The organism is Citrobacter sp. CtB7.12 (assembly GCF_001297795.1).
Taxonomy (GTDB): Bacteria; Pseudomonadota; Gammaproteobacteria; order Enterobacterales; family Enterobacteriaceae; genus Citrobacter_A; species Citrobacter_A amalonaticus.
The window spans coordinates 1-115,343 of record NZ_LIFT01000005.1 but is presented as its reverse complement, the minus strand read 5'-3'; the positions used below and the strand labels follow the sequence as shown (position 1 = coordinate 115,343).

The 115,343-nt window shown below is 54.0% G+C and carries 106 protein-coding genes and 1 pseudogene (1 of these 107 running past the window's edge); 66 read left to right on the top strand and 41 right to left on the bottom strand.

Features of this window, described 5'->3' with window-relative positions; all coding sequences use genetic code 11:
- The 3 genes from rpoH to livJ all read left to right on the top strand — a co-directional run.
- On the top strand, positions 1-59 hold the 3' end of the coding sequence (gene rpoH / locus AOY24_RS08680; RefSeq protein WP_042998479.1) for an RNA polymerase sigma factor RpoH. The gene continues 796 nt to the left of window position 1, outside the view; only the last 59 of its 855 coding nucleotides appear in the window; its start codon lies off the left edge, out of view; it ends in the stop codon at positions 57-59.
- 130 nt (positions 60-189) lie between these two features.
- Positions 190-1,455 carry a 4-aminobutyrate--2-oxoglutarate transaminase gene (locus AOY24_RS08675; protein WP_054176487.1) on the top strand — a complete coding sequence of 422 codons (1,266 nt, stop codon included), beginning with the start codon at positions 190-192 and terminating at the stop codon, positions 1,453-1,455.
- A gap of 208 nt (positions 1,456-1,663) precedes the next feature.
- Positions 1,664-2,764 carry a branched chain amino acid ABC transporter substrate-binding protein LivJ gene (livJ, locus tag AOY24_RS08670; protein WP_142764811.1) on the top strand — a complete coding sequence of 367 codons (1,101 nt, stop codon included), beginning with the start codon at positions 1,664-1,666 and terminating at the stop codon, positions 2,762-2,764.
- Between the two features lie 179 nt (positions 2,765-2,943).
- On the opposite strand, the gene panM is transcribed toward livJ, so the two are convergent.
- Positions 2,944-3,327, bottom strand: a complete 384-nt coding sequence (gene panM, locus AOY24_RS08665) for an aspartate 1-decarboxylase autocleavage activator PanM (RefSeq protein WP_044253808.1) — start codon at positions 3,325-3,327, stop codon at positions 2,944-2,946.
- 420 nt (positions 3,328-3,747) lie between these two features.
- On the opposite strand from panM, the gene livK reads away from it, so the two are divergent.
- From livK to ugpQ, 10 genes are all read left to right on the top strand, one after another.
- Positions 3,748-4,857, top strand: a complete 1,110-nt coding sequence (gene livK, locus AOY24_RS08660) for a high-affinity branched-chain amino acid ABC transporter substrate-binding protein LivK (protein ID WP_054176486.1) — start codon at positions 3,748-3,750, stop codon at positions 4,855-4,857.
- 46 nt (positions 4,858-4,903) lie between these two features.
- Entirely contained in the window at positions 4,904-5,830 is a 927-nt protein-coding gene (livH, locus tag AOY24_RS08655) for a high-affinity branched-chain amino acid ABC transporter permease LivH (RefSeq protein ID WP_042323006.1), read from the top strand.
- The gene (gene livM, locus AOY24_RS08650; protein WP_042998473.1) at positions 5,827-7,104 is read left to right on the top strand and encodes a branched chain amino acid ABC transporter permease LivM; all 1,278 of its coding nucleotides are present in this window, start codon (positions 5,827-5,829) and stop codon (positions 7,102-7,104) included. Before livH ends, livM begins: the two co-directional genes overlap by 4 nt.
- On the top strand, positions 7,101-7,868 hold the full coding sequence (livG, locus tag AOY24_RS08645; protein ID WP_042998472.1) for a high-affinity branched-chain amino acid ABC transporter ATP-binding protein LivG: 768 nt from the start codon (positions 7,101-7,103) through the stop codon (positions 7,866-7,868). The genes livM and livG overlap by 4 nt, the downstream gene beginning before the upstream one ends.
- Before the next feature lies 1 nt (position 7,869).
- Positions 7,870-8,583 (top strand): high-affinity branched-chain amino acid ABC transporter ATP-binding protein LivF, encoded by a 714-nt coding sequence (livF, locus tag AOY24_RS08640; protein ID WP_044253570.1) that lies wholly within the window; start codon positions 7,870-7,872, stop codon positions 8,581-8,583.
- A gap of 266 nt (positions 8,584-8,849) precedes the next feature.
- On the top strand, positions 8,850-10,166 hold the full coding sequence (gene ugpB / locus AOY24_RS08635) for a sn-glycerol-3-phosphate ABC transporter substrate-binding protein UgpB (RefSeq protein WP_044327556.1): 1,317 nt from the start codon (positions 8,850-8,852) through the stop codon (positions 10,164-10,166).
- 107 nt (positions 10,167-10,273) lie between these two features.
- Complete coding sequence (gene ugpA / locus AOY24_RS08630; protein ID WP_054176485.1) at positions 10,274-11,161, top strand: sn-glycerol-3-phosphate ABC transporter permease UgpA; 888 nt, start codon at positions 10,274-10,276, stop codon at positions 11,159-11,161.
- A complete protein-coding gene (ugpE, locus tag AOY24_RS08625) occupies positions 11,158-12,003 on the top strand; it encodes a sn-glycerol-3-phosphate ABC transporter permease UgpE (protein ID WP_054176484.1) in 846 nt (281 codons plus the stop codon). Before ugpA ends, ugpE begins: the two co-directional genes overlap by 4 nt.
- Before the next feature lies 1 nt (position 12,004).
- A complete protein-coding gene (locus tag AOY24_RS08620) occupies positions 12,005-13,075 on the top strand; it encodes a sn-glycerol-3-phosphate import ATP-binding protein UgpC (RefSeq protein ID WP_042998467.1) in 1,071 nt (356 codons plus the stop codon).
- Complete coding sequence (gene ugpQ / locus AOY24_RS08615; RefSeq protein WP_044263865.1) at positions 13,072-13,818, top strand: glycerophosphodiester phosphodiesterase; 747 nt, start codon at positions 13,072-13,074, stop codon at positions 13,816-13,818. Before AOY24_RS08620 ends, ugpQ begins: the two co-directional genes overlap by 4 nt.
- Here the strand turns inward: ugpQ and AOY24_RS08610 are convergent.
- Complete coding sequence (locus tag AOY24_RS08610; RefSeq protein ID WP_042998465.1) at positions 13,802-14,179, bottom strand: DUF2756 family protein; 378 nt, start codon at positions 14,177-14,179, stop codon at positions 13,802-13,804. The two genes, ugpQ and AOY24_RS08610, sit on opposite strands and share 17 nt — an antisense overlap.
- 119 nt (positions 14,180-14,298) lie before the next feature.
- On the opposite strand from AOY24_RS08610, the gene ggt reads away from it, so the two are divergent.
- A complete protein-coding gene (gene ggt, locus AOY24_RS08605; protein WP_054176483.1) occupies positions 14,299-16,044 on the top strand; it encodes a gamma-glutamyltransferase in 1,746 nt (581 codons plus the stop codon).
- Positions 16,045-16,131: 87 nt separating this feature from the next.
- Here the strand turns inward: ggt and yhhY are convergent, their stop codons facing one another.
- On the bottom strand, positions 16,132-16,620 hold the full coding sequence (yhhY, locus tag AOY24_RS08600) for an N-acetyltransferase (protein WP_042998463.1): 489 nt from the start codon (positions 16,618-16,620) through the stop codon (positions 16,132-16,134).
- A gap of 461 nt (positions 16,621-17,081) precedes the next feature.
- Between yhhY and AOY24_RS08595 the strand changes: the two genes are divergently transcribed.
- From AOY24_RS08595 to gntU, 5 genes are all read left to right on the top strand, one after another.
- On the top strand, positions 17,082-18,119 hold the full coding sequence (locus AOY24_RS08595) for an oxidoreductase (protein ID WP_054176482.1): 1,038 nt from the start codon (positions 17,082-17,084) through the stop codon (positions 18,117-18,119).
- A 123-nt stretch (positions 18,120-18,242) separates the two neighbouring features.
- The gene (locus AOY24_RS08590) at positions 18,243-18,938 is read left to right on the top strand and encodes a pirin family protein (protein ID WP_044253806.1); all 696 of its coding nucleotides are present in this window, start codon (positions 18,243-18,245) and stop codon (positions 18,936-18,938) included.
- A 90-nt stretch (positions 18,939-19,028) separates the two neighbouring features.
- Complete coding sequence (gene gntR / locus AOY24_RS08585; RefSeq protein ID WP_042998462.1) at positions 19,029-20,024, top strand: gluconate operon transcriptional repressor GntR; 996 nt, start codon at positions 19,029-19,031, stop codon at positions 20,022-20,024.
- Between the two features lie 139 nt (positions 20,025-20,163).
- Positions 20,164-20,691 (top strand): gluconokinase, encoded by a 528-nt coding sequence (gene gntK, locus AOY24_RS08580; protein ID WP_042998461.1) that lies wholly within the window; start codon positions 20,164-20,166, stop codon positions 20,689-20,691.
- A 3-nt stretch (positions 20,692-20,694) separates the two neighbouring features.
- Entirely contained in the window at positions 20,695-22,035 is a 1,341-nt protein-coding gene (gntU, locus tag AOY24_RS08575) for a gluconate transporter (protein WP_044263856.1), read from the top strand.
- Positions 22,036-22,072: 37 nt separating this feature from the next.
- Here gntU and yhgN read toward each other — a convergent pair whose 3' ends face one another.
- Positions 22,073-22,666 carry an NAAT family transporter YhgN gene (yhgN, locus tag AOY24_RS08570; protein ID WP_042998459.1) on the bottom strand — a complete coding sequence of 198 codons (594 nt, stop codon included), beginning with the start codon at positions 22,664-22,666 and terminating at the stop codon, positions 22,073-22,075.
- Positions 22,667-22,856: 190 nt separating this feature from the next.
- On the opposite strand from yhgN, the gene asd reads away from it, so the two are divergent.
- From asd to AOY24_RS08535, 7 genes are all read left to right on the top strand, one after another.
- Positions 22,857-23,963: an aspartate-semialdehyde dehydrogenase gene (gene asd, locus AOY24_RS08565; RefSeq protein ID WP_042998458.1), complete on the top strand. Its 1,107-nt coding sequence runs from the start codon at positions 22,857-22,859 to the stop codon at positions 23,961-23,963.
- Between the two features lie 267 nt (positions 23,964-24,230).
- Entirely contained in the window at positions 24,231-26,417 is a 2,187-nt protein-coding gene (gene glgB / locus AOY24_RS08560; RefSeq protein ID WP_042998457.1) for a 1,4-alpha-glucan branching enzyme, read from the top strand.
- Entirely contained in the window at positions 26,414-28,387 is a 1,974-nt protein-coding gene (gene glgX, locus AOY24_RS08555; protein WP_054176481.1) for a glycogen debranching protein GlgX, read from the top strand. Before glgB ends, glgX begins: the two co-directional genes overlap by 4 nt.
- A 17-nt stretch (positions 28,388-28,404) precedes the next feature.
- Positions 28,405-29,697: a glucose-1-phosphate adenylyltransferase gene (glgC, locus tag AOY24_RS08550; protein WP_042998455.1), complete on the top strand. Its 1,293-nt coding sequence runs from the start codon at positions 28,405-28,407 to the stop codon at positions 29,695-29,697.
- Between the two features lie 2 nt (positions 29,698-29,699).
- Entirely contained in the window at positions 29,700-31,133 is a 1,434-nt protein-coding gene (glgA, locus tag AOY24_RS08545) for a glycogen synthase GlgA (protein WP_042322968.1), read from the top strand.
- A 19-nt stretch (positions 31,134-31,152) separates the two neighbouring features.
- Positions 31,153-33,600, top strand: a complete 2,448-nt coding sequence (gene glgP / locus AOY24_RS08540; RefSeq protein WP_042998454.1) for a glycogen phosphorylase — start codon at positions 31,153-31,155, stop codon at positions 33,598-33,600.
- A 128-nt stretch (positions 33,601-33,728) separates the two neighbouring features.
- The gene (locus AOY24_RS08535; protein ID WP_042998453.1) at positions 33,729-34,484 is read left to right on the top strand and encodes an IclR family transcriptional regulator; all 756 of its coding nucleotides are present in this window, start codon (positions 33,729-33,731) and stop codon (positions 34,482-34,484) included.
- Positions 34,485-34,533: 49 nt separating this feature from the next.
- Here the strand turns inward: AOY24_RS08535 and AOY24_RS08530 are convergent, their stop codons facing one another.
- From AOY24_RS08530 to glpD, 4 genes are all read right to left on the bottom strand, one after another.
- Positions 34,534-35,439 (bottom strand): dihydrodipicolinate synthase family protein, encoded by a 906-nt coding sequence (locus AOY24_RS08530; RefSeq protein WP_054176523.1) that lies wholly within the window; start codon positions 35,437-35,439, stop codon positions 34,534-34,536.
- Between the two features lie 53 nt (positions 35,440-35,492).
- Complete coding sequence (ilvD, locus tag AOY24_RS08525) at positions 35,493-37,208, bottom strand: dihydroxy-acid dehydratase (RefSeq protein ID WP_044263849.1); 1,716 nt, start codon at positions 37,206-37,208, stop codon at positions 35,493-35,495.
- Complete coding sequence (locus AOY24_RS08520; RefSeq protein ID WP_044253536.1) at positions 37,205-38,536, bottom strand: MFS transporter; 1,332 nt, start codon at positions 38,534-38,536, stop codon at positions 37,205-37,207. Before AOY24_RS08520 ends, ilvD begins: the two co-directional genes overlap by 4 nt.
- A 410-nt stretch (positions 38,537-38,946) precedes the next feature.
- Positions 38,947-40,455 (bottom strand): glycerol-3-phosphate dehydrogenase, encoded by a 1,509-nt coding sequence (gene glpD, locus AOY24_RS08515; RefSeq protein ID WP_044253534.1) that lies wholly within the window; start codon positions 40,453-40,455, stop codon positions 38,947-38,949.
- Positions 40,456-40,652: 197 nt separating this feature from the next.
- Here glpD and glpE point away from each other — a divergent pair, with 197 nt between their 5' ends.
- From glpE to AOY24_RS08500, 3 genes are all read left to right on the top strand, one after another.
- Positions 40,653-40,985: a thiosulfate sulfurtransferase GlpE gene (gene glpE, locus AOY24_RS08510; RefSeq protein WP_042998449.1), complete on the top strand. Its 333-nt coding sequence runs from the start codon at positions 40,653-40,655 to the stop codon at positions 40,983-40,985.
- 74 nt (positions 40,986-41,059) lie between these two features.
- Complete coding sequence (gene glpG / locus AOY24_RS08505) at positions 41,060-41,890, top strand: rhomboid family intramembrane serine protease GlpG (protein WP_042998448.1); 831 nt, start codon at positions 41,060-41,062, stop codon at positions 41,888-41,890.
- A 15-nt stretch (positions 41,891-41,905) separates the two neighbouring features.
- On the top strand, positions 41,906-42,664 hold the full coding sequence (locus tag AOY24_RS08500; protein WP_042998447.1) for a DeoR/GlpR family transcriptional regulator: 759 nt from the start codon (positions 41,906-41,908) through the stop codon (positions 42,662-42,664).
- Positions 42,665-42,713: 49 nt separating this feature from the next.
- Here AOY24_RS08500 and malT read toward each other — a convergent pair whose 3' ends face one another.
- The 6 genes from malT to AOY24_RS08470 form a co-directional block, all read right to left on the bottom strand.
- Entirely contained in the window at positions 42,714-45,419 is a 2,706-nt protein-coding gene (gene malT, locus AOY24_RS08495; protein ID WP_044253525.1) for an HTH-type transcriptional regulator MalT, read from the bottom strand.
- A 378-nt stretch (positions 45,420-45,797) separates the two neighbouring features.
- Complete coding sequence (locus AOY24_RS08490) at positions 45,798-46,220, bottom strand: hypothetical protein (protein ID WP_054176480.1); 423 nt, start codon at positions 46,218-46,220, stop codon at positions 45,798-45,800.
- Between the two features lie 27 nt (positions 46,221-46,247).
- Complete coding sequence (locus AOY24_RS08485; protein ID WP_054176479.1) at positions 46,248-46,679, bottom strand: hypothetical protein; 432 nt, start codon at positions 46,677-46,679, stop codon at positions 46,248-46,250.
- A gap of 9 nt (positions 46,680-46,688) precedes the next feature.
- A complete protein-coding gene (locus AOY24_RS08480) occupies positions 46,689-47,132 on the bottom strand; it encodes a hypothetical protein (protein ID WP_054176478.1) in 444 nt (147 codons plus the stop codon).
- Positions 47,133-47,141: 9 nt separating this feature from the next.
- The gene (locus tag AOY24_RS08475) at positions 47,142-48,008 is read right to left on the bottom strand and encodes a hypothetical protein (protein ID WP_054176477.1); all 867 of its coding nucleotides are present in this window, start codon (positions 48,006-48,008) and stop codon (positions 47,142-47,144) included.
- Between the two features lie 28 nt (positions 48,009-48,036).
- Positions 48,037-48,516, bottom strand: coding sequence for an Hcp family type VI secretion system effector (locus AOY24_RS08470; RefSeq protein WP_042998436.1), 480 nt, complete (start codon positions 48,514-48,516; stop codon positions 48,037-48,039).
- A gap of 376 nt (positions 48,517-48,892) precedes the next feature.
- On the opposite strand from AOY24_RS08470, the gene malP reads away from it, so the two are divergent.
- Entirely contained in the window at positions 48,893-51,286 is a 2,394-nt protein-coding gene (malP, locus tag AOY24_RS08465; RefSeq protein WP_044253517.1) for a maltodextrin phosphorylase, read from the top strand.
- A gap of 9 nt (positions 51,287-51,295) precedes the next feature.
- Entirely contained in the window at positions 51,296-53,383 is a 2,088-nt protein-coding gene (gene malQ, locus AOY24_RS08460; protein WP_054176476.1) for a 4-alpha-glucanotransferase, read from the top strand.
- Between the two features lie 38 nt (positions 53,384-53,421).
- On the opposite strand, the gene gntT is transcribed toward malQ, so the two are convergent.
- The 3 genes from gntT to gntX form a co-directional block, all read right to left on the bottom strand.
- Entirely contained in the window at positions 53,422-54,738 is a 1,317-nt protein-coding gene (gntT, locus tag AOY24_RS08455; protein WP_042998433.1) for a gluconate transporter, read from the bottom strand.
- Between the two features lie 322 nt (positions 54,739-55,060).
- Entirely contained in the window at positions 55,061-55,636 is a 576-nt protein-coding gene (gene nfuA, locus AOY24_RS08450; protein WP_042998432.1) for a Fe-S biogenesis protein NfuA, read from the bottom strand.
- A 58-nt stretch (positions 55,637-55,694) separates the two neighbouring features.
- Positions 55,695-56,378 carry a DNA utilization protein GntX gene (gene gntX, locus AOY24_RS08445; protein WP_054176475.1) on the bottom strand — a complete coding sequence of 228 codons (684 nt, stop codon included), beginning with the start codon at positions 56,376-56,378 and terminating at the stop codon, positions 55,695-55,697.
- Between the two features lie 37 nt (positions 56,379-56,415).
- Between gntX and bioH the strand changes: the two genes are divergently transcribed.
- Complete coding sequence (bioH, locus tag AOY24_RS08440; RefSeq protein ID WP_054176474.1) at positions 56,416-57,186, top strand: pimeloyl-ACP methyl ester esterase BioH; 771 nt, start codon at positions 56,416-56,418, stop codon at positions 57,184-57,186.
- 158 nt (positions 57,187-57,344) lie between these two features.
- Here bioH and feoC read toward each other — a convergent pair whose 3' ends face one another.
- The 5 genes from feoC to greB all read right to left on the bottom strand — a co-directional run bounded on the left by feoC (position 57,345) and on the right by greB (position 63,420).
- Positions 57,345-57,581, bottom strand: coding sequence for a [Fe-S]-dependent transcriptional repressor FeoC (gene feoC / locus AOY24_RS08435; RefSeq protein WP_042998429.1), 237 nt, complete (start codon positions 57,579-57,581; stop codon positions 57,345-57,347).
- 9 nt (positions 57,582-57,590) lie between these two features.
- Positions 57,591-59,912, bottom strand: coding sequence for a Fe(2+) transporter permease subunit FeoB (feoB, locus tag AOY24_RS08430; protein ID WP_042998428.1), 2,322 nt, complete (start codon positions 59,910-59,912; stop codon positions 57,591-57,593).
- A gap of 18 nt (positions 59,913-59,930) precedes the next feature.
- The gene (gene feoA / locus AOY24_RS08425; protein ID WP_042998427.1) at positions 59,931-60,158 is read right to left on the bottom strand and encodes a ferrous iron transporter A; all 228 of its coding nucleotides are present in this window, start codon (positions 60,156-60,158) and stop codon (positions 59,931-59,933) included.
- A gap of 374 nt (positions 60,159-60,532) precedes the next feature.
- A complete protein-coding gene (locus AOY24_RS08420; RefSeq protein WP_054176473.1) occupies positions 60,533-62,848 on the bottom strand; it encodes a Tex family protein in 2,316 nt (771 codons plus the stop codon).
- 98 nt (positions 62,849-62,946) lie between these two features.
- Positions 62,947-63,420 carry a transcription elongation factor GreB gene (gene greB / locus AOY24_RS08415; RefSeq protein WP_042998425.1) on the bottom strand — a complete coding sequence of 158 codons (474 nt, stop codon included), beginning with the start codon at positions 63,418-63,420 and terminating at the stop codon, positions 62,947-62,949.
- Positions 63,421-63,646: 226 nt separating this feature from the next.
- Here greB and ompR point away from each other — a divergent pair, with 226 nt between their 5' ends.
- Both ompR and envZ read left to right on the top strand, forming a co-directional pair.
- Positions 63,647-64,366 carry a two-component system response regulator OmpR gene (gene ompR, locus AOY24_RS08410; RefSeq protein WP_001157751.1) on the top strand — a complete coding sequence of 240 codons (720 nt, stop codon included), beginning with the start codon at positions 63,647-63,649 and terminating at the stop codon, positions 64,364-64,366.
- A complete protein-coding gene (gene envZ / locus AOY24_RS08405; RefSeq protein WP_042998424.1) occupies positions 64,363-65,715 on the top strand; it encodes a two-component system sensor histidine kinase EnvZ in 1,353 nt (450 codons plus the stop codon). The genes ompR and envZ overlap by 4 nt, the downstream gene beginning before the upstream one ends.
- A gap of 52 nt (positions 65,716-65,767) precedes the next feature.
- On the opposite strand, the gene pckA is transcribed toward envZ, so the two are convergent.
- From pckA to igaA, 5 genes are all read right to left on the bottom strand, one after another.
- Positions 65,768-67,387: a phosphoenolpyruvate carboxykinase (ATP) gene (pckA, locus tag AOY24_RS08400; RefSeq protein WP_042998423.1), complete on the bottom strand. Its 1,620-nt coding sequence runs from the start codon at positions 67,385-67,387 to the stop codon at positions 65,768-65,770.
- A 373-nt stretch (positions 67,388-67,760) separates the two neighbouring features.
- Positions 67,761-68,639: an Hsp33 family molecular chaperone HslO gene (hslO, locus tag AOY24_RS08395; protein WP_043001765.1), complete on the bottom strand. Its 879-nt coding sequence runs from the start codon at positions 68,637-68,639 to the stop codon at positions 67,761-67,763.
- A 24-nt stretch (positions 68,640-68,663) separates the two neighbouring features.
- Positions 68,664-69,065, bottom strand: a complete 402-nt coding sequence (gene hslR, locus AOY24_RS08390) for a ribosome-associated heat shock protein Hsp15 (protein ID WP_044253504.1) — start codon at positions 69,063-69,065, stop codon at positions 68,664-68,666.
- Positions 69,066-69,075: 10 nt separating this feature from the next.
- Positions 69,076-69,744 (bottom strand): GMP/IMP nucleotidase, encoded by a 669-nt coding sequence (gene yrfG / locus AOY24_RS08385; RefSeq protein ID WP_042998421.1) that lies wholly within the window; start codon positions 69,742-69,744, stop codon positions 69,076-69,078.
- A 65-nt stretch (positions 69,745-69,809) separates the two neighbouring features.
- Positions 69,810-71,942, bottom strand: coding sequence for an intracellular growth attenuator protein IgaA (gene igaA, locus AOY24_RS08380; protein WP_042998420.1), 2,133 nt, complete (start codon positions 71,940-71,942; stop codon positions 69,810-69,812).
- 324 nt (positions 71,943-72,266) lie between these two features.
- On the opposite strand from igaA, the gene nudE reads away from it, so the two are divergent.
- A complete protein-coding gene (nudE, locus tag AOY24_RS08375; RefSeq protein WP_054176472.1) occupies positions 72,267-72,827 on the top strand; it encodes an ADP compounds hydrolase NudE in 561 nt (186 codons plus the stop codon).
- Between the two features lie 48 nt (positions 72,828-72,875).
- Here nudE and mrcA read toward each other — a convergent pair whose 3' ends face one another.
- Positions 72,876-75,428 (bottom strand): peptidoglycan glycosyltransferase/peptidoglycan DD-transpeptidase MrcA, encoded by a 2,553-nt coding sequence (mrcA, locus tag AOY24_RS08370; RefSeq protein WP_054176471.1) that lies wholly within the window; start codon positions 75,426-75,428, stop codon positions 72,876-72,878.
- A 120-nt stretch (positions 75,429-75,548) separates the two neighbouring features.
- Here mrcA and AOY24_RS08365 point away from each other — a divergent pair.
- From AOY24_RS08365 to trpS, 12 genes and pseudogenes are all read left to right on the top strand, one after another.
- Positions 75,549-76,328: pseudogene (locus tag AOY24_RS08365) on the top strand (DNA utilization protein HofM).
- Complete coding sequence (locus AOY24_RS08360; protein ID WP_042998416.1) at positions 76,328-76,867, top strand: PilN domain-containing protein; 540 nt, start codon at positions 76,328-76,330, stop codon at positions 76,865-76,867. The pseudogene AOY24_RS08365 and the gene AOY24_RS08360 overlap by 1 nt, the downstream one beginning before the upstream one ends.
- Positions 76,851-77,309, top strand: coding sequence for a hypothetical protein (locus AOY24_RS08355; RefSeq protein WP_054176470.1), 459 nt, complete (start codon positions 76,851-76,853; stop codon positions 77,307-77,309). The genes AOY24_RS08360 and AOY24_RS08355 overlap by 17 nt, the downstream gene beginning before the upstream one ends.
- Positions 77,299-77,703: a HofP DNA utilization family protein gene (locus AOY24_RS23685; protein WP_044253488.1), complete on the top strand. Its 405-nt coding sequence runs from the start codon at positions 77,299-77,301 to the stop codon at positions 77,701-77,703. Before AOY24_RS08355 ends, AOY24_RS23685 begins: the two co-directional genes overlap by 11 nt.
- Positions 77,615-78,853 (top strand): DNA uptake porin HofQ, encoded by a 1,239-nt coding sequence (hofQ, locus tag AOY24_RS08350; RefSeq protein WP_044263798.1) that lies wholly within the window; start codon positions 77,615-77,617, stop codon positions 78,851-78,853. The genes AOY24_RS23685 and hofQ overlap by 89 nt, the downstream gene beginning before the upstream one ends.
- Before the next feature lie 306 nt (positions 78,854-79,159).
- A complete protein-coding gene (gene aroK / locus AOY24_RS08345) occupies positions 79,160-79,681 on the top strand; it encodes a shikimate kinase AroK (protein WP_042322869.1) in 522 nt (173 codons plus the stop codon).
- A gap of 58 nt (positions 79,682-79,739) precedes the next feature.
- On the top strand, positions 79,740-80,828 hold the full coding sequence (gene aroB / locus AOY24_RS08340; RefSeq protein WP_054176469.1) for a 3-dehydroquinate synthase: 1,089 nt from the start codon (positions 79,740-79,742) through the stop codon (positions 80,826-80,828).
- A 96-nt stretch (positions 80,829-80,924) separates the two neighbouring features.
- Positions 80,925-82,205 carry a cell division protein DamX gene (damX, locus tag AOY24_RS08335; RefSeq protein ID WP_054176468.1) on the top strand — a complete coding sequence of 427 codons (1,281 nt, stop codon included), beginning with the start codon at positions 80,925-80,927 and terminating at the stop codon, positions 82,203-82,205.
- Positions 82,206-82,271: 66 nt separating this feature from the next.
- On the top strand, positions 82,272-83,108 hold the full coding sequence (gene dam / locus AOY24_RS08330; protein ID WP_042998410.1) for an adenine-specific DNA-methyltransferase: 837 nt from the start codon (positions 82,272-82,274) through the stop codon (positions 83,106-83,108).
- A gap of 17 nt (positions 83,109-83,125) precedes the next feature.
- Positions 83,126-83,803, top strand: a complete 678-nt coding sequence (gene rpe / locus AOY24_RS08325) for a ribulose-phosphate 3-epimerase (RefSeq protein WP_042998409.1) — start codon at positions 83,126-83,128, stop codon at positions 83,801-83,803.
- Entirely contained in the window at positions 83,796-84,554 is a 759-nt protein-coding gene (gph, locus tag AOY24_RS08320; RefSeq protein ID WP_054176467.1) for a phosphoglycolate phosphatase, read from the top strand. The genes rpe and gph overlap by 8 nt, the downstream gene beginning before the upstream one ends.
- On the top strand, positions 84,547-85,551 hold the full coding sequence (trpS, locus tag AOY24_RS08315) for a tryptophan--tRNA ligase (RefSeq protein WP_042998407.1): 1,005 nt from the start codon (positions 84,547-84,549) through the stop codon (positions 85,549-85,551). Before gph ends, trpS begins: the two co-directional genes overlap by 8 nt.
- A 67-nt stretch (positions 85,552-85,618) precedes the next feature.
- Here the strand turns inward: trpS and AOY24_RS23680 are convergent, their stop codons facing one another.
- The 6 genes from AOY24_RS23680 to tsgA all read right to left on the bottom strand — a co-directional run bounded on the left by AOY24_RS23680 (position 85,619) and on the right by tsgA (position 92,734).
- Entirely contained in the window at positions 85,619-85,786 is a 168-nt protein-coding gene (locus AOY24_RS23680) for a DUF4223 family protein (RefSeq protein ID WP_042998406.1), read from the bottom strand.
- A 247-nt stretch (positions 85,787-86,033) separates the two neighbouring features.
- Positions 86,034-87,407, bottom strand: coding sequence for a siroheme synthase CysG (cysG, locus tag AOY24_RS08310; protein WP_042998405.1), 1,374 nt, complete (start codon positions 87,405-87,407; stop codon positions 86,034-86,036).
- 11 nt (positions 87,408-87,418) lie between these two features.
- Positions 87,419-88,228 carry a nitrite transporter NirC gene (gene nirC, locus AOY24_RS08305; RefSeq protein WP_042998404.1) on the bottom strand — a complete coding sequence of 270 codons (810 nt, stop codon included), beginning with the start codon at positions 88,226-88,228 and terminating at the stop codon, positions 87,419-87,421.
- A gap of 137 nt (positions 88,229-88,365) precedes the next feature.
- Complete coding sequence (nirD, locus tag AOY24_RS08300; protein WP_042998403.1) at positions 88,366-88,692, bottom strand: nitrite reductase small subunit NirD; 327 nt, start codon at positions 88,690-88,692, stop codon at positions 88,366-88,368.
- Positions 88,689-91,232: an NADPH-nitrite reductase large subunit gene (gene nirB, locus AOY24_RS08295; protein ID WP_054176466.1), complete on the bottom strand. Its 2,544-nt coding sequence runs from the start codon at positions 91,230-91,232 to the stop codon at positions 88,689-88,691. The genes nirD and nirB overlap by 4 nt, the downstream gene beginning before the upstream one ends.
- A 320-nt stretch (positions 91,233-91,552) precedes the next feature.
- Positions 91,553-92,734 carry an MFS transporter TsgA gene (gene tsgA, locus AOY24_RS08290; protein WP_044253471.1) on the bottom strand — a complete coding sequence of 394 codons (1,182 nt, stop codon included), beginning with the start codon at positions 92,732-92,734 and terminating at the stop codon, positions 91,553-91,555.
- A gap of 265 nt (positions 92,735-92,999) precedes the next feature.
- Between tsgA and ppiA the strand changes: the two genes are divergently transcribed.
- The 5 genes from ppiA (at position 93,000) to AOY24_RS08270 (ending at position 96,338) form a co-directional block, all read left to right on the top strand.
- Positions 93,000-93,572, top strand: coding sequence for a peptidylprolyl isomerase A (gene ppiA, locus AOY24_RS08285; protein ID WP_042998400.1), 573 nt, complete (start codon positions 93,000-93,002; stop codon positions 93,570-93,572).
- 108 nt (positions 93,573-93,680) lie between these two features.
- Positions 93,681-93,848, top strand: a complete 168-nt coding sequence (locus AOY24_RS23675) for a YhfG family protein (RefSeq protein WP_042998399.1) — start codon at positions 93,681-93,683, stop codon at positions 93,846-93,848.
- On the top strand, positions 93,838-94,440 hold the full coding sequence (locus AOY24_RS08280) for a putative adenosine monophosphate-protein transferase Fic (protein WP_042998398.1): 603 nt from the start codon (positions 93,838-93,840) through the stop codon (positions 94,438-94,440). Before AOY24_RS23675 ends, AOY24_RS08280 begins: the two co-directional genes overlap by 11 nt.
- Positions 94,441-94,471: 31 nt before the next feature.
- On the top strand, positions 94,472-95,035 hold the full coding sequence (gene pabA / locus AOY24_RS08275; protein WP_044263788.1) for an aminodeoxychorismate synthase component 2: 564 nt from the start codon (positions 94,472-94,474) through the stop codon (positions 95,033-95,035).
- An 85-nt stretch (positions 95,036-95,120) separates the two neighbouring features.
- Entirely contained in the window at positions 95,121-96,338 is a 1,218-nt protein-coding gene (locus AOY24_RS08270; protein WP_044253462.1) for an aspartate aminotransferase family protein, read from the top strand.
- Between the two features lie 67 nt (positions 96,339-96,405).
- Here AOY24_RS08270 and AOY24_RS08265 read toward each other — a convergent pair whose 3' ends face one another.
- Together AOY24_RS08265 and crp are read right to left on the bottom strand one after the other, a co-directional pair.
- Positions 96,406-98,493 carry a YccS/YhfK family putative transporter gene (locus AOY24_RS08265; protein ID WP_044253459.1) on the bottom strand — a complete coding sequence of 696 codons (2,088 nt, stop codon included), beginning with the start codon at positions 98,491-98,493 and terminating at the stop codon, positions 96,406-96,408.
- 51 nt (positions 98,494-98,544) lie between these two features.
- On the bottom strand, positions 98,545-99,177 hold the full coding sequence (gene crp, locus AOY24_RS08260; RefSeq protein WP_000242758.1) for a cAMP-activated global transcriptional regulator CRP: 633 nt from the start codon (positions 99,175-99,177) through the stop codon (positions 98,545-98,547).
- A gap of 307 nt (positions 99,178-99,484) precedes the next feature.
- Here crp and AOY24_RS08255 point away from each other — a divergent pair, with 307 nt between their 5' ends.
- Entirely contained in the window at positions 99,485-99,889 is a 405-nt protein-coding gene (locus tag AOY24_RS08255) for an OsmC family protein (RefSeq protein ID WP_042998393.1), read from the top strand.
- 99 nt (positions 99,890-99,988) lie between these two features.
- On the opposite strand, the gene AOY24_RS08250 is transcribed toward AOY24_RS08255, so the two are convergent.
- From AOY24_RS08250 to AOY24_RS08235, 4 genes are read right to left on the bottom strand one after another with little or no spacing between them, the layout of a single operon-like run.
- A complete protein-coding gene (locus AOY24_RS08250; RefSeq protein ID WP_042998392.1) occupies positions 99,989-100,858 on the bottom strand; it encodes a phosphoribulokinase in 870 nt (289 codons plus the stop codon).
- A 54-nt stretch (positions 100,859-100,912) separates the two neighbouring features.
- Positions 100,913-101,131 carry a YheU family protein gene (locus AOY24_RS08245; protein WP_042998391.1) on the bottom strand — a complete coding sequence of 73 codons (219 nt, stop codon included), beginning with the start codon at positions 101,129-101,131 and terminating at the stop codon, positions 100,913-100,915.
- A gap of 2 nt (positions 101,132-101,133) precedes the next feature.
- Positions 101,134-102,150, bottom strand: coding sequence for a hydrolase (locus AOY24_RS08240; RefSeq protein WP_080721655.1), 1,017 nt, complete (start codon positions 102,148-102,150; stop codon positions 101,134-101,136).
- A 5-nt stretch (positions 102,151-102,155) separates the two neighbouring features.
- Positions 102,156-104,057 (bottom strand): ABC transporter ATP-binding protein, encoded by a 1,902-nt coding sequence (locus AOY24_RS08235; RefSeq protein ID WP_042998390.1) that lies wholly within the window; start codon positions 104,055-104,057, stop codon positions 102,156-102,158.
- A gap of 136 nt (positions 104,058-104,193) precedes the next feature.
- On the opposite strand from AOY24_RS08235, the gene kefG reads away from it, so the two are divergent.
- The 4 genes from kefG (at position 104,194) to slyD (ending at position 107,451) form a co-directional block, all read left to right on the top strand.
- Positions 104,194-104,745, top strand: a complete 552-nt coding sequence (gene kefG, locus AOY24_RS08230) for a glutathione-regulated potassium-efflux system ancillary protein KefG (protein ID WP_042322810.1) — start codon at positions 104,194-104,196, stop codon at positions 104,743-104,745.
- Positions 104,745-106,550: a glutathione-regulated potassium-efflux system protein KefB gene (kefB, locus tag AOY24_RS08225; RefSeq protein ID WP_054176465.1), complete on the top strand. Its 1,806-nt coding sequence runs from the start codon at positions 104,745-104,747 to the stop codon at positions 106,548-106,550. The genes kefG and kefB overlap by 1 nt, the downstream gene beginning before the upstream one ends.
- Positions 106,551-106,559: 9 nt before the next feature.
- Positions 106,560-106,760: a YheV family putative zinc ribbon protein gene (locus tag AOY24_RS08220; protein WP_042998388.1), complete on the top strand. Its 201-nt coding sequence runs from the start codon at positions 106,560-106,562 to the stop codon at positions 106,758-106,760.
- A 94-nt stretch (positions 106,761-106,854) separates the two neighbouring features.
- Positions 106,855-107,451 carry a peptidylprolyl isomerase gene (slyD, locus tag AOY24_RS08215; protein WP_042322804.1) on the top strand — a complete coding sequence of 199 codons (597 nt, stop codon included), beginning with the start codon at positions 106,855-106,857 and terminating at the stop codon, positions 107,449-107,451.
- 197 nt (positions 107,452-107,648) lie between these two features.
- Here slyD and AOY24_RS08210 read toward each other — a convergent pair whose 3' ends face one another.
- Positions 107,649-107,867, bottom strand: coding sequence for a protein SlyX (locus AOY24_RS08210; RefSeq protein WP_042998387.1), 219 nt, complete (start codon positions 107,865-107,867; stop codon positions 107,649-107,651).
- A gap of 223 nt (positions 107,868-108,090) precedes the next feature.
- Between AOY24_RS08210 and fkpA the strand changes: the two genes are divergently transcribed.
- The 9 genes from fkpA to tuf all read left to right on the top strand — a co-directional run.
- A complete protein-coding gene (fkpA, locus tag AOY24_RS08205; RefSeq protein WP_042998386.1) occupies positions 108,091-108,918 on the top strand; it encodes an FKBP-type peptidyl-prolyl cis-trans isomerase in 828 nt (275 codons plus the stop codon).
- A 166-nt stretch (positions 108,919-109,084) separates the two neighbouring features.
- Positions 109,085-109,807 carry a transcriptional regulator gene (locus AOY24_RS08200; RefSeq protein ID WP_042286247.1) on the top strand — a complete coding sequence of 241 codons (723 nt, stop codon included), beginning with the start codon at positions 109,085-109,087 and terminating at the stop codon, positions 109,805-109,807.
- A complete protein-coding gene (gene tusD / locus AOY24_RS08195; RefSeq protein WP_054176464.1) occupies positions 109,807-110,193 on the top strand; it encodes a sulfurtransferase complex subunit TusD in 387 nt (128 codons plus the stop codon). Before AOY24_RS08200 ends, tusD begins: the two co-directional genes overlap by 1 nt.
- Complete coding sequence (gene tusC / locus AOY24_RS08190; protein ID WP_042998384.1) at positions 110,193-110,552, top strand: sulfurtransferase complex subunit TusC; 360 nt, start codon at positions 110,193-110,195, stop codon at positions 110,550-110,552. Before tusD ends, tusC begins: the two co-directional genes overlap by 1 nt.
- Positions 110,553-110,559: 7 nt before the next feature.
- Positions 110,560-110,847 (top strand): sulfurtransferase complex subunit TusB, encoded by a 288-nt coding sequence (gene tusB, locus AOY24_RS08185; RefSeq protein WP_042998383.1) that lies wholly within the window; start codon positions 110,560-110,562, stop codon positions 110,845-110,847.
- Between the two features lie 125 nt (positions 110,848-110,972).
- Positions 110,973-111,347, top strand: coding sequence for a 30S ribosomal protein S12 (rpsL, locus tag AOY24_RS08180; protein WP_000246815.1), 375 nt, complete (start codon positions 110,973-110,975; stop codon positions 111,345-111,347).
- A gap of 96 nt (positions 111,348-111,443) precedes the next feature.
- Positions 111,444-111,914, top strand: coding sequence for a 30S ribosomal protein S7 (gene rpsG, locus AOY24_RS08175; protein ID WP_042998382.1), 471 nt, complete (start codon positions 111,444-111,446; stop codon positions 111,912-111,914).
- Between the two features lie 96 nt (positions 111,915-112,010).
- The gene (gene fusA, locus AOY24_RS08170) at positions 112,011-114,125 is read left to right on the top strand and encodes an elongation factor G (protein ID WP_042322790.1); all 2,115 of its coding nucleotides are present in this window, start codon (positions 112,011-112,013) and stop codon (positions 114,123-114,125) included.
- 70 nt (positions 114,126-114,195) lie between these two features.
- Positions 114,196-115,343: elongation factor Tu (gene tuf / locus AOY24_RS08165; RefSeq protein WP_054176463.1), on the top strand; the 1,148-nt coding region annotated here is incomplete at its 3' end.

Below are 115,343 nucleotides of genomic sequence, written 5' to 3'. Positions count from 1 at the left end.
GTGTGCGTCAGCTTGAAAAGAACGCCATGAAAAAACTTCGCGCCGCTATCGAAGCGTAACTCCCGCGAAGTCCCCGCTAAAACCCTGGATAACTGTCCGGGGTTTTTGTTTTTTTAGCGCCTGATCTGGCGAATTCCTCCCCCCTGGCAAACACTTACCGATGGGTTGTGCGCATCTTAGGGGAAGAAAATGAAGAATAACGAACTGAATGAACGGCGTTTGCAGGCGACGCCGCGCGGGATCGGCGTGATGTGTGGCTTTTACGCTGAGAGGGCGGAAAACGCAACATTGTGGGATGTGGAAGGCCGTGAGGTGATCGATTTTGCCGCTGGTATTGCGGTGCTGAATACCGGGCATCGTCACCCAAAAATCATCGCCGCCATCGAAAAACAGCTCCAGTCTTTTACTCATACCGCTTACCAGATTGTTCCCTACGAAAGCTATGTCCGACTGGCGGAACGTATCAATAAACGTGTGCCGATTGACGGGCCAGTGAAGACGGCATTCTTCTCCACCGGGGCAGAAGCGGTGGAAAACGCGGTGAAGATTGCCCGCGCATATACCAAACGACCCGGGCTCATTACCTTTGGCGGCGCTTTCCACGGGCGGACTTTCATGACGATGGCGCTGACCGGTAAAGTGGCACCTTACAAAATCGGTTTTGGCCCGTTCCCTGGTTCGGTTTATCACGCTCAGTACCCTAATGCGTTACATGGTGTGAGCACCGCCGATGCGCTGCAAAGTCTGGAGCGCATTTTCAAAGCCGATATTGCGCCAGATCAGGTTGCCGCCATCATTCTTGAACCGGTTCAGGGCGAAGGGGGTTTTAATATTGCGCCAACGGAGTTCATGCAGGCGCTGCGGGCGTTGTGCGATACCCACGGTATCTTGTTGATCGCCGATGAGGTGCAAACCGGCTTTGCCCGTACCGGCAAACTGTTTGCGATGGAGCATCATGGCGTACAGCCTGATCTGATGACGATGGCGAAAAGCCTGGCAGGCGGTATGCCGCTCTCTGCGGTCGCTGGCCGTTCCGAAGTGATGGATGCCCCTGCGCCTGGTGGTCTGGGGGGAACGTATGCCGGTAACCCGCTGGCGGTTGCTGCGGCACACGCGGTGCTGGATGTGATTGATGAAGAACAGCTCTGCGCCCGCGCCGCTACATTGGGCACGACGCTGGTCGAGGCGTTGAACCAGGCAAAAGCGGACTGCCCGTTTATTGCCGATATTCGCGCGCAGGGGTCGATGGTGGCGGTAGAATTCAACGATCCGCATAGCGGAAAACCTTCCCCGGAATTCACGCGGCAGGTGCAGGATCGCGCCTTGCAGGAAGGACTTCTGCTACTGAGTTGCGGCGTGTATGGCAACGTCATCCGTTTTCTTTATCCGCTCACCATCCCTGACGCGCAATTTCGTCAGGCGCTCGGCATTATCACCCACTCGCTGACACGATAAACCTGTGCCGTCCATTACCGGGCGGCACGACGCTATGTCGTTCACTTATTATTTGAATATGAAATTAGCTATTCCAAAACTATAAAAATGGGGTATGTTTTAGCAGAGTGTGCTGAAAATGCGCGAGCTGCACACCTATAATCGAAATAAAGCGCTACACAACAACATCACAATAGTCGTAATAACCATAAGAATGGGGAAGGTCAGGATGAATATGAAGGGTAAAGCGTTACTGGCAGGATGTATCGCGTTGGCATTCAGCACAATGGCTCAGGCCGATATTAAAGTCGCTGTTGTCGGTGCGATGTCCGGTCCGGTAGCCCAGTACGGCGACCAGGAGTTTACTGGCGCAGAACAAGCGGTTGCAGACATTAATGCCAAAGGCGGAATCAAAGGCGAAAAACTGCAGATCGTAAAATATGATGATGCCTGTGACCCGAAACAAGCGGTCGCAGTCGCCAACAAAGTGATTAATGACGGCATCAAATACGTTATCGGCCACCTGTGCTCCTCTTCCACTCAGCCCGCGTCTGACATCTACGAAGACGAAGGCATTCTGATGATCACCCCGGCGGCAACGGCACCGGAGCTGACCTCTCGCGGCTACAAGCTGGTGCTGCGCACCACGGGCCTGGACTCAGACCAGGGTCCGACCGCCGCGAAATACATTCTGGAAAAAGTGAAGCCGCAGCGCATCGCGATCGTTCACGACAAACAACAGTACGGTGAAGGTCTGGCGCGTGCCGTGCAGGAAAATCTGAAGAAGGGCAACGCTAACGTGGTGTTCTTTGACGGTATCACCGCCGGTGAGAAAGACTTCTCCACGCTGGTGGCGCGTCTGAAGAAAGAGAATATCGACTTCGTTTACTACGGCGGTTATCACCCGGAAATGGGGCAGATCCTGCGTCAGGCACGTGCTGCGGGTCTGAAAACGCAGTTCATGGGTCCTGAAGGGGTAGCCAACGTTTCCCTGTCTAACATCGCCGGTGAATCGGCCGAAGGTCTGCTGGTGACCAAACCGAAGAACTACGACCAGGTACCTGCGAACAAACCTATCGTTGATGCGATCAAGGCGAAAAAACAAGATCCGAGCGGGGCGTTCGTGTGGACCACCTACGCCGCGCTGCAATCTTTGCAGGCGGGCCTGAACCAGTCAGCCGATCCGGCTGAAATCGCCACCTGGCTGAAAGCGAACTCCGTGGATACCGTCATGGGACCGCTGTCGTGGGATGAGAAGGGTGACTTGAAAGGCTTTGAATTCGGCGTCTTCGACTGGCATGCCAACGGCACGGCGACCGACGCGAAGTAATTTCCACGGCGCCTTTGCGCATTGCAGGTGCATTGGCTGTGTTATTCAACCCCGGTCACTTACGTCGGTAAGCTTCCGGGGATGTCATCCCTTGCCGCCTTCCTGCAACACGAAATTCTTGGGAAAAGGCAGCAGAGAATATAGCCAGCCGGGTAAGGCGAAGCCGCCACCCGGCTTTTTTAACGTTTTTCCCAGCCGTTTTGCTGTGCGGTGAAGCCCAGTACCTGCATAAACGCCGCCATGACGCCCCGGTCTTCCACGCCGACATCCGCCATCCACCAGGAGGAGACGTTCGGATTATCATGGATCACTTCTTCCACCAGATATTTTCCCACCCCCCGACGCCGCGTGACGTCACGGATGCGCAGCGAATCCAGCGCGCCCTGAGTGCCGCTCAGGGTGACCCTTACGGCGCCTAACAACCGCTCATTAAATCGTGCCGCGTAGATCCGGTGCGTTTCATCTACGCTTAAAGAGGCGGCGGAATACTCCGGCCAGATTTTGCCCAGGTCGATCAGATCCTGATCGCTAAAGTGTTCTAAACGAATGATGGTCAGCTTCATCGACAGCATGTCCAAATCACAAAAGAGAGTGCAAGTGTACCGAAATAATTCAACCGGACGCTTTCTCTTTTTTAAATCATTTGGCAGGTGATTAATTTTATGACGGTCAGAACCTCAGTTCGAAACATCAGAGAATGAAAAACAGGCAGGATAATACCCTGGAAGGTAGTGTTTTATTCGGCTCATTGTCCCGTTATTTTATGCTGACAAGTGTGCTTTTTTTTGTTTATCTATGGTGAAAAGCAGAATATTATCTGTTCTTAATAGACTGAAAAATAGAGGTTTTACGCTGTATTTGCGGAAAATACTGCGCTAAACCATTAATCAGACTGGTAAAAATAGTGTAGTGCAAAAAAAGCACAGTCTGCTTTTTAACCATATAAATAGAAAATAAGTACATCACGAATGGGGATTCAGTAAATGAAACGGAATGCGAAAACGGTCATCGCAGGGGTGATTGCACTGGCGATGTCACAGGCGGCAATGGCAGAGGATATTAAAGTTGCTGTTGTCGGCGCGATGTCGGGTCCAGTGGCGCAGTGGGGCGACATGGAATTTAACGGCGCGCGTCAGGCCATCAAAGACATCAACGCCAAAGGCGGCATCAACGGCGACAAGCTGGTCGCTGTGGAATATGACGACGCCTGCGATCCAAAACAGGCCGTGGCGGTGGCGAACAAAATCGTCAACGACGGTATTCAGTATGTGATTGGTCACCTCTGCTCCTCTTCGACTCAGCCTGCGTCGGATATTTACGAAGATGAAGGCATTCTGATGATCTCGCCTGGTGCGACCAACCCGGAACTGACGCAGCGCGGCTACGCGCACATCATGCGTACCGCCGGACTGGACTCTTCTCAGGGACCGACCGCAGCAAAATACATTCTTGAGAGCGTAAAACCGCAGCGCATCGCCATCATTCACGACAAACAGCAGTACGGTGAAGGCCTGGCGCGCTCTGTTCAGGATGCGCTGAAAGCGGCAAACGCCAATATCGTCTTCTTTGATGGCATCACCGCAGGCGAGAAAGATTTCTCCGCGCTGCTTGCGCGCCTGAAAAAAGAGAACATCGACTTTGTGTACTACGGCGGCTACTACCCGGAAATGGGGCAGATGCTGCGCCAGGCGCGCTCCGTCGGGCTGAAAACCACGTTCATGGGGCCGGAAGGCGTGGGCAATGCATCGCTGTCGAATATCGCCGGTGAAGCAGCTGAAGGCATGCTGGTCACCATGCCAAAACGCTATGACCAGGATCCGGCCAACAAAGCGATTGTTGATGCGCTGAAAGCCGATAAAAAAGATCCGACCGGTCCGTATGTGTGGATCACCTACGCTGCTGTGCAGTCACTGGCAACGGCAATGGACCGTTCTGGCAGCAAAGCGCCGCTGGATCTGGTGAAAGATTTAAAAGCAAACGGTGCTGATACCGTCATTGGGCCGCTGAAATGGGATGAAAAAGGCGATCTAAAGGGATTTGAATTTGGTGTCTTCCAGTGGCACGCCGATGGGTCATCCACGGCAGCCAAATAATTATCCCACCGCCCGTTCACGCGGGCGGAAATAGAAAGGTTTTTTTATGTCCGAGCAGTTCCTGTACTTTTTGCAGCAGATGTTTAACGGCGTCACGCTGGGAAGCACCTATGCGCTGATCGCCATCGGTTACACCATGGTGTACGGCATTATCGGCATGATCAACTTCGCCCACGGCGAGGTATACATGATCAGTAGCTATGTCTCTTTTATGATTATCGCGGCACTCATGATGATGGGGATCGATACCAGTTGGTTGCTGGTGGCGGCCGGATTCATTGGGGCGATTATCATTGCCAGCGCCTACGGCTGGAGCATTGAGCGGGTGGCGTATCGGCCCGTCCGGAGTTCCAAACGTCTGATTGCGCTGATCTCCGCGATTGGGATGTCTATATTCCTGCAAAACTACGTCAGCCTGACGGAAGGTTCACGTGACGTGGCGCTGCCCAGCCTGTTTAACGGGCAATGGGTCGTGGGGGCCAGCGAAAACTTCTCCGCCTCGATCACCACCATGCAGCTGGTCATCTGGATTGTGACCTTCCTGGCGATGCTGGCACTGACCATTTTTATCCGTTACTCCCGCATGGGACGTGCCTGCCGTGCTTGTGCGGAAGACCTGAAAATGGCCAGCCTGCTCGGGATTAACACGGACCGCGTGATTGCGTTGACCTTTGTGATTGGCGCAGCGATGGCGGCAGTGGCCGGCGTGCTGCTCGGGCAATTCTACGGGGTGATCAACCCCTATATCGGCTTTATGGCCGGGATGAAAGCCTTTACCGCAGCGGTGCTTGGCGGGATCGGCAGCATTCCAGGCGCGATGATCGGCGGCTTGATTCTGGGCGTCGCGGAAGCGCTTTCTTCTGCTTATCTGAGTACGGAATACAAAGACGTGGTGTCGTTCGCCCTGCTGATTCTGGTACTGCTGGTGATGCCGACCGGGATTCTGGGCCGTCCGGAGGTAGAGAAAGTATGAAACCGATGCATTTTGCGATGGCGCTGCTCTCTGCCGCGATGTTCTTCGTGCTAGCGGGCGTCTTTATGGGCGTTCAACTGGAACTGGATGGCACCAAACTGGTGGTGGACACCGCTGCCGACATCCGCTGGCAGTGGGTGTTTATCGGCACTGCCGTGGTCTTTTTCTTCCAGATGCTGCGTCCGGTATTCCAGAAGAGCCTGAAAAGCGTCTCCGGGCCGAAGTTTATTTTGCCAGCGATTGATGGCTCAACCGTAAAGCAGAAGCTGTTCCTGATTGCGCTGCTGGTGATTGCCGTGGCGTGGCCGTTTATGGTCTCGCGCGGCACGGTGGATATCGCCACGCTGACCATGATTTATATCATTCTCGGCCTGGGGCTGAACGTTGTCGTCGGGCTTTCCGGCCTGTTGGTATTAGGCTACGGCGGCTTCTACGCAATTGGCGCGTACACTTTTGCGCTGCTGAACCACTATTACGGTCTCGGCTTCTGGACCTGCCTGCCGCTGGCGGGACTGGTCGCAGCGGCGGCGGGTTTCCTGCTGGGCTTCCCGGTGCTGCGTCTGCGTGGCGACTACCTGGCAATCGTCACCCTGGGATTTGGTGAGATCGTCCGTATTCTGCTGCTCAACAATACTGAAATCACCGGCGGTCCGAACGGCATCAGCCAGATCCCGAAACCGACGCTGTTCGGTCTCGAGTTCAGCCGCAGCGCACGTGAAGGCGGCTGGGATACCTTCAGCAACTTCTTCAATGTGAAATACGATCCGTCCGATCGCGTGATTTTCCTCTATCTGGTCGCGCTGCTGCTGGTGGTGCTGAGCCTGTTTGTGATTAACCGTCTGCTGCGCATGCCGCTGGGACGAGCGTGGGAAGCGCTGCGTGAAGATGAGATCGCCTGTCGCTCTCTGGGTCTGAGCCCCACGCGCATCAAGCTGACCGCCTTTACCATCAGCGCCGCGTTTGCCGGTTTCGCCGGTACGCTGTTTGCGGCGCGTCAGGGGTTTGTCAGCCCTGAATCGTTCACCTTTGCCGAATCGGCGTTTGTGCTGGCGATTGTGGTGCTCGGCGGGATGGGGTCCCAGTTTGCGGTGATCCTCGCGGCCATTCTGTTGGTGGTGTCGCGTGAACTGATGCGTGATTTCAACGAATACAGCATGTTAATGCTGGGTGGTTTGATGGTACTGATGATGATCTGGCGTCCGCAGGGCTTGCTGCCGATGACCCGTCCACAGTTGAAACTGAAAAACGGGGAAGCGAAAGGAGAGCAGGCATGAGTCAGCCATTATTATCGGTTAACGGTCTGATGATGCGCTTCGGCGGTCTGCTGGCCGTGAACAACGTTGAACTGGAGCTGCATCCGCAAGAAATTGTGTCGCTGATTGGGCCGAACGGCGCCGGTAAAACCACGGTGTTTAACTGCCTGACCGGTTTTTATAAGCCGACGGGTGGCACCATTAAGCTTCGCGATCAGCACCTTGAAGGGCTGCCGGGGCAACAAATTGCCCGGATGGGCGTGGTGCGAACCTTCCAGCACGTGCGTCTGTTTCGCGAAATGACGGTGATTGAAAACCTGCTGGTGGCACAGCATCAGCAACTGAAAACAGGCGTGTTTTCCGGTCTACTGAAAACCCCGGCGTTTCGTCGGGCGCAGAGCGAAGCGCTGGATCGCGCGGCCACCTGGCTTGAGCGTATCGGGCTGCTGGAGCATGCGAACCGTCAGGCCAGTAACCTGGCTTATGGCGACCAGCGCCGTCTGGAGATCGCCCGCTGTATGGTGACGCAGCCAGAAATTTTGATGTTGGATGAACCGGCTGCGGGTCTTAACCCGAAAGAGACCAAAGAGCTGGACGAGCTGATTGCCGAACTGCGCAACCATCACAACACCACCATTCTGCTGATTGAGCACGATATGAAGCTGGTAATGGGGATTTCCGACCGTATTTACGTGGTGAACCAGGGCACGCCGCTGGCGAACGGGACGCCGGAACAGATTCGAAATAACCCGGACGTGATCCGTGCATACCTTGGTGAGGCATAAGATGGAAAAAGTCATGTTGTCCTTTGACAAAGTCAGTGCCCACTACGGCAAAATTCAGGCGCTGCACGAGGTGAGCCTGCACATCAATCAGGGAGAAATAGTGACCTTGATTGGTGCCAACGGCGCGGGAAAAACCACGCTGCTTGGCACGCTGTGCGGCGATCCGCGTGCGACCAGCGGTCGGATTGTGTTTGATGACAAAGACATTACCGACTGGCAAACGGCGAAAATCATGCGTGAAGCGGTGGCGATCGTTCCGGAAGGGCGTCGCGTGTTTTCCCGCATGACGGTGGAAGAGAATCTGGCGATGGGCGGTTTTTTTGCCGAGCGCGATCAGTTTCAGGCACGCATCAAGTGGGTATACGAATTGTTCCCGCGTCTGCATGAGCGTCGTATTCAGCGTGCGGGCACCATGTCCGGCGGTGAACAGCAGATGCTGGCGATTGGTCGTGCGCTGATGAGTGAACCGCGCCTGCTGCTGCTTGATGAGCCATCTCTGGGGCTGGCACCGATTATCATCCAGCAGATCTTCGACACTATCGAACAACTGCGCGAGCAGGGAATGACCATCTTCCTCGTTGAGCAGAACGCTAATCAGGCGTTGAAGCTGGCCGATCGTGGCTACGTGCTGGAGAACGGCCATGTCGTTCTCGAGGACACCGGCGACGCATTGCTGGCAAACGAAGCGGTACGCAGCGCGTATTTAGGCGGTTAAACGGTTTGTGATGCCTGATGGCGGCGCATGGCGTCTTATCCGGCCTACACGACATTCGATATTTACACCTGATGCAGGCCGGGTAAGGCGAAGCCGCCACCCGGCTTTTTTGTTTTCTTGCCACTGAAACGTCATTCACCTGAAGCCTGGCTGTCACCGCTTCGTCATCTGACGGTTATCTTTCTGTCATTCGCGCATGTCATGTTACCTCGCGAGCATAAAACGCGTGATTTCGCGCATCCGGCACAATAAGAGAGATGATGACAATGACATCGTTACGACACACAGCTTTGGGTCTGGCGGTTGGTCTGGCTTTTGCGACAAACGCAATGGCCGTTACCACCATTCCATTCTGGCATTCCATGGAAGGGGAGTTGGGTAAAGAAGTTGACTCCCTGGCGCAACGTTTCAACGACACCCACCCGGATTACAAGATTGTGCCGGTGTACAAAGGTAACTACGAGCAGAGCCTGAGCGCCGGTATCGCCGCGTTCCGTACCGGAAATGCACCGGCGCTGCTGCAGGTTTATGAAGTGGGTACCGCCACCATGATGGCCTCCAAAGCCATCAAACCGGTCTATGAAGTGTTTAAAGAAGCGGGCATCAACTTCGACGAGTCGCAATTCGTGCCGACCGTAGCGGGTTACTACACCGATTCCAAAACCGGCCACCTGCTGTCCCAGCCGTTTAACAGCTCCACGCCGGTGCTGTACTACAACAAAGACGCCTTCAAAAAAGCGGGCTTAGACCCGGAGCAGCCGCCAAAAACCTGGCAGGACCTGGCGGAGTACACCGCGAAGCTGAAAGCGGTGGGGATGAAGTGCGGCTACGCCAGCGGCTGGCAGGGCTGGATCCAGATTGAAAACTTCAGCGCCTGGCACGGCCTGCCGGTGGCGACCAAAAACAACGGCTTCGACGGCACCGATGCGGTACTGGAGTTCAACAAGCCGGAGCAGGTGAAGCATATCGCGCTGCTTGCCGATCTGAACAAGAAGGGCGACTTCAGCTACTTCGGACGTAAAGACGAATCCACCGAGAAGTTTTACAACGGCGATTGCGCTATTACCACCGCCTCGTCCGGTTCGCTTGCGGATATCCGTCATTACGCCAAATTCAACTATGGCGTAGGCATGATGCCTTACGATGCGGACGCCAAAGGCGCACCGCAGAACGCCATCATCGGCGGCGCGAGCCTGTGGGTAATGCAGGGCAAAGACAGCGACACCTACAAAGGCGTGGCCGAGTTCCTCGACTTCCTGGCAAAACCGGAAAATGCGGCCGAATGGCATCAGAAAACCGGTTATCTGCCGATCACCAAAGCGGCTTATGACCTGACTCGTGAGCAGGGCTTCTATGACAAGAATCCCGGGGCAGACATTGCGACCCGTCAGATGCTGAACAAACCGCCGTTGCCGTTCACCAAAGGGCTGCGATTGGGCAATATGCCGCAGATTCGCACCATCGTTGATGAAGAACTGGAAAGCGTGTGGACCGGCAAAAAAACGCCACAGCAGGCGCTGGACTCTGCGGTAGAACGTGGTAATCAGTTGCTGCGCCGCTTTGAGCAGTCGACCAAATCGTAATCTGTGACTTGCCCGGTGGCGCGTAGCGATCCGGGCCTAAAACGAACTACATGCAGGCCGGGTAAGGCGGCAGCCGTCACCCGGCACAGTTCAGGAATCAAATCTCAATGTCATCATCCCGTCCGGTGTTTCGCTCGCGTTGGCTGCCTTATTTGCTGGTTGCGCCACAGTTGGCGATCACCGTTATTTTCTTTATCTGGCCTGCGGGCGAAGCGCTGTGGTACTCGCTACTAAGCGTCGATCCGTTTGGGCTTTCCAGTCAGTTCGTGGGACTGGATAATTTCGTCACGCTGTTTCATGACCGCTACTATCTCGACGCTTTCTGGACGACGATCAAATTCAGCGCGCTGGTGACCTTCAGCGGCCTGCTGGTATCGTTGTTCTTCGCAGCGCTGGTGGATTACGTCGTGCGCGGCAGTCATCTGTATCAGACGCTGATGCTACTGCCCTATGCCGTGGCGCCTGCGGTAGCCGCCGTGCTGTGGATTTTCCTGTTTAACCCAGGACGTGGGCTAATTACCCACTTCCTTGAGCAGTTTGGTTATGACTGGAACCATGCACAGAACAGCGGGCAGGCGATGTTCCTGGTGGTTTTTGCTTCCGTCTGGAAGCAGATTAGTTACAACTTCCTTTTCTTCTTTGCCGCGTTGCAATCGATCCCACGTTCGCTGGTTGAAGCCGCCGCGATCGATGGCGCAGGGCCTGTTCGTCGCTTTTTCAGGCTGGCGTTACCGCTGATCGCGCCGGTGAGTTTCTTCCTGCTGGTGGTCAATCTGGTCTACGCCTTCTTCGATACGTTCCCGGTGATCGATGCCGCGACCGCAGGCGGCCCGGTTCAGGCTACTACGACGCTGATTTATAAGATCTATCGTGAAGGGTTTGCCGGTCTGGATCTCTCTGCGTCCGCCGCGCAGTCGGTGGTACTGATGTTCCTCGTCATCATTCTGACGGTGGTGCAGTTCCGCTATGTGGAAAGTAAGGTGCGTTACCAATGATTGAGAACCGTCGCGGGCTGACAATATTCAGCCACACCATGCTGATTCTGGGGATTGCCGTAATTTTGTTCCCGCTGTACGTCGCGTTTGTCGCGGCGACGCTGGACAACAACGCGGTGTTTGAAACGCCGATGACGCTTATCCCTGGTACGCATCTGTTGGAAAACATGAAAAACATCTGGGCCAACGGCGTTGGTGTGAATAGCGCGCCGTTCTGGCTGATGATGCTCAACAGCTTCATCATGGCGTTTGGCATTACGGTGGGGAAAATCGCGGTCTCGATGCTTTCTGCCTTTGCTATCGTCTGGTTTCGTTTTCCGCTGCGTAACCTGTTCTTCTGGATGATTTTTATCACCCTGATGCTGCCGGTCGAAGTGCGTATTTTCCCGACGGTGGAAGTGATTGCCAATTTGAATATGCTCGACAGTTACGCAGGATTGACGCTACCGCTGATGGCATCGGCGACCGCCACTTTTCTGTTCCGCCAGTTCTTTATGACCCTGCCGGATGAGCTGATCGAAGCGGCGCGCATTGATGGCGCTTCGCCGATGAGATTTTTCCGCGACATCGTGCTGCCGTTGTCGAAAACCAATCTGGCGGCGCTGTTCGTCATCACCTTTATCTACGGCTGGAACCAGTATCTGTGGCCGTTGCTGATTATTACCGACGTCAATCTGGGGACTGCCGTGGCGGGGATCAAAGGCATGATTGCCACCGGCGAAGGCACCACTTTGTGGAATCAGGTGATGGCGGCAATGCTGCTCACCCTTATCCCACCCGTAGTCATTGTTTTAGCCATGCAGCGCGCGTTTGTCCGCGGCCTGGTCGATAGTGAGAAATAAGATGGCAGGTTTAAAATTACAGGCAGTAACCAAAAGCTGGGATGGCAAAACCCAGGTGATTCAACCGCTAACGCTGGACGTGGCGGACGGTGAGTTCATTGTGATGGTCGGCCCGTCCGGCTGCGGGAAATCAACGCTTCTGCGGATGGTTGCCGGGCTGGAACACGTCACCAGCGGCGATATCTGGATTGACCGTCAGCGCGTGACTGAAATGGAGCCGAAAGACAGGGGCATCGCGATGGTCTTCCAGAACTATGCGCTCTACCCGCACATGAGCGTGGAAGAGAACATGGCGTGGGGGCTGAAAATCCGTGGGATGGGCAAGGGACACATCGAACAGCGGGTGAAAGAAGCGGCGCGTATTCTCGAACTGGATGGTCTGCTCAAACGTCGTCCGCGCGAACTCTCCGGCGGTCAGCGCCAGCGTGTGGCGATGGGGCGTGCCATTGTGCGCGACCCTGCGGTTTTCCTGTTTGATGAGCCGCTGTCGAACCTCGATGCCAAACTGCGCGTACAGATGCGTCTGGAGCTTCAGCACCTGCACCGTCGTCTGAAAACTACCTCGCTATACGTGACCCACGATCAGGTCGAAGCCATGACGCTCGCCCAGCGCGTGATGGTGATGAACAAAGGTATTGCCGAGCAGATTGGCACGCCGGTAGAGGTCTATGAAAAACCGGCCAGCCGCTTTGTGGCGAGCTTTATCGGCAGCCCGGCGATGAACCTGCTGGAAGGACGTATCAGCCATGCGGGTACGCACTTCGAACTGGAAAGCGGCATGGCGCTGCCCATCAATTGGTACTATCGTGGCTACGCCGGGCGAAAAATGACGCTGGGTATCCGCCCGGAACATATTACGCTAAGCTCCCAGGCGGAGGGCGGTGTGCCGCTGGTGATGGACACGCTGGAGATGTTGGGCGCCGATAATCTGGCGCACGGTCGCTGGGGCGATCAGAAACTGGTGGTGCGTCTGGCCCATCAGGAACGCCCAAAGGCAGGCAGCACGCTGTGGCTGCATCTGCCGGAAAATCATTTGCACCTTTTTGATGGTGAAACAGGACAACGTGTATGAGTAACTGGCCGTATCCCCGCATCGTCGCCCATCGCGGCGGCGGTAAACTGGCGCCGGAAAATACGCTGGCGGCGATCGACGTCGGCGCGCATTACGGGCACACTATGATCGAGTTCGACGCGAAGCTGTCGAAGGACGGGGAAATTTTCCTGCTGCACGACGATAACCTTGAGCGCACCAGCAACGGCTGGGGCGTGGCGGGAGAGCTCAACTGGCAGGATTTGCTGCGGGTGGATGCCGGTGGCTGGTACAGCGGCGAGTTTAAAGGCGAACCGCTGCCGTTGCTCTCGCAGGTGGCCGCGCGTTGTCGCCAGCATGGCCTGATGGCCAATATCGAAATTAAACCGACTACCGGAACCGGACCGCTGACGGGGAAAGTGATTGCTCTCGCCGCGCGTGAGCTGTGGCAGGGGATGACTGCGCCGCTGCTGTCGTCATTTGAAATTGATGCGCTGGAAGCGGCGCAGGCCGCCGTACCAGAGCTGCCGCGAGGGTTGTTACTTGACGAGTGGCGTGATGACTGGCGCGAACTGACCACTCGCCTGGCGTGCGTGTCGATTCACCTGAATCACAAGCTACTGGATGAAGCGCGGGTCAGACAGCTTAAAGCGGCGGGATTACATATTCTGGTCTACACCGTCAACAAACCCCAGCGTGCGGCTGAACTGCTACGCTGGGGCGTGGACTGCATCTGTACGGATGCGATTGACGTGATTGGCCCGGACTTTACTGCTGCGGATTAAGCATATCGCCATTCTGCCGCGGCGGTAGCATGTGCTGCTGGCCGCTCTCCAGACGCGTACCGCCGCTCAACATGCCGCCGTTGGTATTGGGCAACGGCTGCTCGCGTACCTGACCCTGCTGGATCCGCTGCTGATTGTTGTTCATCTGTGTTTGCAGATTTTGCTGCTGAAGCTGCGTCTGCGTTTTTAACTGCTGATTCAGCATTCCTTTCTGCTGGATCTGCTGCGTCTGCATCTGCGTCTGCATCCGTTGCTGGCTGGGGATCTGATAGCCCGGCTGGTTCGGATTGTTCAGCGTGTTAATCGGCTGTGCGAGACAGGCAAACGGCAGTAGCGCTGTCAAAATTACGTATCGTTTCATCATCATTCCTCCACTGAGGTCTCTCTTAAGTTTACCCCTTTCCCGGCGAAACGAGGATCATTTCAGAGTTATGCACCAGGCTTAGTGGGGGGCTGACCCCACATCTTTGGAGAATAACGATGACGAAACCGACGTTTTTACGCCGGGTAGCCCTTGCTGCTCTGCTCTCAGGAAGCTGTTTCAGTGTGCTCGCCGCCCCCCCTCCACCCCCTCCGGTGTCGTATGGGGTGGAAGAGGATGTGTTCCATCCCGTTCGCGCCAGGCAGGGAATGGTGGCCTCGGTAGATGCCATGGCCACGAAGGTTGGGGTGGATATTCTCAAACAGGGCGGGAACGCCGTGGATGCTGCGGTCGCCGTAGGGTATGCGCTGGCGGTAACGCATCCGCAGGCCGGGAATCTGGGCGGCGGCGGTTTTATGTTGCTGCGTACTAAAGACGGCAAGACCACGGCGATCGATTTTCGCGAAATGGCGCCCGCTAACGCCACGCGCGATATGTTCCTTGACGACCAGGGTAATCCGGACAGTAAAAAATCGCTGACCTCCCATCTGGCGTCCGGCACGCCGGGCACCGTGGCCGGGTTCTCTCTGGCGCTGGAAAAATATGGCACCCTGCCGCTCAACAAGGTGGTGCGTCCGGCGATCAAACTGGCGGAAGAGGGTTTTGTAGTTAACGATGCGCTGGCGGACGATCTAAAAACCTACGGCAGTGAAGTCATTCCGAATCACGAAAACAGCAAAGCCATTTTCTGGAAGGACGGTGAGCCGCTGAAAAAGGGCGACAAACTGGTACAAAAAAACTTGGCGAAAAGCCTGGAGTTGATTGCGGAAAAGGGGCCGGATGCCTTTTATAAAGGGGAGATTGCCGACCAGATTGCGCAGGAGATGCAGAAAAATGGCGGGCTGATGACCAAAGAGGATTTGGCGGGCTATAAAGCGGTAGAGCGCACGCCAATTAGCGGTGACTATCGCGGATATCAGGTCTTCTCGATGCCACCGCCGTCCTCCGGCGGGATCCACATCGTGCAAATCCTGAATATCCTTGAAAACTTCGACATGAAGCAATACGGCTTCGGCAGTGCGGACGCCATGCAGGTGATGGCGGAAGCGGAGAAACAGGCCTACGCCGATCGTTCGGAATACCTGGGCGACCCGGATTTTGTGAAGGTGCCGTGGCAGGCGCTGACCAACAAAGATTACGCCAAATCGATTGCCGAACGGATCGATATCAACAAGGCGAAACCCTCCAGCGAAATTCGTCCTGGCAAACTGGCGCCCTACGAGAGTAACCAGACCACTCACTTCTCGGTGGTGGATAAAGACGGTAACGCCGTGGCGGTCACTTATACCCTCAACACCACCTTCGGGACCGGCATTGTGGCGGGGAATACCGGCATTCTGCTGAATAACGAGATGGATGACTTCTCAGCTAAGCCGGGCGTGCCAAATGTCTATGGTCTGGTGGGAGGCGATGCCAACGCCGTTGGGCCGAAGAAACGTCCGCTGTCGTCAATGTCGCCCACCATCGTGGTGAAAGACGGTAAAACCTGGCTGGTTACGGGCAGTCCGGGTGGGAGCCGGATTATCACGACTGTGCTGCAAATGGTGGTCAACAGCATCGATTTCGGGATGAATGTGGCGGAAGCGACCAACGCGCCGCGTTTCCATCATCAGTGGCTGCCGGATGAGCTGCGTGTGGAGAAAGGCTTTAGTCCGGATACCCTCAAACTACTTGAGCAAAAAGGGCAGAAGGTTGCGCTGAAAGAAGCGATGGGTAGCACACAGAGCATTATGGTAGGTCCGGACGGCGCGCTGTATGGCGCATCAGACCCACGCACTGTGGACGATTTAACGGCGGGGTATTGATTTTGTTGCCGGGTGGCGGCTTCGCCTTACCCGGCCTACGTTTGTGCAGCTGTAGGCCCGGTAAGCGTAGCGCCACCGGGCAATTTGTCACTTCATCCGCGCCATAAAATAGGCATCGACGTACTCGCCGTTACGCAGGCCGTACTTCTTGCCGGTGCCTTCAATTTCAAAACCATATTTTTTATACACGGCTATGGCGGGGGCGTTATCGACAAACACCGTTAATTCGATGCGTTCAACGCGCAGCCAGTTGTCGCACATGTCGATCATGGTCCGCATTAATGCGCTGGCGACACCGCGGTTTTGCCATTGCGCATCAACACAAATACCGAAATCGGCGACGTGACTCCTGCGTGGACGCTGAACGACGGCAATGCACAAATGTCCAACCACGCGATCGTCAATGCAGGCCACAAGTTGTTTGATGCCGGGCTGTTCGGCGAGTCGCGCCTGCCACATCTCACTGGATGGATGAGGAACCTGTAGCGTGTTGTGATACACCTCCGGCTGGGCATGGATCTGACGAATCGCGTCGTAATCTTTGGTTTCAGCGTGGCGTATCACTATCTCACTCATTCCCGATCTCCTTCAGGGTTCATTGAGTCTTTACAGTCGCTGAGATTAAAAATGTCGTCAACTGCATTTTTTTGAAGAAATCGCTGGACAACTGCGAATGAGAATGATTATTATTGCTCTGCGTTCAGGAAGACCCTTGCGGAGAACCTGAAAGCACGACATTGCTCACATTGCTTCCAGTATTATTTTAGCCAGCCGGGTGCTGGCTTTTTTTTGGTTTTTTTTCAGCCAGGCTGACTTGTTATTTTGTCCCGGGGAAGTGCCCGAGCTCCTCACGTACATTAAGTACGCTCCGGCTGCTGTGCGCAGGCCGTGAATAATCTGCCTGCGCCACTCACGCCCGAGGCGCGAGCAATCCGTTTCCAGGTGCGCCAGCGCGTCCTCAGGAGAGGTTCCGCATTTAGTCTCTCTGTGCTTTGCGCTATGGTGTATGCATCATTTTTTCCAAAAAGGACGCCACCATGACGTTACATTGCGCATTTATCGGGTTCGGCAAGAGTGCGACTCGCTACCATCTCCCGTATGTCCTTCACCGTAAAGATACCTGGCATGTGGCCCATATCTTTCGCCGTCGTGCGAAGCCGGAAGAGCAGGCGCCGATTTACTCACACATCCACTTCACCAGCGATCTCAATGAAATTTTCGATGATCCGCAGGTCAAGCTGGTTATCATCTGTACCCACGCCGACAGCCACTTTGACTACGCGAAACGGGCGCTGGAGGCCGGGAAGAACGTGCTGGTTGAGAAACCCTTCACCCCGACAATGATTGAAGCGAAGGTGCTGTTTGAACTGGCGCAGAGCAAAGGGTTGACGGTGACGCCGTATCAAAACCGTCGCTTTGACTCCTGTTTCCTGACCGCCAAAAAGGCGATTGAAAGCGGTAAGCTGGGTAAGATTGTGGAACTGGAAAGCCACTTTGATTACTACCGCCCGGTCGCGGAGACCCAACCAGGTTTACCGCAGGATGGCGCGTTTTATGGCCTGGGCGTACACACGATGGATCAGGTTATCTCGCTGTTCGGTCGTCCGGACCACGTGGCGTACGATATCCGCAGCCTGCGCAATAAGGCCAATCCGGACGACACCTTTGAAGCGCAACTGTTTTACGGCGATTTAAAGGCCATCGTCAAAACCAGCCATCTGGTGAAAATCGACTATCCGAAGTTTATCGTGCATGGCACCAAGGGGTCGTTTATCAAATACGGTATTGACCAGCAGGAAACCAGCCTGAAGGCCAACATCATGCCGGGTGAGCCAGGCTTTGCGGCAGACGATTCCGTTGGCGTGCTGGAGTACGTTAACGACGAAGGGGTGACGGTGAAAGAAGAGATCAAACCGGAAACGGGCGACTACGGGCGTGTCTATGATGTGCTGTATGACACTCTCACCACAGGCGCGCCAAATTACGTCAAGGAATCTGACGTTCTGACCAACCTTGAACTCCTCGAACGGGCATTCGAACAGGCTTCACCGGCCACGATTACCCTTGCCCGATAAGCCAGACTGACTCCTCTGTACTTGTTCATAATTTTTGAACAGAGGAGTCAATTTTCACCCTCTATGATTGATGATGGATTCGGTCCACACTTACTCCATCGAAAACATCTGGGGGTGAACACAATGATCTACTTACGCAAAGCAAACGACCGTGGCCACGCGAATCATGGCTGGCTGGATTCCTGGCATACCTTCTCTTTTGCTGACTACTACGATCCCAACTTTATGGGCTTCTCGGCACTGCGCGTGATTAACGACGACGTGATTGACGCCGGTCAGGGTTTCGGTACCCACCCGCATAAAGACATGGAAATTCTGACCTACGTGCTGGAAGGCGCAGTAGAACACCAGGACAGCATGGGCAATAAAGAGCAGGTGCCGGCAGGTGAATTCCAGATTATGAGCGCGGGGACCGGGATCCGGCACTCTGAGTACAACCCGAGCAAAACGGATCGTCTGCGTCTGTATCAGATCTGGATCATTCCGGAAAAAACCGGCATCACGCCGCGTTACGAGCAGCGCCGCTTCGACGCCGCACAGGGTAAACAACTGGTGTTGTCACCGGACGCTCGCGACGGCTCGTTGAAAGTGTACCAGGATATGGAACTGTATCGCTGGGCGCTGGTGAAAGGTGAGCAGTCAGTACACCAGATTGCTGCTGAACGTCGCGTCTGGATCCAGGTGGTAAAAGGCGAGGTGAGCATTAACGGCACGAAAGCCACCACCAGCGACGGTCTGGCGATTTGGGATGAGCAGGCGCTGTCAATTCATGCTGACAGCGATAGTGAAATCCTGCTGTTTGATCTGCCGCCTGTATAAATAATTACGCAACCTTCCCTTTAAACGGGGAAGGTTGTGCTTTGTCCGTGATAAACTGAGCAAATCTCTCACTTACGATTTCTCAGGACGATGAAGAAGAAAAGACCCGTACTTCAGGATGTAGCTGACCGTGTTGGTGTGACCAAAATGACGGTCAGCCGTTTTTTGCGTAATCCGGAGCAAGTCTCCGTTGCATTGCGGGGCAAGATCGCTGCTGCACTTGATGAACTGGGTTATATTCCCAATCGCGCACCTGATATCCTCTCCAACGCCACTAGTCGGGCCATTGGCGTACTGCTGCCGTCGTTAACCAACCAGGTTTTTGCCGAAGTTTTACGCGGTATTGAGACCGTGACGGATGCGCATGGTTATCAAACCATGCTGGCGCACTACGGTTATAAGCCGGAGATGGAACAGGAGCGTCTGGAGTCGATGCTCTCCTGGAACATCGATGGTCTGATCCTGACTGAACGTACCCACACGCCGCGCACGTTGAAAATGATCGAAGTGGCGGGGATTCCGGTGGTTGAACTGATGGACAGTCAGTCGCCCTGCCTCGATATCGCCGTCGGTTTTGACAACTTTGAAGCCGCGCGTCAAATGACCGCCGCGATTATTGCACGCGGGCATCGTCATATCGCCTATCTGGGGGCACGTCTTGACGAACGTACTATCATCAAACAGAAGGGTTACGAACAGGCAATGCTGGATGCCGGTCTGTTGCCCTACAGTGTGATGGTGGAGCAGTCTTCTTCTTACTCTTCGGGGATTGAGCTTATCCGTCAGGCGCGTCGTGAATACCCGCAACTGGACGGTATTTTCTGCACTAACGATGACCTGGCGGTGGGCGCGGCCTTTGAATGCCAGCGTTTAGGGTTGAGGATCCCGGATGACATGGCGATCGCTGGTTTTCACGGCCATGATATCGGTCAGGTGATGGAACCGCGTCTGGCCAGCGTGCTGACGCCGCGTGAGCGTATGGGCAGCATTGGCGCAGAGCGTCTGCTGGCGCGTATTCGTGGGGAGAGCGTCACGCCAAAAATGTTAGATTTAGGTTTCACCTTGTCACCGGGTGGATCTATTTAACCCGACAAATTTGAAGTAGCTCACACTTATTCACTTCTCGCACGTTTGGATATTGCTTCTGTTTTAGTCAGGTTGGACAATGTTACCGATAACAGTTACCCGTAACAATTCCTGATCCTTGTACTGTGGGGGCACCACTTTGAGCACGACTAATCATGATCACCACATTTACGTTCTGATGGGCGTATCGGGCAGCGGTAAATCCGCTGTCGCCAGCGAAGTGGCGCATCAACTGCATGCCGCGTTTCTTGATGGCGATTTTCTCCATCCGCGTCGCAACATTGAGAAAATGGCCTCCGGTGAGCCGCTCAACGATGACGACCGTAAGCCGTGGTTGCAGGCGCTGAATGACGCCGCGTTTGCGATGCAGCGTACCAATAAGGTTTCGCTGATCGTCTGTTCCGCACTGAAAAAACATTACCGTGATCTGCTGCGTGACGGTAACCCGAACCTTTCTTTCATCTACCTGAAAGGCGATTTCGACGTGATCGAAAGCCGTCTGAAGGCGCGTAAAGGCCATTTCTTCAAAACCCAGATGCTGGTGACGCAGTTTGAAACCCTGCAAGAACCGGGTGCAGACGAAAGCGACGTACTGGTGGTGGATATCGATCAGCCACTGGAAGGTGTTGTTGCCAGCACCATCGAGGTCATTAATAAAAGGCAGTAAGTTTTGAGTACATTAACGCTTGTTTTAACAGCAGTAGGCTCCGTTCTGCTGCTGTTGTTTTTAGTGATGAAGGCGCGTATGCACGCCTTCGTTGCTTTGATGGTGGTGTCTATTGGTGCAGGTCTCTTTTCCGGTATGCCGCTCGATAAAATCGCGGCGACAATGGAAAAAGGGATGGGAGGTACGCTGGGCTTCCTGGCGATTGTGGTCGCTCTGGGGGCTATGTTTGGCAAGATTTTGCATGAAACGGGCGCAGTCGATCAGATTGCGGTCAAAATGCTGAAATCCTTCGGCCACAGTCGCGCGCATTATGCGATTGGGCTGGCGGGACTGATTTGCGCGCTGCCGCTGTTCTTTGAAGTGGCCATTGTTCTGCTGATAAGCGTCGCGTTCTCGATGGCGCGTCATACCGGTACAAACCTGGTGAAGCTGGTGATCCCGCTGTTTGCGGGCGTGGCGGCGGCCGCCGCATTTCTGCTGCCGGGACCTGCGCCGATGCTGCTCGCTTCTCAGATGCACGCCGACTTTGGCTGGATGATTCTGATTGGTCTGTGTGCCGCCATTCCAGGGATGATTATCGCAGGGCCGCTGTGGGGCAACTTTATCAGCCGCTACGTTGAGCTGAATATTCCAGACGATATTACCGAACCGCATCTGGGCGAGGGCAAAATGCCGTCCTTTGGCTTCAGTCTGTCGCTGATCCTGTTGCCGCTGGTGCTGGTGGGACTGAAAACCATCGCCGCACGTTTTGTGCCGGTCGGTTCTACGGCTTACCAGTGGTTTGAATTTGTCGGTCACCCGTTCACCGCGATTCTGGTGGCTTGTCTGGTGGCGATTTACGGCCTGGCGATGCGTCAGGGGATGCCGAAAGATAAGGTCATGGAGATTTGCGGTCACGCGCTGCAACCGGCGGGTATCATCCTGTTGGTGATTGGTGCTGGCGGTGTCTTCAAGCAGGTGCTGGTGGATTCTGGCGTGGGGCCGGCGCTGGGTGAAGCGCTGACCGGGATGGGCTTGCCGATTGCCATTACCTGCTTCGTGCTGGCGGCAGCGGTGCGTATCATTCAGGGCTCCGCGACCGTAGCCTGCTTAACGGCTGTGGGACTGGTGATGCCAGTAATTGAACAACTGAATTTCTCCGGGGCGCAGATGGCGGCACTGTCTATCTGTATCGCGGGGGGGTCGATCGTCGTCAGCCACGTGAACGATGCCGGTTTCTGGCTGTTCGGGAAATTCACCGGTGCGACAGAAGCACAAACGCTGAAGACCTGGACAATGATGGAAACCATCCTCGGCACCGTGGGTGCGATGGTGGGTATGGTGGCGTTTTCACTGCTCAGTTGAAAAAAGGTAGGCCGGGCAATCGCCCGGCCCTATTGTTTTATCCCTTCATCCACATCCGGATGCCGTCCAGGAACATCTGGGTCGCCATCATCACCAGAATCAATCCCATCAGGCGTTCCAGCGCATTTACCCCTTTCTCACCCAGCAGACGCAGAAACAGCGACGACTGCAGTAGAATCACAAACGTACCGCCCCAGGCCAGCAGCAAGGCAATCACCAGATGCCCCATTTGATTAGGATACTGATGCGATAACAACATCAACGTGGCCAGAATCGTTGGGCCGGCAACTAACGGGATCGCCAGCGGGACAATAAAGGGCTCTTCGCCTGCCGGAAGGCCTGCGCTGTTTCCGGTGGCACTGGGGAAGATCATCTTGATGGCAATCAGGAACAGAATAATGCCCCCGGATATTGAAACCGTTTCGGCTCGCAAATTCAGGAATGCGAGAATTTTCTCGCCCGCGAAAAGGAAAATCAGCATCAGTAACAGCGCAATGAACAGCTCGCGCACCATGATTGCCCGACGCCGCTTCGGTTCGGTATGTTTCAGTACGGACATGAAAATGGGCAAATTACCGAGCGGATCCATAATCAGGATCAATAAAACGGCTGCAGAAATGATTTCATTCATAACTCAAATTCCCTGATAATTGCCTCGGACTTTCTGCTCGCTTAAGCAGCGGGATAAGTCGCATTTCTGATGGCATCGCTATCATTGATTAAATTCACTTGCGACTTTGGCTGCTTTTTGTATGGTGAAGGATGAGCCAGTAGGACACTGGTCAGCATACACAGCACACATCTTTGCAGGAAAAAACGCTATGAAAAATGTTGGTTTTATCGGCTGGCGCGGTATGGTCGGCTCTGTTCTCATGCAACGCATGGTTGAAGAGCGCGACTTCGACGCCATTCGCCCTGTTTTCTTTTCAACTTCCCAGCTTGGGCAGGCCGCGCCGACGTTCGGCGGTACCTCGACCGGCACACTTCAGGACGCTTTCGATCTGGACGCGCTGAAAGCGCTCGATATCATTGTGACCTGTCAGGGCGGCGATTATACCAACGAAATCTATCCAAAGCTTCGTGAAAGCGGATGGCAGGGTTACTGGATTGACGCGGCCTCTTCGCTGCGCATGAAAGATGACGCTATCATTATCCTTGACCCGGTTAACCAGGATGTCATCACCCGGGGCCTGAACAACGGGATTAAAACCTTCGTCGGCGGTAACTGTACCGTTAGCCTGATGCTGATGTCGCTCGGCGGTCTGTTTGCCCATGACCTGGTGGACTGGGTGTCGGTCGCGACCTACCAGGCGGCCTCCGGCGGCGGCGCGCGTCATATGCGCGAATTGCTCAACCAGATGGGCCAGTTGCATAACTACGTCGCTGATGAACTGGCAACGCCTTCCTCCGCTATTCTCGATATCGAACGCAAAGTTACCCAACTGACTCGTAGCGGCGAACTGCCGGTAGATAACTTTGGCGTCCCGCTGGCAGGTAGCCTGATTCCGTGGATCGACAAACAGCTTGATAACGGCCAGAGTCGCGAAGAGTGGAAAGGCCAGGCGGAAACTAACAAAATCCTTGATACCTCATCCGTCATTCCGGTCGATGGCCTGTGCGTGCGCGTTGGCGCGCTGCGTTGCCACAGCCAGGCGTTCACTATCAAACTGAAAAAAGACGTTTCCATTCCGACCGTGGAAGAACTGCTGGCGGCTCACAATCCGTGGGCGAAAGTGGTGCCAAACGATCGGGATATCACCATGCGTGAGTTAACCCCAGCGGCCGTTACCGGCACGTTGACCACGCCAGTTGGCCGTCTGCGTAAGCTGAACATGGGACCGGAGTTCCTGTCAGCCTTTACGGTAGGCGACCAGTTGCTCTGGGGGGCTGCAGAGCCGTTGCGACGTATGTTGCGCCATCTGGCGTAATCGCGTTGGTTTACAAGGGGTGCTGAGTCACCCCTTTTTATGCGTAAAAAAGGAGTAAACGCAAATGTATAGTCTTTATGCAGGAGTTAATGAAAGTGTTGGCTATTCTTTAAGGGTGTCCTGATCTCAGTATCAGGGCTTTACCTGAAGGTAGGACGGGGCAGAGAGGATGCACAATTGTGCTGCACCGTTCAGGTCAAAAAAAGTGTCGCTGACTGATGCCGAAAATCAGTTGGAGGAGTGACACCAAAAAACAGGATGAAAACCATGTCCGATCGTATCGATAGAGACGTGATTAATGCGCTAATCGCAGGCCATTTTGCGGATCCTTTTTCCGTACTCGGTATGCACCAGACCTCAGCCGGACTCGAAGTCCGCGCGCTTTTACCTGACGCCACTGAAGTGTGGGTGATCGAACCTAAAACCGGGCGCAAAGTCGGCAAACTGGACTGCCTCGACTCACGCGGTTTTTTCAGCGGTGTATTACCTCGCCGTAAAAATCCTTTTCGCTACCAGCTCGCTGTTGTCTGGCACGGCCAGCAAAATCTGATTGATGATCCCTACCGTTTTGGTCCTCTTATTCAGGATATGGATGCCTGGCTGCTGTCGGAAGGCACCCATTTGCGTCCGTATGAAACGCTGGGGGCGCACGCGGACACCATGGATGGCGTCACGGGGACGCGTTTCTCCGTCTGGGCGCCGAACGCGCGCCGCGTTTCCGTAGTCGGACAATTTAACTTCTGGGATGGTCGCCGTCACCCGATGCGTCTGCGCAAAGAAAGCGGCATCTGGGAACTGTTTATCCCCGGCGCACAGCATGGTCAGCTCTACAAATATGAGATGATCGACGCCAACGGTAATCTGCGGGTGAAAGCCGACCCTTACGCCTTTGAAGCACAGATGCGTCCGGAAACGGCCTCGCTCATTTGCGGTCTGCCCGAAAAAGTGGAACAGACCGAGGCGCGCAAAAAAGCGAACCAGTTTGACGCGCCAATCTCCATTTATGAAGTCCATCTGGGTTCATGGCGTCGCCATACCGACAACAACTTCTGGCTGAGCTATCGCGAGCTGGCTGACCAGCTCATCCCGTACGTGAAATGGATGGGCTTTACCCATCTCGAACTGCTGCCGGTGAATGAGCATCCGTTTGACGGCAGTTGGGGTTATCAGCCAACGGGACTTTATGCGCCAACGCGTCGTTTTGGCACGCGCGATGATTTCCGTTATTTCGTGAACGCCGCGCATCAGGCGGGCTTGAACGTCATCCTTGACTGGGTGCCGGGCCACTTTCCGTCGGATGATTTTGCTCTCGCGGAGTTCGATGGCACCAAACTGTACGAGCATAGCGACCCGCGCGAAGGGTATCACCAGGACTGGAACACGCTGATCTACAACTACGGTCGTCGTGAAGTCAGTAACTATCTGGTAGGCAACGCCCTGTACTGGATTGAACGCTTTGGTATTGACGCCCTGCGCGTGGATGCCGTGGCGTCGATGATTTATCGCGATTACAGTCGCAAAGAGGGCGAGTGGATCCCGAATGAATTCGGCGGCCGCGAAAACCTGGAAGCGATTGAGTTTTTACGCAATACCAACCGCATTCTCGGTGAGCAGGTGCCGGGGGCGGTGAGCATGGCGGAAGAGTCGACGGATTTCGCGGGCGTCTCCCGACCGCAGGATATGGGCGGTCTGGGTTTCTGGTACAAGTGGAACCTTGGCTGGATGCACGACACCCTTGATTACATGAAGCTGGATCCGGTTTATCGTCAATATCATCACGATAAGCTGACCTTCGGCATGCTCTACAACTATACCGAAAACTTCGTTCTGCCGTTGTCGCATGACGAAGTGGTCCACGGTAAGAAATCGATTCTCGACCGCATGCCGGGCGACGCGTGGCAGAAATTTGCCAACCTGCGCGCTTACTATGGCTGGATGTGGGCCTTCCCGGGTAAAAAACTGCTGTTTATGGGCAACGAATTCGCTCAGGGGCGCGAGTGGAACCATGACGCCAGCCTTGACTGGCATTTGCTGGAAGGCGGCGACAACTGGCACCACGGTGTGCAGCGTCTGGTGCGCGACCTCAACCTGACCTATCGTCACCACAAAGCGTTACATGAGCTCGACTTTGACCCTTACGGCTTCGAATGGCTGGTTGTCGATGATAAAGAACGTTCAGTACTGATTTTTGTCCGTCGCGATAAGGTCGGGAACGAAATTATCGTCGCCAGCAACTTCACGCCGGTGCCGCGTCACGATTACCGCTTTGGCGTCAATCAGCCGGGTAAATGGCGCGAAATTCTCAATACTGACTCGATGCACTACCACGGCAGCAATGCCGGGAACGGCGGGGCGGTCCATACCGATGAGATTTCCAGCCACGGACGCCCGCAATCCCTGAGTCTGACGCTGCCGCCGCTGTCGACAATCTGGCTGGTTCGGGAGGCGGAATGACGCAACTGGTTGCCGGTAACGCCACACCGCATGGCGCAACGTATGACGGACATGGCGTGAATTTCACGCTCTTTTCCGCCCATGCCGAGCGCGTTGAGCTGTGTGTGTTTGACGCGTCGGGCAATGAGCAGCGCTACGACCTGCCAGCGCGCACCGGAGATGTCTGGCACGGCTATCTGGCCGACGCCCGTCCCGGTCTGCGTTATGGCTACCGCGTGCATGGGACGTGGCAGCCAGCGCAGGGTCACTGGTTTAATCCGGCTAAGCTGTTGATTGATCCTTGCGCGCGTCGCGTAGAGGGCGACCTGAAAGATGACCCGCTGATGCATGCGGGTTATGACCAGCCGGATCATCGCGATAACGTCGCCATTGCGCCGAAGTGCGTGGTGACCGTCGATCGCTATGACTGGGAAGACGATGCCCCGCCGCGCACGCCGTGGGGCAATACCGTCATCTATGAGGCACATGTCAAAGGTTTAACCTACCTGCATCCGCAAATCCCGGCAGAGATTCGCGGCACGTACCACGCGCTTGGTCATCCGGTGATGATCGATTATCTGAAGCATTTGGGGATTACCGCGCTGGAATTGTTGCCCGTGGCGCATTTCGCCAGTGAACCGCGTTTACAACGGCTGGGGTTGTCGAACTATTGGGGCTACAACCCCGTCGCGCTGTTTGCGCTGCATCCAGCCTATGCCTGCTCGCCAGAGACGGCACTGGATGAATTTCGCGATGCTGTTAAGGCGCTGCACAAAGCCGGCATTGAGGTCATTCTCGACATTGTACTCAACCACAGCGCTGAGCTGGATCGGGACGGGCCGCTCATCTCCCTGCGCGGAATCGACAACCGTAGCTATTATTGGATCAGAGAAGATGGCGATTATCACAACTGGACCGGTTGCGGTAACACGCTCAATCTCAGCCATCCTTGCGTGGTGGAGTATGCCCTTGAATGCCTGCGTTACTGGGTTGAAACCTGCCATGTCGATGGTTTTCGTTTTGATCTGGCATCGGTGATGGGGCGTACGCCGGCGTTTAGCCAGGATGCACCATTGTTTACCGCCATCAAACAGTGCCCGGTGCTGTCCGGCGTTAAGCTTATCGCTGAACCCTGGGATATCGGGGCCGGTGGGTATCAGGTGGGGAATTTCCCTGCGCCGTTCGCGGAGTGGAACGATCATTTTCGCGATGCGTCACGCCGCTTCTGGCTACAGCGCAATGTGTCGCTCGGCGAGTTTGCCGGGCGTTTTGCGGCCTCCAGCGACGTGTTTAAGCGCGATGGACGCAAACCTTCCGCTTCCGTCAATCTGGTCACCGCGCATGACGGTTTTACGCTCAGAGACTGCGTTTGTTTCAATCAGAAACACAATGAGGCAAACGGAGAGGAAAATCGGGACGGAACCGACAATAACCATAGCAATAATCATGGTAAAGAAGGATTAGGCGGCACTCTGGAGGTCGTCGAACGTCGCCGCGACAGCATTCATGCGTTGCTGACGACGCTTTTACTTTCTCAGGGAACGCCCATGTTGCTGGCCGGTGATGAACACGGACACAGTCAGCATGGCAACAACAACGCCTATTGCCAGGACAATGCGTTGACCTGGCTGGACTGGTCGCAGGCGAGCGGGGGATTAATCGATTTTACCGCCGCATTAATCAAACTGCGCCAGCAAATCCCGGCGCTGGTGGGAGACTACTGGTGGGAAGAGGGAGATGGCAACGTGCGCTGGCTTAATCGCTACGCGCAACCACTGAGTGCGGATGAATGGCAAAACGGGCCAATGCAGATGCAAATCCTGCTGTCGGATCGTTTTCTTATTGCCATCAATGCTGCGCTTGATACTGCTGAAATTGTTTTACCTGAAGGGGAATGGCGCGCTGTTCCCCCGTTTGCCGGAGAGGATAATCCGGTAATTACGGCTGTCTGGCCGGGACCTGCGCACGGACTGTGTGTGTTCCAGAGATGATCAAAAAGGAGTTAGTCATGGTGAGTTTAGAGAAGAATGATCGTTTAATGTTGGCGCGCCAGTTGCCGTTGAAATCGGTTGCCCTGATTCTGGCGGGCGGACGTGGCACTCGTCTGAAAGATTTAACCAACAAACGTGCAAAACCGGCCGTTCACTTTGGTGGTAAGTTTCGCATTATTGATTTTGCGTTATCCAACTGTCTTAACTCCGGGATCCGCCGTATTGGCGTCATCACGCAATATCAATCTCACACTCTGGTACAGCATATTCAGCGTGGTTGGTCGTTCTTCAGCGAGGAGATGAATGAGTTTGTCGATTTGCTGCCTGCTCAACAAAGAATGCAGGGCGAAAACTGGTATCGCGGCACGGCGGATGCGGTGACGCAGAACCTGGATATCATCCGTCGCTATAAGGCGGAATATGTGGTGATCCTGGCGGGTGACCATATCTATAAGCAAGATTACTCCCGCATGCTGATCGACCACGTCGAGAAAGGCGCGCGCTGCACCGTCGCCTGTATGCCGGTGCCGATCGAAGAGGCCAGCGCGTTCGGCGTAATGGCGGTCGATGAAAACGATAAGATTATTGAGTTCGTGGAAAAACCGGCGAACCCACCCGCCATGCCAGGCGATGCCACGAAATCGCTCGCCAGCATGGGGATCTACATTTTTGATGCTGATTACCTTTATGAGTTGCTGGAAAAGGATGACAGCGACGAAGGTTCAAGCCATGACTTCGGCAAAGATATTATTCCGACAGTCACCAAAGCTGGCATGGCTTATGCACATCCTTTCCCGTTGTCCTGCGTTCAGTCGGATCCTGAGTCCGAGCCGTACTGGCGTGACGTCGGAACGCTGGAAGCCTACTGGAAAGCAAACCTCGATCTGGCATCCGTGACCCCGGAACTGGATATGTACGATCAGAACTGGCCGATTCGCACCCACATGGAATCGCTACCGCCGGCGAAATTTGTGCAGGACCGCTCGGGAAGCCACGGCATGACGCTGAACTCACTGGTTTCGGGCGGCTGTATTATTTCCGGTTCCGTCGTAGTGCAGTCCGTTCTGTTCCCGCGCGTGCGGGTGAATTCATTCTGTAATATTGATTCGGCAGTGTTGTTACCTGAAGTCTGGGTTGGCCGCTCATGTCGCTTGCGCCGCTGCATTATCGATCGCGCCTGCGTTATCCCTGAAGGCATGGTGATTGGCGAAAATGCGGAAGAAGATGCCCGTCGCTTCTACCGCTCCGAGGAAGGCATTGTGCTGGTGACGCGCGAAATGCTGCGCAAACTGCAGGTCAAACAGGAGTGAGAATGCAGGTTTTACATGTATGTTCGGAGATGTTTCCCCTGTTGAAAACAGGTGGTCTGGCAGATGTGATTGGCGCGTTGCCGGCGGCGCAAATCGCGGATGGTGTTGATGCCCGCGTTTTGCTGCCCGCGTTTCCCGACATTCGTCGGGGCATCACGGATGCGCAAGTAGTCAGCCGTCGCGACACATTCGCGGGCAGGATTAGTCTGCTGTTTGGTCATTACAACGGTGTGGGGATTTACCTGATTGATGCCCCGCATCTTTACGATCGTCCGGGGAGTCCGTATCACGATACGAACCTGTTTGCCTACACCGATAACGTACTGCGTTTTGCGCTGCTGGGATGGGTAGGATGTGAAATGGCCTGTGGGCTTGATCCATTCTGGCGCCCGGACGTGGTGCATGCGCACGACTGGCATGCTGGCCTGGCGCCTGCGTATCTGGCCGCGCGCGGACGTCCGGCGAAATCGGTGTTTACCGTGCACAACCTGGCGTATCAGGGCATGTTTTATGCACAGCATATGAATGACATCCAACTGCCATGGTCGTTCTTTAACATGCATGGGCTGGAGTTTAACGGTCAGATTTCATTCCTGAAGGCCGGTCTGTACTACGCCGACCACATCACGGCGGTCAGCCCGACCTATGCGCGGGAGATCACCGAGCCGCAGTTTGCCTACGGTATGGAAGGGTTGCTGCAACAGCGCCATCGTGAAGGGCGGCTTTCTGGCGTTCTGAACGGGGTGGATGAGAAAATCTGGAGTCCAGAGACGGATCTCTTGCTGGCGTCGCGCTATACGCGGGATTCGCTGGAAGAGAAGGCGGAAAACAAACGCCAGTTGCAGATAGCAATGGGACTCAAGGTCAATGACAAGGTTCCGCTGTTTGCCGTCGTCAGTCGCCTGACCAGCCAGAAGGGGCTGGACCTGGTGCTGGAGGCGTTGCCGGGCCTGCTGGAGCAGGGCGGACAACTCGCACTGCTGGGGGCGGGCGATCCGGTGTTGCAGGAAGGTTTCCTTGCCGCCGCTGCCGAATATCCCGGTCAGGTCGGTGTGCAGATTGGCTATCACGAAGCGTTTTCGCACCGCATCATGGGCGGCGCGGACGTCATTCTGGTACCGAGCCGCTTTGAACCGTGCGGCTTAACGCAACTCTACGGGCTGAAGTACGGTACGTTGCCGCTGGTACGGCGTACCGGTGGACTGGCAGATACGGTGTCCGACAGCTCGCTGGAAAATCTTGCCGATGGCATCGCCAGCGGGTTTGTGTTTGAGGACAGCAACGCCTGGTCCCTGCTACGGGCTATCCGGCGCGCTTTCGTGCTGTGGTCTCGACCTTCGCTCTGGCGGTTTGTGCAACGGCAAGCGATGGCGATGGATTTTAGCTGGCAAGTCGCGGCGAAGTCATACCGCGAGCTTTACTATCGCTTGAAATAGATATTCAGGAATCATCATTATGAATGCTCCATTTACCTATGCATCGCCGACGCTGAGCGTAGAAGCGCTTAAGCACTCTATCGCTTACAAGCTGATGTTCACGATTGGTAAAGACCCGGTTATTGCCAATAAGCATGAATGGCTGAACGCGACGCTGTTTGCGGTGCGCGATCGTCTTGTGGAGCGCTGGCTGCGTTCTAACCGAGCCCAACTGTCCCAGGAAACCCGCCAGGTTTATTACCTGTCGATGGAGTTCCTGATTGGACGTACCCTTTCCAATGCGCTGTTATCGTTGGGGATTTATGACGATGTCCAGGGCGCGCTGGAAGCGATGGGATTAGATCTTGAAGAACTCATCGATGAAGAAAACGACCCGGGTCTCGGTAACGGCGGTCTCGGGCGGCTGGCTGCCTGTTTCCTGGATTCGCTGGCAACCTTAGGGCTGCCGGGGCGTGGCTATGGTATCCGCTACGACTACGGGATGTTCAAGCAGAACATCGTCGATGGGCGACAGAAAGAGTCTCCTGATTACTGGCTGGAATATGGTAACCCGTGGGAATTCAAACGCCATAACACGCGGTACAAAGTTCGCTTTGGCGGACGTATTCAGCAGGAAGGCAAGAAAACACGCTGGCTTGAAACCGAAGAGATCCTCGCGGTCGCCTACGACCAGATTATCCCCGGTTATGACACTGACGCCACCAACACGCTGCGTCTGTGGAATGCGCAGGCCAGTAGCGAAATTAACCTCGGTAAATTCAACCAGGGCGATTACTTCGCCGCCGTGGAAGATAAAAACCACTCCGAGAACGTGTCGCGCGTGCTGTATCCGGATGACTCCACCTATTCCGGACGCGAACTGCGTCTGCGTCAGGAGTATTTCCTGGTCTCGGCAACGGTGCAGGATATCCTGAGCCGTCACTATCAGTTGCACAAAACCTACGACAACCTCGCGGATAAGATTGCCATTCACCTGAATGACACGCACCCGGTGCTGTCGATCCCGGAGCTGATGCGTCTGCTGATTGACGAACATCAGTTCACCTGGGACGACGCGTTTGAAGTGTGCTGCCAGGTTTTTTCCTACACCAACCACACGCTGATGAGCGAAGCACTGGAAACCTGGCCGGTGGATATGCTGGGCAAAATCCTGCCGCGCCATCTGCAGATCATCTTTGAAATTAACGACTACTTCCTGAAAACGTTGCAGGAGCAGTATCCGAACGATACCGGTCTGCTGGGACGCGCGTCGATCATTGACGAGTCCAATGGTCGCCGCGTACGTATGGCGTGGCTGGCGGTGGTGGTGAGTCATAAGGTGAATGGTGTTTCCGAGTTGCACTCTAACCTGATGGTGCAGTCGCTGTTCGCGGATTTTGCGACCATTTTCCCGACCCGTTTCTGCAACGTGACGAATGGAGTGACGCCGCGCCGCTGGTTGGCGTTGGCAAACCCGTCGCTTTCCGGCGTTCTGGACGAGAACATTGGCCGTACATGGCGTACCGATCTGAGCCAACTGCATGAACTTGAACAGCACTGCGATTTCCCGCTGGTCAATCATGCGGTGCGTCAGGCGAAGCTGGAAAACAAAAAGCGGCTGGCAAACTATATCGCGCAGCAACTCAACGTGGTGGTGAATCCGAAATCGCTGTTTGATGTCCAGATCAAGCGCATTCATGAGTACAAGCGTCAGTTAATGAATGTGCTGCACGTGATTACGCGCTACAACCGAATCAAGGCTAATCCTGATGCGCAGTGGGTGCCGCGGGTGAATATTTTTGCCGGTAAGGCCGCATCGGCCTATTACATGGCGAAGCACATCATTCACCTGATTAATGACGTCGCGAAAGTCATCAATAACGATCCGCAGATTGGCGATAAGCTGAAAGTGGTGTTTATCCCCAACTACAGCGTGAGCCTGGCACAGCTGATCATTCCGGCGGCAGATCTGTCTGAGCAGATTTCGCTGGCGGGGACCGAAGCCTCCGGCACCAGCAACATGAAGTTCGCACTCAACGGCGCGTTGACTATTGGTACGCTGGACGGGGCGAACGTGGAGATGCTGGAACACGTTGGCGAAGAGAACATCTTTATCTTTGGTAACACGGCAGAAGAGGTCGAAGAACTGCGCAGGCAGGGCTATAAACCGCGTGAATATTACGATAAAGATGAGGAACTGCATCAGGTGCTGACCCAAATCGGCAGCGGCATGTTCAGCCCGGAAGAGCCTGGGCGTTATCGTGATCTGGTGGATTCGCTGATCAACTTCGGCGATCACTATCAGGTACTGGCGGACTACCGCAGCTATGTCGATTGTCAGGACAAGGTGGACGACCTGTACGGACGTCCGGAAGAGTGGACCGCCAAAGCGATGCTCAATATCGCCAACATGGGCTACTTCTCCTCTGACAGGACCATCCAGGAGTATGCTGACCACATCTGGCATATTGATCCGGTACGGTTGTAAGTCGTCATGTTAAAAAAGGAGCCTTCGGGCTCCTTTTTTGTGCGCGGTGATTGCGCATTGATATGGAATAATAACCGTCTGCTGGTGTATAGTGTCCGAGGAATTAATTATAATTAATTGATAAGTATATGAAAAAAATCACAACATCGATTCCTGCCCTCGACAAAATTATGCGCGTCTTCGCTTATCTGATGGAATGCGATGGCGCGACGTTCACGCAAATTCATCAAAATTCAGGAATCGCAAAAAGCAGTACCTCTTCTTTACTGACGGGCATGGTTGCGCATGGCTTATTGCGTCAGGAAAAAGACAAATATTATCTTGGGTTACGGCTCTACGAATTAGGGAATAAAGCCGCTGAACAGTACGATATTAAAAAAATCGCGCTGCCCGTACTGGAAGAAATTCGTAATGCGACGGGTTTAACCTGTCATCTTGGCGTACTTGAAGGCGACTCTCCTATTTATCTTCTCAAGCTGGAAAGCCCACAGGCAATTGTGATCCGTAGTTGGGAGGGCAAGCGCCTTTCGCTGCACAGTTCTGGTCTGGGGAAAGTGCTGATTGCCTGGCTTAATTCGGAAGAGCTGGATGAGTTGCTGCCGCCCGATCAGGTTCTGACGCGCTATACCGAAACGACGATTACCGATGTGGATATCCTCAAGCAGGAATTAGCCGGGATCCGTCAGCGCGGTTGGGGCTATGATAACGAAGAAGATTCTTTAGGCGTCCGTTGTATCGCGGTGCCCATATTTAATGCCGAAGGGAAGGTGGTGGCGGCCTTGAGTGTGTCAGGCGTCGCGTTCCAGATCCCGGATGATAAACGAGAAACGCTTGCCATGCAGATGATGGATGCCAGTCGTCGCCTGTCGTCGATGTTGCGCTAGTCTTTTCGCTGCTAAATGAAAAGGCGGGCGCTAAGCCCGCTGATGAGAGTTACAACCCGGCGCGCTGTAGAACCTTTTTCAGGCTGGTGATATGTGCCTCATTTGCCGGTTGCACTGGCGGCATGACCTCAACCGAGATATCAATGCCACTGAGTTGAATGGCTTTTTTGATAATCCCGAAGAAAGGCGTATCCAGACTGTAAATAGTTGATAACGCAGACAGTCGACGTTGCAGGCGAAACAAGGTCTCATATTCTTTTTCGCGCCAGGCACGATAAATTCCACAGGTTAACTGCGGAGCAAAGTTAGCAGTTGCAGGGATCCCGCCATTTCCTCCCAGGATCAACGTGTCCATCATATATTCATCGTAACCAGAGAAAATAACAAAATCAGGGCGAGCCGGTCGTACGGTATTGATAATTTCGCGAATATGGCTAATGTTATCCACGGTATCTTTAATGCCAATGATATTGGGAATGTCATGTGCCAGCCGGGTAATTAAATCAATGCTGAGATCCTGGCCGGTAAGCGCCGGAAAGTTATAGAGGATAACCGGCGTGTTGATACTTTCGGCGACAGTTTTGAAATGGTGATAAATATACTCATCGGTCAGTCGTGCATAATAAGGATTGAGGACCAGTACGGCATCGACTTCCAGACTGTCAGCATGCCGACCGTAATCAATGACGTCTTGCGTGCTGGTACTGCTGATCCCTAACAACACCGGAATTCGATGATTGATATGTTGAACGCAAAACTCAGCGGCTTCCAGACGCTGCTCTTTTGTCATATGGCAGAACTCACCGCCGCTGCCAAGTAATAATACGCCATTAACCTCGTTCGCAATAAGATGGTCAAGTAAGGTCGCCATCCCTTTCTTATCTAATTTCCCCTGGGCATTAACAATGGTCGGAACAGGCGGAAAGACACCGTTGAATTTTTCAGTTTGCATAATGATTTTATCCTTAAAAGCAGGTGGGCTGGCGATAATGCCGCCCACCAGGGACGTTATTTAATCCAGGCTCCCGCCATTAATGAGGTTGCGTTGGTCGTAAATTGCTTAAAGACGCCGCGTCGATTTGAATAATCCGGTTTTGTCCAGTTTGTCCGACGGCGTTCAAGACAGTGCTGAATTTCTTCTTCTGTTTTGTACTCACCGTGAATACCCACAATGTTGAGCTTGCGCCCCTTGACGTCCATTTCGATGAGGTCGCCGTCTTCGACAAGCGCAATGGGACCGCCATCGGCGGCTTCCGGTGAAACATGGCCGACGCAAGGGCCGCTGGTTGCGCCGGAGAAACGACCATCGGTAATCAGGGCGACTTTGCCATCAAGACGTTTGTCGTAAACAATCGCGTCTGTGGTCATGAGCATCTCCGGTGCTCCCGAACCTTTAGCCCCTTCATAACGGATAAAAATGACATCACCCGGTTCGATGTGGTTATGAATAATGGCTTGCTGGGCATCCTCTTCCGAATTGAAAACGCGCGCAGGGCCGGTATGGTGGTGCATCTCTGGCGCGCAGGCGGCATATTTAATGACTGCGCCTTCTGGTGCGATATTGCCTTTTAACACGGCAATCGACCCTTTCTTGGTGGCGTTTTCCGGCTTACGAATCACCTCTTCCGGGCTGACCCGATAATTACTCAAATAACCGTGGTTGCGGGTAAAGAAACCGGACTGATGGAGCATTTCCAGGTTTTCCCCCAGCGTCCGGCCAGTCACCGTCAGGACATCCAGATCCAGATAGTCGCGAAGATACCATTGCACCATCGGCACGCCGCCCGCGAACCACATCATTTCAGTCACATACTGACCGCTGGGTTGAATGTTGGTGAGGTAAGGGATCTCATTGTTTATCTGGTCAAACAACTCAGGTTTCAGTTCCCAACCCAGTTCATGGGCGATCGCCGGGAGATGGATCATGGCGTTGGTGCTGCCACCGATGGCGGCATGGACCTTAATGGCGTTTTCAAAGGCGGCAGGCGTGAGAATTTTCTGCGTCGTGATATTTTTCTCTGCCAGGTATAACGCCTGATGACCGGCGTTTCGCGCGATGCGGCGAATTTCCGCCAGTGTCGAGGGCAGCAATGCGCTTCCCGGTAAGGCAAGACCGAGCGCTTCAGACATGCACTGCATCGTGCTGGCGGTGCCCATAAACTGGCACGCGCCTGCTGTCGGGCAACCGCACTGCTGCATGGCTTCCACCTGCTGGATGCCTATCTCGCCTTTCTTGAGTTTGGCGGTAATACCACCGAGATCGGACGTGCTCATATTCGGTGCCGGACGCATTGAGCCGCCGGGGATATGCAGCATCGGAAGATTCAGGCGCGCAGCGGCGATCAGATGCGCCGGGATCGATTTATCACAACTGGAGATCAAGATACCGGCATCGTATGGTACGACGGAAGCATGAATTTCGACCATGTTCGCGATAGCCTCACGGGAGGCTAAGATATAGTTCATCCCGTCATGACCCTGACCCCAGCCATCACAAATATCGGTCACGTGGTGACGAACGGCACGACCGCCGCTTTCGTGAATGCCTAAGACGGCTTCATCGCCCAGATGATTAAGATGAAAGCTACCGGGATGACTTTCGCCATAGCAATCATCCACCAGAACCTGCAGTTTATTGACATCTTCTTTGGTGTAATTCATCCCCAGACGCAGGGCGTCCAGTTGTGACCACAGGTCACGGGCGTGTTGGCATTTCTGACTCATTTGGCGATTCCTTCTTGTTTGAGCGACGTCTCAGGCGCCGATGCATGATGAGGGTTGCTACTGCCTGCAGGACGGGCAGTAACCGAAGGTAAACTGAACAGCAGCGCGACGGCGATGAGGAGTGCGGCAACCAGCACCGTCATCCCTGCGGTTTGTGAGAATGTGACGGTTAACAGGCCCACCAGATAAGGACCAATAAAACCGCCAATGTTGCCTAATGCGTTGATGGTGCCGCGTACGCCGCCCAGCACGTTGGGAGAGAAGAGTAATGGCGGTAATGTCCAGAACGGTCCCGCATAGGCCTGCAGGAAGAAGCCGCAGATGACCATCATGCCGTACGCCAGCCAGATGTTATCTTTCAACAGCAGGGAGAGTGCGAGACAGGCGGCAAAGCCCAGCAACGGAATTGCCGTATAGAGGCGGCGATTCATGGTTTTGTCGCACCATTTGGCAATGTAGTACTGACCGACGATGCACAAAATGTACGGTGCCGCAGTCAGTAAGCCGACGATAGTCATTCCGCTGCCGGTCAGGTGTTTAATCAGGTTTGGCATCCAGAGGGCGAAGCCGTAGAAACCAACCTGCACGAAGAAATAGATACCGATCAGTTTCCATAAGTTAATGCTGCTCAGAACATTGCGAATGCTGCTTGTCTCACCGGCGATCGTCAGTGCGCGATCGGCCTGCAGTTTCTGTTCGATCCAGGCGCGCTCTTTAGGATCCAGCCATTTGGCCTGATGAGGATGGTCAGAAACCAAAGGCAGCCAGACGAACAGCAGGCCGAGAGAAAGTAAGCCTTCGATGATGAACATTTCTCGCCAGCCATAGGTTTCGATCAGCCAGCCGGAAAGCGGCCCGGTGATGATTGAGGCCACGGCAAGGTTCATCTGGAAATAGGCAATCGCTCTTGCGCGTTCTTCATTAGGGAACCAGTGACCGATCAGCGCCAGAATAGCGGGATAGACCGCACCCTCAGCGACGCCAAGGACAAAGCGGATAATCAGTAATTGGGTTGGAGTCTGGACGAAGCCTGTCAGCAGCGCGAACCCGCCCCATGCGACGATGGTCCAGGCGATTAATTTCTTGGCACTGTATCGTTCCGCAATTTGACCGCCGGGAATTTGCAAAAAGATATAACCAATAAAGAAAATACCGGCGACCAGACCGGCAAACGAGGCGGTCATCCCCAGGTCTTCGTCCATTCCTCCCGCAATCCCAATTGCGATGTTCGTCCTGTCCATGTAAGCCACGATATAAACGAGGATGGTGGCTGGAATGATGTGCAGCCAGCGCCCTCGCGTAGTTGGTTTATCGAGTTCAATGCTCATTAGCGCATCCCTTAATAGTAGAGGTAGTTTGTTCTGTATAGAGAACTATTGTTCTGTATGCAGATACTATGAGGGGATAAATTTTGAGCGTCAATTCCATATTCTCAGCAAGGTTATATTTTGTGATTTGCTTCATATCCTGCTGCAACACTCACCGGAAAGTGTTCTGGCACGAAAAAAAAGAGGGTTGAAAACAAAGGGGAATGGCTGACAGGCTGATTCTGGTTACCGATTTTCGCCGGATAAAGAACGCACACGCGAACAGGCAACGTATTCCATACGGGGAATGGCGGTGTTTTTTGAGGATTTCAGGGGCGGGGAAGTAAGTGTTTCGTTACCGCAGTGCGCGTTGTGTTGTAGAGGGAAACATAAAAACGCCCGATAGCGTGTCGCTATCGGGCGTGAGGAGATTACGATGCCAGTGAAAGCTGATGTTTCGCGACGTACTCTGCCAGCCACTGGGTCATGCGAGACTGCTGTTCGGCGTTGAGCCACATCCCTTCTTTGGTACGACGCCACAGCGCATCGTCTGCACGGCGAACCCATTCGTGGTCTACCAGATATTTCAGCTCTGCTTCGTAGAACTCATGGCCGAAATCTTCGCCTAAATCCGCGACAGAGGTGGCTTCGCCGAGGATCCACTCTGTGTTGCTTCCGTAGGTGCGTGAGTAATGGCGCGCCAGCGATTCGGTCAGGAACGGATAACGACGGCGCAGTCTCGCCGCGTAGTCTTCGCGATCGCCACCGATTTCACCGCCTGGCAGCACGCAGTCTTTGGTCCATGCCGGGCCAATGCCCTGATAGTACGACGACAGTTTCTCCATCGCGTGCTCGGCGAGCTTACGGTAGGTGGTCAGTTTACCGCCGAAGACAGAAAGCAGCGGCGCTTTGCCATTTTCGTCATGAATATCCAGCGTGTAATCACGGGTGATGGCCTGCGGTGAATCGGATTCGTCGTCGCACAGCGGACGCACGCCGGAATAGGTCCAGACGATATCGTCACGACCAAGCTGTTTCTTAAAGTGCGCGTTGTACACTTTCAGCAGGTAATTGATTTCGCTTTCGTCGATTTTTACCGCTTTTGGATCGCCTTTGTACTCGACGTCGGTGGTGCCGATGATGGAGAACTCATCCATCCACGGAATAACAAACACAATGCGTTTATCTTCGTTTTGCAGAATGTAGGCTTGTTTCTGGGTATGGACGCGCGGCACCACGATGTGGCTACCTTTGATCAGGCGAATACCGTATGGCGAAGGCAGATGCATACCTTCGTCGAAAAATTCTTTCACCCACGGACCCGTGGCGTTGACCAGCCCACGCGCCTGCCAGGTGAATGTCTTACCGGTATCGATATCTTCGGCTTCGACGATCCACAGACCGTTTTCGCGACGCGCAGAGGTTGCACGAGTGCGGGTTAACACTTCCCCACCTTTTCGCACCACCATCTGGGCATTGGCCAGCACCAGACGCGCATCGTCGACCCAGCAGTCGGAATATTCGAAACCGCGCACAATTTCCGGTTTCAGTACCGACTCTGCGCCAAAACGCAAACCGGCAGAACCCGGTAAGCTGGTGCGTTTACCTAAATGATCGTACATAAACAGACCAATACGAATCATCCATGCCGGACGCAGGTGAGGGCGATGCGGCAGGCGAAAGCGCATTGGGAAGGCAATATGCGGGGCCATTTTCAGCAGCACTTCGCGTTCAGCCAGCGCTTCGCTCACCAGCCGGAATTCGTAGTGTTCCAGGTAGCGCAAGCCACCGTGGATGAGTTTAGAACTGGCAGAGGAGGTTGCGCACGCAAGATCTTGCGCTTCCAGCATCAGCACGGATAAACCGCGTCCAGCGGCATCTGCCGCGATACCGGCACCGTTGATGCCTCCCCCTATCACAATCAGATCTTTGGTTTCCATGCTGCCCTCGTGCGCTTTCGTTATGGCTCATAAATGTTCGTTATCGAGCATAATAGCAAAGAAACGCTCCATTGGTAACATCGAATAAACAATTTACAGTGATACATATAACATTATGGCGTTTCACTCCCATGGGGACGTACACTAACGGATAAAATGCCGAAAACGTTTCACCTGCACGATAAAGAAGAGAATGTATGGATCAGTTTGAATGTATTAATGTTGAAGAAGCGCACCAGAAGCTGCATCAGGGCGCGGCGGTACTGGTGGATATCCGCGATCCACAAAGTTATGCGATGGGGCATGCTCCCCAGGCATTTCACCTGACGAACGACACGCTGGGCTCGTTTATGCGCGATCACGATTTCGATACGGCGGTTTTGGTCATGTGCTACCACGGCAACAGCAGTAAAGGCGCGGCGCAATATTTGCTTCAGCAAGGCTATGACGCGGTCTACAGCGTAGATGGCGGTTTTGACGCCTGGCATCGCCATTTCCCTGCCGAAGTGGCATACGGTTCGTCTTCATAGCCAACAAAGATGCAGCTTGAAATTAGAAGGGTATATATACTGTCCTCTTTTGTATGGATTAAGCGACAGCAACCATGTTGATGATTACCTCTTTTGCTAACCCCCGCGTGGCACAGGCCTTTGTTGATTACATGGCGACGCAGGGTGTTATCCTGACCATTCAACAACATCATCAAAGCGATGTCTGGCTGGCGGATGAAACGCAGGCCGAACGTGTGCATGCTGAGCTGGCGCGTTTTATGGAGAACCCTGGCGATCCGCGCTATCTCGCGGCCAGCTGGCAGTCCGGTCATACTGGTAGTGGGCTGCGTTATCGCCGCTTCCCGTTTATTGCCACACTGCGTGAGCGTGCCGGCCCGGTCACCTGGCTGATTATGGCGGCCTGCATTCTGGTATTTATCGTCATGAATATCGTTGGCGATCAAACCGTGATGGTGTGGCTGGCCTGGCCGTTTGACCCATCATTACAGTTTGACGTCTGGCGCTACTTCACTCACGCCTTCATGCACTTTTCGCTGATGCATATCCTCTTCAACCTGCTGTGGTGGTGGTATCTTGGCGGTGCGGTTGAAAAACGTTTAGGCAGCGGCAAACTGATAGTGATTACGGTCATCAGCGCCCTACTGAGCGGATATGTGCAGCATAAGTTTAGCGGCCCGTGGTTCGGCGGGCTTTCCGGCGTCGTTTATGCGCTGATGGGTTACGTCTGGCTGCGTGGCGAGCGCGATCCGCAAAGCGGAATCTACCTGCAGCGCGGGCTGATTATTTTCGCGCTGATTTGGATCGTCGCCGGATGGTTTGATTTGTTTGGGATGTCGATGGCCAATGGCGCACATATCGCCGGGCTGGCAGTTGGGTTGGCAATGGCGTTCGCGGATACGTTAAATGCGCGAAAACGAACATAGTTCCAGGGAATAACAATGAAACAAACACAACGACATGATGCAATCATTGAGCTGGTAAAAAAACAGGGATACGTCAGTACTGAAGAGCTGGTGGAGCATTTCTCCGTTAGCCCACAAACGATTCGCCGGGATCTCAATGACCTGGCCGAACAAAACATGATTCTGCGTCATCACGGTGGCGCGGCGCTACCGTCCAGTTCCGTCAACACACCGTGGCACGATCGTAAAGCCACGCAGACGGCGGAAAAAGAGCGTATTGCGCGTAAAGTTGCCTCGCAGATCCCTAACGGTTCAACGCTGTTTATTGATATCGGGACCACGCCCGAGGCCGTGGCGTACGCGCTACTCGACCACAGCAATTTACGTATTGTGACCAACAACCTCAACGTGGCGAACACGCTGATGGTAAAAGAGGATTTTCGCATTATTCTCGCGGGTGGTGAACTTCGCAGCCGGGACGGCGGTATTATTGGCGAAGCGACGCTCGACTTTATTTCTCAGTTCCGCCTGGACTTCGGCATTCTGGGGATCAGCGGCATCGACAGTGACGGCTCGCTGCTGGAATTCGACTATCACGAGGTGCGTACCAAGCGCGCAATTATTGAGAATTCCCGCCACGTCATACTGGTGACGGATCATTCGAAGTTTGGCCGTAATGCGATGGTGAATATGGGCAGTATCAGTCTGGTGGATGCGGTATATACCGATGCTCTGCCCCCAGCAGGGGTAATGAAGGTGATCACCGATAACCATATTCAACTGGAACTGTGCTAACGCGTTGATGAAGAGACTGCCCGGTCAGCGTGAGTGCAGCCGGGCAACATTACACCCCATAACCCATCATTTTCAGCAGCCGCTGCGCGTGTTGGACCGCATCCTGACGGTGCGCCACGCCCAGTTTTTGATACAAATTACGGATATGCGTCTTGATGGTGGTCGCCGCTACCGCCAGTTCGCCAGCGATTTGCTCGTTGCTGTAGCCGGAGTAGATAAGCCCCAGCACCTGCCATTCGCGCTGCGTCAGCGGACTGGTGCGGATTAGCTCTGGTACTTCCGGGTGGTTCAGCAGGCGCTCAACAAAGCTTTCGTCAAAGTGGGCGAACTTGTGGCGGTGATGCTGGTTGATCTCACGCAGAATGCGCTGCGCGCGGTGTTGGTCCAGTTCCGGCAGCGTATTCAGTTGAATAAGCTGGCGTAGTTGCTGCGCCATCGACTCGCCTTCAATCACGAAATGGCTGATGAATCCGGTGCGATTGGCTAATTGCAGGGCATCAAGCAGCACGCGCTGCGCGTCATTTTTGCGCCCGGCCTGCCAGTAAAGTTGGTTGAGCAGCAGCAGGTTACGGTTAAGGTCGCTCATCAGGCGCAGGCTGCGTGCGTTTTCATTCAGCTCTTCGAGTACGATTTCAGCGGGTTCAAATTCACCCAGCAGAATTTGCGCTCTGGCGATATTACGCCACTGGCCTTGCAGGAAGTGGTTATTGGCAAACTCCGGTTTCGGCGTCTGGCGCAGCCAGTTGGCGGCCGACTTTTTATCGCCGACCATTTGCCAGTAGATCACCCGAACTTTATCGGCGTTTGAGATCCAGTCGCTATGGTAGTGACCGTTGCCCAGCAGATTCTCCAGGCGGTTGAGATGGCTGCGGGCATTGTCCAGATCGCCACGGGCCAACGAGCACTGCACCAACAGCGCCAGACACTGTAATTGTTGCTGCGGCTGAAAGGCGGAAAGCACTTCGATACCGCTGCGCGCAGAGGCTTCCGCTTCATCCAGTCGTGCCCACGCCCACAGCAGTTGGGCCCGAATGCGCACCAGAAATTCGTGCATGGGCAACTGTTCCAGATGCTGATCTTTAATCAACTGGAACGCTTTCTCCTGGGTTTCCCAGGCGGCCTGCAAGAATCCCTGGGCAAAGAGGATTTCACTCTGCTGGATCAAACTCCAGAGCGCGTAGTGCCAGACATCATGATGACGCGCCATCTGTTCGGTCTGCTGCATCAGCGTTAAGGAGCGAGAGAGGTCGCCTTTACAGTGCAGCACTTCGCCGTGCACCGAGGTTGCAACAATACGGCTGTAATACAAGGCGATGGGCAACTCATCCAGCGCCAGTTTCGCCAGGCGTTCAGCCTCATCGGGATTGCCGTCGTTGATCGCCACCTGAGCGCGGAGCGCGTTAAACTCGGCATGCAGCGTGCTGTCCATCACGCCCTGAATCTCTTGTTCGGCACGGGCCAGCAGGGTGTTTACTTCGCTGTAGCGATGCTGGCTCTGCATCAGCCAGGCCTGTAACAACACCAGACGCGGGTTTTCCAGCAGGCTTTCCCACGGCAGCGCTTTTAGTGACTCTTCCAGCAGCGCCAGTTCGCTGTGGTTAAACAATCCCCACGCGTGGTTAAGCAAAATATCGCGCAGCATATGCGCATCGCCGGCCGCCAGCGCATGGTGGATGGCTTCGCTGGGGAAACCCTGCGCCATCCAGCTTTCCGCTGCGGCGCGATGGATATCAGGTAACTCGGTCGCCAGTTCCCACTGGCAGCGCTGGCGCAGGAAACTGCCAAACAGCGGGTGATAACTGAACCATTCGCCGGAGTCATCCATCCGTTGCAGGAAAAGCCCTTGCCGCTCGATCTCTTCCAGCCGCATCTGACCATTTTCTTCGCCGGTTACACGTACAATCAGCGCATCGTTCATTGACCGTAAAACTGCACTTTTCAGCAGGAAAAGGCGGGTGCTGACATCGACGCTGTCCAGCACTTCATCGACCAGATAATCTGAAAGATGGCTGGCGTTAATTCCCGCCAGACGGCGTGCCGACTGATGCGCAGAGTGGTTGTTTTGCCGCGCAGAGAGGGCGATGAGCTGTAATGCGGTCGCCCAGCCTGCCACATCGTCACACATCCGGCTGCTTTCGGCGGCTTCGATGGGGGAGGATAAGCGGCGGTCAAAAAACTGTTTGGCTTCCTGATGATTAAAGGCCAGTTGCTGACTGCCTATCTCCAGAAGCTGGTCGCGCACGCGCAGGTTGGCAATCCCCAACTGCGGTAAATTACGCGACAGTACCACCAGCGTGAGATTTTCAGGCTGATGACGCAGGAAGAAGCGCATGGACTCATGAATCACCGGATTAGTGATCAGATGGTAATCGTCGATGACCAGATACAGCGGGCGATGCCATTCCGCCAGCTCAATAAAGAGCTGCGCAAAAAGCGAAGTCAGACTGACATACTGCCGTTTTTGCACCATCACTTCGCTGGTAGTGCAATGACCGTTAGTGGCCTGCTGTACCGCGGCAATCAGATAGCTGGCAAAACGCTCCTGCTGGTTGTCGCCCTCATCCAGTGAGTACCAGCCGAGTTCACTTTTCCCGGCGGCCCATTGTGAAATGAGCGTAGTCTTCCCATAACCTGCAGGACTTGTGATCAGGGCCAGCCTGAAATTGTTCGCGCCGGAAAGTTTAGCCAACAGGCGCTCACGGACCACTGTATGGTCGAGACGAACCGGACGACTTAGTTTGGACGGAATCAACATAGTTAACACTTCACTGTGGAAAATGGGGGACTGCGATTTTTTTTGCGCTTCGTAATTAATAGATATAAGGTCGGCCAGATTAGGAACTTTTGCAAGGTATGTCCGTTAATGAACCGCCTTAATTTGCACTACATCACAAATTTATCTGATGGATAACCTCTACTGGATACGGTTGGCGGAGGGGATGTCGGGGTATTTACTTTTGCTAAAGAATCCTGACACTTTGTATAGGCTTACGATCCTCTCTGTGACAGGCGAAATTGTAACTTACCGTGATAAAATTTTTACCGACAAAGGGTAATCAAAAGGTGAGGATGTTATCGATATAAAAAAAGGTAATCTTATTCTCGTTATTATTAGCAGTTTCTATGACTGCTCCTACCAGAAACTACGATTATCAACAAGGGTTTCGCAAAGCTTAACATCAGTCACATGATAATCATGAAGGTTGTCCTGCGGACAGGAGTGGTAGGAAAGTGCCAGCAACAGAAATGGCACAATACAGTTTGCAATAAAACCGATTATAAAGAATAAGGTGATAGCGGCGAGAACCCATCCTTCAAAAGGATCGGGAAGTGCCTTGTATTGCAAATCATCGGTAAATAAAACACGAACCATAGCAATCACAACATACATGACCAGAGGTATAGCTCCTATAAGTGCACAAGTTTGATTATAAGAAATAACGTCTCCCATCCTCATTAAAGATAAAAAATCCGTCATAACCAATCCAAAGAATAAGAAATCCAAAAAGCCAAAACAAAAAAAAATAATTATGATTTGGAGTCGTAATTTTCGCATGCCTGTTTGCCTGTACATAAATGAGAGTTAAAAAAAACTACGATTATCAACAAGGTTTTCGCAAAGCTTAACATCAGTCACATGATAATCATGAAGGTTGTCCTGTGGGCAGGAGTGATATGACGATACCAGAAATAAAAACAGGACAATAAAGTTTGCAATAAAGCCGATAGCAAAAAAGAGCGCGCCAGTGCCCAGCACCCAGACTTCAAAAGGATCAGGAAGGGCTTTGTATTGCAAATCATTGCTGAATAAAACCCGTACCATAGCAAAGGTTGTATACAACATTAACGGTATTCCACTTATTAGTAAGCACGTATGGTGATATGTGATTACATCACCCATTCTTATCAAAGATAAGAAATCGGTCATTACATTACCAAATATTAATGCATAAAGCATGCTAAGGAGGAAGGTAATTAATAAAAGGCACATTAACCGCTTAAATAATTTTTCCATAAGACCTCCTTAAAATGAGCGATTAAAAAAACTACGATTATCAACAAGGGTTTCGCAAAGTTTTATATCGATCACATGATAATCATGAAGGTTGTCCTGCGGGCAGTAGTGGTATGGCGATACCAGAAATAAAAACAGGACAATAAAGTTTGCAATAAAGCCGATAGCAAAAAAGAGCGCGCCAGTGCCCAGCACCCAGACTTCAAAAGGATCAGGAAGGGCTTTGTATTGCAAATCATTGCTGAATAAAACCCGTACCATAGCAAAGGTTGTATACAACATTAACGGTATTCCACTTATTAGTAAGCACGTATGGTGATATGTGATTACATCACCCATTCTTATCAAAGATAAGAAATCGGTCATTACAAAACCAAATATTTGTAAATCTAGAATGGCAAGGGGAAAGATAATCAGAAAAAAACACATTAGCCGCATAAATAATTTCTTCATAAGTCCTCCTTAAAATGAGTCAAAGTAGGGAGAATCGAATCCATAATCGTAATTTTTATGATGATGTATATAATCACGAAGCTTTTCTTTTAACGCATTTGATAGCCCCAATTTGTCATCAATTATGTTAAGTCCAATGTTGAGACCTATTCCTATGGCAACTATGAATCCAATTGCAACAATTATTGGTGCACTAATTAAAGTCAAAACTCCCGCGACCACCCCAATCACAACCCCCGACACTACCGCTTTAGCCATGTCCATTGAAATATCGACCAGAAAATCCACCATCTGATAATCTGATTTAAAAATCAATTCGATAGCTCGCCAGGCCAGAGAAAAATAGAGGCAATATCTGACGCCACTCCTGATACTATTGTAAAGCCCACGTTTACCGATGGCCATTTCCAGTATTTGCGGATGCCTGGCACCGTAGCGGGTCCCGTTAAGAATACGGCGTAACGCAGGGTATCCCGTAATTTTTATATAGGCTTTGCCGCCCACGTTGTACTCGATCGCTTTTATTTTTAATACAGTAAAGTTAAAAACCAATTCGTTAGCCGGGTTGTAATATGTTGTGAGCTTAGACAGACTGCGAAAGGCATCCAGTCCATCTTTCATATTCCCCGGCGCTGCGCGGTACGAAAAAAACTGATCAATTCCTCCCATTAAGTCATCCACGACTTGCTGTGCTTCTTCTATCGTCAACAGGAGGATATGGTGGTGTTGTGTGATGAATGATCCATCCATAAAAGCCATATCGCGCTGCACAGGGTTCATTGAACTCCAGTGGATGTCTGCTGAGCCGCGCAGCGGATCGCCATCGGGATGACGTGAAGTGTTCTCGTACAACGAAGAAGAGGGACGATGACGCATGCTATTTCCTTATATATGTTATTCAGACTCAGAAGAGTCGGTCGCTCCAAAAGCTAAATGCGCTGGTGCTCGCCATACAGTGTTCCCAACTGATGGATTCATACGTAAAACAAACACGTTCCTGTGCTTCGTTTCCATGTTCAATAATATTATGTGGCACAATTATTTTGATGTTAGAAATATGAGCTTTGAATAGTTTAATTTTATAGTAGATCTCCTGTTGACCTCCTGGATTAACGCGATACAGGTCGAGTTCACACTCAAGCGTTTCGTTATCGTTGATGGCTTTGCTGAGTAACGGCGACGAACGGTCAACGGGCTTAATTATTTGCAATTCATGATGACAAACATTTTGTTGCCGTGATGTTTCATGTTCAAGTGCGTAAATCATTATCTGATCAATATGACGGGTTTGAGATTTATTACCTATTGAACTCCGGGAGCCGCACTGCGCTGATATATCTCCCTGAATCTCTCCTGTCAGCGTGAGCCAGGATAAATGGGACATATTATTTCCTTTTAATTTATTAGTGGTGATAATATATTAAAATACAATAAATTTAGTGTGCGCTTGTATTATTGTCATTTCAACTGGTTTTGTTTTTATATGGACTTGAAACCAGAGAGATTCTTCATATCCGCGTTATATCATTTCTTCCCTGATTCTGTGATTAGAGCCAGGTAAAATATAAAAATGGTTTAAAATAAGTGTATGACTGTGAACTGAACAGTCGGGTGCGGTACGCGAGAGTGGCACCGATCACACTTTTACGCTCATCCCCACTACTCCTCCCCGCCTAATCAAGAGTGGGATGAGGAAGGTCAACATTGAGCCTGGCAAACTAGCGATAACGTTGTTTTTTACCAAAGGACCCGGAATTCCTATGTCACAGCCAACCTTCAATCAAGAGCAATTTCAGGCAGCCCTGACACGTCAGTGGCAGCGTTTCGGTTTACTGTCAGCTCACGAGATGACGTCCCGTCAATGGTGGCACGCCGTCAGCGGCGCGCTGGCGGAACTTCTCAGTGCCCAACCTGTGGCGAAACCGGCGAAAAATCAGCGCCATGTGAACTACATCTCGATGGAGTTCCTGATTGGTCGTCTGACGGGGAATAATCTGCTTAACCTGGGCTGGTATCAGGCGGTGAGCGATGCGCTGAAAGCGTACGACGTCCAGCTGACCGATTTGCTGGAAGAAGAGATCGACCCGGCGCTGGGCAACGGAGGATTAGGGCGTCTTGCCGCCTGCTTCCTGGACTCAATGGCGACCGTGGGTCAATCTGCCACCGGTTATGGTCTGAACTATCAGTACGGCCTGTTCCGTCAATCCTTTGCCGACGGCCAGCAAATGGAAGCGCCGGATGACTGGCATCGCGGCAGCTATCCGTGGTTCCGTCATAACGAGCAGCTTGATGTGCAGGTGGGTATTGGCGGTAAGGTGACAAAAGGCGGTCACTGGGAACCCGGCTTTGTGATTACCGGGCAGGCGTGGGATCTGCCGGTGCTGGGCTACCGTAACGGCGTGGCGCAACCGCTGCGTCTGTGGCAGGCCACTCACGCTCATCCGTTTAACCTGACCAAATTTAATGACGGTGATTTTCTGCGTGCGGAACAGCAGGGGATTGACGCCGATAAACTGACCAAAGTGCTTTACCCGAACGATAACCACACGGCGGGTAAGAAGCTGCGTCTGATGCAGCAATACTTCCAGTGCGCCTGTTCAGTGGCAGACATTCTGCGTCGTCATCATCTGGCTGGCCGCAAACTGCATGAGCTGGCGGATTACGAAGTCATTCAACTGAACGATACCCATCCGACAATTGCGATTCCGGAACTGCTGCGCGTGCTGCTTGACGAGCATCAGATGAGCTGGGACGACGCCTGGGCGATCACCAGCAAGACCTTCGCTTATACCAACCATACCCTGATGCCAGAAGCGCTGGAGTGCTGGGATGAGAAGCTGGTGAAAGCGCTGCTGCCGCGTCATATGCAGATCATCAAAGAGATTAACGATCGCTTTAAGACGCTGGTCGATAAAACCTGGCCTGGCGACAAGCAGGTTTGGGCAAAGCTGGCGGTGGTTCACGACAAACAGGTGCGCATGGCGAACATGTGCGTCGTCAGCGGCTTTGCGGTCAACGGCGTTGCCGCGCTGCACTCCGATCTGGTGGTGAAAGATCTGTTCCCGGAATATCACCAACTGTGGCCGAACAAGTTCCATAACGTGACCAACGGCATCACGCCGCGTCGCTGGATCAAACAGTGCAACCCGGAACTGGCTGCGCTGTTTGATAAAACGCTGAAAAAAGAGTGGGCGAACGATCTCGATCAGTTGATCAATCTTGAGAAGTACGCTGATGATGCTAAATTCCGCAAGACCTGGCGTGATATCAAGCAGGCCAATAAGGTACGTCTGGCTGAGTTTGTGAAAGTTCGTACCGGGATTGAGATTAACCCGCAGGCGATTTTCGATATTCAGATTAAGCGTCTGCACGAATACAAACGTCAGCACCTGAACCTGCTGCATATCCTGGCGTTGTATAAAGAGATTCGCGAAAACCCGCAGGCCGATCGCGTACCGCGCGTGTTCCTGTTTGGCGCGAAGTCGGCTCCGGGTTACTACCTGGCGAAAAACATCATCTTTGCCATTAACAAGGTGGCGGAAACCATTAATAACGACCCGAACGTCGGCGACAAACTGAAAGTGGTGTTCCTGCCGGATTACTGCGTGTCAGCGGCAGAAATGCTGATTCCGGCGGCGGATATCTCCGAGCAGATCTCCACAGCGGGGAAAGAAGCTTCCGGCACCGGCAACATGAAGCTGGCGCTAAACGGCGCACTGACGGTCGGCACCCTGGACGGCGCGAACGTAGAAATCGCCGAGAAAGTGGGTGATGAGAATATCTTTATCTTTGGGCATACCGTGGAACAGGTGAAGGCGCTGAAAGCCAAAGGCTACGATCCGCTGAAATGGCGCAAAAAGGATAAAGTACTCGATGCCGTGCTGAAAGAGCTGGAGAGCGGTAAGTTCAGCGCCGGCGATAAGCATGCCTTTGATCAGATGCTGCACAGCATAGGCAAACAGGGGGGCGATCCGTATCTGGTGATGGCGGACTTTGCGGCCTACGTTGAGGCGCAGAAACAGGTGGATGTGTTGTATCGTGACCAGGAGGCCTGGACGCGTGCGGCGATCCTGAACTCCGCACGCTGCGGTATGTTCAGCTCGGATCGCTCCATTCGCGATTATCAGACCCGAATCTGGCAGGCGAAACGCTAAGGAAGCGCGATGGATAGCAAACGTCTGGATAATGCCGCGCTGGCGGCGGGGATCAGTCCCAATTATATCAATGCCCACGGCAAGCCGCAGTCAATTGGTGCCGAAACCAAGCGACGTTTGTTGGATGCTATGCACCGTACCGCTGCCGCCGCAAAGGTAGCGGTGACGGCGGTACCGAATGTGATGGTCTACACCGCAGGCAAAAAGATGTCGCTAGCGGTAGAGGGACACGGTGAATTCAACTGGCTGTTGACCACCGAAGAGGGGGGGCAGTTTAAGGGGCACGCCACCGGCGGGAAATCCTTTACTCTGCCGACAAAGCTGCCGCTGGGTTATCACACGTTGACCCTGACGCAGGATGAACAGCGACACCATTGCCGCATCATCGTGGCGCCAAAACGCTGCTACGAGCCGCAGGCGCTGCTGACCGGGCAGAAACTCTGGGGTGCCTGCGTACAGCTCTATACGCTGCGTTCAGAGCACAACTGGGGAATCGGTGATTTCGGCGATCTGAAGTCAATGCTGGTGGATGTAGCAAAACGCGGGGGGGCGTTTATCGGTCTCAATCCGATCCACGCGCTCTATCCGGCAAACCCGGAGAGCGCCAGCCCGTACAGCCCGTCTTCACGTCGCTGGCTGAACGTCATTTACATTGATGTGAACGCTGTCGATGATTTTCGCCTGAGTCAAGAAGCGCAGGCCTGGTGGCAGATGCCCGATACGCAGAAAATACTGCAACAGGCGCGGGATGCCCAATGGGTGGATTACTCGGCAGTCACCACGCTGAAGATGACCGCGCTGCGCATGGCATGGAAAGGGTTTGCCACGCGCGACGATGAACAGATGGCGGCATTCCGGGCGTTCGTGGCTCAGGAAGGCGACAGCCTGTACTGGCAGGCGGCGTTTGATGCGCTGCATACCTGGCAGGTGAAAGAGGATGAACTGCGCTGGGGCTGGCCGGCCTGGCCGGAAGCGTATCAGTCTGTTGATTCGCCGGAGGTGGAAAAATTCTGTCACGAACATCGTGATGAAGTGGATTTTTATCTCTGGTTACAGTGGCTGGCGTACATCCAGTTTGCCGCCTGCTGGGAAACCAGTCAGGGCTTTAAGATGCCAATTGGGCTGTATCGCGATCTGGCGGTGGGCGTGGCGGAAGGTGGGGCGGAAACCTGGTGCGATCGCGAGCTGTATTGCCTGAAAGCCTCTGTTGGCGCGCCGCCGGATATCCTCGGTCCGCTTGGACAGAACTGGGGCCTGCCGCCGATGGATCCGCATATCATTACGGCGCGTGCCTACGAGCCGTTTATCGAACTCCTGCGGGCGAATATGCAAAACTGCGGCGCGCTGCGCATCGATCATGTCATGTCGATGCTGCGGTTGTGGTGGATCCCCTACGGTGAAACCGCCGACCACGGCGCCTATGTTCACTATCCGGTCGACGACCTGTTGTCGATTCTGGCGCTGGAAAGTCAGCGTCACCATTGCATGGTGATTGGTGAAGACCTGGGTACCGTTCCGGTGGAGATTGTTGGCAAACTGCGAACCAGCGGCGTGTACTCTTACAAAGTGCTCTATTTCGAGAACGACCATGAGAAGAACTACCGTGCGCCAAAAGCGTATCCGGAACAATCAATGGCTGTCGCGACGACGCATGATCTTCCTACGCTCAAAGGTTATTGGGACAGCGGTGATTTGACGCTGGGCAAAGCGCTGGGACTGTATCCTGATGAAGTGGTGCTGCGCGGACTGTATCAGGACCGTGAGCGGGCGAAACAAGGGCTATTAGATGCGCTGCACAAGTACGGTTGCCTGCCAAAACGTGCCGGGCGTAAGGCTTCGCTGATGGCGATGACGCCGATGCTCAATCGGGGGATGCAGCGTTATATCGCCGACAGTAACAGTGCGTTATTAGGGTTGCAGCCGGAAGACTGGCTGGATATGGCGGAGCCGGTCAACATTCCGGGGACCAGTTCAGAGTACAAAAACTGGCGTCGTAAGCTCTCCGTGACTCTTGAAGCGATGTTTGCCGATGAACGGGTGAACAAGCTGATTAAGGATCTGGATAAACGGCGAAAAGCGGCAGCGAAGAAGACGTAAAAATAAAGAACCCGCCAACTGGCGGGTTCTTTTTAGCGTTAAACCACCGTTCCCAGCAGCAGACAGCCAATCAGTCCGCAGACAGAGATAATGGTTTCCAGCATCGACCAGGACTTGATAGTCTCGCCGATGGTCAGGTTAAAGTACTCTTTGAACAGCCAGAAGCCAGGGTCGTTTACGTGAGAGAAGATAACGCTACCGGAACCGACAGCGATAACCATCAGCTCAGGGCTGACGCCGGTGGTTGCGATCAGCGGTGCGACAATTCCACCCGCCGTAATTGCGGCAACGGTAGCAGAACCCAGCGCGATACGCAGAACGGCGGCGATAGACCATGCCATCAGCAGCGGAGAAATATTGGTTTCGTGCATCATGGACGCAATGTATTTGTCCACGCCGCTGTCGACCAGCACCTGCTTGAACGCACCGCCACCGCCGATGATCAACAGCATCATTGCGATAATTTTGATGGAAGAGGTCAGCGTATCGTTAATCTGATCCATTGAACGGCCACGGTTCAGACCGAAGGTGAACAGGGCGATCAGGACTGCAATCAGGGTTGCCATCACCGGGTCACCAAAGAACTCGGCAACAGGCAGGAACGCATGGCCTTTTGGCAGGATCATCTCTGCAATAGCGCGCATTGCCATCAGTACCACCGGAACCAGTGAGGTCCAGACGCTGACGCCAAAGCTCGGCATCTCTTCTTCCGTGAAGGTTTTCGCGCTGTACAGACCTTCCGGGATCGGCTTATCGATGCCTTTCAGGCAGCGAGCGAAGACCGGACCCGCCAGAATGACGGTCGGGATTGCCAGGATCGTACCAAACAGCAGGGTTTTACCCATGTCGGCATGGAAAATGGTCGCGATAGCGGTCGGGCCTGGGTGCGGGGGCAGGAAGCCGTGCGTGACGGAGAGCGCCGCAGCCATCGGAACACCGACATACAGCAGCGGGATGTTAGCCGCGGCGGCAATAGTGAACACCAGCGGCAGCATCAGCACAAAGCCCACTTCATAGAACAGTGCAAAACCGACGGTGAAACCGGTTAATACCACGGCCCACTGAATGTGTTTCTTACCAAATTTCGCAATCAGCGTGGTGGCGATACGTTGCGCACCCCCGCAGTCTGCCAGCATTTTGCCGAGCATGGCGCCAAAGCCCATAATCAGGGCAAGACTTCCCAGGGTGCCGCCGACACCCGCTTTGATGGAGCCGATGACTTTATCGAGCGGCATTCCTTGCATCAATCCAACCGCAAGCGCCACCAGGACGAGAGCGATGAAACCGTTCATTTTGAAGCGGATCATCAGGAGCAATAACAAAATTACACCGATAGCAACGATGACTAATGGCATGATTTACCTGGCCTTTCAATTTGTTATGGGTAACGTCAATGTTTTGACGACAAACTACGTTTGTCCCAACCGGGAACAGAGACGTAACGGCACCTCGACGGATTACCCTTAAAACTATCTAGTTTAGTCGGATGTGATGTGTGTGTTTGGTGCCCATATGAATGATACGGGTAACATAGGGTGATTGAGAATCACCCCGGCAGGCAAAATTTAAATTATGCGAGGCAGGTCAAATTATCGAAGAGGATATTGCAAAAGACGCAAAGAGGGGCGCTATGCCCGATAAGCGTTAGCGCCATCGGGCAATACGCGAGCAGCGAACTTAGTAGTATGAGTGTTCGCCACGCTGGTGTTCGGTCAGGTCGCGAACGCCTTTCAGTTCCGGGAACTCGTTCAGCAGCTGCTTCTCGATCCCTTCTTTCAGGGTCACATCGACCATGGAACAGCCGTTACAGCCGCCACCAAACTGCAGAATGGCGTAGCCTTCGTCGGTGATCTCCATCAGAGAGACACGACCACCGTGACCGGCAAGCTGCGGGTTGATTTGCGACTGGAGCATATACTCCACGCGTTCCATCAGCGGCGCATCGTCAGCCACTTTACGCATTTTCGCGTTCGGCGCTTTTAGCGTCAGTTGGGAACCCAGTTGATCGGTCACGAAATCGATCTCAGCGTCTTCCAGATAGGGCGCGCTCAGCTCATCAACATAAGCGGTCAGCAGGTCAAATTTCAGGGCGGTGTCGGTTGCTTCCACGGCGTCCGGCGGACAATAAGAAACGCCACATTCAGCGTTAGGCGTACCGGGATTAATCACAAATACACGGATTTGTGTCCCTTCTTCCTGATTTGCCAGCAGTTTGGCAAAGTGCGCTTGTGCAGCATCGGAAATACGGATCATAGTAATGGCCTAATAGTTGACTATTTTAGTTGGTTATAATACGCCCATCATCGAGGCTCTACAAGGTTCGACACAGGCACCATACCTGGACAGTCGCCGCGCCGTTGCGTAAAAGCAGCTGTGCGATCTCCGCGACGGTACTCCCGGTCGTGATGACATCATCCACAACAACCATATGGAGTCCCTTCACCGGCAATTCAAGGCGAAAGGCATTTTTCAGGTTGCGCTTGCGCAATCTGGCACTGAGATGGTGCTGAGTGGCGGTAGGGCGAATGCGCGTAACGCTTCGACTGTCCCAGGGACAGCGCAGCCAGCGAGACAGCGACTGGCATAACAGATCGCTCTGATTAAACCCCCTGCGCCAGTGGCGGCGCTGCCAGAGAGGAACGCTAATCAGCCTGTCCGGCAGGGTCAGCCCGGTCTGACGACGCGCCTGCAATACCTCCAGCAGCAAAACGCGCGACAGCGCGGGGGCGATGTCGCTGCGCCGGGAAAACTTAAGTTGATGAATGAGTGTGCTGAGCGGCGGGGCATAATCGCTGACGGTAATCAGTCGCTGCCAGGGCGGCGCTTTTTGCAGGCAGCGCCCGCAGGCCATTGTGGGATGCGAGGAGGGGAGTCCACATCGTGGACAGAGCGAGACGTGCCGACGCGCAGCGCGTTCGCAGACAGAACAGATCCCCCAACGACTCAGCGCCAGCGGCATTCGGCATAGCCAGCATAATCCCGGTACTGTTAGCATAGATTCATCCTTGTTGGCGAAAAGAGAACAGTAACTGATGAATGACATCTGGTGGCAGACCCGTGGAGAGGGAAATTGTCATCTTGTGCTGCTGCACGGATGGGGACTTAACGCCGAAGTGTGGCATTGCATTAGCGAGGAACTGAGCTCGCATTTTACGCTGCATCTGGTCGATTTACCGGGCTTTGGCCGCAGCCAGGGTTTTGGGGCCATGACGCTTGATGAAATGGCGGAGCGCGTCCTGGAACTGGCGCCAGAGAGCGCTATCTGGCTCGGCTGGAGTCTTGGCGGGTTAGTGGCGAGCCAGGTGGCATTAACTCATCCCGAGCGCGTTCAGGCGCTGGTGACGGTGGCGTCATCGCCCTGTTTCAGCGCACGTGAAAATTGGCCGGGGATTAAGCCGGAAGTCCTGGCGGGGTTCCAGCAGCAACTGAGTGAAGACTTCCAGCGGACGGTAGAGCGCTTTCTGGCATTGCAAACGATGGGAACGGAAACGGCGCGTCAGGATGCACGCGCATTGAAAAAGACCGTGCTGGCGCTGCCGATGCCGCCGGTAGATGTGCTTAACGGAGGGCTGGAGATCCTGAAAACGGTTGATCTGCGCGAGTCACTGACATCGTTAACGGTACCGTTCCTGCGTTTGTACGGCTATCTTGACGGGTTGGTTCCCCGCAAGGTGGTGCCACTGCTTGATGCACTATGGCCAGCGAGCGAATCGCTGATCTTTGCCAGGGCAGCGCATGCCCCGTTTATTTCGCATCCTGATGAATTCTGTCAGACGCTGGTGGCGCTAAAGCAAAGACTGTAACGCGAAGAAAAATGCCCGGAAAGTGTCTTACTTACCGGGCCGGAGATTAATGATTCCGCGCGATGCAGCATAATCTCGTCATCAGGAACGACGGTAACCACCAGTGGCAACGACGCACCATACAAACGCCGTGCTGCTTGCGGACTCTCCGTAATACCTTAACGCAGCGCCCACCATTCACGCAGGCAGGCTTTGCCTTCCGGGCAACTTTTGCAGCTTCCGGAGAGACAGCCGTCAGGTTCTTCCTGAATCCGCATAGCTTTACCCATCATTTCCAGTTGACTGAGCATGGCGTCGATCATCGGCTGCGGCGTTTGCAATGTATGGCTGATTTGCGCTGCCTCCATGCGCCCCCGCAAGGCCAATAAATCGCGAACCTGAATGAGCGAAGCCATCGTGACACCTTAGTGACAATCGCCGGTGGTTGTACTGGCGCAGCAATCGCTGGCTTTTTTCCGCGTGGCCAGCAGATTGACATCCACCCGGCTACGCGCCCGGCGCAGCAGTCCCAGCACCACAACGTTAAACAGGATCACGGCCAGGATACAAACCAGACTGTAGCGCGGATGCTCACTGTAGCTGGCGACCTGGTAGAACAGGGTTGACAGCGAGTAGGCGATGTTCAGCCCCCACAGAATGGAGAAGCCCATCCAGCCGCGGCTCGATTCACGGGCAATTGCCCCCATTACCGAGATGCAGGGAACATACAGCAGGACGAAAATCAGGTAGCTGTAGGCTGCCGCCGCGCTGCCAAATTTCGCATCCATGACGCCCATTGCGCCAGTCGCCATTTCTCCGTCGCCTTTGCTGGCTTCAATAGGGTTCGCCAGTACGCTCAGGCTGAAAGTATCTTTCAGGCTCTGCCAGGTTTCATCCAGCGCGCTCAGCAGCTCATCGCCAAGATTAAATTCAGCCGGATTAAATTCCTCATCCTGAATGTTTTCTGCGGTATAGAGCGTGTTGAGTGTACCGACCACCACTTCTTTCGCCATCGCACCCGTGAACAGCCCAACCGTTGCCTGCCAGTTGTCTTCATGAACACCAATCGGTTTAAAGATGGGAGTGATGACGCGACTGACGGAGGCCAGCGCCGAATCGTTGATATTATCGACAATCTTGCCGCTGAGTGAAAAGCTGTTAAACGCGCTCAGGAAGATGCTGACAATGACGATCACTTTACCGGCGCGCAGCACAAACCCTTTCAGGCGCTGCCAGGTCTGGATGATCAGACTCTTGATATGCGGGACGTGATAAACCGGAAGCTCCATAACAAACGGAGACGCTTCGCCACGCATGATCGTGTGTTTGAGCATCAGGCCGGTCAGAACCGCCATCACAATGCCCAGCACATACAGGGAGAACACCGCCAGCGCGCCGTTCTGCCCGAAGAAGGCCGCCGCAAACACGGCGAAAATCGCCAGTCGTGCCCCACAGGACATGAACGGTGCCATCATGATAGTCATCAGACGCTCACGTGGCGCATCCAGGGTGCGGGCCCCCATCACCGATGGCACGTTGCAGCCAAAGCCGACAATCAGCGGGACGAATGATTTGCCCGGCAGTCCCAGCGCCTGCATCAGACGGTCCATCACAAACGCTGCGCGCGCCATGTAACCGGAGTCTTCGAGGAACGAGAGGAACAGGTACATCATGCCGATCTGCGGAACCAGCGGCAGAACGGTGTTAATCCCACCGCCCAGCCCTTGGGCGAGGAAAATGGTCAGCCAGTCCGGGAAGTGAAGGGTATAACCGATCCACTGGATACCGTGAATAAAAATCGCCACAGAGCCAGCATCAAAAATAGGGGCCAGCGCGCCGCCAATGTTAATGGCAAGCAGGAACATCAGGTACATCACAAACAGGAAGATCGGCAGACCGAGAAAACGGTTGAGGATGATTTTATCCACCGCCGTTGTAAAGCGGCTGGGCTCTGCTGTTAAAGTGTTGCTCACCACGTCGCAGATCGCCGCAATGCACTGGTAACGCGCATCGGCGATATGCAGTGCCGGGTCGTCCATCTCGTCGCTCAGATGCGCCAGCGAAATATCCAGTTGCGCAGCAGCGTCACCGGCGTATGCCCGGCTGTAGATATCCCCTTCCAGCATTTGCAGGCCGAGCCAGCGGCGCTGTTGTACCGGCATTTCTTTAGCCATGGCGTTTGCCAGTTTATCGGCCTCACGCAGCAGCGGCTGGGCGTAATGCACCAGTTCAACGTTTTCGTTCTTGCTGTGGCGGTCAATCGCCAGCTTCAGCGCTTCGATACCGCGTCCACGGGTAGAAACCAGCGGGACGACCGGGCAGCCAAGGCGGGTTGAAAGGGCATCGATATCAATGCGGATTTTCTGTTTTTCCGCAATGTCGAGCATGTTGAGTGCAACAATGCAGGGAATGCCCAGCTCAAGCAGTTGCAGCGTCAGATAGAGGTTACGCTCAAGATTTGAGGCATCTACCACGTTAATTAACAGGTCGGCGTCGCCGCTCAGAATGTAGTGGCAGGCAATCTGCTCATCCAGAGAGGTTTGCGAAGAGATGGTAGTGAGCGAATACGTGCCGGGCAGATCGACCAGCGTGACCTGATGATCCGTGGTCGTGAATTGCCCCTCTTTACGTTCCACGGTGACCCCAGCCCAGTTGCCTACGCGCTGGCGCGCACCGGTCAGTTGGTTAAACAGGGTTGTCTTGCCGGAATTTGGATTACCAATTAAGCCAATGGTTAATTTTTTCATCGTTATAGACTCACTGTATTAACAGGAAACCGCTTCCACTTCTAATAATGCCAGGTCTTTTTTACGCAATACCAGGCTAACGCGACGCGTTTCAATATGGACAGGATCGCCTAAGGGGGCGACGCGCACCACGTTAAATGAGGAACCCGGGAGCATGCCGAGGGAAAGCAGTTTCTGACGGTATGCAGGACTTATTTCTCGGGAAAAACCAGTGATTTTCCACGCAGTATCTGGAGCAAATTGCATAAGAACCTACTTGTTTCTCGCTAACTGGATGTTTACCTCATGGGGCAAAGGGGCGCGGCATGAGACCAGATGATTAGCCAACGAAGGAAAGAGTAAATAATCAACAATGCAATGATAATGAGAATGGTTTTTATCTTCAACCGATTAAATGTGACGGAATGTAGGTTTGAATAATAATCTGCGTCATTTTTGATATGGCTCAAAAATAATAACCAGCAGGTGAAATGATTTGAATTCTTAATAAATTAACATTGTTAATGTTTAATTAAGGTTTCATCTGTTAATGGCGTGATAAATATAACGCGATGGAGAAGGTGGATGCGGTAAAGGGCCGGACAGGGCGGTTCCGCCGCCATCCGGCACTCGATCTAAACTTAACGTTTTTTACCCATTGCTGCCGCCAGCGCATCCATCATCGCGCTGTTACCGGCGGGCTGCGCTTCACGAGTACGTGGTTTTGCCGCTTTCGCTGCCGGACGATCATTGCCGCCGCCGCGACGGGCATTGGTTTCACCCGGCTGTTCGTCCAGACGCATCGTCAGGGCAATACGCTTACGTTGCAGGTCAACTTCCAGTACTTTCACCTTCACGATGTCGCCCGCTTTCACCACGGTGTGGGGATCGTCAACAAACTTGTTCGACAGCGATGAGATGTGAACCAGTCCATCCTGGTGAACGCCGATATCCACAAATGCACCAAAGTTGGTGACGTTGGTGACGGCACCCTCGAGAACCATCCCCGGCTGCAAATCGTTCATGGTTTCAACGCCATCGGCAAACTGCGCGGTTTTGAATTCCGGACGCGGATCGCGACCCGGTTTCTCCAGCTCTTTGATGATGTCACTGACGGTCGGGACACCGAACTTGTCGTCGGTAAAATCGACGGCTTTCAGATTGCGCAGTTCGCTGCTGTTGCCCATCAGATCTTTCAGCGCCTGTTGAGTTGCCGCCAGAATACGTTCCACGACCGGATAGGCTTCCGGGTGAACGGTGGAAGCATCCAGCGGGTTATCACCGTGGTTAATACGCAGGAAGCCTGCGCACTGTTCGAAGGCTTTCGGTCCCAGTCGGCTGACTTTCAGCAGTTGCTGACGATTCTGGAACTGCCCGTTCTCGTCGCGCCAGGCCACGATATTCTGCGCCATCATTCGGGTCAGACCGGCTACACGGGTTAACAGCGGAACCGATGCCGTATTCAAATCAACGCCGACGGCGTTCACACAGTCTTCCACTACCGCGTCCAGCTTACGGGCTAACTGTGTCTGGCTGACGTCATGCTGATACTGACCGACGCCGATCGATTTCGGATCGATTTTCACCAGCTCAGCGAGCGGATCCTGCAGACGGCGCGCAATAGAGACCGCGCCGCGCAGCGAGACGTCGAGATCCGGGAACTCCTGGGCTGCCAGTTCTGACGCGGAATAGACTGACGCCCCGGCTTCGCTGACGATCACTTTCTGCGCCGTCACTTTCGGGAACTGTTTCTGTACATCGAGGAAGAAGCGTTCGGTTTCACGCGAGGCGGTGCCGTTACCAATCGCCACCAGTTCCACATTGTACTTCTCACACAGCGCAGCCACTACCATGGCGGCTTTCGCCGCCTGACCGGTGTGAGGATAGATGGTATCGGTGGCGACCAGCTTACCAGTGCCATCCACCACGGCGACTTTTACCCCGGTACGCAGACCCGGATCGAGGCCCATAGTGGCACGCAGACCCGCTGGTGCCGCCATCAACAGGTCGTGCAGGTTGCGGGCGAATACGTTGATTGCTTCGTCCTCCGCGCGCTCGCGGACAGTCCCCATCAGCTCGGTCTCGAGGTGCATAAGCACCTTGATACGCCACGTCCAGCTCACCACGCCTTTGCGCCAGCTGTCTGCCGGTGCGTTGTTCAGACGCAGGCCGAGGTGATCCATAATGATCTGCTCGCAGTAGCTCTCTTTCGGCGGCTCATCGAACTGCGGATCGGCATTCAGCGAAAGCTGCAACACGCCTTCATTACGACCGCGGAACATTGCCAGCGCACGGTGAGAAGGCACGGAGGCGATCGGCTCGTGATGATCGAAATAGTCGCGGAATTTTGCGCCTTCCTCTTCTTTACCGCTGACTACGCTGGCAACCAGATGGGCATTTTTCCACAGATAGTCACGTACCTTCGCCAGCAGCGCGGCGTCTTCGGCAAAGCGTTCCATCAGGATATAGCGTGCGCCATCAAGCGCGGCTTTGCTGTCGGCAACCCCTTTCTCTGCATCGATATATTTTGCCGCTTCGGTGTCCGGATCGTGTGACGGGTCGTTCCACAACAGGTCGGCCAGCGGTTCCAGACCGGCTTCAATCGCTATCTGTCCACGGGTGCGGCGTTTGGGTTTATACGGGAGGTAAAGATCTTCGAGTTCGGTCTTACTTAACGTGCCGTTGATGGCAGTCGCCAGATCATCGGTCAGTTTGCCTTGCTCGGAAATGGACTTGAGAATGGCCTGACGGCGCTCTTCCAGTTCGCGCAAATAGCCCAGTCGGGTCTCCAGATTACGCAGTTGCGTATCATCCAGGCCGCCGGTGATTTCCTTACGGTAACGTGCGATAAACGGCACGGTGTTCCCTTCGTCAAGCAGGCGAACGGCAGCGGTGACCTGGTCGGCCCGGGCCTGAATTTCACCCGCAATAATGCGGCAGAAAGAATCATTCATCATGGATTGGCTTCATCTACTGAGTAAAAAATCAGGGAACAGTTATACGGATTGATGGGCAAAAACGCCAGCCATAGCGCGGGGCTTCGGATTGTTCCTGCTCATTTTACGTATTCGATCGCATTCACGTACCAGCTTGCTTCCCCACCAGGCGTGTTGACCACCGCGAGATCGCCGACCTCTTTTTTCAGCAGCGCGCGCGCCATCGGCGAGTCGATGGAGATATAATCTTTGCGGCCAAAAATTTCATCGTAGCCGACAATCCGAAAGCGACGGGTATCGCCATCGTCATTCTCAATTTCTACCCATGCGCCGAAAAACACTTTGCCTTCCTGCTGCGGGGAGTAATCGACGATCTTCAAATTCTCCATGCATTTAGTCAGGTAACGGACGCGTCGGTCGATCTCACGCAGGCGCTTTTTATTATACTGGTAGTCGGCATTCTCACTGCGGTCACCCAGACTCGCCGCCCAGGTCACCTTCTTTGTGACTTCCGGGCGTTCTTCACGCCAGAGGTAATTAAGCTCACTTTTGAGTTTTTCGTACCCTTCCCGGGTGATCAGAGGCGTTTTCATCTTATTGATTACCTTTAAGTCTGTGACGAAGCGCACAATTCGTATTACGTCACCCTGATAACAGAATAAATAATGTGCTGCGCGTTTCATTGTATACTTAAGCTGCTGTTAAATATGCTTTGTAACAATTTAGCCTGGAATTCATACCAGAATTCGCTGGTGACGAACGTAAGCTTTTTTAAGAATACATACCTTCAATTGTTGCGAACCTTTGGGAGTACAAACAATGCAAGAGAACTATAAAATTCTGGTGGTCGATGACGACATGCGCCTGCGCGCGCTGCTGGAGCGTTATCTGACCGAACAGGGCTTCCAGGTTCGAAGCGTCGCTAACGCCGAGCAAATGGATCGCCTGCTAACCCGCGAATCTTTCCACCTTATGGTACTGGATCTGATGCTGCCGGGTGAAGATGGCCTGTCTATTTGCCGCCGTCTGCGCAGCCAGAGTAACCCGATGCCGATCATCATGGTCACGGCGAAAGGGGAAGAAGTTGACCGTATTGTCGGGCTGGAAATCGGCGCCGATGACTATATCCCGAAACCGTTTAACCCACGCGAACTGCTGGCGCGTATTCGGGCGGTGCTGCGTCGTCAGGCGAACGAACTGCCGGGCGCGCCATCTCAGGAAGAGGCGGTCATCGCTTTTGGTAAGTTCAAATTAAACCTGGGCACTCGCGAAATGTTCCGTGAAGACGAGCCGATGCCGCTCACTAGTGGTGAATTTGCGGTACTGAAAGCGCTGGTGAGCCACCCGCGCGAGCCGCTGTCCCGTGACAAACTGATGAACCTGGCGCGTGGTCGTGAGTATTCCGCAATGGAGCGTTCCATCGACGTACAGATTTCTCGTTTGCGCCGCATGGTGGAAGAAGATCCCGCTCATCCGCGTTATATCCAGACCGTGTGGGGCCTGGGTTACGTTTTTGTACCGGACGGTTCTAAAGCATGAGGCGAATGCGCTTCTCGCCACGAAGTTCATTTGCCCGCACGCTGCTGCTCATCGTCACCCTGCTGTTTGTCAGTCTGGTGACGACCTATCTGGTGGTGCTGAACTTTGCGATTCTGCCGAGTCTCCAGCAGTTTAATAAGGTCCTGGCCTACGAAGTGCGTATGCTGATGACCGATAAACTGCAACTGGAGGACGGCACGCAACTGGTGGTGCCTCCCGCTTTTCGCCGGGAAATTTACCGTGAGCTGGGGATTTCTCTTTATTCCAACGAAGCCGCCGAAGAGGCTGGACTGCGTTGGGCGCAACACTATGAATTTTTAAGCCATCAGATGGCGCAGCAGCTGGGCGGGCCGACGGAAGTGCGCGTTGAGGTCAACAAAAGCTCGCCGGTTGTCTGGCTGAAAACCTGGCTGTCCCCCAATATCTGGGTGCGCGTTCCGTTAACGGAAATTCATCAGGGCGATTTCTCCCCGCTGTTTCGCTATACGCTGGCCATCATGTTGTTGGCAATAGGGGGGGCGTGGCTGTTTATACGTATACAAAACCGACCCCTTGTGGATCTCGAACATGCCGCGCTGCAGGTAGGGAAAGGCATTATTCCACCGCCGCTGCGTGAGTACGGCGCCTCTGAGGTCCGCTCGGTGACCCGTGCCTTCAACCATATGGCAGCCGGGGTGAAGCAGCTCGCGGATGACCGAACGCTGCTGATGGCGGGGGTCAGTCACGATCTCCGCACCCCGCTGACGCGTATTCGTCTGGCGACAGAGATGATGGGCGAGCAGGATGGTTATCTGGCGGAGTCCATCAATAAAGATATCGAAGAGTGCAACGCGATCATTGAACAGTTCATCGACTACCTGCGTACCGGGCAGGAGATGCCGATGGAGATGGCCGATCTCAACGCCGTGCTGGGCGAAGTGGTGGCGGCAGAAAGTGGCTATGAGCGCGAAATTGAGACGGCGCTTCAGCCGGGTAGCATTCAGGTGAAGATGCACCCGCTGTCTATCAAGCGTGCAGTCGCCAACATGGTGGTGAACGCTGCGCGTTATGGCAACGGATGGATCAAAGTCAGTAGCGGGACGGAACCGCATCGCGCCTGGTTCCAGGTGGAAGATGACGGCCCCGGCATTAAACCTGAGCAGCGTAAACACCTGTTCCAGCCGTTTGTCCGTGGCGACAGTGCGCGTAGCACCAGCGGAACCGGTCTGGGACTGGCGATTGTGCAGCGTATCGTGGACAACCATAACGGGCTGCTGGAGATCGGCACCAGCGAGCGGGGCGGGCTCTCTATCCGCGCCTGGCTACCGGTTCCTGTGGTCCGCGTCCAGGGGACGACTAAAGAGGCGTAAAAAAAGGGAGGCGAAATGCCTCCCTTGTTATTTTTACTTTATCCGGACTGACTTACAGCTTCGGCCCGGCACTGACCAATGCTTCGCCTGCTGGCGTATCGGTGTATTTCTCGAAGTTCTCGATGAACAGTTTCGCCAGCGCAGTGGCTTTTTCCTGCCACTGTTCCGGAGACCCGTAGGTATTACGCGGGTCGAGAATACGGGTATCCACGCCTGGAAGTTCGGTCGGGATCGCCAGATCAAACATCGGCAGGTTGAAGGTTTCTGCATCGTCCAGAGAACCGTTCAGGATAGCGTCGATAATGGCGCGGGTATCTTTGATGGAGATACGTTTGCCCGTACCGTTCCAGCCAGTGTTGACCAGGTATGCCTGCGCACCTGAGGCCTGCATGCGTTTCACCAGCACTTCAGCATACTGCGTCGGATGCAGCGACAGGAATGCCGCGCCGAAGCAGGCGGAGAAGGTTGGCGTCGGCTCGGTGACACCGCGTTCCGTACCCGCCAGTTTAGCCGTGAAGCCAGACAGGAAGTGGTACTGCGTCTGGTTGGCGGTCAGGCGAGAAACCGGTGGCAGCACGCCAAAAGCATCAGCGGTCAGGAAGATCACCTTCGTGGCATGGCCGGCTTTGGAAACCGGTTTAACGATATTTTCGATGTGGTAGATAGGATAGGAAACGCGGGTATTCTCGGTTTTCGAGCCGTCGTCAAAATCGATAGTCCCATCGTCGCGCACGGTGACGTTTTCTAACAGCGCATCACGGCGGATAGCGTTGTAGATTTCCGGTTCCGCTTCTTTCGACAGCTTGATCGTTTTTGCGTAGCAACCGCCTTCAAAGTTGAACACGCCATCGTCATCCCAGCCGTGCTCGTCATCGCCGATCAGACGGCGTTTCGGGTCGGTGGAGAGGGTTGTTTTCCCGGTGCCGGAAAGACCGAAGAACACCGCAACGTCGCCTTTCTCGCCCACGTTGGCGGAACAGTGCATGGAGGCAATGCCTTTCAGCGGCAGCAGATAGTTCATCACCGAGAACATACCTTTCTTCATTTCGCCGCCGTACCAGGTACCACCAATCAGCTGGATACGTTCGGTCAGGTTAAAGGCGACAAAGTTTTCGGAGTTCAGACCCTGCTCTTTCCACTGTGGGTTTGTGCACTTCGCGCCGTTCATCACGATAAAGTCAGGCTCAAAGCCTTCCAGTTCGTCATCGCTTGGGCGGATGAACATGTTCTTCACGAAATGCGCCTGCCAAGCCACTTCGGTAATGAAGCGGACAGAGAGACGAGTATCGGCGTTTGCGCCACAGAAAGCATCAACGATAAACAGACGTTTACCGGAAAGTTGTTTAGTGACTAATCCTTTCAGGTGCTGCCAGGTTTCCTGGGATAGCGGTTTGTTGTCGTTCTTGCCTTTTCCTTTGTCGGACCACCACAGCGTATCACGCGTGGTGTCATCACGAACAATGTACTTATCCTTCGGCGAACGTCCGGTGAAAATACCGGTATCAACTGCAACGGCACCCAGGTTCGTCAACACACCACGCTCATAACCTTCCAGGCTTGGGTCTAGCTCTTCCTGATAAAGGGTTTCATAGCTGGGGTTGTAGACGATATCCTGAACGTCGCTGATACCATAAGCCTTGAGATCTTGCGGGGTTAATCGTTTCACGCGCATATCACTGCTCCTTAGCCAATATGTATTACCTGGAATAGTAAGGTTTTTTTGGGGGTGTTAACCGCGACAAGGCTCATAGATTTACTTATCTGGACAAAATCACGATTGACTGAAAACGCTGTGACTCCAGTCACGAAGCGGGGCTTATTATGGCAGGAATGACTTTTTAGTTGTGGAAAATGTTCCTAAAAGGTTAAGGATTAGTATTTTTCACGGGAATGTTGTGAGTGTAATCGCATTCATACGGGAAATTAACAAACCACTTACATACAAAATATCGATTCACCACGAAAGAAAATTTTAGCAAAAAGTGCGGAATTTAGTGCGGACGGTCGGAGACGCATCGCGTCATCCGACCGGTTCAGGATATCGATCAGTGAACCTGCGGATCGGCAGGGGAGGCGTTATTACGGATCTCGGCAATATCCATGGCATTGAACAGGTAGTGGCTCCCGCAATAGTCGCAATGCATATCGATTTCGCCTTCTTCCGCCAGAATGCTATCCACCTCTTCGTCCGGCAGCGTTTTCAGTGCGCCAGCACAGCGTTCGCGCGAGCAGGTGCATTTGAACTCAACGTCTTGCGGATCGTAAAGGGTGACCTCTTCTTCGTGATACAGACGCCACAGCACTTCATTGGCTGGCAGGGTCAGTAGCTCTTCCGCCTTGATAGTTTCGGTCAGCGTGGCCAGATGGTTGAAGTCATCCGCTTGCGCATCCTGGGCTGGCATCACCTGCAACAGCATTCCGCCGGCAGCGGCTTTCCCGTCAACATCACCGGTACGAATGAACAGACGGGTTGGCAATTGCTCAGAACGCAGGAAGTAATCTTCCAGACATGCCGCCAGCGTATCGCCTTCCAGACCGACAACGCCCTGATAACGCTCGCCTTCTTCCGGGGTAATGGTAATGACCAGATAACCATTACCGACCAGCGTTTTCAGGTCAGCATCTTCCGGGATCTCGCCCTGGACGCGCGCCACACCACGCATCTGCTGATTGTTGTTGCCGTTGATCACCGCGAGGCTCAGCGGACCATCACCCTGGAGCTGAACGGTGATATCACCGGCGAACTTCAGCGTCGCCGTGAGCAGACTGGTGGCAACCAGTAACTCAGCGAGAACGGTTTTCACTGGCTGCGGATAAGTATGGTTTTCGAGGATCTGTTGCAGGGTTTCCGATACGGTTACCAGTTCGCCGCGCACGGCAAAATTTTCAAACAGATAGCGGTGTAATTGGTCATGTTGCGGCATAATCATCTCTCTAGCGGGCGACAGTTATTCACTGTCGCCGTGTTTAAATCGTAACAGGTCACGGCGTTCTTTTTTGTCCGGTCGCCTGTCCGGGTGCGGCATGGTCAGAGCGTTAAGCTTACGCGCCAGCGCCATTTTTTCGCGTTTCTCTATGCTTTCCGTTGTCTCTTCGTACAGAGTGACGGCTTCGCTGGCCGGACGACGCTGCTCGGTGATCGCCTTGATCACCACCGTTCGCTCGTCGTTGCCCTGACGCAGCGTTAGCGTGGCGTTCAGTTCGACGATCTTGCTTGGCTTACTGCGCTGTCCGTTATAGTGAACTTTCCCGCCGTCCACCATTTCGCGGGCCAGTGCGCGGGTTTTATAAAACCGCGCAGCCCAAAGCCATTTATCCAGTCTGACCTCAACCGAGGGCTTCTCTTTCATGGCGTCTCCTTCACATCAGTGAGGGGATCAGTCGGCGGTAGTCATTCAATGACGGATGGCGCGCATACTGTTTTTCCGCAACGCCAGAGTCGGGGTTAGTCACGCCGAGGCAATAACGAATACCAAACTTCGCCGCCGCATCGAGAATAGGTTCGCTATCGTCGATAAACAGCGTTTTCTCTGCACTCATTCCCGTTTCTTCCGCCACGGCGCGCCATAACCGCTGATCCTCTTTGGGATATCCAAATGTGTGGGTAGAAAGTAATAAATCAAGGTGTGAGGCCAGACCGGTATGCTCCAGCTTCACGGCCAGATTATGCGGATGCGCATTGGTCAGCAAAATCCGCCGTTTACCGCAGGCTTTGAGCGCGTCTAAAAAGGGGATTGTATCGTCACGTAACACCGCTCGCGGCCCCATTGCGGTAGTCATCGCGCAGATATCCAGACCCAGACGGTCGCTCCAGTAATCAAGACAGTACCAGTTTAGCGTATGCTGCACGGCATGATATTCCTGGCGGATGCGTTCCTGCGCCTCTTGTGGCGAGATCCCGTTCTGCGCGCCGTAGGTCTCAGGCACCAGCTTTTGCCAGAAGTAGTTATCAAACGCCAGGTCGAGCAGCGTGCCGTCCATGTCTAACAGAACGGTATCCACGTTCTGCCAGGCAATATCAATATGCATGGGAACTCTCCAGAAGAAAACGCGATGCGGCACAGGGTAGCACACCCGGTGCCGCAGACATGTTATCAGATGAGGCTTTCCGGAGCGCTGATGAGCTTCGGATTCAGACAGCTTTCATAGTACTGCTGAATCTCCATCATGCGGGTGCGATGACGCTGGTAGCGGCGGAATGCCTGTACGCCATTATAGAGTGTGCAGGCTAACATCGTCAGCATCAGCAGCGTGGTGCCGAGGTAACGCCACAAACCAGAACGATCGGGGATGCGGTGCAGGGCGATATGCTGCGTGCCATTGGCGTCAGTATAGATATTGGTGACAATCCCTTCGGCGCTAAACGGCGTGTTCATCAGCATTTGTGCCAGTCGCTGGAAGGCGCTCCACTGTTCCTGCGCCGGGTAATCGTACAGCGATACGGTCGGCCAGGGCTGATCGACCAGATCGCTGCCTTCATCGCTGACAATCAGGAATCCGCCAGGAGCGGGGCTGTTCAGCGATTGGGCGGCGCGGGCGGTCTCGCGGGTAATAAAGGGCGCCGTGGAGGTGGTAACCAGATTGTCGAGCGATTCGGCGCTGACGGGACGCAGCAGAACGTTAACACCATCCAGTTTGCCCGCGTTGGCCCGTTTCACCAGCGCGCTCCAGTCTTTACTGTTCCCCAGGTTAACCAGCGCATTTTTGAGGCGTACGCACTCGTCTTCTGCCGCGCACAACTCGGCGGTTTTCAGGACGATATCGCCAAAATCATCCAGCAGCACCATGCCCGATTTCTGAATGGCGGAGCGCAAGGCCGCGCTGACGCGAGAGTCATCTTCCGGTTTGGGGTGCAACTGGCGGTTAACGGCCTGCGAGAGCGCAGTGGCTTTGTTCACTAGATCGGATTCCGGCAACGGTAGCGCAGGGGCGTCATTCCAGATGATTTGCGAGCAGTCAAACGGCATAAACGGTGAACTGGTTTGTGCGCTCCAGGTGCCCTGCGCATGAATATTACACATGCCGGTCCCGCGAAGATTTAACGTGTCGCCGACGCGCACGCCGGACTGTTCAAGCTGTTTTACGCTGGTCGCTTCGATGGTTTGTGCACCTTTCATCCACGACAGCGTGAACTTAATCGGCATATCGAGCGGGATCCAGAATAACAGCATCATCAGCACCAGCAGTGAGCCACCGGCGATGATCGTGCTGCGTACCCAGTGCTGCAACGGGAAGTTTTTAACCTCGTCATGCAGGGATAAAAACCGTCCCTGACGCACGACGTGGCGATCGAGATAAATATCAATATCTGTTTGCTGGCCGAGATCTTGCGCAATGTAAGGCTGCCAGTGGCTTGGATACACCAGGTCGATAATCCCCAGCGAGATATTGTTGATCTGCTCCTGGTCATTTTCGCCAAACAGTCCCCAGCGGCGCGGCGTTCCCCGCAGGCAGTGAATTTCGCGTAGTGCGGATTTCGATGGCGGCGCGAATAAGCCCCACAATCCTGCCGCCAGCAACAGCACGGCTCCGCCCACCATCCACGGCACAAAGACGTCCGGCGTAACCAGACAGAAAAAGAACAGCAGGAAGGCGGCGACAATTAACAGCGCTTCGCGAAAACCGGCCGGGCGACTGAGCGCGTATTCTTCATGCGTCTCCTGACGAATGTTCAACAACTCAATTTGTTCGCTCTCTTCGCCGCGAATCGACGCCTGTGTGGATGTGGTCGGTTGCAGCGCGTAACCACGCGCCTCCTGCATATACTCTTGCAGGGAATGACCATTTAGCGAGATCACCAGCGGCAGCGTATCGGTGTGGATCAGCTCAACGCTGTTTTCATCATTAATGTACTGTTCCCAAAAGGGAGGCAGATGGACTTCGACGGAATCGAGGTAGTAGCGCCACTTATTCGGATCGTCCGTCGTGATGCCGTAGCGGGTGATTGAGTGGGTCAGAATGATGACGTTATTGCTTTCAGCATTCAGCGTCAGGGAAACAGGGGCTGCGCTGGCGCCCGTCGGACCGGGTACCTGCTGGATTTGACTCAGGCTATCAAGATAATTTTCAACGGCGCTGCGTTCTTCAGGCGTGAGTTTGCGCGTTGCCGCCTCTGAGAATGCATTTGTCCACGGCAGCTTACGCCGTCTGGCACGAACGTTAAGTCGCCACCAGGCCAGCAATGCGCAGACCAGCAACGCCGCTAAAAAAATCAGAATGGTGCTCATGCTTTCCCCATCTTACTTAATCTGTCAGGTGTGGTCAGTCGCACCCTGTCACAATGAACGTGATCCCGTGGTTGGCTATCGGCAAGCATGGAGTTGAACTTGAGCATTTTTCAGCGCATCCCAGTGAATGCTGATGATAGCAAAACCTGCAAAAGCGGAATATCAGCAAATTCCTGGACCTATTTCAACCTATTGACTTTTAATTTGAAATAGGAATTATATTTTTATTAGGTTACATAAATGTAAATAACTGGCAATTCGCATTGCCGAAACCGTGTTGCGTATCGCACAATAACGACTGATTTCACGGCATAGATTCTCACGATGAGCAAATCATTACAAAAACCCACCATTCTGAACGTCGAAACTGTCGCGCAGTCGCGGCTATTTAGCGTTGAAAGCGTGGACCTCGAATTCAGCAACGGCGTGCGTCGTGTCTATGAACGGATGCGTCCCTCGACCCGTGAAGCGGTAATGATTGTTCCGATCGTTGACGATCACCTGATTCTGATTCGTGAATACGCGGTGGGAACGGAGTCCTATGAGCTGGGCTTTTCCAAAGGGTTGATCGACCCGGGTGAAAGCGTGTTTGAAGCGGCGAACCGGGAACTGAAAGAAGAGGTCGGGTTTGGGGCAAACGATCTGACTTTTTTAAAAAAACTCAGCATGGCGCCGTCTTACTTTTCCAGCAAGATGAATATCGTGGTGGCGGAAGACCTTTTTCCCGAGTCACTGGAAGGCGATGAACCCGAACCGTTGCCGCAGGTGCGCTGGCCGCTGGCGCATCTGATGGAGCTGCTGGAAGACCCCGACTTTACCGAAGCACGAAACGTGAGCGCGTTGTTTCTTGTACGCGAATGGCTGAAAGGGCAGGGACGGCTGTAAACGGGTCCCCTGAAGGAATGAAAAAAGGCGCCGCAGCGCCTTTTTTATTTAGAACAGTTCGTGTGTCTCACCACCGTCAGTGATGGTCGTTCCCACCTCATGCACCGCCTGCTGTGTCGGCTGCGTGCCTTCGATGAAATATTCTGCCCGGCTGTTACCGCCGTTTGCCAGTTGTCCGGTGCTGCGATCGATATTGACCGTGATGATGCCTGGTGGCGGCGTCAGCGGCTCCTCAGGAACCCCTTCCAGCACCACTTTCATGTAAGCATCCCACGCGGGTTGCGCACTTTTCGCACCGCCTTCGTAGCCAGAGATTTGATCTTTGATCGCGCCAGAGGCGGTAGTGCGCCCCAGGTCACGGCGGTGATCGTCAAATCCAATCCATACGGAGGTGACTACCCCTGGGCCGTAGCCGGAGAACCAGGCGTCTTTCGAGCTGTTGGTGGTCCCGGTTTTACCGCCGATATCGTGGCGATTCAGATCACGACCTGCACGCCAGCCTGTACCCATCCAGCCGGGTTCGCCGAAAATGTTGGTATTCAGCGCGCTCTTGATCAGGAAAGCCAGCGGCGTGTTGATCACGTGCGGTGCGTACTCTTGCGCCCCGGTCTGCGCCACTAACGCCTGATTTGCCTGCTCCAGTTTGGGCATTGGCACGGCGGCGTTCTGCTGCTCGCCAGAGATGGAGACATCTTCGACGTTGCTGTTTTCCAGAACGTTGGATTTCTGGGTATCACCGTAAATCACCGGAATATCACACTCCGGGCAGGCGATTTTCGGCTTCGCTTCGAAAATTACGCCGTTCTGGTCCGTTTCAATCTTGCTGATGAAATAAGGATCGACCAGGAAGCCGCCGTTCGACATGACGGCATAACCACGCGCCACCTGTAGCGGGGTAAATGACGCGGAGCCCAGCGCCAGGGATTCGGTACGCACAATGTTTTGTGCAGGGAAGCCGAAACGCTGCAGATATTCCGCCGCGTAATCCACGCCCATGGCCCGCATGGCGCGTACCATTACCACGTTTTTCGATTCGCCCAGCCCCTGACGTAAACGAATCGGGCCTGCGTACTGCGGTGGTGAGTTTTTCGGACGCCAGTCGGAACCGGCACCAGCATCCCAGCGAGAAATTGGCACGTCGTTCAGCATACTCGCCAGCGTCAGACCTTTGTCCATCGCGGCAGTGTAGAGGAACGGCTTAATGTTAGAACCGACCTGACGCAGCGCCTGAGTGGCACGGTTGAACTTGCTCTGGTTAAAGTCAAAACCGCCGACCAGCGCCAGCACGGCCCCGTTTTTCGGATTGATTGAGACCAGCGCGGAGTTCACATCCGGAACCTGCGCCAGCCACCAGGCTTCGCCCATCTTCCGCACCCAGATCTGCTGACCGGTCTGCACCGCGTCAGTGACCTTACGCGGCGTCGGGCCTTGCTGAGTATCCGAACGATAAGGACGCGCCCAACGAATGCCTTCCATCCGCAGCGATACCGAAGTGCCGTCTGCCAGAGTCGCCGTCGCTTCCTGCGGGTTTGCACTGGTGATCACCGCTGGCAGCAACGGCCCGTAAGTTGGCAGCGCTTTCAGCGTATCGGTGATTTTCTTACTGTCCCATGCGGTTTCACCCACTTTCCACAGCACGTTGGCCGGACCGCGATAGCCGTGGCGCATGTCATAGTCCAGCACATTATTACGTACCGCCTGTTGCGCGGCCTGCTGCACCTTACGGGTGATCGTGGTGTAAATGCGGTAACCGTCTTCATAGGCGTTTTCGCCATAACGGTTGTACATCTCCTGACGCACCATTTCTGACAGGTACGGGGCGGAGAAAGCGATTTCCGGCGCATGATAGTTGGCTTCGATCGGCTCATTCCGCGCCTGATCGTACTGTGCCTGAGTGATGTACCCTTCGCTCAGCATGCGCGACAGCACCACGTTACGACGTGCGGTCGCGCGGTCCATCGAATAAAGCGGGTTAAAGGTAGAAGGCGCTTTCGGCAGGCCGGCAATTACCGCGATCTCACCCAGATCCAACTGGTCGACTGATTTACCGAAATAGACCTGCGCCGCCGCCCCGACGCCATAAGCGCGGTAACCGAGGTAGATCTTGTTCAGATAGAGTTCGAGGATCTCATCTTTACTCAGCAATTGCTCAATGCGGATCGCCAGGAACACTTCCTTAATCTTACGCATCAACGTGCGTTCAGGACTGAGGAAGAAATTTCTTGCGAGCTGCTGCGTGATGGTACTCGCCCCTTGCGAGGCGTGACCGGAGAACAGCGCTACGCTTGCCGCACGGAAAATCCCCACCGGGTCAACGCCGTGGTGCTCATAGAAACGACTGTCTTCTGTGGCGATAAAGGCTTTGACCATTTCCGGCGGGATCTGATTGAGCGTCACCGGAATACGACGTTTTTCACCATATTGCGCAATGAGCTCGCCATCTGCGCTGTAAACCTGCATCGGGATCTGCAAACGCACATCTTTAAGCGTCGCGACGTCAGGTAACTGTGGCTCAATATAGCGATAGAGGCCATAAATCGAGCCTGCTCCCAGCAGGATGCAACATACTGCAAGGATCAATAAATACTTTACGAACTTCACCGGAGATTTCCCATTTAGTTTCATTTGGGCAGTTTATAAACAACCGCGCGGTAGTATAAAGGCAAGCCAGACGCATTGATATACCCGTGAGAGCGACGGGTGATAAGGAGATCATCAGCAATGGCTTTCAGATTCTGGCAAGTCGGCCTGCACATTCAGCCACACGAAGCCCTGGCGGTTGCCGTCGTTCGCGGCGCGTCAGGTTAGTATCTACAGCGCTGGTGGCGTCTGCCGCTGGCACAACACACAATCAGCGACGGACATTTCCACGACGCCGAACAACTTGTGGCGGTGTTACAACCGTGGAGTCGCGAGCTGCCGCAACGCCACCATATACACCTCTCTTTTCCTGCGAGTCGGACGCGGCAAAAGCGCTTTCCCCGCCCTTCAATGTCGCTTCGCGAGCGTGAACAAACGGCCTGGTTGACCGGTTCGATGGCGCGTGAACTGGATATGGAGTCGGCAGCTCTGCGCTTTGACTATAGCGAAGATGCGCTCGCCCCGGCCTATACGGTCACCGCCGCGCAGGACAAAGAGATTTCGGCTCTGTTAACGCTGGCGAAAACACTCGGTGTAAACGTCACGGCGATCACCCCAGATGCCTGCGCATTGCAGCGTCTGCTGCCTTTTCTTTCCCCGGAACAAACCTGCCTGGTGTGGCGCGATGACACGCAGTGGCTGTGGGCGACGCGCAACGCATGGGGGCGCAAATCGCGGGCAGAGATAGCTCATCTTCACGACCTGGCAGCCGGACTCTCCCTCAGAAGCGAAGAGGTGGCGCTCTGCGCAGACGAGGGGTTTGACCCCTGGCGGGCGGTTTCAATTCGTCAGCCTCCCGTACCCAGGGAAGGTCATGCATTCGCCGTTGCGCTTGGACTGGCGCTGGGAGAAATGCGTTGATGCATCCTCCCGTCAATTTTTTGCCCTGGCGGCAACAGCGGCGTAATGCCTGTCTGCGTATGTGGGGTGGGCTATTCGGCGCATCAGCGGCGATCGTGCTGGCACTAACGCTGATCGGATATCTCGCCCGCGCCACGAGCGGGCAGGCAAATGGGGTGTTGTTGCAGGCGGAGCAACAACTTGCCACGGCGCTTACGACAGTGAAACCCCGGCTTGAGGCGCGCCAGCGTCAGGCGCAGCAGGTCATTCAACGAGACAGATTGCGCGAGCAGACCCGCCGCTGGCAGCCCGCGCTGGAAAGTCTTGCGTTGAGTGTGCCGGCACAGGCCTGGCTAACCAGTATGGACTACCAGCAGAGCTCACTGGAACTCAGTGGAAAAGCGCTCACCTTTTCTGCGCTCAGCGCACTGGAGGCCGCCCTGCGCGACTCGCCGATGTTTGAGATAAACCATACCGGCGCCACCCTGCAGGATGCGCAGGGATACTGGCAGTTCCAGTACCGTGTGATATGGAGAGAAGCGCATGATCGCCCTCTTTGACGCCTGGTGCGCTTTTTCGCCGCGTACCCGCATTGTCTGCTGGGTAAGTTGGGTGGCTGCGTTAAGTACGATCGCGTTGTCTTTTCTGTTCTTCCCGGGAATGCGTGATGAGGGTGCGCTTAGCCAGCAACGGGTGGCCAACCGCCAGCTCAGTTCAACGTTGTATCACCTCTCTGGCGCGCAGGCAGAGGCACAGCTTTCATCGGCATCGCAAACGCCGGTGTTTTCACCGCTCACGCTTCAGGTGCCGAATATGCAGCTACTGTACTGGCGTCCATCGGCGCAGGGCGGAGAACTTGCGGTGAAGGCGCCTTGGGAGGCGATGGTGTCATTGTTCGGATACCTGGCGGCGCGAGGCATGTCCGTGAGTGCATTTTCGCTGAAAGCAGAAAACGACGAGCGAGTGTTGACGCTCATGCTGGAGTCTCTCCATGAAGGGTAAGAACGCGGTGTTGGTGGCTCTTTCATTGTTGATGCTGACCGGCATGCGCGATCCGTTCCGCCAGCCTGAAGATCATTGCCATGGTGCCGAGCTGGCGCAATGGCAATACCAGGGGATGGTGAGCAGGGGAGAGCGAAATATTGGACTGCTTCAGGACGGGCAGCATCACTGGCGGCGTGTCGAGCAACATGAGGTTCTGGATAATGGCTGGACTATCGTGCAACTCACGGCACAGACGCTGACAGTGAGCACAGGTAAAGAGTGTGACCCGCCCCAGTGGCAGTGGCAACGACAAGGAGAGGGTAATGAAGCAATGGATACTGGTGGTGTTGATCGCCATCCTGCAGCCGGTTCAGGCCGGAAAAAACCAGAACGTGACGCTGGTGGTGGATGACGTGCCCGTCACGCAGGTTCTTCAGGCACTGGCTGAACAGGAGCGAAAAAACCTCGTGATATCGCCGGATGTCAGCGGCGTGGTGTCGTTGCATCTGACGGATGTCCCGTGGAAACAGGCGCTCCAGACGGTAGTGAAAAGCGCTGGACTGGTGTTACGTCAGGAAGGGGCGATTTTACATGTGCATTCCGAGAGCTGGCAGAGCGAAGAGGCGGCGCGACAGGAGGCGGAGGTCGCAAGACGCCAGGCGAACTTACCGCTGGAGAATCGGCATATTGCCCTGCATTACGCCGATGCCACTGAACTGGCGAAAGCGGGGGATAAACTGCTGAGTGCCAAAGGTAGCCTCACGGTAGATAAGCGTACCAATCGACTGCTGGTCAGGGATAACTCGCCGACGCTGGCGCTGGTGGAACAGTGGGTGGCACAAATGGATCTCCCGATAGAACAGGTCGAGCTGGCGGCGCATATCGTCACCATTAATGAAAAAAGTCTGCGTGAACTGGGGGTGAAATGGACACTGGCAGAGGCCGAGAAGGCCGGTGCGGTGGGGCAAGTGACAACGATAGCCAGCGATCTCTCGGTCGCGAATGCGACCACCCGCGTCGGGTTCAATATTGGTCGTATTAATGGGCGGTTGCTGGATCTGGAGCTGTCTGCACTGGAGCAACAGCAACAGCTCGATATTATCGCCAGTCCGCGACTGCTGGCTTCTCACCTACAGCCTGCCAGCATCAAGCAAGGGAGCGAGATCCCCTATCAGGTTTCCAGCGGCGAAAGCGGTGCGACGTCGGTTGAATTTAAAGAGGCCGTGCTAGGGATGGAAGTCACCCCAACGGTTTTACCGAAGGGGCGGATCCGCCTGAAGCTACGTATCAGTCAGAACATGCCGGGGCAGATGCTGCAACAAGCGGATGGCGAGGTACTGGCCATCGATAAGCAGGAAATTGAAACGCAGGTCGAGGTGAAAAGTGGAGAGACGCTGGCGCTGGGCGGCATTTTTTCAAACAAGAGTAAAACCGGGAAGGACAGTATTCCGCTGTTAGGTGATATTCCCTGGTTTGGACAACTCTTTCGCCACGATGGGAAAGAAAACGAACGTCGTGAGCTGGTGGTATTTATTACGCCCAGATTGGTCTCGACAGAATGATTTATGCATGAAACACCGTTGTTTTTGCACTTAACTCGTTTCAGGGATTTGACGTGCGCAGCTATTTAGCATACAAGGAGTACCGATTTGAGAGTCGGTACTTCTCATCGCCGTCCGGCAATGCCGACTCGGGTTGTCTACAATCTGGTTTGATGATTTATTCAGTTGCCAAACCTGCTTGAGTATTGAGATAATTTTCAGTCTGACTCTCGCAATATCTTATGAGGTTTCAGTTCATGTCCTGCTGCGCTCAGTGTCTGCGACGCGGGTTTATCATTAACGAATAGTCTTAGTAGTACCGAAAAAATGGCAGAGAAACGCAATATCTTTCTGGTTGGGCCTATGGGTGCCGGAAAAAGCACTATTGGGCGCCAGTTAGCTCAACAACTCAATATGGAATTTTACGATTCTGATCAAGAGATTGAGAAACGAACCGGAGCTGATGTGGGCTGGGTCTTCGACGTAGAAGGTGAAGACGGCTTCCGCGATCGTGAAGAGAAAGTCATCAACGAATTGACGGAAAAACAGGGTATTGTGCTGGCTACCGGTGGTGGCTCTGTAAAATCGCGTGAAACCCGTAATCGTCTTTCCGCGCGTGGCGTCGTGGTCTATCTCGAAACGACCATCGAAAAACAACTTGCGCGTACGCAGCGCGATAAAAAACGTCCGCTGTTGCAGGTAGAAGCGCCGCCTCGTGAAGTTCTGGAAGCGTTGGCCGACGAACGCAATCCGCTGTATGAAGAGATTGCCGACGTAACCATTCGTACCGATGATCAGAGCGCCAAAGTCGTTGCAAACCAGATTATTCATATGCTGGAAAGCAACTGATTCTGGCTTAATACACACTCGGTAAGCGGGTATAAGTCATTAAGGTGGATGTCGCGTCATGGAGAGGATTACCGTCACTCTCGGGGAACGTAGTTACCCTATCACCATCGCGGCTGGTTTGTTTAACGAACCAGCTTCATTCTTACCGCTGAAATCGGGCGATCAGGTTATGTTGGTCACCAACGAAACCCTGGCTCCCCTTTATCTTGATAAGATTCGCAGCGTACTTGAACAAGCGGGTGTGAACGTTGATAGCGTCATCCTGCCTGACGGCGAGCAGTACAAAAGCCTGACGGTGCTGGATACGGTATTCACCGCCTTGCTGCAAAAACCGCATGGTCGTGATACGACGCTGGTCGCACTGGGCGGCGGCGTCATTGGCGACCTGACCGGTTTTGCCGCTGCCAGCTATCAGCGCGGTGTACGCTTCATCCAGGTCCCGACGACACTTTTGTCGCAGGTTGACTCCTCCGTTGGCGGTAAAACCGCCGTAAACCATCCCCTCGGCAAAAACATGATCGGCGCGTTTTACCAGCCGGCCTCCGTGGTGGTGGATCTCGACTGTCTGAAAACGCTCCCTGCCCGTGAACTGGCATCCGGTCTGGCGGAAGTGATCAAGTACGGCATTATCCTGGATGGCGAATTCTTTAGCTGGCTGGAAGAGAATCTGGATGCGCTACTGCGTCTGGACGGACCGGCAATGGCCTGGTGTATTCGTCGTTGTTGTGAGCTGAAAGCCGAAGTTGTTGCCGCAGACGAGCGCGAAACCGGCTTACGTGCTTTACTGAATCTGGGGCACACGTACGGTCATGCCATTGAAGCTGAAATGGGTTATGGCAATTGGTTACATGGTGAAGCGGTCGCAGCAGGTATGGTAATGGCTGCGCGGACGTCGGAACGTCTGGGGCAGTTTGCGCCAGAAGATACGCAGCGCATCGTCACGTTACTTAAACGTGCCGGCTTGCCGGTCCACGGACCGCGCGAGATGTCCGCGCAGGCTTACCTGCCGCACATGTTGCGTGATAAAAAAGTGTTGGCGGGAGAAATGCGCTTAGTCCTTCCGCTGGCGATAGGGAAAAGTGAAGTACGCGGCGGCGTGTCGCACGAGGTGGTTCTTAACGCTATTGCTGATTGCCAGCAGGCGTAACAACAAGAAAGGCGGACTGATACGGCTCACGTATCGGCCATTTAGATTCAGGTTAGTTGCAACGTCGTAAGCATTAGCCTTTGAGTGGGGTGTTAAATGGATGAATTCAAACCAGAAGACGAGCTGAAACCCGATCCCAGCGATCGTCGTACTGGTCGTTCTCGTCAATCTTCAGAACGCGGAGAACCGCAGATCAACTTTGATGATGTTGATCTGGACGCTGACGATCGCCGTCCTGCACGCGGGCGTAAAGAACGCCTTGATGAGCAAGAGAGGGAAGAGGATTACGAATCCGATGATGAAGAGTTCGTGGATGAAGAACGCGTCGAGCGTCGTCCGCGTAAGCGTAAAAAAGCCGCCGGTAAACCCGCTTCTCGTCAGTACATGATGATGGGCGTGGGCGTGCTGGTCCTGCTGCTGCTGATCATCGGTATTGGCTCCGCGCTGAAAGCGCCTTCCACCCCGTCTTCAAGTGAACAAACGGCGTCTGGCGAGAAGAATATCGATCTCACCGGCAATGCCGCTGACCAGGCAAACGGCGCCCAACCCGCTCCGGGAAGCACTTCCGCTGAACAGACTGCGGGTAACACTCAGCAGGATGTTTCTTTGCCACCAATCTCCTCCACGCCAACGCAGGGTCAAACGCCTGTGACCACAGAAGGTCAACAGCGTGTAGAAGTGCAGGGCGATCTGAATAATGCACTGACGCAACCGCAGGGTCAGGAACAGCTAAATAATGTGGCGGTAAACTCTACGCTGCCAACAGAACCGGCGACCGTTGCGCCCGTGCGTAATGGTACTGCGTCAAGCCAGACGGCGACGGCACCCGCCGCCAGCGCCCAGCGACCTGAACGTAAACAGGCTGTGATCGAGCCGAAGAAACCGCAGACCACCGCGAAAACGACGTCCGCAGCACCGAAACCGGCGGCTCAGCCTAAACGGACTGAACCCGCAGCGCCTACGGCCACGACGACGCCAAAAGCGACGGTCAGCACCGCACCGGCACAGACAGCAGCGCCCGCGCAAACGTCAGCACCTGCTCAGACCGTGCCAGCGGCAACGGCAGGTAGCGCATCTGGCGCTAAAAGCGCCGGTAACGTCGGATCGCTGAAGTCTGCACCGTCCAGTCATTACACCCTGCAGCTCAGCAGCTCTTCAAACTACGACAACCTGAATGGTTGGGCGAAGAAAGAGAATCTGAAAAACTATGTGGTGTATCAGACGACGCGTAACGGCCAACCGTGGTATGTTCTGGTGTCTGGCGTGTATGCCTCGAAAGAAGATGCGAAACGCGCGGTTTCCACGCTGCCAGCCGATGTGCAGGCAAAAAATCCGTGGGCCAAACCGTTGCATCAGGTACAGGCCGATCTGAAATAATGTTAAAGCGCAGGATGCTGTCGGAGCTTTCTCCACAGCCGGAGAAGGTGTAATTAGTTAGTCAGCATGAAAAAAAATCGCGCTTTTCTGAAGTGGGCAGGGGGTAAATATCCCCTGCTTGACGACATCAAACGGCATTTACCGCAGGGCGAATGCCTGGTCGAACCCTTTGTGGGTGCAGGGTCGGTGTTTCTTAACACCGACTTTTCTCGTTATATTCTTGCCGATATCAATAGCGACCTCATCAGTCTCTATAAGATCGTGAAGACCCGTACCGACGAGTACGTGAAGGCTTCCCGTGAACTGTTTAACCCGGAAACCAATCAGGCTGAGCTCTACTATCAGTTCCGTGAAGAGTTCAACGCCAGCCAGGATCCTTTCCGTCGTGCGGTTCTGTTCCTGTATCTGAACCGATATGGTTACAACGGCCTGTGCCGGTATAATCTGCGCGGTGAGTTTAACGTGCCGTTTGGACGTTACAAAAAGCCTTACTTCCCGGAAGCTGAGTTGTATCACTTTGCGGAAAAAGCGCAGAATGCGGAATTCCACTGCCTCTCATATGATGAGTGCATGGAGCAAGCGGATGCGAACTCGGTTGTCTATTGCGATCCGCCCTACGCCCCGCTGTCAGCAACGGCGAATTTCACCGCGTATCATACCAATAGCTTCAGCCCGAAAGAACAGGCCCATCTGGCTAAAATGGCCGAAAAGCTGGTCAGTAAGCAGATCCCGGTGTTAATTTCGAACCATGACACGCCGGATACCCGCGAATGGTATAAAGCGGCGGAACATTTTCAGGTCAAAGTGCGACGCAGTATAAGCAGCAACGGCGGCACACGTAAAAAGGTGGACGAACTGCTGGCTCTGTACAAACCAGGAGTCGTTTCACCCGCGAATAAATAATTCTCAAGGAGAAGCGGATGAAACAGTATTTGATTGCCCCCTCAATCCTGTCGGCTGATTTTGCTCGCCTGGGTGAGGACACCGCGAAAGCTCTGGCTGCCGGTGGTGACGTCGTGCATTTTGACGTCATGGACAACCACTATGTACCGAATCTGACCATGGGTCCGATGGTACTGAAATCCCTGCGTAAATATGGCATTACGGCTCCCATCGATGTGCATCTGATGGTGAAACCTGTCGATCGAATCATCCCGGATTTCGCAGCCGCGGGCGCCAGCATCATTACCTTTCATCCGGAAGCCTCCGAACACGTTGACCGATCGCTGCAACTGATTAAAGAGCACGGCTGTAAAGCCGGGCTGGTCTTCAATCCGGCGACACCATTAAGCTATCTGGACTATGTAATGGACAAGCTGGATGTGATCCTGTTGATGTCCGTTAACCCAGGCTTTGGCGGTCAATCTTTCATTCCGCAAACGCTGGACAAACTGCGAGAAGTCCGTCGTCGCATTGACGAGTCGGGTTACGACATTCGCCTCGAAGTGGATGGCGGCGTGAAGGTGAGTAACATAGCTGAAATCGCCGCCGCAGGAGCCGATATGTTTGTCGCCGGTTCCGCCGTCTTCGATCAGCCAGACTACAAAAAAGTCATTGATGACATGCGCAGCGAACTGGCGAAGGTAAGTCATGGATAAATTGAAGGATATTCGGGGCGTTGCCTTTGACCTCGACGGAACGCTGGTGGACAGCGCGCCGGGATTGAGCGCCGCAGTGGACATGGCGCTGTATGCGCTGGAGCTGCCGGTTGCCGGTGAAGAGCGCGTCATTACCTGGATTGGTAATGGTGCTGATGTATTGATGGAGCGGGCGTTAACCTGGTCTCGTCAGGAGCGCGCCACACTTCGTAAGACGATGGGCAAGCCGCCGGTCGATGAAGATATTCCCGCCGAGGAGCAGGTCCGTATTCTGCGTAAGCTATTTGACCGCTACTACGGAGATGTCGCAGAAGAAGGGACGTTTCTGTTCCCTGATGTCGCCGACACGCTGGGCGCACTGCACGCCAAAGGACTGCCGCTCGGTCTGGTGACCAACAAGCCGACGCCGTTTGTTGCGCCATTGCTCGACGCGCTGGATATCAGTAAATATTTCAGCGTCGTTATTGGCGGTGACGACGTCCAGAACAAAAAACCACATCCGGATCCGCTGCTGCTGGTGGCAAGTAAGCTCGGCATTGCGCCAGAGCAATTGCTCTTCGTGGGGGATTCGCGTAATGATATTCAGGCGGCAAAAGCCGCTGGCTGCCCGTCCGTTGGCCTCACCTATGGTTACAACTATGGTGAACCCATCGCGCTGAGCCAGCCAGACGTCATGTATGACCGCATTAATGAACTACTGCCCGCTCTCGGGCTTCCGCATAGCGAAAATCAGGAATCGAAAAATGACTAAGCCCATCGTTTTTAGTGGCGCACAGCCCTCAGGTGAATTGACCATTGGTAACTACATGGGTGCACTGCGTCAGTGGGTGAACATGCAGGATGATTACCATTGCATCTATTGTATCGTTGACCAGCATGCTATCACCGTTCGTCAGGATGCCCAGCAACTGCGTAAAGCGACGCTGGATACGCTGGCGCTCTACCTCGCGTGTGGTATCGATCCTGAGAAAAGCACCATTTTCGTTCAGTCTCATGTGCCTGAACATGCGCAACTGAGCTGGGCGCTGAACTGCTACACCTACTTTGGCGAACTGAGCCGTATGACCCAGTTCAAAGATAAGTCAGCGCGCTACGCTGAGAACATCAACGCTGGTCTGTTTGACTACCCGGTACTGATGGCAGCAGATATCCTGCTGTATCAGACCAACCTGGTGCCGGTGGGCGAAGACCAGAAACAGCACCTGGAACTGAGCCGCGATATCGCTCAGCGTTTCAACGCGCTGTATGGCGACATCTTCAAAGTTCCTGAGCCGTTTATTCCTAAATCAGGCGCCCGCGTGATGTCTCTGTTGGAGCCGACGAAAAAGATGTCCAAGTCGGACGACAACCGCAACAACGTGATTGGCCTGCTGGAAGATCCGAAATCCGTGGTCAAGAAGATTAAACGCGCGGTAACGGATTCCGAAGAGCCGCCGGTGGTGCGCTACGATGTGCAGAACAAGGCGGGCGTCTCTAACCTGCTGGATATTCTCTCCGCCGTGACCGGACAGAGTATTCCCGAACTGGAAAAACAGTTTGAAGGCAAGATGTATGGTCACCTGAAAGGCGAAGTCGCCGATGCGGTATCCGGCATGCTGACTGAGTTGCAGGAGCGTTATTATCGTTACCGTAACGACGAAGCCTTCCTGCAACAGGTGATGAAAGACGGCGCGGAAAAAGCGGGCGCGCGTGCATCAGCTACGCTGAAAGCGGTTTATGAAGCGATTGGTTTTGTTGCCAGGCCGTAACGGGTACGCGAAATGAAAAAACCGGGAGATTCCCGGTTTTTTTGTATCGGCGCAATGATCAGCGAGATTATTCTGCGGTCGGGCCGCAGCCGCCAATCATCTTAGAAATAGAAATGGCAGGGTGCAGAAGATAGTCATAAGAGCAGGTCTTATTACGGTTTTCGATGTGACCTGTACAAGCTGTCAGGGTTGCCAGTGCCGCACCTAAGAGTGCCATTTTGATAAATGTGTTCATTTACATTCCCTATGTAAAAAATATAATTTTTTAACCATCAATTGAATTAGTGAATCTTCATTCGCTAACCGGGGTCGACGATAACGTAATCTATTTTTCGCGTCAGTAAGGGAATAGGCATGCGGGAGAGGTGAAAGGGGTAATCATTTTAAAATTAATGAGTTAATATAATGTCCGGATCTGGAACTTGTATTTTAGGGCCAAAAAAATAAGGCCAGACGATGCTGACCTTACCGACAATTAAGGCTTAGTGATTAGAGAACCAGTTTAGTTTTTCACGTAATCCCACCACGCGCCCCACAATGATTAGCGCCGGGCTTGCAACCTGTGTTGCCAGTTCGCCGAGATTATTCAGTTCACCTTTGACTACCCGCTGTTTCACCGAGGTGCCGTTTTCAACCAGTGCGACCGGCATATCGGCCTGCATGCCAAATTCGATCAGTTTTTGCTGGATAGTGGCCGCCTGATTTAGCCCCATGTAAAACACCAACGTCTGTTTTTCTGCCGCCAGGTTTTCCCAGTCCAGTTCGCCGCCGGTCTTCAGGTGCCCGGTAACCAGACGTACGCTCTGGGCGTAGTCACGGTGTGTCAGCGGAATGCCGGAGTAGGCGGAACAGCCGGATGCCGCGGTTATTCCCGGCACCACGGAAAACGGAATACCGGCATGGCACAGTGTTTCCAGCTCCTCACCACCACGACCAAAGATAAACGGGTCCCCGCCTTTCAGACGGACGACACGTTTGCCCTGTTGCGCTTCACGCAGCAGGATTTGGTTAATTTCCTCCTGCGGCACGCAGTGATAACCCGCGCGTTTACCGACAAACACACGGTCGGCGTCGCGACGCACCAGGTTCATGATGTCGTCAGACACCAGACGGTCATAGACCACCACATCGGCCTGCTGGATCTGCTGCAACCCTTTTAGCGTCAGAAGTCCGGCATCGCCAGGGCCTGCACCCACCAGCACCACTTCACCGCGATGATCCAACGGCTCGCTGAGCATCTGCTCGGTGGTTTCTTCTACCGCTTTATGGTCGGCATTCGCCAGCGACTGTGCCAGCCTGTCGTTAACAAACAGCTTTTCCCAGAAGCGGCGACGTTCACCCATCGTGGCAAACTGTTTTTTCACCCGGGAACGAAGTTGCCCGGCATAATGTGCAACCTGACCCAAATGTTGAGGTAAAACGGATTCCAGTTTTTCACGCAGCAGACGGGCCAGCACCGGTGAGGTGCCGCCGGAAGAGACCGCCACCATTAGCGGTGAACGGTCGATAATCGATGGCATGATGAAACTGGCGGCTTTCGGCGCATCCACGACGTTACAGAAGATACGGCGGGATTCTGCAGCATCGCTCACGCGCTGATTCACCGCATCATCATCGGTCGCGGCAATCGCCAGCCAGCACGGGTCGAGAAGGGCTTCATCAAACGGTCCTTCCACCAGCGTCAACATGTTTTCATTTGCCCATACGGTGAACTGCGGAATAAACGCCAGCGCATTAACCGTTAAACGAGCGCCTGCTTCCAGCAGTAACCGTGCTTTGCGTTCTGCGACATCACCACCGCCGACAATCAGACAGTCGCGGTCTCGTAGTTGACAAAATATAGGCAAATGATCCACGACATTACCCCTTAATTATTGGCTGTAGCCTCAGTTTGGTTGATTTTTGCCGGAGCAGGTCGCTCCGATTTTGGCGTAGCATACCAATAACCTAACCCCATGAACACGACACCGGACAAAGTATTGCCGAGTGTTACCCACAGCAGGTTATGACCAATCCCCGCCAGGGTATAGGCTTCGCTGTGGTGTCCGAACCAGGAGAGGGCGAACAGCGTCATGTTGGCAACTGAGTGTTCATAGCCGGACGCGATAAACGCCAGCAGACACCACCAGATAGCGATAAATTTCGCAGCGCCTTCAGTACGGATCGCCATCCAGATTGCCAGACAAACCAGCCAGTTACACAGCGCGCCTTTGAAGAACAGTACCGTTGCCGGCGCCGTGGTTTTCGCCAGCGCGACCGAGTGTACGATGCTGGTATCGACCGGTAGCAGGCTACCGCCACCCCAGCTGTACAGCAGTGCGACGAACACGGAACCCACCAGGTTACCCAACCAGGTCTGCGGCAAAATCGCCCACATCTGCCCCTGGCTGATGGTGCCCGCTTTGACGCCAAGCGTCAGGAACATCGTGTGACCGGTAAACAGTTCGGAACCAGCAATAATGACCAGCGTTAAGGCAATCCCAAAGGTCGCACCCATCACCAGCGGACGCACGGACGGATCGAGTAAGTTACCGAGAGTGAAAATCAGGATGATACCGAGGCCAACGTAAGCCCCTGCCATCGCTGAACTGACCCAGAAGCCGAGCGGGTTATTTGCCGACAGGCGTGCGATGCGCGCAGCGTTAGCCGCACATTTGTTAATTGTATCTGTGAACATGACTTTGATTACCCATAAAAAATGAAATAAATACGTAACCGTAGGCCGGATAGGCCTTTATGCCGCCATCAGACCTACGAAAAAAACAGGACTGCCAATACGTTAAAAAGGGAGGCGTTGCGCCTCCCTAAAATTCATTAACTGCGCAACTGCACAATGCCGTCTTTTACCCGCGCGTCGTAGTGCGCCACGGAATGACGTTCATCCTCCATGCACAGGCCGTCGCTCAGGCGAAAGCGCTGTTTTTTCAACGGGCTGGCGACCCACAATTCGCCCTGATGTTCCGCAATCAATCCGCGAGACAGCACGCTGGATTCAAAGAACGGGTCGATGTTGCTGATCGCAAACACCTGGTCGTTGTGATACGGACGAAAAATAGCGACCTGTTCCTCACCTAACAACGCGCAGACGCCGGTTGCGGGCAGGATGTCATCAATGTGGCAGATGTTTGTCCACTGGCTCATGCGTTTTCCTCCACCAGAGTGACCGGGATGCGTTCATACGGCGTGGCCGGACGATGCTGTTCACGTTCAGGCACTACCTGGACGTTCGGATCGCGTTTATCGCTGTTGATAAAGTGTCTGAAACGCGTCTGGGCAGATGGCGTGTTGACGGTTTCCGTCCACTCGCAGACTACGGCTTCGCGCAGACGGGCCATCTCTTCTTCCAGATGTTCGTTCAGACCCAGTTTGTCGTCGATGATGACGGAACGCAGATACTCAATGCCGCCTTCCAGGTTGTCTAACCACGGGGCGGTACGGGTCAGTTTGTCCGCCGTACGGATGTAGAACATCATGAAACGGTCGAGATATTTGAGCAGCGTTTCACGATCGATATCCGCTGCCAGCAGATCCGCATGACGCGGTTTCATCCCGCCATTACCGCAGACGTACAGGTTCCAGCCTTTCTCGGTAGCGATGATACCGATGTCTTTGCCCTGGGCTTCGGCACATTCACGGGTACAGCCGGAAACGCCGAACTTCATCTTGTGCGGGGTGCGAATGCCTTTGTAGCGGTTTTCCAGCTCAACGCCGAAGCCCACGCTGTCACCCACGCCATAACGGCACCAGGTGCTGCCCACACAGGTTTTCGCCATGCGCAGCGCTTTGGCGTAGGCATGGCCGGTTTCGAAGCCAGCTTCAATCAGTTGGCGCCAGATTTCCGGCAGGTCGTCTTTTTGCGCGCCGAACAGGCCGATACGCTGAGAACCGGTGATTTTGGTGTACAGATTAAATTCACGGGCGATACGACCTACGGCAACCAGACCTTCCGGCGTGATTTCACCGCCGGCAGAGCGTGGGATCACAGAGTAGGTCCCGTCTTTCTGGATGTTCGCCAGGAAGTTGTCGTTAGTATCCTGCAGCGGGGTGTGCTGCGGTTTCAGAATGTACTCATTCCAGCAGGAAGCCAGCAAAGAGCCCACGGTCGGTTTACACACTTCGCAGCCATAACCTTTACCGTGTTTTGCCAGCAGCTCCTCGAAGGTTTTGATGCCTTCCACTCGAATCAGGTGGAACAGTTCCTGGCGCGAGTAAGCAAAGTGCTCGCACAGGTTGTTGTTCACTTCGATACCCTGTTTCGCCAGTTCGGCGTTCAGCACCTGGGTAACCAGTGGGATACAGCCGCCGCAGCCGGTACCGGCTTTGGTTTCGGCTTTCAGCGCGGCAACGGTGTGGCAGCCTTTGTTGATGGCGGCGACCAGCATCCCTTTGGTGACGTCGAAACAGGAGCAAATCTGCGCGCTGTCCGGCAGTTTATCCACGCCAATAGACGGTTTACCACTGCCGGCATGGGCCGGCAGGATCAGCGAGTCCGGGTTTTCCGGCAGTTCGATGGCATTCAGTACCAGTTGCAGCAGGTTGCCGTAATCGCTGGTATCTCCCACCAGCACAGCGCCGAGCAGGGTTTTGTTATCCTGGCTTACGATAAGGCGTTTGTAGACTTCTTTGCTTTCGTCGAGGTAAACGTAACTACGGGCACCCGGCGTGCGGCCATGTGCGTCGCCAATACCGCCAACGTCAACGCCCAGCAGTTTCAGCTTGGCGCTTAAATCTGCGCCTTCGAAGGCGTTTTCGTTATTGAGAATATGGTCAACGGCGACCTGCGCCATTTTGTAGCCCGGCGCGACCAGACCGTATACCCGGTTGTTCCAACTGGCACATTCACCGATGGCGTAGATATCCGGGTCGGACGTCTGGCAGGCATCGTTGATCACGATCCCGCCGCGTGGCGCAACCTCCAGACCACACTGGGTCGCCAGTTTGTCGCGTGGGCGAATACCGGTCGAGAAGACGATGAAGTCCACTTCCAGCTCGCTACCGTCGGCAAAACGCATCGTTTTACGGGCTTCAGTGCCTTGCTGGACGATCTCCTGGGTGTTTTTGCTGGTGTGCACGCGCACGCCCATGCTTTCAATCTTGCGACGCAACTGTTCGCCGCCCATAGGGTCAAGCTGCTCAGCCATCAGCATCGGAGCGAATTCAATCACGTGAGTTTCCACGCCGAGGTTTTTCAGCGCGCCTGCCGCTTCCAGACCTAACAGACCGCCGCCGACGACCGCACCACGCTTGCTGCGACGAGCACAGGATTCAATCGCGTTGAGGTCTTCAATGGTACGATAAACGAAGCAGTCCTGGGTTTCGGAACCTTTAATCGGCGGGATCCACGGATAAGAACCGGTCGCCATAATCAGCTTGTCGTAGTAAACCGTACGGCCCGCACTGGAGTGAATCACTTTTTCCTGGCGGTTGATGGTAATCGCACGTTCGCCGACCAGCACGTTAACGCCGTGCTTCTCGTAAAATCCTTCGCGAACCAGAGACAGTTCTTCGGCGGTGTGGTGTGAGAAGTAGGATGACAGGTGCACACGATCGTATGCCTTGCGGGGTTCTTCGCAGAAAACAGTAATATCAAAATTGGCAGCGTCGGATTTATCAAGAAGGTCCTCAATAAAGCGATGGCCGACCATACCATTACCGATAATAGCGAGTCTGACTTTGCTCATTTTTGCCTCGATTTCTTTTCTATTACTGCCTACCTTAACGATTCAGCACCCCCACTTATTGATGCAAATCAAATTCACCTTTATATACCTCTTAAGGAGTATATTGCTGATTTGACAGCATTTTCTTAAGTTGTGGAAATATCAGACTTTTCGCGATTGTACAAATAACGTACAAAATGAGGGGTTTTTAGCAGAAGAGGGCTACCACTAAAGATTGGCTGCCTTACATCCTTCGAGGAAGGGAAGAGAAACGAGAAAAGGCCGGATGGCGGTAGCGTTTTATCCGGCCTATAAAGAGGATCGCCATCCGGCAAATCACGTTACTGTGCTGTCGGGGCCTCATGCTGGCGATGACGGGTCACAAAACCGAGGATAAAACACATCACGAAGACGATAGCGTACAGGCCATTCGCGGTGAGCAAGGCCGCCTGAGGACCGCTGTGCGCCACGATAGGACCGGTGACGACAAACGTCAGCATGGTGCCGATGGTGCCGCAGGTCAGGACGAAGTTAACCAGTTTTGGCGAGGCTACGCGGGTCTGCTGCGAACCCAGAGTGATGATAGTGGTATAGATGGCGCTGGAGAAAAAGCCGAGAGCCAGAATAAACCACGGCATATGTTCAGGCGTCCCGGTGATGAACAGGTACATCAGCACGGTGGCCAGTGCCGCCAGTACGGTCAAAATGCGCTGCAAATCGAAGAAACGCAGAATGAAGCTGAATGCCCACATCCCAAACATGTATGACATCCAGAAGTTGCTGACCAGCGTACCGGCATCGTTCAGGCTCATCCCCAACCCTTTCGCGTACTCGGGTACCCAGGAGATAAAGCCCAACTGACCGAGGATGTAACACAGCGCAGCGACAGACAGAAACAGGACGCCAATGCCCCATTTCTCTTTCACGATGGGTGTATCGCTTTGCGGCGCGTGTTTGCCCAGCGGCGGGAATTCACAACCAAAGGTCAGAAGAAAAATAGCGACATAGACCAGACCGATGCAGGCGTACACCCAGTACCATTCGATGCTGCGCGCCAACAGGAACGCGGCGACCATCGGGAAAACCATCCCAGCCATGCTGAAGAAGGAGTCGGTAAACAACAGACGGGAGCCGCGCTGACGGCCTTCATACATCTGCGTAATCAGGAACGTACCAATGGACATGGTGATCCCGCTGACCAACCCCAGCACAAACATTGCGGCAGAGAATAAAGCCAGACTGTGGCTGAACATCAGACCGGCAACGGCCAGTACCATCAGGATAAAGCCAAAGCGCAGTTGCGTTTTCAGCGGAACAATTTCCATCAGCCAGGCATTAAGGAAAATGGAGATCAAGATACCGGCGTTCAGGAATGTGAAAGTGTTACTCATACTGGAAACTGGCAGCTGGAAATACTCTGCGATGTTTCCCATCACCATCCCGGTGACAATAACCAACGCACCGGTGAGGGCGTAGGAGAGAAAGCTAATCCATGTGAGCTTGATACGATTGCTGTTAGTCATGACTGGCCTGTAAATGGAAGTAAAGCGCATTGACGGCGCCGGGAACGGGCGGATTTTAGGCTTTTTAGTGATGCATTTAAACTTTTATCGGAAATTACAGGATCTGTTACATTTTTAAAGGTGACGTAAGTCACAATAATTAATGCTTTGATGAAGTTACATATGTTTCAGGTACGTAAAATTAGGTAAAGGGATGGCCTTGTCCCTGAAGGCTCTTTAGAATCAAACCACTGGCTTTTGTTACCGCTCTCCTAAAGGAAATCTCATGCTCAAATCGACCCTGGCGGCTGTTGCAGCTGTTTTCGCCCTTTCTGCTCTCTCTCCCGCAGCGCTGGCAGCAAAAGGGGATCCGCACGTTTTGCTGACGACCTCTGCAGGTAATATTGAACTGGAACTGAATAGCCAGAAAGCGCCTGTTTCAGTGCAAAACTTTGTCGATTATGTGAACAATGGTTTCTATAACAACACCACGTTTCACCGTGTAATTCCCGGCTTTATGGTCCAGGGCGGTGGCTTCACCGAGCAGATGCAGCAGAAGAAACCTAATCCCCCAATTAAAAACGAAGCCGATAATGGCTTGCGTAACACGCGCGGCACCATCGCGATGGCGCGTACTGCTGATAAAGACAGCGCGACCAGCCAGTTCTTTATCAACGTGGCCGATAATGCCTTCCTCGATCACGGCCAGCGTGATTTCGGCTATGCCGTATTTGGTAAAGTTGTGAAAGGGATGGAGGTGGCCGATAAGATTTCCCAGGTGCCGACCCATGATGTCGGCCCTTACCAGAATGTGCCGTCAAAACCAGTGGTTATCCTCTCCGCCAAAGTTCTGCCGTAATCCTTTCCCGCGCGGGCATTGCAGGCCCGCGTTGCTTTATCTTCCCTGCGTAACCGCGTTTTGCTGCTTATACTTGTGGCAAACACGGATCAATCAGGGAGGCGTAAAGTGAAAAAACTCACCGACAGGCAAAAATCCCGGCTCTGGGAACAGCAGCGCAACGTGAATTTCCAGGCCAGCCGCCGTCTTGAGGGCGTCGAAAGTCCGTTAGTCACGCTTATTCCCGCAGAGGCGCTGGCGCGTCTGGAAGAACTCCGGAGGCACTATGAGCGATAAAATCGGCGACGACCGCGATCCGTATCTTTACCCCGGACTGAATGTGATGCGTAACCGTCTGGGGATCCACCAGGTTGCACGTCTGGAACAGGCCGCTTATGAACTGACTGCACTACGAGCGGCGACTATCGAACTGGGCCCGGCGAAGCGCGGCTTGCCTCATCTGTGCGCGATTCATCGGCAGCTTTACCAGGACGTCTTTGACTGGGCGGGTCATCTGCGTGAAGTGGATATCTATCAGGGTGATACCCGTTTCTGCCATTTCGCGTACATCGAAAAAGAGGGAAATGCCCTGATGCAGGATCTGGAAGAAGAGGGCTACCTGATGGGGCTGCCAAAAGAGAAGTTCGTCAGTCGCCTTGCACATTATTACTGTGAGATCAACGTGCTACATCCGTTTCGTCTTGGCAGCGGCATGGCGCAGCGGATTTTCTTCGAACAGCTGGCTATTCATGCGGGGTATCTTCTTCACTGGGCAGATGTGCCGGTGGCGGAGTGGCGTCGGGCGAATCAGGAAGGGGCGATGGGCGACCTTAGCGCATTGCAGGCGATATTTCGTAAAGGGGTAAGCGAAGCCGAGGAAACTGAGTAGAATAGCGCGGTTTTCCTCGACCGGAGCCGCCATGATCCTGCTTATCGATAACTACGATTCTTTCACCTGGAACCTCTACCAGTATTTTTGTGAGCTGGGCGCTGACGTGCAGGTTAAGCGCAATGATGAATTGACGCTGTCGCAGATCGATGCGCTACAGCCGCAAAAAATCGTCATTTCGCCCGGTCCCTGCACCCCGGATGATGCCGGAATTTCGCTGGAGGTGATTCGCCACTATGCCGGACGTTTACCGATACTGGGCGTCTGCCTGGGGCATCAGGCGATGGCGCAGGCTTTTGGCGCAACGATCGTACGCGCCGAAAAAGTGATGCACGGAAAAACGTCGCCCATTCACCATACGGGACAGGGCGTGTTTCAGGGGTTAACTAACCCGCTTACCGTCACCCGCTATCACTCGCTCGTCATCGACCCCACCACACTGCCAGACTGCTTTGAAGTGACCGCCTGGAGCGAAACACAGGAAATTATGGGGATTCGCCATACGATGTGGGATCTGGAAGGGGTGCAGTTCCACCCGGAGAGTATTCTCAGCGAGCAGGGACATCAATTGCTGGAAAATTTCCTCAATCGGTGATTTGTGATTGCTATCCTGTGATTTTTTATGCATATTTTGTGATTATATTTTCACATTCATTTTTGCATAACTGGATGGGCATGAGATGGCAACTGAACAAACGGCAGTAACCCGGGCAACTTTCGATGAAGTCATTCTGCCGATTTATGCACCGGCGGAATTTATTCCGGTAAAAGGCAAAGGCAGCCGGATCTGGGATCAGCAGGGCAAAGACTATGTTGATTTCGCGGGCGGAATTGCGGTGACCGCGCTGGGGCATTGCCATCCTGTACTGGTCGATGCGTTAAAAGCGCAGGGCGAAACGCTCTGGCATACCAGTAACGTCTTCACCAACGAACCCGCGCTGCGTCTGGGACGAAAAATAATCGATGCCACCTTTGCTGAGCGCGTGCTGTTTATGAACTCGGGAACAGAAGCCAACGAAACGGCGTTCAAGCTGGCGCGTCATTACGCCTGCGTGCGCCATAGCCCATTCAAAACCAAAATCATTGCCTTTCATAACGCGTTCCACGGTCGCTCGTTGTTTACCGTCACGGTGGGTGGTCAGCCGAAGTATTCCGATGGCTTTGGGCCGAAACCGGCGGATATCATCCATGTACCGTTTAACGATCTACATGCGGTGAAAGCGGTGATGGATGACCATACCTGCGCGGTGGTGGTTGAGCCGGTACAGGGAGAAGGTGGCGTTCTGGCCGCGACGCCGGAGTTCCTGCAAGGGCTGCGCGAGCTCTGCGACGAGCACCAGGCATTGCTGGTGTTTGATGAAGTACAAAGCGGCATGGGGCGTACCGGCGATCTGTTTGCCTATATGCACTATGGCGTGACGCCGGATATCCTCACCAGCGCGAAAGCGCTGGGCGGTGGCTTCCCGGTCAGCGCGGTATTGACGACGCAGGAAATCGCCTCGGCGTTTCATGTCGGCTCTCATGGTTCGACCTACGGCGGTAACCCGCTGGCCTGCGCGGTGGCGGAAGCCGCGTTCGACATCATCAACACGCCAGAGGTTCTGGGAGGCGTGAGTGCAAAACGCCAGAGATTCGTTCAACATCTGCAGCAGATTGATGAGCAGTACCACGTGTTCAGCGATATTCGCGGTATGGGGCTGTTGATTGGGGCCGAGCTGAAATCACAATACAAAGGGCGTGCGCGTGATTTCCTCTATGCGGCAGCCGACGCTGGTGTGATGGTGTTGAATGCCGGTCCTGATGTGATGCGCTTTGCCCCATCGCTGGTGGTGGAAGAGGCGGATATCGACGAAGGGATGCAGCGTTTTGCACAGGCTGTCGCGAAGGTTATCGGTTAATGGTGTGCCTGACGGCGCGGCGTTTATCAGGCCTGGTGCTGATAACGCGCGTATCCGGCAATCCGTGTTAACCCCGCATATCCCGTAACCGGCGGCTGAGCCAGATCCCATGGTGCGGCCGCTGACGCCATGCGACAGACGAGATAGTATGCATCGTGTTCAGGTGCCCCAGTACGCGTTGCAGATGCTGTTCCAGCGTGCTTAAGGGGCCGTGGGTGAGCGCTTCGGGCGCTTCCAGAATATTCACATCCCCCGAACTGCCCGGCCCGTCGTATTCCAGCCGCTGCTGACAGCGTTGGATGGCAATTTCGCACGATTGCAGATATCGCTGCGCCAGTTCCGGCGTCAGCATCGTATGCTCACGCGCCAGCGTGGTCATGGCATTGATATGTTCGACGATAAACTGACTGTGCGTCACCCACAGCTTCATGTCCGCCAGGTAGTGCGTGTTAAAGCCTGGCTCCTGCATCGCCTGATTCAGCGAGTTAAACAGCGTGTTGTGCGCCTGATTGACGCGCATACGCTGATAAGCCAGCGGTGTGGCCTGCGGATCGTCACTCAGAATCAGACGAATAGCTTCCTGATCGGCCTCCAGCGCATCATGGGCGTTTTTACGCAACAGTCCGCTCTGCCATTGTGGCCATAACCAAACGGTGCCGCCAAACGCAATCAGGCAGCCTATCACCGTGTCGACAAATCGCGGAATGATGAACTGTTCGCCGTCCAGCGTCAGGAGTTGCAGGGTGTACACCGCCGTGACGGTAAATCCCACGGTCGCCCAGCCGTAGTTTTTGCGGATGGTCAGATAGCTGACCAGGGTGATCACCAGCATCAGCGCCAGCGTATATCCTTCAGGAATATGAAAGTGCAGTGTTACGCCTGCGATAATCAGCCCCACCAGCGTTCCCGCCGAACGGTGCAGAATACGCACGCGGGTGGCGCCGTAACCGTTTTGCGTCACAAACAGCACCGTCATCAGGATCCAGTAAGGCTTCGGCAGATGCAGCGCGGTTCCCATCAGACTGGCGATGCTGAGCATGACGCTGATCCGCCCGGCGCTGCGGAGTGCCGGAGATTTCAGCGAGAGGTAGTTTTTCAACGCCGGCAGCAGCGGTAGCCGACGCTGCTTATCGGCCATCAGATCGCGGGCGTACAATGGTCGCTGGGTGCGCAGTACGCGGGCGATACGGCTGAAGTGCCAGTAACAGAACTGCCCGACGGGGTTATCCGGATGCTGATGAGCAATTTTTTCCAGCGCGCCAATCTGCTTTTGCATGGTGAACCGTGTCGGCAGCCGGTGATACAGAATGTCATCCGCCAGTACGCGCAGGCGAGCGGCGACCGTTTGCGCCGTCCAGCGTATCACCTGCTCCGCGTGACTGCGCTCGACCAGCTTTTGCACCTCTTCCGGTTGATGCAAACTGACGGAGATATGTTCCTGCAGATCCAGCGCTTCCTGAAAGGCGCGCAGCATCCGCTTATAGTCATTATTGTGATGCGCCGACAGCATGTGCATCTGCTGATAGCACTGGGTGATGAGGTCGACGGCCTTCTGCTGGCGCACCAGAAGCGGCGGCAGGGCTTTTTCCGGGTCGGTATGCTGGGTCAGCATGCTGTATTTCGCTTCGCAGTAATCCGCCAGTTCCCGGTACAGCAGGCTCAGCGACTCGCGCAGCGGCTGTTCGCGCCAGAGCCAGAACCAGAACCAGTTAAACAAGCCATACCACAGCGTGCCCAGCGCGTAGATCAGCAGCGGTTCCCAGACCGGCATATTTCCCGCGAGGCTCAGTGTGAAAATCGCCGCGATCAGCGAGGCCGGAAGCAAACGCGCGTGAAGGGAGCTCAATTCAGCGGTGACGCCGAGCGTGAGCGTCAGGCCGGTCAGGATCAGGGGTAACGGCACCGCTTGCGCCAGCAGTAGCTGCATGATCAGGCTACAGCCGGCAAACAGCGACGCACCGATAATCAGACGTTTGAAAAAGCGTTTGTGCGGAGTATCAAGCCCGGCAATGTTGCAGCAGGCGGGAACGAGAGAGAAGAGCAGGCCCAGATGTAACTGCCCGATGATCAGTCCGACGGCCACGGGCAAACAGAGCACCAGCGTTTGACGTAGTGCATAATTGATTTCTGGGTGATAAATCAGTCTGCGCCACATTGGCAAAACAAAAATGACGCGCTAGCGGGTAGCGCGTCATTTCCGATGAGATTAACGAGTGCCGTAAACGACGATCGTTTTACCGTGAGCGGAGATCAGGTTCTGATCTTCCAGCATCTTCAGAATACGACCAACGGTTTCGCGAGAGCAGCCAACGATCTGGCCAATCTCCTGGCGAGTGATTTTGATCTGCATGCCGTCCGGGTGAGTCATCGCATCAGGTTGTTTCGCCAGATTCAGCAGAGTCTGGGCGATACGACCGGTCACGTCGAGGAAGGCCAGGTTACCGACTTTCTCTGAAGTGACTTGCAGACGGCGAGCCATTTGGGAAGAGAGGCGCATCAGAATATCCGGGTTCACCTGGATCAACTGACGGAATTTCTTGTAAGAAATTTCAGCCACTTCACACGCTGTTTTCGCCCGAACCCATGCGCTACGTTCCTGGCCTTCTTCAAACAGGCCCAGTTCGCCAATAAAATCACCCTGATTCAGATAAGAAAGGATCATTTCTTTCCCTTCCTCATCCTTAATCAACACTGCCACTGAGCCCTTAACGATGTAGTACAACGTTTCTGCTTTTTCACCCTGGTGAATCAGCGTGCTCTTGGACGGGTACTTATGAATGTGGCAATGAGACAAGAACCATTCAAGTGTCGGGTCTGTTTGCGGTTTGCCAAGCACCATGCGCGATTATCCTCTGTTATAAGCTGTCTCCAGAGCCAAAAAATGCCGCTGTCTCTGGGGTTGCAAAAATGTGCTTCCCGCGTCCTGGGAAGAGGCTGTCAAAAACTCACTGCAGCCTTTAATGTGAAGTCCTCTGCATACATGCAGTACATCAATGTATTACTGTAGCATCCTGACTGTTTTAGCATAGCTTTAGCCGTGTGTCTCCTGGTGTCTCGCTTCAGCATGACGGAGGTCGCCTTCCGTTGCGAGAATTGTTATGTACGCGTAATCTGTCAGGAAAATTGACGCACTGGAGTTAAAAAATATGCAAGCGCGTGTTAAATGGGTTGAGGGGTTAACCTTCCTTGGTGAGTCGGCTTCCGGACACCAGATTTTGATGGACGGTAACTCTGGTGATAAAGCGCCGAGCCCGATGGAAATGGTGTTGATGGCAGCGGGCGGTTGCAGCGCCATTGACGTGGTTTCTATCCTGCAAAAAGGCCGTCAGGATGTGACGAACTGCGAAGTGAAACTGACGTCAGAACGTCGCGAAGAGGCGCCACGCCTGTTCACCCACATCAATCTGCACTTTATTGTCACCGGTAACGATCTGAAAGATGCCGCCGTTTCGCGTGCGGTCGACCTGTCAGCGGAGAAGTACTGCTCTGTGGCGCTGATGCTGGGAAAAGCGGTCAACATTACCCATTCGTATGAAGTGATTGCGGCGTAATTTTTCCTGTCGCCGGATGGCGGCTAGCGCCTGGTCCGGCCTACAGATCCCTGATTTGTAGGCCCGATAAGCGTAGCGCCATCGCGCACTTCCCATCGTTTATTCGATCTTCTTGCCTTCCATCAGTCGCTGCACCAGCGGCAACATGATGAGTTCCATTGCCAGCCCCATTTTGCCGCCGGGTACCACCAATGTATTGATGTGGGAAATGAATGACCCCTGCAGCATCGCCAGCAACCAGGGGAAATCGATTCCTTCCAGATTACGGAAATGAATCACGACAAAGCTCTCATCCAGTGATGGAATGCCTTTGGCCGCGAATGGGTTCGAGGTGTCCACGGTGGGAACGCGCTGGAAGTTAATATGGGTACGGGAGAACTGCGGCGTGATGTAGTTGATATAGTCGTCCATCGAACGCACCACCGAATCCATCACCGCCTCACGAGAATGGCCTCGTTCGCTGGTGTCGCGGATAAGCTTCTGGATCCACTCCAGGTTAACGATGGGGACCACGCCGACCAGGAGATCAACATGTCTTGCGACCTCATGCTGGGGCGTGACGACGCCGCCGTGCAGGCCTTCATAGAACAATACGTCGGTGGGTTCCGGCAGGGGTTGCCACGGGGTAAACGTCCCCGGTACCTGATTCCATGGCACGGCTTCATCATAGGTATGCAGATATTTACGCGACTGGCCTTTGCCCGTCTGACCGTACTCAATAAACGTCTGCTCCAGTAGACCGAAGTCATTGGCGTCGGGCCCAAAATAGCTGATGTGGCGTCCGGCGTCGCGTGCTTTGCGGATCGCCATATCCATTTCCGGACGGGTATAGCGGTGAAAACTGTCGCCTTCCACCTCGGCTGCGCGCAGGTTGAGCTGCGCAAAAATTTTACGGAACGCGAGGCTGGTGGTGGTGGTCCCCGCGCCGCTGGATCCTGTTACCGCAATCACCGGATGTTTGGCAGACATGTTAACTCCATCAATAAATTGATTTTTTATTATAGTCGGCCGATAGCGTGCGGGTTATTCGCGAAATTGCTTGCGCGGCATGATATTGACGGTTTCGTGCAACTCAGACCACACCAGCACCGCTTCGCCACACTGTAACTGGCGTTTGACGTCGGCGACTTTTTGTTCAAGGGTACGTTCATGTTCACCATAATCGGTACCTTCGCGCAACACAAAGCTTTCGATCAGATTGTCCAGCGTCTCGGGGGAAAGGTCCTGCCAGGGGATTTGCATGATTAGGCCTCCAGATACGGTGTCAGCCAGTCAGGGATGCGCGATTCCAGCCACATTTCTGGCCGACGTAGCGTCCCGCCAATAAATCCAACGTGCCCGCCATGTTCGGTTAACTGATATTCCACCTGCGGCGGTAAATCTTCTGCTTTGGGGATCACGTGATGATCCATAAACGGGTCGTCTTTCGCGTGAATGATCAGCGTCGGAATGGCGATGTCGCTGAGCAAGGGCATGGCACTGCACTGACGATAGTAGTCGATAGCATCGGCGAAGCCGTGAATTTTGGCAGTGATCAGATCGTCAAACTCACGGATCCGGCGCAGGGACTTCAACTGCGCCAGGCTCACCGGCAGCGAGCCTGGATAAGCCGCCAGCTTGCGCGATGCGTTAGCTTTCAGCAGGTTGAGCAGATAGCGCTGATAAATACGGGAAAAGCCTTTATCCATATGATAGCTGCATGCTTCCAGTACAAAGGGAGCCGAGACAATGACCGCCGCATCAAGCGGGATGTTTTTCCCTTCTTTAGCCAGCAGGCATGCCAACATATTTCCGCCGAGCGAATAGCCTACGGCGGCCGTCGGCGCGTGGCCAAATTCCCGCTGCAACCAGCCTAAGAACCAGGTTCCGTCTTCGGTTTCACCGGAGTGATAAATACGGTTCAGGCGATTCGGTTCGCCGCTGCAACCGCGAAAGTGCATCACCACGCCAAGCCAGCCACGATTCTTTGCCGCTTCAATCAGGCCATGTGCGTACGGACTGTTCAGGCTGCCTTCCAGACCATGAAAGACCACCAGGCGCGGCTTGTGCTTCGCCTGATGCGGATCTTCACTCCATGCCAGATCGACAAAGTCGCCGTCGGGCAATTCCAGACGCTGCCAGTGGGCGTCGAAATTCACCTTTCGGCGGATCAAACGCGGCAACATGGTCTGTAGATGGCAGTTACTGATACCGCGCATCGGGCGAAATTCGTCACTGCTGCCATTTGGCATCTCTGGGTCGTGAAGGATTACGTGTGTCATCACCGTTACTCGCTCAGCATCTGCTCAAGCTGTTCCTGGGCGTCCAGCCAGGCCAGTTCGCACGCTTCCAGCCCGGCTTTGGCGCTGGCCTGCTGTTGCAGACATTCCGTCAGCTCGGCTTTGCGGCTCTGGTCGTAAAGTTCGCTGTCACCCAGCTTCTCTTCTGCCTGCGCCAGCTGTGCGTTCAGCTTCTCCATCTCTTTTTCCAGACGGGCGATCTCTTTACGCAACGGCTGGGTTTGCGTCCGCAGTTCAGCTTCCCGACGCTTCTGATCTTTACGCGCTTGCGCGCTGTTGATGTTCTCTTTTGGCGTCTCGTCGGACTGGCTTTCCTGCTTCTGCACATCGCTCAGCCACTGCTGATAATCTTCCAGATCGCCATCGAACGGCTCGACCTTGCGGTCATGCACCAGATACAGGTCGTCGGTTGTGGAGCGCAGCAAATGGCGGTCGTGCGATACGACCACCAGCGCGCCTTCAAATTCAATCAGCGCTTCGGTTAATGCCTGGCGCATGTCGAGATCAAGGTGGTTAGTCGGTTCATCGAGCAGCAACAGGTTCGGACGCTGCCAGACGATCAGCGCCAGCACCAGTCGCGCTTTTTCACCGCCGGAGAAACGACGCGTCTCTTCGCTGACTTTATCGCCCTGAAAGCCGAAGCCACCCAGGTAATCGCGTAGTTTCTGTTCCAGTTCTTGTGGCGCCAGTCGCACCAGATGCTGCAACGGCGACTCATCCGCGCGCAAATACTCAAGTTGATGCTGGGCGAAATACCCGAGCTTAATGCCTTTTGCCAGGCCAATTTCACCGCTCACCGGCGCGAGTTCGCCCGCCAACAGTTTAATGAGCGTGGATTTACCCGCACCGTTACGTCCCAGCAAACCAATACGCGATCCTGGCACCAGGTTCAGTTTGATTGAATCCAGAATGATGCGTTCGCCGTAACCGGCGCTCACTTTCTCCATCTTCAAGAGCGGATTCGGCAGGCTTTCCGGCGCCCGGAAGCTGAAATGGAACGGGTTATCGACATGCGCCGGGGCAATCAGCTCCATGCGTTCCAGCATCTTAATACGGCTCTGTGCCTGTTTTGCTTTCGTGGCTTTGGCGCGGAAGCGATCGATATAGCTTTGCAGATGCGCCACGCGCTCCTGCTGGCTTTCATACATCGCCTGTTGCTGGGCCAGACGCGTGGCACGCTGGATTTCAAACGCGCTGTAGTTGCCGGTGTACTCGAACATCGTTTGCTGTTCGATATGAATGATTTTATCCACAACCGGATCGAGGAAATCACGGTCGTGAGAGATCAGAATCAGAGTGCCCTGATAGCTCTTTAGCCATTTTTCCAGCCAGATAACCGCATCCAGATCGAGGTGGTTGGTTGGTTCATCGAGCAGGAGGAGATCGGAGCGACAAATCAGCGCCTGAGCCAGGTTGAGACGCATACGCCAGCCGCCGGAAAAGTCGCTGACTGGACGTTCCAGTTGTTCATTAGAGAAACCGAGACCATGCAACAGGCTGGCTGCGCGGGAGCGTACGGTCCAGGCGTCGATGGCATCCAGCTTGCCGTGGACGGTGGCAATGGCGTGTCCGTCGTTACGTTCGTTAGCGTCATGCAACTGGGCTTCCAGTTGACGATATTCGCGGTCACCGTCAATAACATATTCCAGCGCGGGCTGGGGCAGGGCTGGTGTTTCCTGATTCACCCACGCCAGCTGCCAGCTACCGGGAAAGGTAAAACCGCCGGCATCTGCGCTGATTTCATTTTTCAGCAATGCCAGCAGGGTAGATTTCCCGCAGCCGTTCTTACCCACCAGGCCCACTTTCTGGCCCGGATTGATGGTGGCAGTGGCATTGTCCAGTAAGACGCGCACGCCGCGACGAATTTGTAACGAGGAGAAAACAATCATAAGGCGCCGTATGTTCAGACTATGTTAATTTATCATTATGATAATGTAAGGTGTGGGCCATTTTCCGCACCGGGCCGCAATGGTAGCCCAAAACGACGACGATACACAAAAACAGAAATAAACCGGGAGGGGGATGATGTCTCAGCCAGCAAAGGTCTTGCTGCTGTATGCCCATCCGGAATCTCAGGACTCGGTGGCTAACCGGGTACTGCTTAAGCCGGCCACGCAGCTCAGCAACGTTACGGTGCACGATCTCTACGCGCACTATCCTGATTTTTTTATCGATATCCCGCATGAGCAGGCGCTACTGCGTGAGCATGACGTGATCGTGTTTCAGCATCCGCTGTACACCTATAGCTGTCCGGCGTTGCTGAAAGAGTGGCTGGACCGCGTATTGAGCCGTGGCTTTGCCAGCGGCCCCGGGGGAAATCAGTTAGCGGGAAAGTACTGGCGGAGCGTGATAACAACCGGGGAACCGGAGAGCGCCTATCGCTATGACGCGCTGAATCGCTATCCGATGAGCGATGTACTACGGCCATTCGAACTGACGGCAGGGATGTGCCGGATGCACTGGTTGAGTCCCATTATTATCTACTGGGCCAGACGACAAAGCGCGCAGGAGCTGGAAAGCCATGCAAAAGCGTATGGCGACTGGCTTGCTCATCCCGTTCCTGTGGGAGGCCGCTGATGGAAGGTTCCGATTTAATGCTGGCAGGAGTGCTGTTTCTCTTCGCGGCGGTGGCTGCGGTGCCTTTGGCATCGCGGCTGGGGATTGGCGCGGTATTGGGCTATTTGCTTGCGGGGATTGCTATTGGTCCGTGGGGGCTGGGGTTCATCAGCGACGTAGATGAGATTCTCCACTTCTCTGAACTCGGCGTCGTGTTTCTGATGTTTATTATTGGGCTGGAGCTGAACCCGTCGAAGCTCTGGCAGCTTCGGCGTTCTATCTTTGGCGTGGGTGCGGCGCAGGTTCTGCTGAGTGCGGCGCTGTTGGCCGGACTGCTAATGTTGACCGATTTCTCGTGGCCTGCGGCGGTCGTCGGCGGGATAGGCCTGGCAATGTCTTCCACTGCGATGGCACTACAACTGATGCGCGAAAAAGGGATGAATCGCAGCGAATCCGGGCAGTTGGGCTTTTCGGTTTTGCTGTTCCAGGATCTGGCGGTGATCCCGGCGCTCGCGCTGGTACCGCTGTTAGCCGGTTCGGCCGATGAAGACTTTGACTGGATGAAGATCGGTATGAAGGTGCTGGCGTTTGCTGGCATGCTGATTGGTGGACGCTATCTGCTGCGTCCGGTGTTCCGGTTTATTGCCGCCTCCGGCGTGCGTGAAGTGTTTACCGCCGCCACGCTGCTGCTGGTGCTGGGATCGGCATTGTTTATGGATGCGCTGGGGCTGTCGATGGCGCTCGGCACGTTTATCGCCGGGGTGCTGTTAGCGGAAAGCGAATATCGGCATGAGCTGGAAACCGCGATCGATCCGTTTAAAGGACTGCTGCTGGGTCTCTTCTTTATTTCTGTCGGGATGTCACTCAATCTGGGCGTGCTGTATACCCATCTGCTGTGGGTTGTGGCAAGCGTGGGGGTGCTGGTGGCGGTCAAAACGTTGGTGCTTTATCTGCTGGCGCGACTGTACGGCCTGCGCGGTTCTGAAAGAATGCAGTTTGCGGGCGTGTTGAGCCAGGGCGGAGAGTTCGCTTTTGTGCTGTTCTCAACCGCGTCGTCGCAGCGGTTGTTTCAGGGCGATCAGATGGCGCTTTTGCTGGTGACCGTCACGTTGTCGATGATGACCACGCCGATGCTGATGAAGCTTATCGATAAATGGCTATCCCGCCAGCTTAACGGCCCGGATGAAGAAGATGAAATGCCGTGGGTTGAGGATGATAAGCCGCAGGTCATCGTAGTGGGCTTTGGTCGTTTTGGTCAGGTTATCGGCCGTTTGCTGATGGCGAATAAAATGCGCATTACCGTGCTGGAGCGGGACATCAGCGCGGTGAACCTGATGCGTAAATATGGCTATAAGGTCTATTACGGTGATGCGACGCAGGTGGATCTGCTACGTTCCGCGGGCGCAGAGGCGGCGGAATCTATCGTCATTACCTGTAATGAACCGGAAGATACGATGAAGCTGGTGGCGATCTGTCAGCAGCATTTCCCGCATTTGCATATTCTTGCGCGAGCGCGCGGACGTGTTGAAGCGCATGAGTTATTACAGGCAGGGGTATCACAGTTTTCCCGTGAGACCTTTTCCAGTGCGCTGGAACTGGGACGCAAAACGCTGGTGTCGTTGGGGATGCATCCCCATCAGGCGCAGCGGGCGCAACTGCATTTCCGCCGGCTGGATATGCGGATGCTGAGGGAGCTCATCCCAATGCATGCTGATACGGTACAAATCTCTCGCGCCAGAGAAGCCAGACGCGAGCTGGAGGAGATTTTCCAGCGCGAGATGCAACAAGAACGACGCCAACTGGATGGCTGGGATGAATTCGAATAGAGGATAAGTATGGCAATCCGTAAACGTTTTATTGCAGGGGCGAAATGCCCTTCCTGCCAGGCGCAGGATTCTCTGGCGATGTGGCGCGAGAATAATATCGATATTGTTGAATGCGTTAAGTGCGGACATCAGATGCGGGAAGCGGATAAAGAAGTCCGCGATCACGTTCGCAAAGAAGAGCAAGTGATTGGGATCTTTCATCCAGACTAGCGATATGGCCCGAGATTTTTTAAGCTAAAGGGTACACAGGTGCAGATTTCCGCTACAATCTGCGCCAGCAATTTTCCCACGCTCAGGAGATATCATGAAAGTAGCAAAAGACCTGGTGGTCAGCCTGGCCTATCAGGTACGTACAGAAGACGGTGTGTTGGTTGATGAGTCTCCGGTGAGTGCGCCGCTGGACTACCTGCATGGTCACGGTTCCCTGATCTCTGGCCTGGAAACAGCGCTGGAAGGTCACGATGTTGGCGACAAATTCGATGTTGCGGTAGGCGCGAACGACGCTTACGGTCAGTATGATGAAAACCTGGTGCAGCGCGTTCCAAAAGACGTCTTCATGGGCGTTGATGAGCTGCAGGTTGGCATGCGTTTCCTGGCGGAAACTGACCAGGGTCCGGTACCGGTAGAAATTACCGAAGTGGAAGACGACCACGTTGTGGTTGACGGCAACCACATGCTGGCGGGTCAGAATCTGAAATTCAACGTTGAAGTTGTGGCGATCCGCGAAGCGACCGAAGAAGAACTGGCTCACGGCCACGTTCACGGTGCGCACGGTCACGACCATGACCACGATCACGACGGCTGCTGCGGCGGTCACGGCCATGATCACGGTCACGAGCACGGCGGCGAAGGCTGCTGCGGTGGCGGCGGTAAAGGCAACGGCGGCTGCGGTTGCCACTAATACCCGTCGTCTTTCAAACCACCGCAGCGTTGGCTGCGCTTTCGAACCCCGGTCACATAGTTTTCTATGCTCCCGGGGCTTGCTCAAGCTTGCCGCCTTGCGGTGACTCGAAATCCTTTGGGTATTTATGAGACCGTCCGATAAGTGTTGGTGCCATCGGATACAAGAAAGCGGGTTTAACCCGCTTTTTTTACGTCTCAATAATGAGGCGGTGGCGTCTCTTCGGCCTGGGAGGCGATGTGGGAAGGCTGGCTCGCTTTGAGCTTTTCCGTCAGCAGTCGCAGATGATCGCGCAATTTGGCCATTTCCATCTCGTGAGCGGTTACCGTTACGTTGAGCTCTTCAATGGTGATTTCCTGAAAAGCCAGCCGACTTTCCAGCTCGGCCAGCCGGGTTTCCATCGTTGTGTCCTGCATGATTCACCTCATCGATTGTCTCTGGTCGCGGCGGATTCTACTTAACTTTGTCTGAATACACAGCCCTGATTCAGTCTTGTCGAAACTAATTTAAACAAAAAGAGTCTCAAAAGTAGCGAGAATCAGGCATGTCCGTATGTTGATTTGTTCAACAACGCTTTATAGTACGCTTCTCATAGTAAAGTTAACCATGGGGTGAGATGCCCCGGCCCTGGAGATATGGATGAAATCACTGTTTAAAGTCACTTTGCTGGCGACCACGATGGCCGTTGCTCTGCACGCCCCGATCACCTTCGCAGCGGACGCCGCAAAACCGGCCGCCGCCGCTGCTGACAGCAAAGCTGCGTTCAAAAATGACGACCAGAAATCGGCTTACGCACTGGGTGCATCGCTGGGTCGCTATATGGAAAACTCCCTGAAAGAACAGGAAAAACTGGGCATCAAACTGGACAAAGACCAGCTGATCGCCGGTGTGCAGGATGCGTTTGCTAATAAGAGCAAACTGTCTGACCAGGAAATCGAGCAGACTCTGCAGGCTTTTGAAGCACGCGTGAAAGCTTCCGCCCAGGCGAAGATGGAAAAAGACGCAGCTGACAACGAAGCCAAAGGTAAAGAGTTCCGCACCAAGTTTGCGAAAGAGAAAGATGTGAAGACCTCTTCGACTGGACTGCTCTACAAAGTTGAGAAAGCCGGTACAGGCGAAGCGCCGAAAGACAGCGACACGGTGGTGGTGAACTACAAAGGTACGCTGATCGACGGTAAAGAGTTTGATAACTCCTACACCCGTGGCGAACCGCTCTCTTTCCGTCTGGACGGTGTGATCCCTGGCTGGACTGAAGGTCTGAAGAACATTAAGAAAGGTGGGAAGATTAAGATGGTCATCCCACCAGAACTGGCTTACGGTAAAACCGGCGTTCCGGGGATCCCGGCTAACTCCACGCTGGTATTCGACGTAGAACTGTTGGACATCAAGCCAGCACCGAAGGCGGAGGCCAAGCCAGAAGCAGCAGCTGAAGCTGATGCAAAAGCAGCAGATGCCGCTAAAAAATAAAAACTGAGAACCGCCGCCGAACAGAGCGGCGGTTTTTTTTGTGCAGGCCGGATATAATTAATAGTGGAAAGTGGAACCACCACTGTATTAATTTAATCATCCACAAAATTAATGAGCCTGCCCTGAAAACATAACGACAGGCTCCTGAAAAGGAGTGTTTTTTTTCATGTCCAGGTCGCTTTTAACCAACGAAACCAGTGAGCTTGATTTACTGGATCAACGTCCTTTCGATCAAACCGACTTTGATATTCTGAAATCCTACGAAGCGGTGGTGGACGGGTTAGCGATGCTCATTGGTTCCCACTGTGAAATCGTTTTGCACTCTTTGCAGGATTTGAAATGTTCCGCCATTCGCATTGCCAACGGCGAACATACGGGACGAAAAATCGGTTCGCCGATTACTGACCTTGCGTTACGGATGCTGCACGATATGACCGGTGCAGATAGCAGCGTCTCCAAATGCTACTTTACCCGTGCGAAAAGCGGCGTTCTGATGAAGTCAGTGACGATTGCCATTCGCAATCGCGAGCATCGTGTGATTGGTCTGCTGTGCATCAACATGAACCTTGATGTCCCGTTTTCGCAGATCATGAATACCTTTATTCCCCCGGAGACCCCGGAAGTGGGATCGTCTGTTAACTTCGCCTCTTCCGTGGAAGATCTGGTGACGCAGACGCTGGAGTTCACCATTGAAGAGGTGAACGCCGATCGTAATGTCTCCAATAATGCCAAGAACCGCCAGATCGTCCTGAATCTGTATGAGAAGGGTATCTTCGATATTAAGGATGCCATCAATCAGGTCGCCGATCGTCTGAACATCTCCAAGCACACCGTGTACCTCTATATTCGCCAGTTCAAGAGCGGCGACTTTCAGGGGCAAGATAAGTAATGCGTTTTGCCATTTTGGTTACCGGTCCGGCGTATGGTACCCAGCAGGCGAGCAGCGCATTGCAGTTTGCTCAGGCTTTGCTTGAAGAAGGCCATACGTTAAGCAGCGTCTTTTTCTATCGGGAAGGGGTGTATAACGCCAACCAGTTGACCTCTCCGGCCAGTGATGAATTTGATCTGGTCCGGGCATGGCAACAGATGAATACACAGCATGGCGTTGAGCTGAACATTTGTGTGGCGGCGGCGCTGCGCCGCGGTGTGGTAGATGAAACTGAAGCGGGCCGACTGGGACTGGCGTCCGCCAATCTGCAGCCGGGTTTTACCCTCAGCGGACTGGGCGCGTTGGCACAAGCCTCATTGACCTGCGATCGCGTGGTACAGTTTTGATGAAACGTATTGCCTTTGTCTTTTCCACCGTGCCGCACGGTAGTGCTTCTGGCCGTGAAGGGCTGGACGCGTTGTTGGCGACGTCGGCGTTAACAGAAGAGATCGGCGTCTTCTTTATAGGTGATGGCGTCTTTCAGATCCTGCAGGAACAAAAGCCGGATGTGATTCTGGCCCGCAACTATATTGCGACCTTCAAACTGCTGGGATTGTACGATATCGAACAGTGCTGGTTATGCGCCGCCTCGCTGCGCGAGCGTGGACTCGAAGAAGGGGCCAGTTTTGTCGTTGAGACGACGCCGCTGGAACCAGACGCGCTGCGTCGTGAACTGGGCAACTACGATGTCATCCTGAGATTCTGAGGTTTTCATGCTGCATACTTTACACCGCTCCGCGTGGCACTCTGATTTCTCTGCAATCCTGCGCCTGCTTGCAGAAGGGGATGAACTTTTGTTGCTCCAGGATGGCGTTACCGCCGCAGTCGAAGGCTGTCGCTTCCTTGAAAGCCTGCAAAACACCCCCATAACGGTATATGCACTGAAAGAAGACATTGACGCTCGGGGTTTGGGTGGTCAAATTTCAGACAGTGTCGTCAGGGTTGACTATACTGACTTCGTCAGACTTACGGTTAAGCACGCCAGCCAGATGGCCTGGTGATTGTGTGATCGTTGTATATTTCTTGACACCTTTTCGACACCGCCCTAAAATTCGGCGTCCTCATATTGTATGAGGTCGTTTTATTACGTGTTTACGAAGCAAAAGCTAAAACCAGGAGCTATTTAATGGCAACAGTTAACCAGCTGGTACGCAAACCACGCGCTCGCAAAGTTGCAAAAAGCAACGTGCCTGCGCTGGAAGCATGCCCGCAAAAACGTGGTGTATGTACTCGTGTATATACTACCACTCCTAAAAAACCGAACTCCGCACTGCGTAAAGTATGCCGTGTTCGTCTGACTAACGGTTTCGAAGTGACTTCCTACATCGGTGGTGAAGGTCACAACCTGCAGGAGCACTCCGTGATCCTGATCCGTGGCGGTCGTGTTAAAGACCTCCCGGGTGTTCGTTACCACACCGTACGCGGTGCGCTTGACTGCTCCGGCGTTAAAGACCGTAAGCAAGCTCGCTCCAAGTATGGCGTGAAGCGTCCTAAGGCTTAATGGTTCTCCGTTAAGTAAGGCCAAACGTTTTAACTTAAATGTCAAACTAAACTCGTAGAGTTTTGGACAATCCTGAATTAACAACGGAGTATTTCCATGCCACGTCGTCGCGTCATTGGTCAGCGTAAAATTCTGCCGGATCCGAAGTTCGGATCAGAACTGCTGGCTAAATTTGTAAATATCCTGATGGTAGATGGTAAAAAATCTACTGCCGAAACAATCGTATACAGCGCGCTGGAGACCCTGGCTCAGCGTTCTGGTAAATCTGAACTGGAAGCTTTCGAAGTAGCTCTCGAAAACGTGCGCCCGACTGTCGAAGTTAAGTCTCGCCGCGTTGGTGGTTCTACTTATCAGGTACCAGTTGAAGTTCGTCCGGTTCGTCGTAATGCCCTAGCAATGCGTTGGATCGTTGAAGCTGCTCGTAAACGCGGTGATAAATCCATGGCTCTGCGCCTGGCGAACGAACTTTCCGATGCTGCAGAAAACAAAGGTACTGCAGTTAAGAAACGTGAAGACGTTCACCGTATGGCCGAAGCCAACAAGGCGTTCGCACACTACCGTTGGTAATCCCTTCGGAGTTTTAGTCACCAGGCGGGCGCTTCCAGTAAGCAGCCCGCTTTGGGCTACTTAAATTGAACGCCTAAAAGATAAACGAGGAATCAAATGGCTCGTACAACACCCATCGCACGCTACCGTAACATCGGTATCAGTGCGCACATCGACGCCGGTAAAACCACTACTACCGAACGTATTCTGTTCTACACCGGTGTAAACCATAAAATCGGTGAAGTTCATGACGGCGCAGCCACCATGGACTGGATGGAGCAGGAGCAGGAACGTGGTATTACTATCACTTCCGCAGCGACTACTGCATTCTGGTCTGGTATGGCTAAGCAGTATGAACCGCATCGCGTAAACATCATCGACACCCCGGGGCACGTTGACTTCACTATCGAAGTAGAACGTTCCATGCGTGTTCTTGATGGTGCGGTAATGGTTTACTGCGCAGTTGGTGGTGTTCAGCCGCAGTCTGAAACCGTATGGCGTCAGGCAAACAAATATAAAGTTCCACGCATTGCGTTCGTTAACAAAATGGACCGTATGGGTGCGAACTTCCTGAAAGTTGTTGGTCAGATCAAAACCCGTCTGGGCGCGAACCCTGTTCCGCTGCAGCTGGCGATTGGCGCTGAAGAAGCGTTCACCGGTGTTGTTGACCTGGTGAAAATGAAAGCCATCAACTGGAACGAAGCAGATGCAGGCGTTACTTTCACTTACGAAGATATCCCGGCTGACATGCAGGAACTGGCTGAAGAATGGCACCAGAACCTGATCGAGTCCGCAGCGGAAGCTTCTGAAGAGCTGATGGAGAAATACCTGGGTGGTGAAGAACTGACTGAAGAAGAGATCAAAAAAGCTCTGCGTCAGCGCGTTCTGAACAACGAAATCATCCTGGTAACCTGTGGTTCTGCATTTAAGAACAAGGGTGTTCAGGCGATGCTGGATGCGGTAATTGATTACCTGCCATCCCCGGTTGACGTACCTGCGATCAACGGTATCCTGGACGACGGTAAAGACACGCCTGCTGAGCGTCACGCAAGCGACGAAGAGCCTTTCTCTGCACTGGCATTCAAAATCGCTACTGACCCGTTCGTGGGTAACCTGACCTTCTTCCGTGTGTACTCCGGTGTGGTTAACTCTGGTGATACCGTACTGAACTCCGTGAAAGCTGCACGTGAGCGTTTTGGTCGTATCGTTCAGATGCACGCTAACAAACGTGAAGAGATCAAAGAAGTTCGCGCGGGCGACATCGCTGCTGCGATCGGTTTGAAAGACGTAACCACTGGTGACACCCTGTGTGACCCGGATGCGCCGATCATTCTGGAGCGTATGGAATTCCCTGAGCCGGTAATCTCCATCGCCGTAGAACCGAAAACCAAAGCTGACCAGGAAAAAATGGGTCTGGCTCTGGGCCGTCTGGCTAAAGAAGACCCGTCATTCCGTGTATGGACTGACGAAGAATCTAACCAGACCATTATCGCCGGTATGGGTGAACTGCACCTCGACATCATCGTTGACCGTATGAAGCGTGAATTCAACGTTGAAGCGAACGTCGGTAAACCTCAGGTTGCTTACCGCGAAGCGATTCGTGCGAAAGTTACCGATATCGAAGGTAAACACGCCAAGCAGTCTGGTGGTCGCGGTCAGTATGGTCATGTTGTTATCGACATGTACCCGCTGGAGCCGGGTTCTAACCCGAAAGGCTACGAGTTCATCAACGACATTAAAGGTGGTGTAATCCCTGGCGAATACATCCCTGCCGTTGATAAAGGTATCCAGGAGCAGCTGAAAGCCGGTCCGCTGGCAGGTTACCCGGTTGTTGATATGGGTGTTCGTCTGCACTTCGGTTCTTACCATGACGTTGACTCCTCTGAACTGGCGTTTAAACTGGCTGCGTCTATTGCCTTTAAAGAAGGCTTTAAGAAAGCTAAACCAGTTCTGCTTGAGCCAATCATGAAGGTTGAGGTAGAAACGCCGGAAGAAAACACCGGTGATGTTATCGGTGACTTGAGCCGTCGTCGCGGTATGCTGCGCGGTCAGGAATCCGAAGTCACTGGCGTTAAGATCCACGCTGAAGTTCCGCTGTCTGAAATGTTCGGATATGCAACTCAGCTGCGTTCTCTGACCAAAGGTCGCGCATCATACACTATGGAATTCCTGAAGTATGATGATGCACCGAACAACGTTGCTCAGGCCGTAATCGAAGCCCGTGGTAAATAATCCACAGGATTAAAACCTAAGTCCCGTGCTCTCTCCACAAGGGGAGAGCGCTATAGTAAGGAATATAGCCGTGTCTAAAGAAAAATTTGAACGTACAAAACCGCACGTTAACGTCGGCACCATCGGCCACGTTGACCACGGTAAAACTACCCTGACTGCTGCAATCACTACCGTACTGGCTAAAACCTACGGCGGTGCTGCTCGTGCATTCGACCAGATCGATAACGCGCCGGAAGAAAAAGCTCGTGGTATCACCATCAACACTTCTCACGTTGAATATGACACCCCGACTCGCCACTACGCACACGTAGACTGCCCGGGCCACGCCGACTATGTTAAAAACATGATCACCGGTGCTGCGCAGATGGACGGCGCGATCCTGGTTGTTGCTGCGACTGACGGCCCGATGCCGCAGACTCGTGAGCACATCCTGCTGGGTCGTCAGGTAGGCGTTCCGTACATCATCGTGTTCCTGAACAAATGCGACATGGTTGATGACGAAGAGCTGCTGGAACTGGTAGAAATGGAAGTTCGTGAACTTCTGTCTCAGTACGATTTCCCGGGCGACGACACCCCGATCGTTCGTGGTTCTGCTCTGAAAGCGCTGGAAGGCGACGCAGAGTGGGAAGCGAAAATCATCGAACTGGCTGGCTTCCTGGATTCTTACATCCCGGAACCAGAGCGTGCGATTGACAAGCCGTTCCTGCTGCCGATCGAAGACGTATTCTCCATCTCCGGTCGTGGTACCGTTGTTACCGGTCGTGTAGAACGCGGTATCATCAAAGTGGGCGAAGAAGTTGAAATCGTTGGTATCAAAGAGACTGCCAAGTCTACCTGTACTGGCGTTGAAATGTTCCGCAAACTGCTGGACGAAGGCCGTGCGGGTGAGAACGTTGGTGTTCTGCTGCGTGGTATCAAACGTGAAGAAATCGAACGTGGTCAGGTACTGGCTAAGCCGGGCACCATCAAGCCGCACACGATGTTCGAATCCGAAGTGTACATCCTGTCCAAAGACGAAGGCGGCCGTCATACTCCGTTCTTCAAAGGCTACCGTCCGCAGTTCTACTTCCGTACAACTGACGTGACTGGCACCATCGAACTGCCGGAAGGCGTTGAGATGGTAATGCCGGGCGACAACATCAAAATGGTTGTTACCCTGATCCACCCGATCGCGATGGACGACGGTCTGCGTTTCGCAATCCGTGAAGGCGGCCGTAC

Bases quoted from the DNA above. Each gene is read 5' to 3' on its own strand.
- AOY24_RS08675 (WP_054176487.1), top strand. From the start codon at position 190: ATGAAGAATAACGAACTGAATGAACGGCGTTTGCAGGCGACGCCGCGC.
- livJ (WP_142764811.1), top strand. From the start codon at position 1,664: ATGAATATGAAGGGTAAAGCGTTACTGGCAGGATGTATCGCGTTGGCA.
- panM (WP_044253808.1), bottom strand. From the start codon at position 3,327: ATGAAGCTGACCATCATTCGTTTAGAACACTTTAGCGATCAGGATCTG.
- livK (WP_054176486.1), top strand. From the start codon at position 3,748: ATGAAACGGAATGCGAAAACGGTCATCGCAGGGGTGATTGCACTGGCG.
- livH (WP_042323006.1), top strand. From the start codon at position 4,904: ATGTCCGAGCAGTTCCTGTACTTTTTGCAGCAGATGTTTAACGGCGTC.
- livM (WP_042998473.1), top strand. From the start codon at position 5,827: ATGAAACCGATGCATTTTGCGATGGCGCTGCTCTCTGCCGCGATGTTC.
- livG (WP_042998472.1), top strand. From the start codon at position 7,101: ATGAGTCAGCCATTATTATCGGTTAACGGTCTGATGATGCGCTTCGGC.
- livF (WP_044253570.1), top strand. From the start codon at position 7,870: ATGGAAAAAGTCATGTTGTCCTTTGACAAAGTCAGTGCCCACTACGGC.
- ugpB (WP_044327556.1), top strand. From the start codon at position 8,850: ATGACATCGTTACGACACACAGCTTTGGGTCTGGCGGTTGGTCTGGCT.
- ugpA (WP_054176485.1), top strand. From the start codon at position 10,274: ATGTCATCATCCCGTCCGGTGTTTCGCTCGCGTTGGCTGCCTTATTTG.
- ugpE (WP_054176484.1), top strand. From the start codon at position 11,158: ATGATTGAGAACCGTCGCGGGCTGACAATATTCAGCCACACCATGCTG.
- AOY24_RS08620 (WP_042998467.1), top strand. From the start codon at position 12,005: ATGGCAGGTTTAAAATTACAGGCAGTAACCAAAAGCTGGGATGGCAAA.
- ugpQ (WP_044263865.1), top strand. From the start codon at position 13,072: ATGAGTAACTGGCCGTATCCCCGCATCGTCGCCCATCGCGGCGGCGGT.
- AOY24_RS08610 (WP_042998465.1), bottom strand. From the start codon at position 14,179: ATGAAACGATACGTAATTTTGACAGCGCTACTGCCGTTTGCCTGTCTC.
- ggt (WP_054176483.1), top strand. From the start codon at position 14,299: ATGACGAAACCGACGTTTTTACGCCGGGTAGCCCTTGCTGCTCTGCTC.
- yhhY (WP_042998463.1), bottom strand. From the start codon at position 16,620: ATGAGTGAGATAGTGATACGCCACGCTGAAACCAAAGATTACGACGCG.
- AOY24_RS08595 (WP_054176482.1), top strand. From the start codon at position 17,082: ATGACGTTACATTGCGCATTTATCGGGTTCGGCAAGAGTGCGACTCGC.
- AOY24_RS08590 (WP_044253806.1), top strand. From the start codon at position 18,243: ATGATCTACTTACGCAAAGCAAACGACCGTGGCCACGCGAATCATGGC.
- gntR (WP_042998462.1), top strand. From the start codon at position 19,029: ATGAAGAAGAAAAGACCCGTACTTCAGGATGTAGCTGACCGTGTTGGT.
- yhgN (WP_042998459.1), bottom strand. From the start codon at position 22,666: ATGAATGAAATCATTTCTGCAGCCGTTTTATTGATCCTGATTATGGAT.
- asd (WP_042998458.1), top strand. From the start codon at position 22,857: ATGAAAAATGTTGGTTTTATCGGCTGGCGCGGTATGGTCGGCTCTGTT.
- glgB (WP_042998457.1), top strand. From the start codon at position 24,231: ATGTCCGATCGTATCGATAGAGACGTGATTAATGCGCTAATCGCAGGC.
- glgX (WP_054176481.1), top strand. From the start codon at position 26,414: ATGACGCAACTGGTTGCCGGTAACGCCACACCGCATGGCGCAACGTAT.
- glgC (WP_042998455.1), top strand. From the start codon at position 28,405: ATGGTGAGTTTAGAGAAGAATGATCGTTTAATGTTGGCGCGCCAGTTG.
- glgA (WP_042322968.1), top strand. From the start codon at position 29,700: ATGCAGGTTTTACATGTATGTTCGGAGATGTTTCCCCTGTTGAAAACA.
- glgP (WP_042998454.1), top strand. From the start codon at position 31,153: ATGAATGCTCCATTTACCTATGCATCGCCGACGCTGAGCGTAGAAGCG.
- AOY24_RS08535 (WP_042998453.1), top strand. From the start codon at position 33,729: ATGAAAAAAATCACAACATCGATTCCTGCCCTCGACAAAATTATGCGC.
- ilvD (WP_044263849.1), bottom strand. From the start codon at position 37,208: ATGAGTCAGAAATGCCAACACGCCCGTGACCTGTGGTCACAACTGGAC.
- AOY24_RS08520 (WP_044253536.1), bottom strand. From the start codon at position 38,536: ATGAGCATTGAACTCGATAAACCAACTACGCGAGGGCGCTGGCTGCAC.
- glpD (WP_044253534.1), bottom strand. From the start codon at position 40,455: ATGGAAACCAAAGATCTGATTGTGATAGGGGGAGGCATCAACGGTGCC.
- glpE (WP_042998449.1), top strand. From the start codon at position 40,653: ATGGATCAGTTTGAATGTATTAATGTTGAAGAAGCGCACCAGAAGCTG.
- glpG (WP_042998448.1), top strand. From the start codon at position 41,060: ATGTTGATGATTACCTCTTTTGCTAACCCCCGCGTGGCACAGGCCTTT.
- AOY24_RS08500 (WP_042998447.1), top strand. From the start codon at position 41,906: ATGAAACAAACACAACGACATGATGCAATCATTGAGCTGGTAAAAAAA.
- malT (WP_044253525.1), bottom strand. From the start codon at position 45,419: ATGTTGATTCCGTCCAAACTAAGTCGTCCGGTTCGTCTCGACCATACA.
- AOY24_RS08490 (WP_054176480.1), bottom strand. From the start codon at position 46,220: ATGCGAAAATTACGACTCCAAATCATAATTATTTTTTTTTGTTTTGGC.
- AOY24_RS08485 (WP_054176479.1), bottom strand. From the start codon at position 46,679: ATGGAAAAATTATTTAAGCGGTTAATGTGCCTTTTATTAATTACCTTC.
- AOY24_RS08480 (WP_054176478.1), bottom strand. From the start codon at position 47,132: ATGAAGAAATTATTTATGCGGCTAATGTGTTTTTTTCTGATTATCTTT.
- AOY24_RS08475 (WP_054176477.1), bottom strand. From the start codon at position 48,008: ATGCGTCATCGTCCCTCTTCTTCGTTGTACGAGAACACTTCACGTCAT.
- AOY24_RS08470 (WP_042998436.1), bottom strand. From the start codon at position 48,516: ATGTCCCATTTATCCTGGCTCACGCTGACAGGAGAGATTCAGGGAGAT.
- malP (WP_044253517.1), top strand. From the start codon at position 48,893: ATGTCACAGCCAACCTTCAATCAAGAGCAATTTCAGGCAGCCCTGACA.
- malQ (WP_054176476.1), top strand. From the start codon at position 51,296: ATGGATAGCAAACGTCTGGATAATGCCGCGCTGGCGGCGGGGATCAGT.
- gntT (WP_042998433.1), bottom strand. From the start codon at position 54,738: ATGCCATTAGTCATCGTTGCTATCGGTGTAATTTTGTTATTGCTCCTG.
- nfuA (WP_042998432.1), bottom strand. From the start codon at position 55,636: ATGATCCGTATTTCCGATGCTGCACAAGCGCACTTTGCCAAACTGCTG.
- gntX (WP_054176475.1), bottom strand. From the start codon at position 56,378: ATGCTAACAGTACCGGGATTATGCTGGCTATGCCGAATGCCGCTGGCG.
- bioH (WP_054176474.1), top strand. From the start codon at position 56,416: ATGAATGACATCTGGTGGCAGACCCGTGGAGAGGGAAATTGTCATCTT.
- feoC (WP_042998429.1), bottom strand. From the start codon at position 57,581: ATGGCTTCGCTCATTCAGGTTCGCGATTTATTGGCCTTGCGGGGGCGC.
- feoB (WP_042998428.1), bottom strand. From the start codon at position 59,912: ATGAAAAAATTAACCATTGGCTTAATTGGTAATCCAAATTCCGGCAAG.
- feoA (WP_042998427.1), bottom strand. From the start codon at position 60,158: ATGCAATTTGCTCCAGATACTGCGTGGAAAATCACTGGTTTTTCCCGA.
- AOY24_RS08420 (WP_054176473.1), bottom strand. From the start codon at position 62,848: ATGATGAATGATTCTTTCTGCCGCATTATTGCGGGTGAAATTCAGGCC.
- greB (WP_042998425.1), bottom strand. From the start codon at position 63,420: ATGAAAACGCCTCTGATCACCCGGGAAGGGTACGAAAAACTCAAAAGT.
- ompR (WP_001157751.1), top strand. From the start codon at position 63,647: ATGCAAGAGAACTATAAAATTCTGGTGGTCGATGACGACATGCGCCTG.
- envZ (WP_042998424.1), top strand. From the start codon at position 64,363: ATGAGGCGAATGCGCTTCTCGCCACGAAGTTCATTTGCCCGCACGCTG.
- pckA (WP_042998423.1), bottom strand. From the start codon at position 67,387: ATGCGCGTGAAACGATTAACCCCGCAAGATCTCAAGGCTTATGGTATC.
- hslO (WP_043001765.1), bottom strand. From the start codon at position 68,639: ATGCCGCAACATGACCAATTACACCGCTATCTGTTTGAAAATTTTGCC.
- hslR (WP_044253504.1), bottom strand. From the start codon at position 69,065: ATGAAAGAGAAGCCCTCGGTTGAGGTCAGACTGGATAAATGGCTTTGG.
- yrfG (WP_042998421.1), bottom strand. From the start codon at position 69,744: ATGCATATTGATATTGCCTGGCAGAACGTGGATACCGTTCTGTTAGAC.
- igaA (WP_042998420.1), bottom strand. From the start codon at position 71,942: ATGAGCACCATTCTGATTTTTTTAGCGGCGTTGCTGGTCTGCGCATTG.
- nudE (WP_054176472.1), top strand. From the start codon at position 72,267: ATGAGCAAATCATTACAAAAACCCACCATTCTGAACGTCGAAACTGTC.
- AOY24_RS08360 (WP_042998416.1), top strand. From the start codon at position 76,328: ATGCATCCTCCCGTCAATTTTTTGCCCTGGCGGCAACAGCGGCGTAAT.
- AOY24_RS08355 (WP_054176470.1), top strand. From the start codon at position 76,851: ATGATCGCCCTCTTTGACGCCTGGTGCGCTTTTTCGCCGCGTACCCGC.
- AOY24_RS23685 (WP_044253488.1), top strand. From the start codon at position 77,299: ATGAAGGGTAAGAACGCGGTGTTGGTGGCTCTTTCATTGTTGATGCTG.
- hofQ (WP_044263798.1), top strand. From the start codon at position 77,615: ATGAAGCAATGGATACTGGTGGTGTTGATCGCCATCCTGCAGCCGGTT.
- aroK (WP_042322869.1), top strand. From the start codon at position 79,160: ATGGCAGAGAAACGCAATATCTTTCTGGTTGGGCCTATGGGTGCCGGA.
- aroB (WP_054176469.1), top strand. From the start codon at position 79,740: ATGGAGAGGATTACCGTCACTCTCGGGGAACGTAGTTACCCTATCACC.
- damX (WP_054176468.1), top strand. From the start codon at position 80,925: ATGGATGAATTCAAACCAGAAGACGAGCTGAAACCCGATCCCAGCGAT.
- dam (WP_042998410.1), top strand. From the start codon at position 82,272: ATGAAAAAAAATCGCGCTTTTCTGAAGTGGGCAGGGGGTAAATATCCC.
- rpe (WP_042998409.1), top strand. From the start codon at position 83,126: ATGAAACAGTATTTGATTGCCCCCTCAATCCTGTCGGCTGATTTTGCT.
- gph (WP_054176467.1), top strand. From the start codon at position 83,796: ATGGATAAATTGAAGGATATTCGGGGCGTTGCCTTTGACCTCGACGGA.
- trpS (WP_042998407.1), top strand. From the start codon at position 84,547: ATGACTAAGCCCATCGTTTTTAGTGGCGCACAGCCCTCAGGTGAATTG.
- AOY24_RS23680 (WP_042998406.1), bottom strand. From the start codon at position 85,786: ATGAACACATTTATCAAAATGGCACTCTTAGGTGCGGCACTGGCAACC.
- nirC (WP_042998404.1), bottom strand. From the start codon at position 88,228: ATGTTCACAGATACAATTAACAAATGTGCGGCTAACGCTGCGCGCATC.
- nirD (WP_042998403.1), bottom strand. From the start codon at position 88,692: ATGAGCCAGTGGACAAACATCTGCCACATTGATGACATCCTGCCCGCA.
- nirB (WP_054176466.1), bottom strand. From the start codon at position 91,232: ATGAGCAAAGTCAGACTCGCTATTATCGGTAATGGTATGGTCGGCCAT.
- tsgA (WP_044253471.1), bottom strand. From the start codon at position 92,734: ATGACTAACAGCAATCGTATCAAGCTCACATGGATTAGCTTTCTCTCC.
- ppiA (WP_042998400.1), top strand. From the start codon at position 93,000: ATGCTCAAATCGACCCTGGCGGCTGTTGCAGCTGTTTTCGCCCTTTCT.
- AOY24_RS08280 (WP_042998398.1), top strand. From the start codon at position 93,838: ATGAGCGATAAAATCGGCGACGACCGCGATCCGTATCTTTACCCCGGA.
- pabA (WP_044263788.1), top strand. From the start codon at position 94,472: ATGATCCTGCTTATCGATAACTACGATTCTTTCACCTGGAACCTCTAC.
- AOY24_RS08270 (WP_044253462.1), top strand. From the start codon at position 95,121: ATGGCAACTGAACAAACGGCAGTAACCCGGGCAACTTTCGATGAAGTC.
- AOY24_RS08265 (WP_044253459.1), bottom strand. From the start codon at position 98,493: ATGTGGCGCAGACTGATTTATCACCCAGAAATCAATTATGCACTACGT.
- crp (WP_000242758.1), bottom strand. From the start codon at position 99,177: ATGGTGCTTGGCAAACCGCAAACAGACCCGACACTTGAATGGTTCTTG.
- AOY24_RS08255 (WP_042998393.1), top strand. From the start codon at position 99,485: ATGCAAGCGCGTGTTAAATGGGTTGAGGGGTTAACCTTCCTTGGTGAG.
- AOY24_RS08250 (WP_042998392.1), bottom strand. From the start codon at position 100,858: ATGTCTGCCAAACATCCGGTGATTGCGGTAACAGGATCCAGCGGCGCG.
- AOY24_RS08245 (WP_042998391.1), bottom strand. From the start codon at position 101,131: ATGCAAATCCCCTGGCAGGACCTTTCCCCCGAGACGCTGGACAATCTG.
- AOY24_RS08240 (WP_080721655.1), bottom strand. From the start codon at position 102,150: ATGACACACGTAATCCTTCACGACCCAGAGATGCCAAATGGCAGCAGT.
- AOY24_RS08235 (WP_042998390.1), bottom strand. From the start codon at position 104,057: ATGATTGTTTTCTCCTCGTTACAAATTCGTCGCGGCGTGCGCGTCTTA.
- kefG (WP_042322810.1), top strand. From the start codon at position 104,194: ATGTCTCAGCCAGCAAAGGTCTTGCTGCTGTATGCCCATCCGGAATCT.
- kefB (WP_054176465.1), top strand. From the start codon at position 104,745: ATGGAAGGTTCCGATTTAATGCTGGCAGGAGTGCTGTTTCTCTTCGCG.
- AOY24_RS08220 (WP_042998388.1), top strand. From the start codon at position 106,560: ATGGCAATCCGTAAACGTTTTATTGCAGGGGCGAAATGCCCTTCCTGC.
- slyD (WP_042322804.1), top strand. From the start codon at position 106,855: ATGAAAGTAGCAAAAGACCTGGTGGTCAGCCTGGCCTATCAGGTACGT.
- AOY24_RS08210 (WP_042998387.1), bottom strand. From the start codon at position 107,867: ATGCAGGACACAACGATGGAAACCCGGCTGGCCGAGCTGGAAAGTCGG.
- fkpA (WP_042998386.1), top strand. From the start codon at position 108,091: ATGAAATCACTGTTTAAAGTCACTTTGCTGGCGACCACGATGGCCGTT.
- AOY24_RS08200 (WP_042286247.1), top strand. From the start codon at position 109,085: ATGTCCAGGTCGCTTTTAACCAACGAAACCAGTGAGCTTGATTTACTG.
- tusD (WP_054176464.1), top strand. From the start codon at position 109,807: ATGCGTTTTGCCATTTTGGTTACCGGTCCGGCGTATGGTACCCAGCAG.
- tusC (WP_042998384.1), top strand. From the start codon at position 110,193: ATGAAACGTATTGCCTTTGTCTTTTCCACCGTGCCGCACGGTAGTGCT.
- tusB (WP_042998383.1), top strand. From the start codon at position 110,560: ATGCTGCATACTTTACACCGCTCCGCGTGGCACTCTGATTTCTCTGCA.
- rpsL (WP_000246815.1), top strand. From the start codon at position 110,973: ATGGCAACAGTTAACCAGCTGGTACGCAAACCACGCGCTCGCAAAGTT.
- rpsG (WP_042998382.1), top strand. From the start codon at position 111,444: ATGCCACGTCGTCGCGTCATTGGTCAGCGTAAAATTCTGCCGGATCCG.
- fusA (WP_042322790.1), top strand. From the start codon at position 112,011: ATGGCTCGTACAACACCCATCGCACGCTACCGTAACATCGGTATCAGT.